At 58.3% G+C, this 112,258-nt stretch carries 113 protein-coding genes and 1 pseudogene (2 of these 114 cut by a window edge); 63 read left to right on the top strand and 51 right to left on the bottom strand.

All coding sequences use genetic code 11. The features are described 5' to 3' along the window. From secY to AC2FMY_RS08520, 17 genes are all read left to right on the top strand, one after another. Positions 1-647, top strand: partial view of a preprotein translocase subunit SecY gene (secY, locus tag AC2FMY_RS08600; RefSeq protein ID WP_480750396.1) — the final stretch only. 718 nt of this gene lie to the left of the window's left edge; the window shows 647 of its 1,365 coding nt (coding positions 719-1,365); its start codon lies beyond the left edge, outside the window; the stop codon is at positions 645-647. Further along, positions 644-1,288 (top strand): adenylate kinase, encoded by a 645-nt coding sequence (locus AC2FMY_RS08595; RefSeq protein ID WP_480750394.1) that lies wholly within the window; start codon positions 644-646, stop codon positions 1,286-1,288. Before secY ends, AC2FMY_RS08595 begins: the two co-directional genes overlap by 4 nt. A 203-nt stretch (positions 1,289-1,491) precedes the next feature. After that, positions 1,492-1,860, top strand: coding sequence for a 30S ribosomal protein S13 (gene rpsM / locus AC2FMY_RS08590; RefSeq protein ID WP_480750392.1), 369 nt, complete (start codon positions 1,492-1,494; stop codon positions 1,858-1,860). A 14-nt stretch (positions 1,861-1,874) separates the two neighbouring features. Then, positions 1,875-2,264, top strand: coding sequence for a 30S ribosomal protein S11 (gene rpsK, locus AC2FMY_RS08585; protein WP_480750391.1), 390 nt, complete (start codon positions 1,875-1,877; stop codon positions 2,262-2,264). A gap of 116 nt (positions 2,265-2,380) precedes the next feature. Then, positions 2,381-3,397, top strand: a complete 1,017-nt coding sequence (locus AC2FMY_RS08580) for a DNA-directed RNA polymerase subunit alpha (RefSeq protein ID WP_480521635.1) — start codon at positions 2,381-2,383, stop codon at positions 3,395-3,397. Between the two features lie 175 nt (positions 3,398-3,572). After that, entirely contained in the window at positions 3,573-3,998 is a 426-nt protein-coding gene (gene rplQ, locus AC2FMY_RS08575) for a 50S ribosomal protein L17 (RefSeq protein ID WP_480750390.1), read from the top strand. 150 nt (positions 3,999-4,148) lie between these two features. Beyond that, a complete protein-coding gene (locus tag AC2FMY_RS08570) occupies positions 4,149-4,556 on the top strand; it encodes a hypothetical protein (protein WP_496748277.1) in 408 nt (135 codons plus the stop codon). A gap of 67 nt (positions 4,557-4,623) precedes the next feature. Beyond that, on the top strand, positions 4,624-6,009 hold the full coding sequence (locus AC2FMY_RS08565) for a trypsin-like peptidase domain-containing protein (RefSeq protein WP_480750386.1): 1,386 nt from the start codon (positions 4,624-4,626) through the stop codon (positions 6,007-6,009). A 3-nt stretch (positions 6,010-6,012) separates the two neighbouring features. Further along, entirely contained in the window at positions 6,013-7,326 is a 1,314-nt protein-coding gene (locus tag AC2FMY_RS08560; RefSeq protein WP_496807234.1) for a replication-associated recombination protein A, read from the top strand. Between the two features lie 63 nt (positions 7,327-7,389). Beyond that, positions 7,390-7,770 (top strand): fluoride efflux transporter CrcB, encoded by a 381-nt coding sequence (gene crcB / locus AC2FMY_RS08555; protein WP_480750383.1) that lies wholly within the window; start codon positions 7,390-7,392, stop codon positions 7,768-7,770. Then, positions 7,767-8,807: an RluA family pseudouridine synthase gene (locus tag AC2FMY_RS08550; RefSeq protein WP_480750381.1), complete on the top strand. Its 1,041-nt coding sequence runs from the start codon at positions 7,767-7,769 to the stop codon at positions 8,805-8,807. The genes crcB and AC2FMY_RS08550 overlap by 4 nt, the downstream gene beginning before the upstream one ends. Further along, positions 8,804-9,475: an HAD-IA family hydrolase gene (locus AC2FMY_RS08545; RefSeq protein ID WP_480750380.1), complete on the top strand. Its 672-nt coding sequence runs from the start codon at positions 8,804-8,806 to the stop codon at positions 9,473-9,475. The genes AC2FMY_RS08550 and AC2FMY_RS08545 overlap by 4 nt, the downstream gene beginning before the upstream one ends. Before the next feature lie 4 nt (positions 9,476-9,479). Next, a complete protein-coding gene (locus AC2FMY_RS08540) occupies positions 9,480-10,187 on the top strand; it encodes an ATP12 family chaperone protein (RefSeq protein ID WP_496748278.1) in 708 nt (235 codons plus the stop codon). Positions 10,188-10,397: 210 nt separating this feature from the next. After that, a complete protein-coding gene (locus AC2FMY_RS08535) occupies positions 10,398-11,414 on the top strand; it encodes an amino acid ABC transporter substrate-binding protein (RefSeq protein ID WP_480750377.1) in 1,017 nt (338 codons plus the stop codon). Between the two features lie 133 nt (positions 11,415-11,547). After that, positions 11,548-12,816, top strand: a complete 1,269-nt coding sequence (locus AC2FMY_RS08530; protein ID WP_480750375.1) for an amino acid ABC transporter permease — start codon at positions 11,548-11,550, stop codon at positions 12,814-12,816. Position 12,817: 1 nt separating this feature from the next. Further along, positions 12,818-14,125 (top strand): amino acid ABC transporter permease, encoded by a 1,308-nt coding sequence (locus AC2FMY_RS08525; protein WP_496747665.1) that lies wholly within the window; start codon positions 12,818-12,820, stop codon positions 14,123-14,125. A 10-nt stretch (positions 14,126-14,135) separates the two neighbouring features. Continuing rightward, complete coding sequence (locus AC2FMY_RS08520) at positions 14,136-14,927, top strand: amino acid ABC transporter ATP-binding protein (RefSeq protein WP_480750373.1); 792 nt, start codon at positions 14,136-14,138, stop codon at positions 14,925-14,927. A 62-nt stretch (positions 14,928-14,989) separates the two neighbouring features. On the opposite strand, the gene AC2FMY_RS08515 is transcribed toward AC2FMY_RS08520, so the two are convergent. The 9 genes from AC2FMY_RS08515 to ttcA form a co-directional block, all read right to left on the bottom strand. Then, positions 14,990-15,487: a SixA phosphatase family protein gene (locus AC2FMY_RS08515; protein ID WP_480750371.1), complete on the bottom strand. Its 498-nt coding sequence runs from the start codon at positions 15,485-15,487 to the stop codon at positions 14,990-14,992. Further along, complete coding sequence (locus tag AC2FMY_RS08510) at positions 15,484-16,137, bottom strand: ferredoxin (RefSeq protein WP_496807233.1); 654 nt, start codon at positions 16,135-16,137, stop codon at positions 15,484-15,486. The genes AC2FMY_RS08515 and AC2FMY_RS08510 overlap by 4 nt, the downstream gene beginning before the upstream one ends. Further along, entirely contained in the window at positions 16,134-16,928 is a 795-nt protein-coding gene (locus AC2FMY_RS08505) for a sterol desaturase family protein (RefSeq protein ID WP_496747666.1), read from the bottom strand. The genes AC2FMY_RS08510 and AC2FMY_RS08505 overlap by 4 nt, the downstream gene beginning before the upstream one ends. A 57-nt stretch (positions 16,929-16,985) precedes the next feature. Next, entirely contained in the window at positions 16,986-17,849 is an 864-nt protein-coding gene (gene argB / locus AC2FMY_RS08500) for an acetylglutamate kinase (protein WP_480750367.1), read from the bottom strand. A gap of 81 nt (positions 17,850-17,930) precedes the next feature. Next, positions 17,931-18,584: a ribosome biogenesis GTP-binding protein YihA/YsxC gene (gene yihA / locus AC2FMY_RS08495; RefSeq protein ID WP_496747668.1), complete on the bottom strand. Its 654-nt coding sequence runs from the start codon at positions 18,582-18,584 to the stop codon at positions 17,931-17,933. Then, positions 18,581-19,318 (bottom strand): MOSC domain-containing protein, encoded by a 738-nt coding sequence (locus AC2FMY_RS08490; protein ID WP_496747669.1) that lies wholly within the window; start codon positions 19,316-19,318, stop codon positions 18,581-18,583. Before AC2FMY_RS08490 ends, yihA begins: the two co-directional genes overlap by 4 nt. Then, a complete protein-coding gene (gene yidC / locus AC2FMY_RS08485; RefSeq protein WP_496747671.1) occupies positions 19,315-21,144 on the bottom strand; it encodes a membrane protein insertase YidC in 1,830 nt (609 codons plus the stop codon). Before yidC ends, AC2FMY_RS08490 begins: the two co-directional genes overlap by 4 nt. Before the next feature lie 126 nt (positions 21,145-21,270). Then, entirely contained in the window at positions 21,271-22,764 is a 1,494-nt protein-coding gene (locus AC2FMY_RS08480) for a putative bifunctional diguanylate cyclase/phosphodiesterase (protein ID WP_480750360.1), read from the bottom strand. A gap of 118 nt (positions 22,765-22,882) precedes the next feature. Then, complete coding sequence (gene ttcA, locus AC2FMY_RS08475; protein WP_496747672.1) at positions 22,883-23,752, bottom strand: tRNA 2-thiocytidine(32) synthetase TtcA; 870 nt, start codon at positions 23,750-23,752, stop codon at positions 22,883-22,885. 262 nt (positions 23,753-24,014) lie between these two features. Here ttcA and AC2FMY_RS08470 point away from each other — a divergent pair, with 262 nt between their 5' ends. Next, entirely contained in the window at positions 24,015-25,232 is a 1,218-nt protein-coding gene (locus tag AC2FMY_RS08470; protein WP_496747674.1) for a TIGR03862 family flavoprotein, read from the top strand. On the opposite strand, the gene AC2FMY_RS08465 is transcribed toward AC2FMY_RS08470, so the two are convergent. From AC2FMY_RS08465 to AC2FMY_RS08445, 5 genes are all read right to left on the bottom strand, one after another. After that, positions 25,199-25,795, bottom strand: coding sequence for a glutathione S-transferase family protein (locus tag AC2FMY_RS08465; RefSeq protein ID WP_496747676.1), 597 nt, complete (start codon positions 25,793-25,795; stop codon positions 25,199-25,201). The genes AC2FMY_RS08470 and AC2FMY_RS08465 overlap by 34 nt on opposite strands. 82 nt (positions 25,796-25,877) lie before the next feature. Beyond that, positions 25,878-26,906: a DNA polymerase III subunit delta gene (gene holA, locus AC2FMY_RS08460; RefSeq protein WP_496747679.1), complete on the bottom strand. Its 1,029-nt coding sequence runs from the start codon at positions 26,904-26,906 to the stop codon at positions 25,878-25,880. Next, positions 26,903-27,394: an LPS assembly lipoprotein LptE gene (lptE, locus tag AC2FMY_RS08455; RefSeq protein WP_480750352.1), complete on the bottom strand. Its 492-nt coding sequence runs from the start codon at positions 27,392-27,394 to the stop codon at positions 26,903-26,905. Before lptE ends, holA begins: the two co-directional genes overlap by 4 nt. After that, positions 27,381-29,921, bottom strand: a complete 2,541-nt coding sequence (gene leuS / locus AC2FMY_RS08450; RefSeq protein WP_496807232.1) for a leucine--tRNA ligase — start codon at positions 29,919-29,921, stop codon at positions 27,381-27,383. Before leuS ends, lptE begins: the two co-directional genes overlap by 14 nt. Positions 29,922-29,993: 72 nt before the next feature. Continuing rightward, positions 29,994-30,479: a DUF3576 domain-containing protein gene (locus AC2FMY_RS08445; RefSeq protein ID WP_480750349.1), complete on the bottom strand. Its 486-nt coding sequence runs from the start codon at positions 30,477-30,479 to the stop codon at positions 29,994-29,996. A gap of 295 nt (positions 30,480-30,774) precedes the next feature. Between AC2FMY_RS08445 and AC2FMY_RS08440 the strand changes: the two genes are divergently transcribed. Continuing rightward, complete coding sequence (locus AC2FMY_RS08440) at positions 30,775-31,770, top strand: porin (RefSeq protein WP_480750348.1); 996 nt, start codon at positions 30,775-30,777, stop codon at positions 31,768-31,770. 109 nt (positions 31,771-31,879) lie between these two features. After that, positions 31,880-32,539, top strand: coding sequence for a YggS family pyridoxal phosphate-dependent enzyme (locus AC2FMY_RS08435; RefSeq protein ID WP_496807231.1), 660 nt, complete (start codon positions 31,880-31,882; stop codon positions 32,537-32,539). On the opposite strand, the gene AC2FMY_RS08430 is transcribed toward AC2FMY_RS08435, so the two are convergent. Next, positions 32,523-33,023, bottom strand: a complete 501-nt coding sequence (locus AC2FMY_RS08430; protein ID WP_496807230.1) for a L,D-transpeptidase family protein — start codon at positions 33,021-33,023, stop codon at positions 32,523-32,525. The two genes, AC2FMY_RS08435 and AC2FMY_RS08430, sit on opposite strands and share 17 nt — an antisense overlap. Further along, positions 33,020-34,114, bottom strand: a complete 1,095-nt coding sequence (gene ribA, locus AC2FMY_RS08425; RefSeq protein ID WP_496807229.1) for a GTP cyclohydrolase II — start codon at positions 34,112-34,114, stop codon at positions 33,020-33,022. The genes AC2FMY_RS08430 and ribA overlap by 4 nt, the downstream gene beginning before the upstream one ends. A gap of 172 nt (positions 34,115-34,286) precedes the next feature. Here ribA and AC2FMY_RS08420 point away from each other — a divergent pair, with 172 nt between their 5' ends. The 5 genes from AC2FMY_RS08420 (at position 34,287) to AC2FMY_RS08400 (ending at position 37,821) form a co-directional block, all read left to right on the top strand. Further along, positions 34,287-34,973, top strand: a complete 687-nt coding sequence (locus AC2FMY_RS08420) for a response regulator transcription factor (RefSeq protein ID WP_480750341.1) — start codon at positions 34,287-34,289, stop codon at positions 34,971-34,973. Positions 34,974-35,178: 205 nt separating this feature from the next. After that, positions 35,179-35,967: an exodeoxyribonuclease III gene (locus AC2FMY_RS08415; RefSeq protein WP_480750340.1), complete on the top strand. Its 789-nt coding sequence runs from the start codon at positions 35,179-35,181 to the stop codon at positions 35,965-35,967. Between the two features lie 86 nt (positions 35,968-36,053). After that, entirely contained in the window at positions 36,054-36,971 is a 918-nt protein-coding gene (trxA, locus tag AC2FMY_RS08410; protein ID WP_480750338.1) for a thioredoxin, read from the top strand. 26 nt (positions 36,972-36,997) lie between these two features. Further along, a complete protein-coding gene (locus AC2FMY_RS08405) occupies positions 36,998-37,639 on the top strand; it encodes an LON peptidase substrate-binding domain-containing protein (RefSeq protein ID WP_480750337.1) in 642 nt (213 codons plus the stop codon). Beyond that, on the top strand, positions 37,636-37,821 hold the full coding sequence (locus AC2FMY_RS08400) for a Trm112 family protein (protein WP_496746189.1): 186 nt from the start codon (positions 37,636-37,638) through the stop codon (positions 37,819-37,821). The genes AC2FMY_RS08405 and AC2FMY_RS08400 overlap by 4 nt, the downstream gene beginning before the upstream one ends. 14 nt (positions 37,822-37,835) lie before the next feature. Here the strand turns inward: AC2FMY_RS08400 and AC2FMY_RS08395 are convergent, their stop codons facing one another. Then, a complete protein-coding gene (locus AC2FMY_RS08395) occupies positions 37,836-39,062 on the bottom strand; it encodes an FAD-dependent monooxygenase (protein ID WP_496746196.1) in 1,227 nt (408 codons plus the stop codon). 82 nt (positions 39,063-39,144) lie between these two features. Here AC2FMY_RS08395 and AC2FMY_RS08390 point away from each other — a divergent pair, with 82 nt between their 5' ends. The 4 genes from AC2FMY_RS08390 (at position 39,145) to AC2FMY_RS08375 (ending at position 45,318) form a co-directional block, all read left to right on the top strand. Then, positions 39,145-40,473: an amidase gene (locus AC2FMY_RS08390; RefSeq protein ID WP_496746187.1), complete on the top strand. Its 1,329-nt coding sequence runs from the start codon at positions 39,145-39,147 to the stop codon at positions 40,471-40,473. A 109-nt stretch (positions 40,474-40,582) separates the two neighbouring features. Next, a complete protein-coding gene (locus AC2FMY_RS08385; protein ID WP_480750440.1) occupies positions 40,583-41,764 on the top strand; it encodes an aminotransferase class I/II-fold pyridoxal phosphate-dependent enzyme in 1,182 nt (393 codons plus the stop codon). Positions 41,765-41,778: 14 nt separating this feature from the next. Then, positions 41,779-44,682, top strand: a complete 2,904-nt coding sequence (locus tag AC2FMY_RS08380; protein WP_496746185.1) for a DNA translocase FtsK — start codon at positions 41,779-41,781, stop codon at positions 44,680-44,682. A gap of 39 nt (positions 44,683-44,721) precedes the next feature. Continuing rightward, complete coding sequence (locus AC2FMY_RS08375) at positions 44,722-45,318, top strand: LolA family protein (protein ID WP_480750331.1); 597 nt, start codon at positions 44,722-44,724, stop codon at positions 45,316-45,318. Positions 45,319-45,336: 18 nt separating this feature from the next. Here AC2FMY_RS08375 and AC2FMY_RS08370 read toward each other — a convergent pair whose 3' ends face one another. After that, positions 45,337-45,918, bottom strand: a complete 582-nt coding sequence (locus AC2FMY_RS08370) for a transglycosylase SLT domain-containing protein (RefSeq protein WP_480750329.1) — start codon at positions 45,916-45,918, stop codon at positions 45,337-45,339. A gap of 275 nt (positions 45,919-46,193) precedes the next feature. On the opposite strand from AC2FMY_RS08370, the gene hspQ reads away from it, so the two are divergent. Continuing rightward, entirely contained in the window at positions 46,194-46,520 is a 327-nt protein-coding gene (gene hspQ, locus AC2FMY_RS08365; protein ID WP_480750327.1) for a heat shock protein HspQ, read from the top strand. A 23-nt stretch (positions 46,521-46,543) separates the two neighbouring features. On the opposite strand, the gene AC2FMY_RS08360 is transcribed toward hspQ, so the two are convergent. The 3 genes from AC2FMY_RS08360 to AC2FMY_RS08350 form a co-directional block, all read right to left on the bottom strand. Next, the gene (locus tag AC2FMY_RS08360; protein ID WP_496746183.1) at positions 46,544-48,121 is read right to left on the bottom strand and encodes a gamma-glutamyltransferase family protein; all 1,578 of its coding nucleotides are present in this window, start codon (positions 48,119-48,121) and stop codon (positions 46,544-46,546) included. A gap of 196 nt (positions 48,122-48,317) precedes the next feature. Further along, the gene (locus AC2FMY_RS08355; protein ID WP_496746181.1) at positions 48,318-48,779 is read right to left on the bottom strand and encodes an ATP-binding protein; all 462 of its coding nucleotides are present in this window, start codon (positions 48,777-48,779) and stop codon (positions 48,318-48,320) included. 15 nt (positions 48,780-48,794) lie between these two features. Beyond that, on the bottom strand, positions 48,795-49,139 hold the full coding sequence (locus AC2FMY_RS08350) for an STAS domain-containing protein (protein WP_480750324.1): 345 nt from the start codon (positions 49,137-49,139) through the stop codon (positions 48,795-48,797). A 99-nt stretch (positions 49,140-49,238) separates the two neighbouring features. On the opposite strand from AC2FMY_RS08350, the gene AC2FMY_RS08345 reads away from it, so the two are divergent. Next, positions 49,239-50,411 carry a thiolase family protein gene (locus tag AC2FMY_RS08345; RefSeq protein WP_496746180.1) on the top strand — a complete coding sequence of 391 codons (1,173 nt, stop codon included), beginning with the start codon at positions 49,239-49,241 and terminating at the stop codon, positions 50,409-50,411. A 63-nt stretch (positions 50,412-50,474) separates the two neighbouring features. Then, positions 50,475-50,930, top strand: coding sequence for a GAF domain-containing protein (locus AC2FMY_RS08340; protein ID WP_480750320.1), 456 nt, complete (start codon positions 50,475-50,477; stop codon positions 50,928-50,930). A gap of 19 nt (positions 50,931-50,949) precedes the next feature. Here the strand turns inward: AC2FMY_RS08340 and AC2FMY_RS08335 are convergent, their stop codons facing one another. After that, positions 50,950-51,327 carry a DUF1294 domain-containing protein gene (locus tag AC2FMY_RS08335; protein WP_496807228.1) on the bottom strand — a complete coding sequence of 126 codons (378 nt, stop codon included), beginning with the start codon at positions 51,325-51,327 and terminating at the stop codon, positions 50,950-50,952. Positions 51,328-51,345: 18 nt separating this feature from the next. On the opposite strand from AC2FMY_RS08335, the gene AC2FMY_RS08330 reads away from it, so the two are divergent. The 8 genes from AC2FMY_RS08330 (at position 51,346) to AC2FMY_RS08295 (ending at position 60,915) form a co-directional block, all read left to right on the top strand. After that, a complete protein-coding gene (locus tag AC2FMY_RS08330; protein ID WP_480750317.1) occupies positions 51,346-51,915 on the top strand; it encodes a helix-turn-helix domain-containing protein in 570 nt (189 codons plus the stop codon). Next, positions 51,915-52,538 (top strand): LysE family translocator, encoded by a 624-nt coding sequence (locus tag AC2FMY_RS08325; RefSeq protein ID WP_480750315.1) that lies wholly within the window; start codon positions 51,915-51,917, stop codon positions 52,536-52,538. The genes AC2FMY_RS08330 and AC2FMY_RS08325 overlap by 1 nt, the downstream gene beginning before the upstream one ends. Before the next feature lie 4 nt (positions 52,539-52,542). Further along, the gene (locus tag AC2FMY_RS08320) at positions 52,543-52,923 is read left to right on the top strand and encodes a GFA family protein (protein ID WP_496746176.1); all 381 of its coding nucleotides are present in this window, start codon (positions 52,543-52,545) and stop codon (positions 52,921-52,923) included. 15 nt (positions 52,924-52,938) lie between these two features. Then, on the top strand, positions 52,939-55,389 hold the full coding sequence (locus AC2FMY_RS08315; protein WP_496807227.1) for a GcvT family protein: 2,451 nt from the start codon (positions 52,939-52,941) through the stop codon (positions 55,387-55,389). Positions 55,390-55,427: 38 nt separating this feature from the next. Then, positions 55,428-56,477 (top strand): alcohol dehydrogenase catalytic domain-containing protein, encoded by a 1,050-nt coding sequence (locus AC2FMY_RS08310; RefSeq protein ID WP_480750312.1) that lies wholly within the window; start codon positions 55,428-55,430, stop codon positions 56,475-56,477. A gap of 11 nt (positions 56,478-56,488) precedes the next feature. Further along, a complete protein-coding gene (locus AC2FMY_RS08305; RefSeq protein ID WP_480750311.1) occupies positions 56,489-57,382 on the top strand; it encodes a homocysteine S-methyltransferase family protein in 894 nt (297 codons plus the stop codon). 10 nt (positions 57,383-57,392) lie between these two features. Then, on the top strand, positions 57,393-58,376 hold the full coding sequence (locus AC2FMY_RS08300; protein WP_496746171.1) for a GlxA family transcriptional regulator: 984 nt from the start codon (positions 57,393-57,395) through the stop codon (positions 58,374-58,376). 88 nt (positions 58,377-58,464) lie between these two features. Further along, positions 58,465-60,915 (top strand): GcvT family protein, encoded by a 2,451-nt coding sequence (locus AC2FMY_RS08295; RefSeq protein WP_496807226.1) that lies wholly within the window; start codon positions 58,465-58,467, stop codon positions 60,913-60,915. A gap of 67 nt (positions 60,916-60,982) precedes the next feature. Here AC2FMY_RS08295 and AC2FMY_RS08290 read toward each other — a convergent pair whose 3' ends face one another. The 4 genes from AC2FMY_RS08290 to AC2FMY_RS08275 form a co-directional block, all read right to left on the bottom strand. Next, positions 60,983-61,300, bottom strand: a complete 318-nt coding sequence (locus tag AC2FMY_RS08290) for a DUF3775 domain-containing protein (protein ID WP_480750308.1) — start codon at positions 61,298-61,300, stop codon at positions 60,983-60,985. A 134-nt stretch (positions 61,301-61,434) separates the two neighbouring features. Then, positions 61,435-62,007, bottom strand: coding sequence for a DUF3833 family protein (locus AC2FMY_RS08285; protein WP_496746167.1), 573 nt, complete (start codon positions 62,005-62,007; stop codon positions 61,435-61,437). Between the two features lie 34 nt (positions 62,008-62,041). After that, complete coding sequence (locus tag AC2FMY_RS08280; RefSeq protein WP_480750306.1) at positions 62,042-62,800, bottom strand: DUF1365 domain-containing protein; 759 nt, start codon at positions 62,798-62,800, stop codon at positions 62,042-62,044. Beyond that, on the bottom strand, positions 62,797-64,095 hold the full coding sequence (locus AC2FMY_RS08275; protein WP_480750305.1) for an NAD(P)/FAD-dependent oxidoreductase: 1,299 nt from the start codon (positions 64,093-64,095) through the stop codon (positions 62,797-62,799). The genes AC2FMY_RS08280 and AC2FMY_RS08275 overlap by 4 nt, the downstream gene beginning before the upstream one ends. A 109-nt stretch (positions 64,096-64,204) precedes the next feature. Between AC2FMY_RS08275 and AC2FMY_RS08270 the strand changes: the two genes are divergently transcribed. Together AC2FMY_RS08270 and AC2FMY_RS08265 are read left to right on the top strand one after the other, a co-directional pair. Next, a complete protein-coding gene (locus AC2FMY_RS08270; RefSeq protein WP_480750304.1) occupies positions 64,205-64,864 on the top strand; it encodes a sigma-70 family RNA polymerase sigma factor in 660 nt (219 codons plus the stop codon). 1 nt (position 64,865) lies between these two features. Continuing rightward, positions 64,866-65,519, top strand: a complete 654-nt coding sequence (locus AC2FMY_RS08265; protein WP_496746163.1) for a ChrR family anti-sigma-E factor — start codon at positions 64,866-64,868, stop codon at positions 65,517-65,519. 11 nt (positions 65,520-65,530) lie between these two features. Here AC2FMY_RS08265 and AC2FMY_RS08260 read toward each other — a convergent pair whose 3' ends face one another. The 6 genes from AC2FMY_RS08260 to AC2FMY_RS08235 all read right to left on the bottom strand — a co-directional run bounded on the left by AC2FMY_RS08260 (position 65,531) and on the right by AC2FMY_RS08235 (position 72,865). Further along, positions 65,531-66,760: a DNA recombination protein RmuC gene (locus AC2FMY_RS08260; RefSeq protein ID WP_480750302.1), complete on the bottom strand. Its 1,230-nt coding sequence runs from the start codon at positions 66,758-66,760 to the stop codon at positions 65,531-65,533. A 58-nt stretch (positions 66,761-66,818) separates the two neighbouring features. After that, positions 66,819-68,687 carry a DNA mismatch repair endonuclease MutL gene (gene mutL, locus AC2FMY_RS08255; RefSeq protein ID WP_496746161.1) on the bottom strand — a complete coding sequence of 623 codons (1,869 nt, stop codon included), beginning with the start codon at positions 68,685-68,687 and terminating at the stop codon, positions 66,819-66,821. A gap of 281 nt (positions 68,688-68,968) precedes the next feature. Next, on the bottom strand, positions 68,969-69,898 hold the full coding sequence (locus tag AC2FMY_RS08250) for a metal ABC transporter permease (protein ID WP_480750300.1): 930 nt from the start codon (positions 69,896-69,898) through the stop codon (positions 68,969-68,971). Beyond that, positions 69,895-71,100 carry a metal ABC transporter permease gene (locus AC2FMY_RS08245; protein ID WP_496807225.1) on the bottom strand — a complete coding sequence of 402 codons (1,206 nt, stop codon included), beginning with the start codon at positions 71,098-71,100 and terminating at the stop codon, positions 69,895-69,897. Before AC2FMY_RS08245 ends, AC2FMY_RS08250 begins: the two co-directional genes overlap by 4 nt. 4 nt (positions 71,101-71,104) lie before the next feature. Then, on the bottom strand, positions 71,105-71,908 hold the full coding sequence (locus AC2FMY_RS08240; protein WP_496746157.1) for a metal ABC transporter ATP-binding protein: 804 nt from the start codon (positions 71,906-71,908) through the stop codon (positions 71,105-71,107). Between the two features lie 3 nt (positions 71,909-71,911). Next, positions 71,912-72,865, bottom strand: a complete 954-nt coding sequence (locus AC2FMY_RS08235) for a metal ABC transporter solute-binding protein, Zn/Mn family (RefSeq protein ID WP_496807224.1) — start codon at positions 72,863-72,865, stop codon at positions 71,912-71,914. Positions 72,866-73,067: 202 nt separating this feature from the next. Here AC2FMY_RS08235 and deoC point away from each other — a divergent pair, with 202 nt between their 5' ends. The 3 genes and pseudogenes from deoC (at position 73,068) to AC2FMY_RS08220 (ending at position 77,184) form a co-directional block, all read left to right on the top strand. Further along, positions 73,068-74,066, top strand: coding sequence for a deoxyribose-phosphate aldolase (deoC, locus tag AC2FMY_RS08230; protein WP_496746153.1), 999 nt, complete (start codon positions 73,068-73,070; stop codon positions 74,064-74,066). A 10-nt stretch (positions 74,067-74,076) separates the two neighbouring features. After that, positions 74,077-76,410, top strand: coding sequence for an aldehyde dehydrogenase family protein (locus tag AC2FMY_RS08225; protein WP_496746151.1), 2,334 nt, complete (start codon positions 74,077-74,079; stop codon positions 76,408-76,410). 23 nt (positions 76,411-76,433) lie between these two features. Next, positions 76,434-77,184 (top strand): annotated as a pseudogene (locus AC2FMY_RS08220) (SDR family oxidoreductase). 61 nt (positions 77,185-77,245) lie between these two features. On the opposite strand, the gene AC2FMY_RS08215 reads toward AC2FMY_RS08220, so the two are convergent. The 7 genes from AC2FMY_RS08215 to AC2FMY_RS08185 all read right to left on the bottom strand — a co-directional run bounded on the left by AC2FMY_RS08215 (position 77,246) and on the right by AC2FMY_RS08185 (position 85,712). Further along, positions 77,246-78,556: a M16 family metallopeptidase gene (locus tag AC2FMY_RS08215; RefSeq protein ID WP_480750292.1), complete on the bottom strand. Its 1,311-nt coding sequence runs from the start codon at positions 78,554-78,556 to the stop codon at positions 77,246-77,248. Next, on the bottom strand, positions 78,553-79,893 hold the full coding sequence (locus tag AC2FMY_RS08210; RefSeq protein ID WP_496748621.1) for a M16 family metallopeptidase: 1,341 nt from the start codon (positions 79,891-79,893) through the stop codon (positions 78,553-78,555). Before AC2FMY_RS08210 ends, AC2FMY_RS08215 begins: the two co-directional genes overlap by 4 nt. A gap of 80 nt (positions 79,894-79,973) precedes the next feature. Beyond that, positions 79,974-80,492 (bottom strand): DUF3035 domain-containing protein, encoded by a 519-nt coding sequence (locus AC2FMY_RS08205; protein ID WP_496748620.1) that lies wholly within the window; start codon positions 80,490-80,492, stop codon positions 79,974-79,976. Positions 80,493-80,542: 50 nt separating this feature from the next. After that, positions 80,543-81,016, bottom strand: a complete 474-nt coding sequence (gene lspA, locus AC2FMY_RS08200; protein WP_496748623.1) for a signal peptidase II — start codon at positions 81,014-81,016, stop codon at positions 80,543-80,545. Next, complete coding sequence (gene purH, locus AC2FMY_RS08195; RefSeq protein ID WP_480750288.1) at positions 81,016-82,605, bottom strand: bifunctional phosphoribosylaminoimidazolecarboxamide formyltransferase/IMP cyclohydrolase; 1,590 nt, start codon at positions 82,603-82,605, stop codon at positions 81,016-81,018. Before purH ends, lspA begins: the two co-directional genes overlap by 1 nt. 22 nt (positions 82,606-82,627) lie before the next feature. Further along, positions 82,628-84,367 (bottom strand): heparinase II/III family protein, encoded by a 1,740-nt coding sequence (locus AC2FMY_RS08190; RefSeq protein ID WP_496745810.1) that lies wholly within the window; start codon positions 84,365-84,367, stop codon positions 82,628-82,630. A gap of 85 nt (positions 84,368-84,452) precedes the next feature. Beyond that, entirely contained in the window at positions 84,453-85,712 is a 1,260-nt protein-coding gene (locus AC2FMY_RS08185; protein ID WP_496745808.1) for an RsmB/NOP family class I SAM-dependent RNA methyltransferase, read from the bottom strand. A 93-nt stretch (positions 85,713-85,805) separates the two neighbouring features. Here AC2FMY_RS08185 and AC2FMY_RS08180 point away from each other — a divergent pair, with 93 nt between their 5' ends. Beyond that, entirely contained in the window at positions 85,806-85,988 is a 183-nt protein-coding gene (locus tag AC2FMY_RS08180; protein ID WP_496745807.1) for a DUF1674 domain-containing protein, read from the top strand. A gap of 5 nt (positions 85,989-85,993) precedes the next feature. Here the strand turns inward: AC2FMY_RS08180 and AC2FMY_RS08175 are convergent, their stop codons facing one another. Then, positions 85,994-86,842, bottom strand: coding sequence for a hypothetical protein (locus AC2FMY_RS08175; protein ID WP_496745805.1), 849 nt, complete (start codon positions 86,840-86,842; stop codon positions 85,994-85,996). Between the two features lie 70 nt (positions 86,843-86,912). Continuing rightward, complete coding sequence (locus tag AC2FMY_RS08170; protein WP_480750283.1) at positions 86,913-87,773, bottom strand: LysR family transcriptional regulator; 861 nt, start codon at positions 87,771-87,773, stop codon at positions 86,913-86,915. A gap of 97 nt (positions 87,774-87,870) precedes the next feature. On the opposite strand from AC2FMY_RS08170, the gene tmpA reads away from it, so the two are divergent. Genes tmpA through AC2FMY_RS08155 form a run of 3 tightly spaced genes read left to right on the top strand, consistent with a single transcriptional unit; the run spans position 87,871 to position 90,259 of the window. Beyond that, positions 87,871-89,007, top strand: a complete 1,137-nt coding sequence (tmpA, locus tag AC2FMY_RS08165; protein WP_496745803.1) for a 2-trimethylaminoethylphosphonate dioxygenase — start codon at positions 87,871-87,873, stop codon at positions 89,005-89,007. Further along, positions 89,004-89,594 carry a (R)-1-hydroxy-2-trimethylaminoethylphosphonate oxygenase gene (gene tmpB / locus AC2FMY_RS08160; protein ID WP_496745801.1) on the top strand — a complete coding sequence of 197 codons (591 nt, stop codon included), beginning with the start codon at positions 89,004-89,006 and terminating at the stop codon, positions 89,592-89,594. The genes tmpA and tmpB overlap by 4 nt, the downstream gene beginning before the upstream one ends. Further along, positions 89,591-90,259 carry an ureidoglycolate lyase gene (locus tag AC2FMY_RS08155; RefSeq protein WP_496745799.1) on the top strand — a complete coding sequence of 223 codons (669 nt, stop codon included), beginning with the start codon at positions 89,591-89,593 and terminating at the stop codon, positions 90,257-90,259. The genes tmpB and AC2FMY_RS08155 overlap by 4 nt, the downstream gene beginning before the upstream one ends. Before the next feature lie 4 nt (positions 90,260-90,263). On the opposite strand, the gene AC2FMY_RS08150 is transcribed toward AC2FMY_RS08155, so the two are convergent. Genes AC2FMY_RS08150 through dapB form a run of 3 tightly spaced genes read right to left on the bottom strand, consistent with a single transcriptional unit; the run spans position 90,264 to position 92,095 of the window. Further along, the gene (locus AC2FMY_RS08150) at positions 90,264-90,494 is read right to left on the bottom strand and encodes a cysteine rich repeat-containing protein (RefSeq protein ID WP_496745797.1); all 231 of its coding nucleotides are present in this window, start codon (positions 90,492-90,494) and stop codon (positions 90,264-90,266) included. 54 nt (positions 90,495-90,548) lie between these two features. Next, positions 90,549-91,247 (bottom strand): DUF2306 domain-containing protein, encoded by a 699-nt coding sequence (locus AC2FMY_RS08145; protein WP_496807223.1) that lies wholly within the window; start codon positions 91,245-91,247, stop codon positions 90,549-90,551. A 38-nt stretch (positions 91,248-91,285) separates the two neighbouring features. Further along, positions 91,286-92,095: a 4-hydroxy-tetrahydrodipicolinate reductase gene (gene dapB / locus AC2FMY_RS08140; protein ID WP_496745793.1), complete on the bottom strand. Its 810-nt coding sequence runs from the start codon at positions 92,093-92,095 to the stop codon at positions 91,286-91,288. Positions 92,096-92,187: 92 nt separating this feature from the next. On the opposite strand from dapB, the gene rbfA reads away from it, so the two are divergent. The 11 genes from rbfA (at position 92,188) to AC2FMY_RS08085 (ending at position 103,708) form a co-directional block, all read left to right on the top strand. Beyond that, the gene (gene rbfA / locus AC2FMY_RS08135; protein ID WP_480750276.1) at positions 92,188-92,583 is read left to right on the top strand and encodes a 30S ribosome-binding factor RbfA; all 396 of its coding nucleotides are present in this window, start codon (positions 92,188-92,190) and stop codon (positions 92,581-92,583) included. Continuing rightward, positions 92,580-93,323 (top strand): phosphodiester glycosidase family protein, encoded by a 744-nt coding sequence (locus tag AC2FMY_RS08130; RefSeq protein WP_496745791.1) that lies wholly within the window; start codon positions 92,580-92,582, stop codon positions 93,321-93,323. The genes rbfA and AC2FMY_RS08130 overlap by 4 nt, the downstream gene beginning before the upstream one ends. Positions 93,324-93,377: 54 nt before the next feature. Next, positions 93,378-94,283, top strand: coding sequence for a tRNA pseudouridine(55) synthase TruB (gene truB / locus AC2FMY_RS08125; RefSeq protein WP_496745789.1), 906 nt, complete (start codon positions 93,378-93,380; stop codon positions 94,281-94,283). A 188-nt stretch (positions 94,284-94,471) separates the two neighbouring features. Continuing rightward, positions 94,472-95,665: a hypothetical protein gene (locus AC2FMY_RS08120; protein WP_496807222.1), complete on the top strand. Its 1,194-nt coding sequence runs from the start codon at positions 94,472-94,474 to the stop codon at positions 95,663-95,665. A gap of 176 nt (positions 95,666-95,841) precedes the next feature. Beyond that, positions 95,842-96,363, top strand: coding sequence for a DUF1643 domain-containing protein (locus AC2FMY_RS08115; protein ID WP_496807248.1), 522 nt, complete (start codon positions 95,842-95,844; stop codon positions 96,361-96,363). An 85-nt stretch (positions 96,364-96,448) separates the two neighbouring features. Then, a complete protein-coding gene (locus AC2FMY_RS08110; RefSeq protein ID WP_496807221.1) occupies positions 96,449-97,471 on the top strand; it encodes a calcium-binding protein in 1,023 nt (340 codons plus the stop codon). Positions 97,472-97,612: 141 nt separating this feature from the next. After that, on the top strand, positions 97,613-97,882 hold the full coding sequence (gene rpsO, locus AC2FMY_RS08105) for a 30S ribosomal protein S15 (protein WP_480750272.1): 270 nt from the start codon (positions 97,613-97,615) through the stop codon (positions 97,880-97,882). Positions 97,883-98,035: 153 nt separating this feature from the next. After that, positions 98,036-99,706 (top strand): adenylate/guanylate cyclase domain-containing protein, encoded by a 1,671-nt coding sequence (locus AC2FMY_RS08100; protein ID WP_496745783.1) that lies wholly within the window; start codon positions 98,036-98,038, stop codon positions 99,704-99,706. Positions 99,707-99,898: 192 nt separating this feature from the next. After that, positions 99,899-102,049: a polyribonucleotide nucleotidyltransferase gene (pnp, locus tag AC2FMY_RS08095; protein ID WP_480750270.1), complete on the top strand. Its 2,151-nt coding sequence runs from the start codon at positions 99,899-99,901 to the stop codon at positions 102,047-102,049. Between the two features lie 183 nt (positions 102,050-102,232). After that, positions 102,233-102,922 carry an outer membrane protein gene (locus AC2FMY_RS08090; RefSeq protein WP_496745782.1) on the top strand — a complete coding sequence of 230 codons (690 nt, stop codon included), beginning with the start codon at positions 102,233-102,235 and terminating at the stop codon, positions 102,920-102,922. Between the two features lie 69 nt (positions 102,923-102,991). After that, positions 102,992-103,708 (top strand): glycosyltransferase family 25 protein, encoded by a 717-nt coding sequence (locus AC2FMY_RS08085; RefSeq protein WP_496807220.1) that lies wholly within the window; start codon positions 102,992-102,994, stop codon positions 103,706-103,708. Here the strand turns inward: AC2FMY_RS08085 and AC2FMY_RS08080 are convergent. Further along, positions 103,705-104,358, bottom strand: a complete 654-nt coding sequence (locus tag AC2FMY_RS08080) for a peroxiredoxin (RefSeq protein ID WP_480750267.1) — start codon at positions 104,356-104,358, stop codon at positions 103,705-103,707. The two genes, AC2FMY_RS08085 and AC2FMY_RS08080, sit on opposite strands and share 4 nt — an antisense overlap. 241 nt (positions 104,359-104,599) lie before the next feature. Here AC2FMY_RS08080 and AC2FMY_RS08075 point away from each other — a divergent pair, with 241 nt between their 5' ends. Then, on the top strand, positions 104,600-106,039 hold the full coding sequence (locus AC2FMY_RS08075; protein ID WP_496807219.1) for an aldehyde dehydrogenase family protein: 1,440 nt from the start codon (positions 104,600-104,602) through the stop codon (positions 106,037-106,039). Positions 106,040-106,144: 105 nt separating this feature from the next. On the opposite strand, the gene AC2FMY_RS08070 is transcribed toward AC2FMY_RS08075, so the two are convergent. Next, positions 106,145-106,792, bottom strand: coding sequence for an RluA family pseudouridine synthase (locus AC2FMY_RS08070; RefSeq protein ID WP_496745779.1), 648 nt, complete (start codon positions 106,790-106,792; stop codon positions 106,145-106,147). 96 nt (positions 106,793-106,888) lie between these two features. On the opposite strand from AC2FMY_RS08070, the gene AC2FMY_RS08065 reads away from it, so the two are divergent. Both AC2FMY_RS08065 and AC2FMY_RS08060 read left to right on the top strand, forming a co-directional pair. After that, a complete protein-coding gene (locus AC2FMY_RS08065) occupies positions 106,889-107,299 on the top strand; it encodes a nuclear transport factor 2 family protein (protein ID WP_496745777.1) in 411 nt (136 codons plus the stop codon). Beyond that, on the top strand, positions 107,296-108,000 hold the full coding sequence (locus AC2FMY_RS08060; RefSeq protein WP_496745775.1) for an SGNH/GDSL hydrolase family protein: 705 nt from the start codon (positions 107,296-107,298) through the stop codon (positions 107,998-108,000). Before AC2FMY_RS08065 ends, AC2FMY_RS08060 begins: the two co-directional genes overlap by 4 nt. On the opposite strand, the gene rarD is transcribed toward AC2FMY_RS08060, so the two are convergent. The 5 genes from rarD to AC2FMY_RS08035 all read right to left on the bottom strand — a co-directional run. Continuing rightward, a complete protein-coding gene (rarD, locus tag AC2FMY_RS08055; RefSeq protein ID WP_480750261.1) occupies positions 107,991-108,899 on the bottom strand; it encodes an EamA family transporter RarD in 909 nt (302 codons plus the stop codon). The two genes, AC2FMY_RS08060 and rarD, sit on opposite strands and share 10 nt — an antisense overlap. A 112-nt stretch (positions 108,900-109,011) precedes the next feature. After that, entirely contained in the window at positions 109,012-110,154 is a 1,143-nt protein-coding gene (locus AC2FMY_RS08050; RefSeq protein WP_496745773.1) for a saccharopine dehydrogenase family protein, read from the bottom strand. A 3-nt stretch (positions 110,155-110,157) separates the two neighbouring features. Next, a complete protein-coding gene (locus tag AC2FMY_RS08045) occupies positions 110,158-111,213 on the bottom strand; it encodes a saccharopine dehydrogenase (protein ID WP_496745771.1) in 1,056 nt (351 codons plus the stop codon). A 14-nt stretch (positions 111,214-111,227) separates the two neighbouring features. Continuing rightward, complete coding sequence (locus tag AC2FMY_RS08040) at positions 111,228-111,842, bottom strand: glutathione S-transferase family protein (protein WP_496807218.1); 615 nt, start codon at positions 111,840-111,842, stop codon at positions 111,228-111,230. 11 nt (positions 111,843-111,853) lie between these two features. Then, positions 111,854-112,258: the 3' portion of a histidine phosphatase family protein gene (locus tag AC2FMY_RS08035; RefSeq protein WP_480750257.1), read on the bottom strand. It continues 246 nt past the right edge of the window; only the last 405 of its 651 coding nucleotides appear in the window; its start codon lies off the right edge, out of view; its stop codon occupies positions 111,854-111,856.

The raw sequence follows: 112,258 nt of genomic DNA, 5'->3' as shown, positions 1-112,258 counted from the left end.
CCCTGCGCAAGATCCATATCCAGTACCCGCGCCGCAATGTCGGCATGAAAGTGTACGAGGGCGGTTCCAGCCACCTGCCGGTCAAGGTCAACCCCGCAGGTGTGATCCCGGCAATCTTCGCCAGCTCGCTCTTGCTGCTGCCGGTGACGATCTCGACCTTCTCGTCGGGCGCCGCCAATGGCCCGATCATGTCGTGGCTTCTGGCCAACTTCGGCCCCGGCCAGCCGCTCTATCTGCTGTTCTTCGCGTCGATGATCATCTTCTTCGCGTATTTCTACACGTTCAACGTGTCATTCAAACCCGATGACGTCGCCGACAACCTGAAGAAACAGAACGGCTTTGTTCCGGGCATCCGCCCCGGCAAGAAAACCGCCGAATACCTGGAATACGTGGTCAACCGCGTGCTGGTGCTGGGCTCGGCCTATCTGGCCGCCGTCTGCCTGCTGCCGGAAATCCTGCGCGGCCAGTTCGCCATCCCGTTCTATTTTGGCGGAACGTCGGTTCTGATTATCGTCTCTGTGACCATGGATACGATCCAACAGGTTCAGAGCCATCTGCTGGCGCATCAATACGAAGGGCTGATCGAAAAGTCCCAGCTGCGCGGAAAAGGCAAGAAACGCAACAGGAAGGGATCCTCTCGCCGATGAACATCATTCTGCTTGGCCCGCCGGGCGCCGGCAAAGGCACCCAGGCACGGCATCTCGTTGAAACCCGTGGCATGGTGCAGCTCAGCACTGGGGACATGCTGCGCGAAGCCAAGACCTCGGGCACCGAAATGGGCAAGAAGGTCGCGGCGGTCATGGATGCCGGCAAGCTGGTCACGGATGAGATCGTCATCGGCCTGATCGAAGAAAAGCTGACGACCGAAAAGGGCGCGGGCTTCATCTTTGACGGCTTTCCTCGAACTCTGGCACAGGCCGACGCGCTGTCGGCGCTGCTGAACAAGCTGGGCCAGTCGCTGCACACCGTGATCGAAATGCGTGTGGATGACGAGGCCTTGGTGCAGCGGATCACGGCGCGTTCGACCTGCGGCGGCTGTGGCGAGGTTTACAACGACATCACCAAACCGATCCCGGCAGATGGCAAATGCACCAATTGCGGCAAGGAAAATGACTTCCAGCGCCGTGCGGATGACAACGAGGAAAGCCTGCGCACCCGCCTGATGGAATACTATAAAAAGACCTCGCCGCTGATTGGCTATTACTACGCCAAGGGTGACCTGCGCCCGATCAACGGACTGGCCGACATCAAGGAAGTTACCGCCTCGATCGAAGTCCTTCTGGGTTAACGGCGCATGGGGGCTTGACGCCCCCGCCAAAAGCCCATATCGACCCCCATCCCCATTGGGAATCAACCGTGCAGACGGGATTCGTTCCGTTTGTCCGGATCACCTCGAAAATGATGCTGGACCCTCTGGCCACACTGCCACGGTCAAGCGTTGTGAAAAAAGGTTCTGGAGTTACGGAACCGCAACGAAAAGGAAAGTGACACGTGGCACGTATTGCCGGCGTAAACATCCCGACTGCAAAGCGGGTACCCATCGCCCTCACATATATCACCGGTATCGGCAACACCTCGGCCAAGGCGATCTGCGACGCCGTGGGCATCGAACAAAGCCGCCGGGTCAACGAACTCAGCGACTCCGAAGTGCTCGCCATCCGCGAACACATCGACGCCAACTACACCGTCGAAGGTGACCTGCGTCGTGAAACGCAGATGAACATCAAGCGCCTGATGGACCTTGGCTGCTATCGCGGTCTGCGTCACCGCCGCAACCTGCCGGTTCGCGGTCAGCGCACCCACACCAACGCTCGTACCCGCAAAGGCCCCGCAAAGCCGATCGCGGGCAAGAAGAAGTAAGGAGGGTCTGACCGATGGCACGCGACAAGACACGCATCAAGAAAAAAGAGCGCAAGAACATCGCATCGGGCGTCGCCCATGTGAATTCGACCTTCAACAACACCAAGATCCTGATCTCGGACGTGCAGGGCAACGCCATTTCGTGGTCGTCTGCTGGCACCATGGGCTTCAAGGGATCGCGGAAATCGACCCCCTACGCCGCTCAGATGGCTGCCGAAGATGCAGGCAAGAAGGCGCAGGAACATGGCGTCAAGACGCTCGAAGTCGAAGTTCAGGGCCCCGGTTCGGGTCGTGAATCGGCGCTGCGCGCACTGGCTGCTGTGGGCTTCAACATCACGTCGATCCGTGACGTGACCCCGATTGCTCACAATGGTTGCCGCCCGCCGAAGCGCCGCCGCGTCTGAGCGATTGCAATTACAAGCTGGGGCCGTGTTATTGCGCGGCCCCGGTTCGCCGTTTTGAAACCTCGGGCGTCTGCACCTGATTGGTCATGGGGCGCAGACAGGAATGGAGGGATTACATGATCCATAAGAATTGGGCAGAATTGATCAAACCGACCCAGCTTGACGGCAAGCCGGGCAACGATCCCGCACGCCAGGCCACCCTGGTCGCCGAACCGCTGGAACGCGGCTTTGGCCTGACGCTCGGCAACGCGCTGCGCCGCGTGCTGATGAGCTCGCTGCAAGGCGCGGCCATCACCAGCGTTCAGATCGACAACGTCCTGCACGAGTTCTCGAGCGTGGCAGGCGTTCGCGAAGACGTCACCGACATCATCCTGAACCTCAAGGGCGTGTCTCTGCGCATGGAAGTCGAAGGCCCCAAGCGCCTGTCGATCAATGCCAAAGGCCCCGCAGTTGTCACCGCAGGCGACATCAGCGAAAGCGCCGGCATCGAGGTTCTGAACCGCGATCACGTCATCTGCCACCTGGACGATGGCGCCGACCTGTTCATGGAACTGACCGTCAATACCGGCAAGGGTTATGTCTCGGCTGAAAAGAACAAGCCCGAGGACGCGCCCATCGGCCTGATCCCGATCGACGCGATCTATTCGCCGGTCAAGAAGGTCGCCTATGACGTTCAGCCGACCCGCGAAGGTCAGGTTCTGGACTATGACAAGCTGACCCTCAAGATCGATACCGACGGTTCGATCACCCCCGAGGACGCGCTGGCCTATGCCGCCCGCATCCTGCAGGATCAGCTGTCGATCTTCGTCAACTTCGACGAGCCGGAATCGGCTGGCCGTCAGGACGAGGACGACGGTCTGGAATTCAACCCGCTCCTGCTCAAGAAAGTGGACGAGCTGGAACTGTCGGTCCGTTCGGCAAACTGCCTGAAGAACGACAACATCGTCTATATCGGCGACCTGATCCAGAAGACCGAAGCCGAGATGCTGCGCACCCCGAACTTCGGCCGCAAGTCGCTGAACGAGATCAAGGAAGTGCTGTCCGGCATGGGTCTGCACCTCGGCATGGATGTCGAGGACTGGCCGCCCGACAACATCGAAGATCTGGCAAAGAAATTCGAAGACGCGTTCTAAGCATCTTCGGCTGCGGCGGCGGGGCCAACCTGCCGTCGCGGGTTTTGTACAATTCGGACAAATGGGGTCTGAAAACCGGTACAAAACGAACAATCCGGGCAATCCCGCCCCAAGGTGAGCCTCTGACACGCATCGGAGGCCGGACAAAGCAAAACGCTAAAGAAGGAACTAGAAAATGCGTCACGCACGTGGTTACCGCCGCCTGAACCGCACTCATGAGCACCGCAAGGCTCTGTTTGCAAACATGGCCGGCTCGCTCATCGAACATGAGCAGATCAAGACAACTCTGCCCAAGGCAAAAGAACTGCGCCCGATCATCGAAAAGCTGGTCACTCTGGGCAAGCGCGGCGACCTGCACGCCCGCCGTCAGGCCGCATCGCAGCTGAAAGAAGACAAAGACGTCGCAAAGCTGTTCGAGGTTCTGGGCCCCCGCTATGCCGAGCGTCAGGGCGGCTATGTCCGTATCCTAAAGGCAGGCTTCCGTTATGGTGACATGGCTCCGATGGCGATCATCGAGTTCGTCGACCGTGACGTCGACGCCAAAGGCGCAGCCGACAAGGCCCGCGTTGCTGCCGAAGACGCAGCCGCCGACGAAGAATAAGTCAAAAACATCTTTTTTTTCAAACCCCTGCGCACCTTGCGCGGGGGTTTTCTTTTTGGTTGATCGTACCTGACATTTTGACTGTTGGCCCTTATGGTCATGTGAAAGTCATTGCTAGGATCGAAGCACGTCGCTTTGGAAAACGGTTTTATGGCCAACACAAAAACCGCCGGGTACTCTGGCAAGCCGCTGTCGCAGAAGCTTGGGTTCAAACCGGGCTGGTCGGTTCGCTTGGTGAACCCGCCAGCATACTATCCGCAGCTCGTTGCGGACGCCCAAGACGTTCGTTTCGCCCCCGATATGGCCGAACCTGACGCGGTGCATCTATTCCTGCATGGCGGGGAAAACATCGGCCAAATCGCGTCTGAACAGATAGGTATCCTGCGCGAAGGCGGGATGCTTTGGGTGTCCTGGGCAAAAAAGTCTTCAAAACTGCATTCCGGCATTACCGAAGACGATCTCCGCACCGCAATTCTGCCGCTGGGTTGGGTCGATGTGAAAGTCTGTGCCGTAGACACAGACTGGTCAGGCCTCAAGTTCCTGCGCCGAAAGGGCTGAGTCCCGCGCTTGCATTCACGCGAACATCGCCGCATATCCCAATGGAAGTCTGCTAATGGGATCGACAATGCTCCGCCTGATACTCATCGTTTTTTCATTCCTGACGCCTCCATTCGCCGCCGCCGAAACCCGGGTGCCGCAGTCGCAGACAGAAATATCAATGGGGTTCGCCCCGGTCGTCAAACAGGCCTCGCCCGCCGTGGTCAACATCTATGCCAAGATCATCCGGCAGGGGCGATCTAACCCGTTGTTTTCAGATCCATTTTTTCGCGATTTTTTTGGCGGGGATTTCGGAGCACCGCGTCCCCGGGTGCAGAACTCGCTGGGGTCGGGCGTCATCCTGTCAGAGGACGGCTATGTCGTGTCCAACTTTCACGTTGTCGGAATGGCGTCGGAAATACAGGTCGTGACCACGGACCGGCGCGAGTTTACCGCCGAAGTGGTGCTGGGAGACGAAGAGAGCGACATCGCAATCCTGCGCCTGCAAGGCGCCGAAGGATTGCCATTCCTGAGACTGCGCGATTCTGATCACGTCGAGGTGGGAGAATTGACACTTGCCATCGGTAACCCTTTCGGGGTGGGTCAGACTGTGTCCTCCGGCATCATCTCGGGCCTTGCGCGATCCGGGACAGCAACCGGGAATGCGCGGGGGTATTTCATTCAAACCGACGCACCGATCAATCCCGGCAATTCCGGCGGTGCTTTGATTGACGTTAATGGCAATCTCATCGGTATCAACACCTCGATCCTCAGCCGCTCGGGCGGGTCGAACGGGATCGGATTTGCCATTCCGGCCAATCTGGTGACGGAATTCCTGCGTCAGGCGCGGGCCGGGAACGAGACATTCGTACGCCCCTGGGCCGGAATGGCCGGCCAGCCGATGAACGCCGATATTGCCGAGTCTCTGGGACTGGCGCTACCAGAGGGCGTGGTGATTTCGGACCTGCACCCTGAAAGCCCCATTGCCAAGGCCGGGTTCCGCGTGGGGGATGTAATCACCCATGTCGACGGGCAAGAGGTCAACTCGCCCTCCGAGATGAAGTTCCGCATGTCCGTGTCCGGGATTGGTGGTGTTTCGAAGATGACCCGCCTGCGTGGCGGCGAGAGGGTAGAGATTGAGGTAGCGATGACCGATGCTCCCGACGAACCGCCCGCCGAGGAAACGGTACTGGACAAACGGACGGCGCTACCTGGCCTGACTGTAGCGCGCCTCAACCCGGCGGTGATCTCTCGGCTTGGCCTGCCGTTGTCATTGGACGGCGTGGTCGTGCTTGACCCCGGGGCTTTTGGCGCCCGAGCGGGTTTACAGCCGGGCGACATTCTGGGGGCGGTAAACGGCGAAGAGGTAAAGCGCCCCGACGACGTGCGTCAGGCCTTGACCGATACCGGGCGCCGCGTCCGCATTGATCTGCAGCGACGTGGGCAGTGGGTGTCGCTGCGGTTCAGGATCTGAGCCGTGGCAGAACTGTTCGACACTGGCGCAAAGGAACCTGCGACCGAGCCCCCACGGCCATTGGCCGACCGGCTGCGGCCAAAGTCGCTTGGCGAGGTGATCGGACAAGAGCAGGTGTTGGGGCCGGATGCCCCGCTGGGGGTGATGCTAGCCTCGGGCAGTTTGTCGAGCCTTATATTCTGGGGTCCACCCGGTGTGGGCAAGACCACCATTGCGCGGCTTCTGGCACAGGAAACGGATCTGCATTTCGTTCAGATCAGCGCGATTTTCACCGGTGTACCAGATCTCAAGAAGGTGTTTGAGGCGGCGAAGATTCGGCGTCAGAACGGGCAGGGCACCTTACTGTTCGTCGACGAGATCCACCGGTTCAACAAGGCCCAGCAGGACGGATTCCTGCCGCATATGGAGGATGGCACTATCCTGCTTGTCGGGGCGACGACCGAGAACCCGTCATTCGAGCTGAACGCTGCCGTACTTAGTCGTGCGCAGGTTCTGGTGCTGGAACGGTTGGGTCTGGCCGATCTGGAACGATTGACTCAACGCGCGGAAAAGGAACTGGGCCGCGCCTTGCCGCTGACGGGTACGGCGCGCGAGGCACTGCAGGAAATGGCTGACGGAGACGGGCGCGCATTGCTGAACCTGACCGAACAGGTCGCGGCCTGGAAAGTGGACGGCCCGCTCGATGTCGATGCATTGGCCAACCGACTGATGCGACGAGCGGCGAAATACGACAAGTCGGGGGATGAGCATTACAATCTGATCTCGGCATTGCACAAATCGGTGCGGGGGTCGGACCCGGACGCTGCCCTTTACTGGTTCGCGCGGATGCTGACCGGTGGAGAAGATCCGCGTTATCTTGCCCGCAGGATTACCCGCATGGCGGTCGAAGATATCGGTCTGGCCGATCCGCAAGCGCAATCGATCTGCCTGCATGCGTGGGAAACCTACGAACGGCTCGGCTCGCCCGAAGGCGAGTTGGCCCTGGCGCAGGCCGTCGTCTATCTGGCACTGGCACCGAAATCGAACGGGGCCTATGTCGGTTACAAGGCGGCGATGAAACTAGCCAAGCAGTCAGGCAGTGAACCCCCGCCCAAGCACATCCTGAACGCGCCGACGTCGTTGATGAAAGATCAGGGGTACGGCGCAGGATATGCTTATGACCACGACGCCGAAGATGGATTCTCGGGACAGAACTACTTCCCTGACGGGATGAAGCGACCGGTTTTGTACCAGCCGGTCGAACGTGGTTTTGAGCGTGAGTTGAAAAAGCGGCTGGACTATTTTTCCAAGTTGCGGACTCAGCGGAACCAAAGCTGAACTGGATCTGACCGAACCCATCTGGGCTTGACTTCACGGGCGTCGCGCGCGAGAGCAACGCCAATGTTTTCTTCGGTTCTGCATGTAGCGCTTGGCGGCGCGATCGGGGCGACGCTCCGTTACCTCACCGGCGTGGGTGTGATGCGCGCGCTTGGTCCGCAGGAGTTTCCTGTGGCGATCATTCTGGTCAACGTGATTGGCTCGTTCCTGATGGGTATGTTTGTCGTGGCCGCGGCGCACCGCGGACTGCATTACCTTAGCCCGTTTGTCGTGACTGGCTTGATGGGCGGGTTCACCACCTTCTCGGCTTTTTCGCTTGAGGCAGTGACGCTGTATGAACGCGGCGCTGTGGTATACGCGGTATTGTATGTCGGGCTGTCGGTGATCCTGTCCCTGTCGGCACTGGCTGTTGGGCTTTTTGTTGCACGGGAGATGTGGGCATGAGCGTTCAGTTGATCACCATCGGGCAAGAGGATGCCGATCAGCGCATTGACCGTTGGCTTCGCCGGGTGTTCCCGCATGTGGGGCAGGGCCGGATCGAAAAGATGTGCCGAAAGGGCGAATTGCGGGTCGACGGCGGGCGAGTCAAGGCTTCGACCCGGTTGGCCGCCGGACAGGTCGTGCGGGTGCCGCCGCTGCCGGATGCCGACCAGAAACCGATCGTTCAAAGATCACGTGTTTCGGATGCGGATGCAAAGATGATCCAGTCGTGCGTGATCTATCGCGACGATCACGTTCTGGCGCTCAACAAACCGGCAGGCCTGCCGGTGCAGGGCGGCAGCGGACAAACCCGGCATGTGGATGGTCTGGCCGAGGCGCTGAGATTTGGCTATCAGGAAAACCCCCGGTTGGTTCACCGGCTGGACAAGGACACGTCGGGTGTTTTGTTGCTGGCGCGGACGCGCGAGGCGGCCAAGGGTCTGACCGCTGCCTTTCGCCACCGCAACACGCGCAAGATCTATTGGGCCTTGGTCGCTGGTGTGCCAACCCCTTATCTGGGCGAGATCAAGACCGGGCTGGTCAAGGCGCCGGGTCACGGCAAGCAAGGTGAAGGCGAAAAGATGATTGCCGTGCATCTGAAAGAGATCGACAGCACACCGGGTGCCAAGCGGGCGCACACACTATACGCCACACTTTATCGGGTGGCCGGGCGTGCATCCTGGGTCGCAATGGAGCCGGTCACGGGCCGCACACATCAGCTGCGCGCGCATATGGCGGCAATCGGGCATCCGATAGTCGGGGACGGAAAGTACGGAGGCTCCGGGCAAGAAAATTTGGGCGATGGCTGGGGCGCGCAACTTGGCGGTATCATCAGCAAGAAACTGCATCTGCACGCACGTCAGCTTTCGTTCGAGCATCCGGTGACCCACAAACCGACGACTGTCACGGCCGATCTCCCGGAGCATATGAAGGAGAGCTGGACCACATTCGGCTGGACCGAAGATCTGGCAGCCGAGGACCCGTTTGAGGCATTGCAATGACCGGTTCATTGCGACTGATCCTGTTCGATGTGGACGGCACGCTGGTGGACAGTCAGGGCTCCATCGTGGCCGCAATGAATGCTGCCTTCCAAGCGTTGTCACTTCCCGCACCCGATCGAACAGCGACCTTGTCCATTGTTGGGTTGTCCCTGCCGCAAGCCATGGCGCGTCTGGCGCCGGAGTACTCTGACAAGATTTGGCACAACCTTGTCGAAGGCTACAAAGAGGCCTATCACGCGCATCGCCTTGCGCAGGGTGCAGCAAGCTCGCCGCTCTATCCCGGCGCGGTTGACGCTTTGCAAGCGCTGCACTCGGTCCCCGAGTTTTTGCTTGGCGTGGCGACAGGGAAATCCCAACGAGGATTGGACGTGTTGCTGGAAGCGCATGGGCTGAATAGCTTTTTCGTCACCCGTCAGGTCGCAGATCACCATCCGTCGAAACCTCATCCTTCGATGATCGACACTGCACGGCGGGAAACGGGCGTCGATGCCGCCTCGACGGTCATGATCGGCGACACCAGTTTCGATATGGAGATGGCCCGGGCGGCAAATGTTGCAGGGGTTGGTGTAAGCTGGGGGTATCACGACAGATCAACCCTGTCACAAGCTAATCAAGTCATCGATGGTTTTGATCAACTCCCCTCTGCCCTGGGAAATATCTGGAACTGAATACATGAGCGATTGGAAACCGAAGCGGTTTTGGAAAGAAAGCGCCGTAGTTGAGGTCGAAGGCGGATTTACAGTCGAACTCGACGGTCGGCGGGTGAAAACTCCGGCCAAATCTGGGCTGGTAATGCCAACTGCAGGCATGGCCAGTGAAGTGGCCAGGGAGTGGGATGAACAGGAAACCGTGGTCGATCCAAACACGATGCCGTTTACGCGTTCGGCCAATGCGGCAATCGATAAGGTGCATCATCAACATGCCGAGGTTGCGGACATGTTGGCCGCCTATGGCGATTCGGATTTGCTATGTTATCGGGCAGACCAACCCGAATCTCTGGTCGCAAGGCAGGCTGCACAGTGGGACCCGGCGCTCGATTGGGCAAAAAGTGATCTCGGTGTGAGACTTGTGCCGGTTGTCGGTGTCGTTCACCAGCCACAATCTGTTACTGGGCTAGAGGAGCTCGGTGAAAAAGTTCATCGGATGAACGACTTTCAGTTAGCAGCGTTTCACGATCTTGTGAGCCTTTCAGGTTCGCTGATTCTCGGGTTTGCAGCTGCCCGGAATTGGCGCGATCCGGATGAGATTTGGCGCATTTCGCGTTTGGATGAACTTTGGCAGGAAGAGCAGTGGGGTCCCGACGAGGAAGCGCTGAAACACGCGGAAGTAAAGCGCTTGGCGTTTTTGCACGCTAAGCGGTTCTATGATCTCGCAGAATAGGTGGAAGCTTTCTGCCAAAACTGATTGACCCAAGGTCAATCGATACCAAAGCGTTATCGATTTCCCATATACTGGTCTTGACGTTTCTTGACGAATGGGACCAAACTTGAGCCCACTAAAGGGGAGAGACCTTTTGGGTAACCTTTCCGGCAAATGGGATTGCCGGTTGAACCGCCTCGGTAAGGGGTGGAAAATCAGGAAGAGGTAAATATGAAAAAATCCGTAATTTTGGGCGCGGCTACGGTTGCCGGTCTGGCTGCAGGTGCCGCAGCGGCAGGAACCATGGACGACGTCAAGGCGCGTGGCAAGCTGAACTGCGGTGTGACCACCGGTCTCGTTGGCTTTGCAGCGCCTGATGCAAATGGGGAGTGGAAAGGCTTTGACGTGGCCGTGTGCCGCGCTGTGGCAGCCGCAGTACTCGGCGATGCCAATGCCGTTGAATTCGTGCCGACCACTGGTAAAACCCGCTTTACCGCCCTGGCATCGGGCGAAATCGACATGCTGGCGCGCAACACCACTTGGACCTTCAGCCGTGACGTCGACCTCAAGTTCGAATTCACCGGGATCAACTATTATGACGGTCAAGGCTTTATTGTGCCTAAAGCGCTGGGCGTAAGCTCGGCCAAGGAACTGGACGGGGCGACCGTTTGTATCCAGACCGGCACCACAACCGAGCTGAACCTGGCGGATTTCTTCCGCTCGAACAACATCAGCTATGAGCCGGTTCCGATCGAAACCAACGCGGAAGGCCAGCAACAGTATCTGGCGGGCGCCTGTGATGCCTACACCACCGACGCGTCTGGCTTGGCAGCCACCCGCGCCACTTTCGAAAACCCGGGCGATCACGTGATCCTGCCGGAAATCATCTCGAAAGAGCCGCTGGGGCCGCTGGTCCGCCACGGTGATCACGAGTGGGGTGACGTGGTTCGCTGGACCCTCAACGCATTGATCTCGGCAGAAGAACTGGGTGTGACCTCGGCCAACCTTGACGAGATGACTGCCGGAACTGACAATCCGGAAATCAACCGCCTGCTGGGTACCGAAGGCACCTTGGGCGAAATGCTGGGTCTGGATGCCGAATGGGCCAAACGCGCAATTGCGGTTGCCGGAAACTATGGCGAAATCTTTGCCCAGAACATCGGTGAAAGCACTCCGATCGGTCTGGCGCGTGGTCTGAACGACCAGTGGACCAAAGGCGGTCTGCTGTACTCGCCGCCGTTCCGTTAAGTGTCACGCTGAAAGGGCGCAGGACAACCTGCGCCCTTTTTGCACCCATAAAAAACAACAGACCCGGCGATGGGGAGCAGGGAAGAACCCTGCCCGACAAAAAAACCGGGATGTCACGGGGATTACATAGGTCATGACGACTCTCACTGACCCGCCAAAGGAGCAGTTTCGGCTGTCCATGCTCCTTTACGATACGCGGTACCGTTCTGCGACAATCCAAGTTATCGCGCTGATCGGTTTCATGCTTTTGGCAGCCTGGATCATTTCCAATACTATCAACAACTTGGCAGAGCTGGGAAAACCGGTCGAATTCGGCTTCTTCGCGGAACCGGCCAGCTATGACATCAATCAACGCCTGCTGGACTACACTTCGCGCGACACACACCTAAGGGCGGCTTTTGTCGGTTTGCTCAACACACTGGTCGTAGCGGTATTGGGGTGTATCACCGCGACCGTACTGGGGGTGATCATTGGCGTTCTGCGCCTGTCCCATAACTGGATCGTTGCACGCTTGATGACAGTTTATGTCGAGATGTTCCGCAACGTCCCAGTACTGTTGTGGATCGTTTTCATCATGGCGGTCCTGATCGAAACACTTCCATCGCCGCGAGCCTTCCGTGGAGAGAATCCCGAGGCCACGATGATGCTTAGCGACAGCGTGGCGGTTACCAACCGCGGTGTGTATGTCCCAGATTTCCTGTTTTCCAACAGTTTGGGAGATGTCCATCTGTTTGGTGAATCCAGCCTCCGGTTTGATGTCAGCCTCGATCTGATCGCGGTTCTCATCGTTCTTGGCGCTGGTTTTTGGGTTTCAAACTGGCTCAAGCATCGCGCAGACCGCATTCAGGAGGCCACCGGCGACCGTCCGGTGACATGGTGGCAGCGACTAGGCGTAGTTCTAGTGCCGCTGGCAATCCTTTTGTATCTGCTGGGATTTCATCTGGGGTATCCCGAACTCAAGGGCTTCAACTTCATGGGTGGGACACACCTGCGGAACTCGCTGATCGCCCTGTGGCTGGCGCTGTCGCTCTATACGGCCGCGTTCATTGCAGAGATCGTGCGAGCAGGCATCATGGCCATATCCAAGGGCCAAACCGAGGCCGCAGCCGCGCTGGGTCTGCGTTCAAACAAGATCATGAGCCTGGTAATCCTGCCGCAGGCATTGCGGGTGATTATCCCTCCGCTGATCTCGAATTATCTCAACCTCACCAAGAACTCGTCGTTGGCGATCGCCGTGGGCTACATGGACATCACCGGGACGCTGGGCGGCATCACAATGAACCAGACTGGACGTGAACTGGAATGCGTTCTGCTGTTGATGCTGGTGTACCTGACCATTTCGCTGAGCATTTCGGCGGTTATGAACTGGTACAACGAATCCGTAAAGTTGAAGGAGCGTTGAGATGTCTGACATAGGTTTTGTCCGAACTGAAATGCTCCCCGAAAAGGAGCCACCCGCGTCTGAAGTAGGCGCCCTCGGCTGGATGCGCCACAACCTGTTTTCTAACTGGTTCAACTCGATCCTGACCATTTTGGCGATCTTCTTCGTCTATAAGATCCTTGCAGGGCTGGTTCCGTGGATTCTCTCTCCGACTTGGGATGCTGGTTCGTTGTCGGAGTGTCGGGAAATCCTGCATAGTCTGGGCCGTGAAGGTCATTACGCCGGCGCGTGCTGGGGTGTGATCCATGAGCGTTGGATCCAGTTGATCTTTGGCTTCTACCCGGCAGAGCTGTATTGGCGTCCAATTGCGACTTTTGTCCTGTTGGGGGTGGCTTTGGCGCCGGTTCTGTTTGCCGACAAGGTGCCGTCGAAACTGCTGATCTTCACAGCGCTTTACCCGTTCATCTTCCCCTGGCTTTTGTGGGGTGGAACGATCTGGGGGCCTCTGGCGGCCCTGCTTGGGTTCGTTATCGGTTGGTTCGTCTATACCGCCGTTAGCAAGGCGACCAGCAATCTACTGGGCATCATCCTGGGGGTGTTGGCGGCCGTGATCTGGTGGGTCGTCGTTTCCGGGTATTTTGTCGAAACAATGAACTCGATTGCTGCAATTGGCATTGAGCCCGTGGAAAGCCGCAAATTCGGGGGCTTCATGTTGTCGATCACCATCGGCGTTGTAGCCATTGGTTGTTCGTTGCCGCTGGGCATTGTTCTGGCGTTGGGCCGTCAATCTGATCTGATGATCGTCAAATACCTGTGTGTGGGCTTTATCGAGTTCATCCGGGGCGTGCCTCTGATCACGTTGTTGTTCGTGGCATCGACACTGTTGAACCTGTTCCTACCGCCGGGGACGAATTTCGACATCATCTTGCGTGTGCTGATCATGGTGACACTGTTCGCCTCGGCCTATATGGCCGAAGTGATCCGGGGTGGTCTCGCTGCCCTGCCGCGTGGCCAGTATGAAGGCGCGGATTCGCTTGGCCTCAACTATTGGCAGGCGCAGCGTCTGATCATCATGCCTCAGGCACTCAAGATCTCGATCCCGGGTATCGTTTCGACTTTCATCGGGGTGTTCAAGGACACCACGCTGGTTTCGATCATCGGACTTCTGGACCCTCTGGGCCTCAGCACCGCAACACGCGCGACGACTGAATGGAATGGCATCGTATGGGAACTTTATGGCTTCATCGCCTTGATGTTCTTTGTCTTCTGCTTCTCCATGTCCCGCTATTCCATGTATCTGGAGCGCAAGCTCCACACTGGCCATCGCTAAGGAGGGCCCAATGTCTCAACTTGCTGTAGATCGTGAAATCGACCGTTCAAAGATGACGGTCAGCGACGAGGTCGCTATCGAGATCACCAATATGAACAAGTGGTACGGGTCCTTTCACGTGCTGCGCGACATCAATCTGACGGTCAATCAGGGCGAACGTATCGTCATCGCGGGTCCGTCAGGGTCCGGGAAATCCACCCTGATCCGATGCCTGAACGCGCTGGAAGAACACCAGCAGGGCAAGATCGTGGTGGACGGAACGGAACTGTCGAACGACCTCAAGAACATCGACAAGATCCGGTCGGAAGTTGGCATGGTGTTCCAGCACTTCAACCTGTTTCCACATCTGAGCATTCTGGAAAACTGCACTTTGGCCCCGATCTGGGTGCGCAAGACGCCCAAAAAAGAGGCCGAAGAACGGGCAATGCACTTTCTGGAAAAGGTGAAGATCCCGGAACAGGCGGACAAGTATCCCGGTCAACTTTCAGGTGGTCAGCAACAACGTGTGGCGATTGCCCGTTCGCTCTGCATGATGCCGCGGATCATGTTGTTCGACGAACCCACTTCGGCGCTGGACCCGGAAATGATCAAAGAGGTGCTCGACACCATGATCGAATTGGCCGAGGAAGGCATGACCATGCTATGCGTCACGCACGAGATGGGCTTTGCACGTCAGGTCGCCAACCGTGTGATCTTTATGGATGCAGGTCAAATTGTGGAACAGAATGAACCGGAAGAGTTCTTCAACAACCCAAAGAGCGACCGAACCAAGCTGTTTCTCAGCCAGATCTTGGGTCACTGATATTTGGTTGGGGAAGCCCATTCTATTTCGACAAAAGGGAGGGCGGGGTTTCCCCGCCTTTCTCATTCCAGAAGGTCGCGTGGGACGACAAAATCCATCACTTCGCCGGTGCGTTTGCCGAGATCGTGCCAGTTACAGATTGGAAACTCGATAGTCGTGGTTGCGCATGTAGGATAGTCGAAGAATCGAGCATGAGCAGGCGCTTCCTCGACAACACTCCTGGCGAATGTGGCAATGCCAGGATTGTGGCCCAGCAACAGAACCGTCCGCCCGCTGGCTTCGCGCAGAACGTCAAATATCTGTTGCGGCGATGCGTGATACAGCACGTCCGTATAGTCGGGTTCGGGCGTGTCGAAACCCATTTCCTTCCAGGTTTCGCGGGTGCGTCGCGAAGATGAACTGAGAACCTGATCCGGCTGCCAGCCTTTGTCTCGCAGCCAAGTTCCTATCGCTTTTGCGGATTTTTGACCGCGTTTGTTCAGAGGGCGGTCGAAATCCTCCTGAAACGGATCGTCCCAGCTGGATTTGGCGTGTCGGGTCAGGATCAAGGTGCGGGTCATCGGGGATGAAAATGCTGCATGTGATGTGCGGTTTGCGCCGGATTTCGTTCTGCCCCAGCACTGAGTGGGCAAGCCAGACGGGCGGTACAACCTTGTGTCATGCAGGTTTGGCCGCCCTTGGTGTCGAGATAGCTGTGACAGGCATCCACTTGGTAGAAGGTGTCTGAATTCAACGCACCCACCGGGCAGGACGTGGAGCAAGGGGCACTACATGTAATACAGGGCGAGGGCGCATATGTCGTGGGAATGGCGAGTTCACGGTCAAACCAAAGAGCCCCCCGATATGAGATCATCATGCCCACCGTGTCATGCACCAGAGCGCCAACTGGGCTTTGAAAGGCCCGCCCGGATTTCAGCGCCCAATCAATGAATGGCTCGTAAGGGGGGCCGCCAAAAGGAAATCGCGCTTCGGCGCCTAAGCTGTCGGCCATGTCGCCGATGACGCGGGCCGACCAGCGATCGACCGGATCAGGGTGGCCATCCTTCCCTTCGGGCGCAGCTTGAAAAACGTCCCAAAATTCAGGTCCTGTCCCCAGCAAGATCAGGGTGCCCGAGTCAAGACCTTTGGCCTCGCTTCTGCAAGGATGCTGGGCACCCATCACGATCAGCCGAGCTGTGTGAGCAACCGCTTCGATTTCGGAATAACTCACTTGTTCCGAAACGGCAGCCAAAGACTCCACCCCAGTCGTGCTGGTCGGTCGTCCTGCCATTTCAGGCCGACAGTCATCGCGCCGTGCCCGCGTTTCGGCTGCGCCACATATGTTCCCAACATCCGATCCCATATCGACAGGGCAAATCCGTAATTGCTGTCGTGCTCGTCCCGCAGCACCGAGTGATGAACACGATGCATGTCAGGCGTAACCAGAACCCTACGCAGAACCGCGTCAACGGCAAGCGGAAGTTTCAGGTTCGAGTGATTGAATAGTGCCGTCCCGTTCAGCAGGATTTCAAAAATCAGCACCGCCAGTGCGCTGGGCCCCAGCAGGTAGATCAGCCCGATCTTCAAGAGCATGGAAAGCGCAATCTCGACCGGGTGAAAACGGATGGCAGTAGTCACGTCCATGTCACGGTCGGCATGATGAACCCGGTGCAATCGCCACAGGACCGGAACTTTGTGCGTGATCAGGTGCTGCGTCCATATCGCAAAGTCCAGTATTAGAACCGAAACTATGACCTCGATCCATCCGGGCCAATTGACAGTATTGAAAAGGCCCCAGCCATTGCGGTCGGCATCCAATGCAGCACCAACTGCCAGCAACGGCATGCCGATGGCCATGAGGCGCAGCAGGACGCTGTTCAGCACCGTGATCGACAGATTGGTCAGCCATCTTCGAGATCGCGCCAATTGCCTTGCGCGACGCGGCGCCAGCGTTTCGGCGCCCGCGAACAGGGTAAAAAGGGTCAGGAAAACACCCAGACGAATGGCGGCTTCATTTTCCATACATTCACACTTGAGCATGTGAACGAAAAGCGCAAGCTTGGAACCGTCACGAAATCGTCAATCCGGGCGAATCAACGACCCTGCGCCATGTTCAGTGAATAATTCCAGCAAGACTGCGTTTGGCGCGCGACCGTCCAAAATGACCACCGCTCTCACGCCACTGTGCAATGCATCAAGCGCGGTTTCCGTTTTGGGGATCATGCCACCTGCGATGGTACCCTCGCGCGTCATCTCGCGAATCTGCCCGGCTTTCAGTTCGGTAACCACCTCTCCGGCGGCGTTCTTGACGCCCGAAACATCAGTCAGCAACAACAGGCGGTCGGCTTTCAAAGCAGAAGCAATTGCCCCGGCCGCAGTATCGCCGTTGACGTTGAAAGTTTCGCCGTTTCGGCCTGCGCCCAGGGGTGCGATCACCGGAATGATGTCATGGGCGAAAAGGTTGTGCAGCAATTTGGGATTCATCAGCGATGGTGTGCCGACAAATCCCAAGGAGCTGTCGGTCTGGTCGCATATCATCAGATTGGCATCCTTGCCCGATAGCCCGACCGCCATACCACCCTGGGCATTGATCGCCTGCACGATTCGCTTGTTCACCACGCCGGACAGCACCATCTCCACTACTTCGACGGTAGCCTGATCGGTGACCCGCTTGCCATTTACGAATTCGGACTGGATATCCAGCTTGTCCAGCATGGCGTTGATCATCGGGCCGCCACCGTGCACGATGACCGGATTTACTCCGACCTGACGCATCAAAACCACATCGCGGGCGAAGCTTTCCATGGCCTCGTCGCTGCCCATGGCGTGACCACCCAGCTTTATGACGACGATGGCTCCGTCATAGCGTTGCAGATACGGCAAGGCGCTGTTCAATGTGGCGGCGGTTGCGATCCAGTCCCGGTTCATGTCTCGTGTCTTCATGGCTTAGGTCCCTTTGACGAACCGTGTTAGGGCCTTTGGGTCAGGCTGCCAAGACCCTGTGATTGCCAATATTCGCTGTGGTTATTCCAAATGTGCGATGATTGAGCGTAGGGTCGCAATGCCATCTCCCTTCTCTGACGAGGTCAGGACAATCTCGGGAAATGCGGCGGGGTGCTTTGCCAGCGCGGAACGTACCTGTGACAGAACCTTGTCACGATCATTGGCCTTAACCTTGTCCGCCTTGGTCAACACGCATTGAAAGGTGACGGCGCTTGTGTCGAGCAGTTTCATGATCTCGTCATCGACCGGCTTCACCCCGTGGCGAGCGTCAATCAGCACAAAGGCCCGTCTCAGCGTTTGCCGCCCGCTAAGGTACTGTTTCAGGAGCTTTTGCCACTTCTCGACTATCTTGAGCGGTGCGTTGGCGTAGCCATAGCCAGGCAGGTCGACCAGATACAGATCGGGGCCTTGGGCAAAAAAGTTGACTTCCTGAGTACGTCCCGGCGTGTTCGACGCCCGCGCCAGCCCCTTGGTACCTGTAAGCGCATTTATCAGGCTCGACTTGCCTACATTCGAGCGGCCTGCGAAGCAGACCTCCAGCCGGTCAGGTTCGGGCAGGCCAGTCATGGCAACCACGCCCTTTACGAATTCCGACGGCCCGGCAAAGAGCTTTCGCCCGGCCTCTTGGGCCAGCGCGTCAGGGTCTTCAGCCAGGGGAAATGGAAGGGCGGTCACAGAGGCACTACCTTATCGTTGAGACGGATGGAGCCGCCTTTGAGGACTTCGGCGCGAACACTGAAATCACGATGCCCCCAGGTTTCGAGTGTTTTTAGCGGGTCCGCATCGTGAACACCTGTTTCGGGGTTGGTCATTGTCGATGGGCATCGCACCGTCCGTTCCCGAACGCGGAGAACCGCATCCCCGATTTGTATGTTGCGGTTGATCCAATCGAACTCTTCCCAAGGGGCCAGCCCATCAAACCAAATGTTGCCGCGCCAACGCAGTATTGACAGTTCTCGTCCCATCTTTTGCTCGACCGCCTGATGCGAAGCCATGTTGCACAGGGTAACGGAGGGAAAATCACTATCCGTCATGCCGCGGCCCGGCGCGCGGATGATCCGGGCTGACGCGGCTCGATTTTCGGGCATCAGTGGGCGCACCCAATCCAGAAATACGTCCGCCTCGACGTCGGGCGCAAAGGTCAAATCCGGTCGTTGTGGGTGGCTCAAAGTAACCCGGTCGCCTTCCAAGCGGGCGGTTATGGCCATTAGTGCAGGAACTTTTGCGACCCGACTGAAATTCACGCAAGGTGCCCATGTGGTGCCGTCCGCTTTTGACATCTCGTGGGCAACGGCCCAAACACGATCCCCGGGCATGGTCTGCCCGGGGGTCAATGTCACGTCTTTCAAAGCTTCGCGGCCATGACTTTTGATCGGATGCCGCCAGAGGCTGGTGACGACTCCACTCATTTTTTATCCGTTTTCGGCGTTTTCTTGAAGCTGGATCTAATGTTGCCAAACACGTCGGGGGTATAGCCGTGACTGCGCATAATGATGTATTGCTGCGTGAATGTGATCGTGTTGTTCGCGATCCAGTACACCACGAGTCCGCTGGCGAAACTACCCAGCATGAACATGAAGACCCATGGCATCCAGGCAAAGATCATCGCCTGCGTTGGATCGGTTGGCGCCGGGTTCAGCTTTTGTTGTACCCACATCGAGATACCCAGAAGCAGTGGCAGGATTCCAATCAGAATGGTTGCCATCAGCGTTCCCGGCTCGGGGCCGGCCCAAGGCAGCCAGCCGAAGAAATTCATGATCGAGGTCGGGTCCGGCGCGCTCAGATCCTGGAACGGGCCGAACCAGGGGGCCTGACGCAGTTCGATGGTGACAAAAATCACCTTGTAGAGCGAGAAAAAGATCGGGATCTGCAGTAGAATCGGAAGACAGCCCGCGGCAGGGTTAACCTTTTCCTTCTTGTAGAGCTCCATCATTCCCTGCTGAAGCTTTTGGCGGTCGTCGCCAGCGGCTTCTTTCAGGGCTTCCATCTGCGGCTGCAATTCCTTCATCTTGGCCATCGACACATAGGATTTCAGCGCCAGCGGGAACACGATTGCCTTGATGATCAGGGTCAGACCGATGATTGACCAGCCCATGTTGCCGATCAGCTGGTTGATGTTGTGAAGCAGCCAGAAGATCGGCTTGGTCAGGAAAAAGAACCAGCCCCAATCGATGCTGTCGATAAATTTCTGAACGCCCTGGGCCTGGTATTCGCGAATGGTTTCCCATTCTTTTGCTCCGGCGAACAGCCGCGTGGTGACCTCGACAGAACCGCCGGGGGCGACTGTCAAGGTCGGCAATACGGTTTCGGTTTGGTAGATCTTGCGGCGATCATCATATTTTGCGGCGGCTTTGAATGCCGTACCCTCAGCGGGGATCAGCGTTGTCATCCAATAGTGATCGGTAAAACCGATCCAGCCGCTGTCCTTGACCTGGAAGACCTCAGCCTGCGCGCGTTCGTTCGGATCAACGTCGAAATCGCGCACGTTCTTGTATTTGATCTCCGAAAGCGTTCCGTCGGTCATCCCGATGACGCCTTCATGTAGGATGAAGAAATTCTTCAAACCGGGCAGGTCGGCGTCCTCGCCAGTTCCGTGTCGGGCCAGAATACCATAGGGTGCCATGCCCACTTCGGCCTGTGAGGCGTTTTCGACGGACTGGGTCACGGTGAACATGTAGTTTTCGTCGACCGAGATTGTCCGACGGAAGGTCAGGCCCCGGCCATTGTCCCAAATCAGCGTAACCGGGCTGTCAGCGCTCAGCGTTTCGCCCTTCTCCAAGCTCCACAGGGTATTGGGGCCGGGTACGTCAGTGCCGGTAACACCTGCACCCGGCGCCCAGCCATAGAGCGCATAATAGGCCGATTGCGTTCCTACTGGGGACATCAGTTCTACGATCGGGGAGTCCTTGGCCAGAGAGACCCGGTAATCCTTCAGTGACAGCTCGTCGATCCGACCGCCGGACAGCGACAGGCTGCCGGTCAGGCGTGGGGTGTCAATCTTGACCTGCGGTGCTTCTGCTTCGGGCTCGGCCTCGGCCGTGACGTTGGTCGCGGGCGCCGACCCGTCCGGGCTGACGGCACTTGGAGTTTGAACGCCATCGCTTTCGATCGTGCTTATAGCGGTCTCATTGGTGGGAGTTTCGGGTTCCGGAGGAGGGAACAGCACGAACCACACAAGGATCACTAGAAAGCTGAGCACGGTTGCGAGGATAAGGTTCTTGTTCTGATCGTCCATCTGGGACAGCCACCTTGTGCTTTGATTGACACCGGTGGGTTCAACAGAGTGCAGCCCAAAAGGTCAAGCAGATTCGCCCTGAAAGTCACCGGTAATCCGCCGTAAAGGACACGGAATGTGAAAGAATCACCCGGTATCGCGCCCAATTTTCGGTGTCTCCTGCAGTTTAGTGTTGTGAACGGACAACCAATCCAACGTCTGCCCAAACGGCATGGGGCGCCCGATCTCGAACCCCTGAACGTGGCCGCACCCCAACTGCGCGAGCACTGAATGTTCTCCCGCAGTCTCGACGCCTTCTCCCAGCGTTTCAAGATTCAGCCGTTCGGCAAGTGAGAGAACCGCAGTCAAAAGCTGCCGCTGCGCAGGGTCACGATCAACACGTGTTACAAAGGAACGATCGATCTTGATCCGTGAGATATTGAAGCGTTTCAGAGAAGCGACCGAGGCATGCCCGGTTCCGAAGTCATCCAGGTCGATCCAGCAACCCAGATTGTGCAACTCTGCAATGTTGCGCGCCACGATGTCTCCTGGTGTCTTGCTAATCACTGTTTCAAGAACTTCTACGGTTAGCCGACCTGGCGTCAGATCGAACTGATCCAGATCCCACCGAATCCTGTCCACCAAACCCGGGTTGTGCAACTCGTCTGACGAGAAATTGACCGCGATACGCGGCACGTCTGCCCCGGCTTTGTCCCAGGCGACCAGTGCGGCAAGGGCACCACGCAGGATGTTCTGCCCGAGGCGTTCCATCAAACCCGCCTCTTCGGCGACGGCAAGAAAGGCACCGGGGCCAAGAATGCCGCGGTTCGGATGTTCCCACCGGGCCAAAGCCTCGAATCCGGTCAGTTTGCCTGTGTTCGTCGAGATTTGTGGTTGAAACCACGGAACGATCTGGTTGCAATTCAGGGCGTGCTGAATATCCCGCCGCAGATCCGCCCGGGTGGTTATCCTGTTACGTGTGTCGGAAGTGTAGGCGCGGATTGACGAAGGGCCATTTTGTCTGGCTTCGTTCGAAGCCGCTATCGCGGCACCGATCCATTCTTGCGCGCCGTGACCTAGTGCGCGCCGATCGAGGCAGAAACCAAGGGAGCATGAGACATAGATGGTTGTTCCGTCCAGCGATATCGGATCTTCGATCCCGCTTTGAATGCGCCCCGCCAATTGTATGCAGTGTTCCAGATCCAGCTGACTTACAGGTGATACACAGACAGCAAATTTGGCGTTCCCGAGGCGGGCCACGATATCCTGACTGCGAACCGTTGCCAAAATGCGTTCACCACTGCGTTGGACGATGGTGTCGACGGCCAATGTGCCGTGCCGTTCTTCGATTCGATCGAGGTCGTCCAGAACGATTATGAAACACGCCGATTCCTGCCCGCTGGCCCGCAGGCCTGCGAGTAACTCTGCGGCCTTGATTTGGAATTCATCCCTTTGAATAAGACCGGTCACGCGGTCGCGTGAGTGATTCTGTTCGGTGGGCCAACGCCCCAGTGCACCCGCAAACGCGAATACTAGCGGCAAGCCAAGAGAGGTCAGGAGCAGCGCGCCTTCGCCGCCTAGCCAGAATGCACCCAGAGTGATCGCGGGTAGAAAAGCGAGAATGGCCGGTCCGTTCAGCACTGCAAGAGCTCGACCACATAACCGAGTGAGCAAAGAATGTATCTGCATCGTTTCCTTGGCCTCGTGTTAGAGCATCGTACGCTCTGACTGAACCTAGGAAACCTCTCTAAGTGAGACGTTAACGCAGTAACGGAATTTCGTCTGGATCCTCAGATTTTTTTCCAACCTGAGCCACAAGCCCTTGAAAATCGAACAGTTTCGGATCCAGCATATGCGAAGGGCGGATGTTGGTGAGCGCTCGGAACATGACCTGCCGGCGTCCCGGGGCGTTCTTTTCCCACTGGTCCAGGATCTGTTTGACCTGTTGACGTTGCAACCCATCCTGACTGCCGCACAGGTCGCAGGGAATGATGGGATAGTTCATCTGGGTCGCAAATTTCTCGCAATCTGTCTCGGCGACATGGGCTAGCGGACGATAAACGAACAGGTCGCCTTCTTCATTGACCAGCTTCGGAGGCATTGTCGCCAAGCGCCCGCCGTGGAACAAATTCATGAAGAATGTTTCCAGAATGTCATCTCGGTGATGGCCAAGAACGACCGCCGAACACCCCTCCTCACGTGCAATCCGGTACAGGTTTCCGCGCCGCAGCCTTGAGCAAAGGGCGCAATAGGTTCGCCCTTGCGGAACTTTGTCGACCACCACCGAATAGGTATCCTGATACTCGATGCGGTGGGGTACGCCCATGCGTTCCAGAAACTTGGGCAGTACAGTTGCGGGAAAACCCGGCTGTCCCTGATCCAGATTGCAGGCCAGCAGTTCGACCGGAAGCAGCCCACGCCATTGCAATTCGTGCAATACTGCCAACAAGGTATAGCTGTCCTTGCCGCCCGACAGGCATACCAGCCATTTGGCACCGCGATCCACCATGCCATATTGCTCGATCGCTTCGCGTGTTTGACGCACGATGCGTTTGCGCAGCTTCTTGAACTCGGTGGTCGAGGGCGCGCCGGCAAAAAGCGGGTGGATATCATCGGGTTCGTCGAGCATTGGCTGGCTGTACTAGGTTTGCCGGAACCGGGCAAGGGCATGCGATTGTCGTTCACGATAGGAAGGGCAATGGCATGTCAATTTCGCTCCGGTCGGGCGAATTCGCAATCGCAATATACCCATATGGGTCCTATAGAAGGGTGGACATAGCCTGGCGGTCCGAGGTCTAACCAGGACGATGCGCACTATATCGTCAATGGAGTGTGCCGAGCACAAAGGTCGGATCAGTCAGCAGGTGCTACGACGGATAAGAGGAAATCGGATGGCAAAGGCCGTTGTGATCGGCGCGGGACCGGCGGGACTGATGGCTGCCGACGAACTGGCTATCGCCGGTCATTCGGTTTTTGTTGCAGAAGCAAAACCCTCGGCCGCACGAAAGCTCCTTATGGCGGGCAAGTCCGGTCTAAACCTAACCAAAGACGAAGCTTTCTCTGACCTAATCAGCGCTTATGGTGATGCTGCCGATTGGCTACGCCCGATTGTTTCGGAAATGGATTCTCAGGCGGTTCAGGATTGGGCGCGGAGATTGGGGCAGGAATTATTTACCGGGTCCACCGGGCGGGTGTTTCCGGTTGCAATGAAGGCATCTCCCCTTTTGCGAGCGTGGTTGTCCCGCTTGGACCGGTTGGGTGTTCGATTGCAACCGCGGTGCCGTTGGGTCGGATGGGATGGTGCCGATTTGGCTTTTGAAACGCCTGAAGGACGGCACCGTGTCGCTGCTGACGTCACTGTGCTTGCGATGGGGGGCGCCAGTTGGTCGCGCTTGGGCTCGGATGGGGCATGGGCGCCCTTGCTGGCCGCGCAAGGTGTGAAAATTGCTGAGTTCGCATCGGCAAACGCCGGTTTGCTGGTTGCGTGGTCAGAGCATATGCGACCCTTGTACGGCGAGCCAATCAAGGGCGTCGCTTTGAGTGCGGGAGGGTCGCGAACACGAGGGGAAGCGGTTATTTCTGCGCGGGGGCTGGAAGGTGGTGGTATCTATGCAATCTGCAAGGCGGTTCGGGAAGGCGCGCCCTTGCGAATGGATCTGTTGCCAGAGGTATCGCCTGCAGTTCTCACGCAGCGACTGGCAAAACCGCGAGGAAAGCTCAGCCTATCGAACCATTTACGCAAGACATTGAAGCTTGGGCCGGTACGAACCGCATTGCTAATGGAGTTTGGGAGGCCGCTTCCCGATGGTCAGGAACTCGCCGGCCTTATCAAGTCCTTGCCCATTCGCCATGCGGGTTTGCGCCCTTTGGATGAGGCAATTTCGACCGCGGGTGGCGTCAGCCGCACAGCATTTGATGGTGGGTTGATGTTAAAGGCACTTCCCGGCGTTTTCTGTGCCGGGGAAATGCTGGACTGGGAGGCACCCACGGGTGGGTATCTGCTGACGGGGTGCCTGGCCACAGGCCGCTGGGCCGGTCGGTCTGCCGCCGCGTGGCTGCACCATACCAAAAGGGATCAGGCAGGTTGTGTCAATGCGCCCATGCGTTGAAACGCCGGACGACTGCGCATTTCCTTTGCATAAGCTTTGAGGGTGTCCGAATTCATGGGAAAGCCCGCGTTCACGGCCCAGTTCATGCAATGAACACATAGTATGTCGGCAATTGTCATTTTGTCGCCCTGCAGAAACGGGCCTTTGAACCGATCAGCCATCCGCACATAGTTGCGGTTATATTCCCATTTTGCGGTTTCGATCACCTGTGGAACCCGTTGTTCTTCCGGCAGAACGAACATATGCCGGGCCGCCACCCATAAAATACTATCGAAGTCGTCGAGGAGGGTGAAAAACAACGAATCCTGTTCGGCGCGCTCCTTGGACCCAGCGGGATAGGTGAAGCGTCCATGCTTGTCGGCCAAATAAGTCATGATCGCGGAACTATCGGTTATGACTGTCTCGCCATCCACTAGCACCGGGACCTTACCGGATGCATTCAGTGCCTTAACCTGAGGGTCATGAGGGCCGACGTCGATGAACTCGTACTCTTGTTCCAACTCCTCCAGAAGCCACAGAACTCGCGATGCACGGCTTTTGATGCGACCATAGATCTTGTACATGATGATTTCCCTGCCAATCTGTTCGCCCTTCAATCTGGGAACGCGAGCGGTCACGTCAAGCCAGACGCTTCGTCAGAACACCTCAGCGTGAACGCGCCAACATCGCAAGCCGGATCATCGCCCGTTCAACCAATGCCATGGCGGGGGCCGTCTGACCGGCCGAGCGCAAGGCAAGGTCGGTGTCGGTGAGAACTGTCAGTGCAGTTTCCAGTTTGCGGGCACCCCAGTTATGTGCCTGCCGCAAGATGCGATCACGGCGTTTACCGTAAATCGGTGGTCTCAGCTTGCCGATCCCCTGGGCAGCGCCGCCAGGGTCGGAAGCACAAGCATAAAGCGTCCGGAAATGCCGGGTCGCGCCAATGCAGAGGCTAACGGCGTTTGTTCCCTGTGCCTGCAGGCGGCGGATCAATGGGCCGATTTCACCTGACTTGCCCTCGGCAACCACATTCAGAACGTCGTCCAGTGCGGCCTCGGTGGATTGAGGCGCGCAGGCTTCGATGTCTGCAATAGCAAGTTCTGATTCGTCGCCGCGTTTGTAAAGTGCCAGCTTTTCGACGGTTTGGGCGAAATCTCCCGGTCCAAGCTCGGCGGCAAGATCGGTCAGGGCAGCCATCGATTCGCGAGGTACATTTGCGATCCCAGCATGCGTCAATGTTCGCTCGATCTCCGATCTGGAAGGTGGGTCGTCATAGATTCCAACCGCATAGGCGTTGGGATGCGACTCGAAGGCCTTTCGAATCCTGGAGGTAGCCTTTAATTGGCCGGCGGTTACGACAATCTGGGCATCGCCCGGGGACCACTCCTCCAACGCTGCCAAGATGGATTGGGCTGCTGCATCTGTTGCGTCCTCGACAAATGCGGCACGCGGGCCGGGAAAGAATCCTACAGCCTTTACGGCATCCAATAGCTGGGCGGGTTCTCCGCGTAAGTCACTTCCCGACATCCGGGACAGCCTCATTTCCTCTTCGGAATTCGGACCCAGTAGTGCGACAATCATCTGCTGCCGTTTCAGCGAGACGCGCATCGCGTCCGCACCATAGATCAGAATACCTGCCTTATCGGAGTCCGGTCTAGCGAAATACCCTTCGGCTTCGCGCGGACTGAGCTTCATGGTGACACTTCTGCGGTTGCGTAAAGCTGGGCGGTCAGCTGATCAGCCAGTATGGTCATGAGGCGCCGGCGCGCATCGCGTTCCGACGCCAAAGTATCGACTGTCGAGCCGGTCGCGGAATAACCGACAAAGTTTTCGACGTCTCCGGATGCGACGACCCCGCCATTTGTTGACTGAGTGAGAGAATATTTAACTCTACCGACAATCGTGTACCGGGTCGTTTCATTGGTCGACGTAATAGCTTCGCCTTGGGTGAAAGTCGAAAGGTCGACTTTTAGCTTGTAGTCGCCGCCAGATACCGCGCTGCGCCCCAACCGTTGTTCAAGATCCTCAACCAACAGATAGGTTTCGACGGAGTTGGGAGCCGAAACCTCGACCCGCCCATAAAGGGCTGATCCCGCCCCGCCCGGAGCATAAACCGGTTGAAAGCCGCAGCCAGCCAGCGCCAGCGGCATCACAAGCAATGTTCTGCGATCAAACAACGACATTCACGATCCGGCCCGGAACAACGATAACTTTCTTCGGCGCGTTGCCATCCAGCGCCTTTTGGACAGCTTCGGTGCTGAGCGCGATATTTTCAACCTCGGCTTTGTCCATATCTTTTGGTACGCTGATTTCCGCGCGACGCTTGCCGTTGATCTGGATTGGCAATGTGACGGTGTCATCAACCAGCATCATCTCGTCCGCGACGGGCCACGGGGCAACGGCCACAAGGCCCTCACCGCTCTGATGCGCCCAGATATCTTCCGCCAGATGTGGCGTCATCGGCGACATTAGCTGGGCCAATGTTTTAATCGCCTGTTTCTGAGCCGCCGCACCGGCCTTGGATTTTGCCAGTGTATTGGTGAAGGCGTACAGTTTGGCGATGGCTGCGTTGAAGCCAAAGCTTTCGACACCCAATGTCACGTCGCGGATGGTTTTGTGCATCTCGCGCAACAGGTCCTCATCGCCTTCGCCCGCTGCATCGGCCTCCATGGCGCCGATCCTGTCGCAGAGATTCCAAACGCGGCTTAGGTGCTTGTGCGCAGCCTCCGCTCCGGCGGCAGTCCATTCAACGTCCCGTTCGGGTGGCGAATCGGACAGTACAAACCAGCGCGCGGTATCGGCGCCAAAAGCCGAGATGATCGATACGGGATCAACCACGTTCTTCTTGGACTTGGACATTTTCGCCGAAGGAATTACTTCGACCGTCTCACCTGTCAATTTGAGTTTTCCGTCCTCGACATCTTCGGGCAGGTGATAGACCGGGCGGCCGTTGGCGTCGCGCGTCTGGTAAATCTCATGCGTCACCATGCCTTGCGTGAACAGCGCATCGAACGGCTCGATGGCCTTTTTCGGCAGGTGTCCAGTGATGTTCATCGCCCGCGCAAAAAAGCGGGAATAGAGCAGGTGCAGGATCGCGTGTTCAATGCCGCCGATATACTGGTCCACATTCATCCAGTAGTCCGCCTCGGTCAGATCGGTGGGCGTTTCCGCACGCGGAGCGGTGAAGCGCGCGAAATACCACGACGAATCGACGAAGGTATCCATCGTATCGGTCTCGCGACTGGCTGGTGCGCCACAAGACGGGCAAGTGCAATCGCGCCAGGTCGGGTGGCGGTCCAGCGGGTTGCCCGGTTTGTCGAATGTCACATCGTCGGGCAGGCGGACAGGCAGGTTTTCTTTTTTCTCGGGCACCACACCGCAGCTTTCGCAATGCACGACGGGAATCGGGCACCCCCAATAGCGCTGGCGGCTGAGGCCCCAATCACGCAGGCGGTATTTGGTGACACCCTCGCCCCAACCGGCTTTTTCAGCAAAATCGACGGTGGCGTTGATCGCCTCTTCTCCTGTCGCTTCGGTCAAGCCTGCGAAATGGTTCACCCAGCGAACTTTCTCGGTTTTCGGCGGGACGTATGCAACCTTGTCGACCGGTGTGTCGTCATCCAGCGCAAAGAATGTATCGACCACGGGTAAGCCGTATTTCCGGCAGAAGTCGAGGTCGCGCTGGTCATGCGCAGGGCAGGCAAAGATTGCGCCAGTGCCGTAATCCATCAGGATGAAATTGGCGATCCAGACCGGCAGTTCCCAACTCGGGTCCAGCGGGTGCTTGACCTTGATGCCTGTGTCAAAGCCCAGCTTTTCGGCGGTTTCTATGGCTTCCTCAGTGGTGCCACCTTTGCGGCATTCGGCCACGAATTCAGCCACTTCGGGGTTTTCGGCTTCCAGCTTTTTTGCGATCGGGTGGTCGGGCGAGATGCCAACGAAAGATGCGCCCAGCAGCGTGTCGGGGCGGGTTGTATAGACGGTGATCGGGTCGCCGCCGTCAGTGCGTTCAAAGCCGAATTGCAGACCACGGGATTTGCCGATCCAGTTCTCCTGCATCAGGCGTACTTTGGCGGGCCAGTTGTCCAGAGTGTCCAGCGCGTCGAGCAACTCTTCGGAATATTCCGAGATCTTGAAGAACCACTGGGTCAGTTCGCGCCGCTCTACCAATGCGCCCGAACGCCAGCCACGACCATTTTCAACCTGCTCGTTGGCCAGAACGGTCATGTCGACCGGGTCCCAGTTCACTACAGCGTTCTTGCGATAGACCAGCCCGGCATCGAGCATGTCGAGGAACAGCGCCTGTTGCTGGCCGTAATATTCCGGATCGCAGGTCGCGAACTCACGTGACCAGTCGATGGACAGGCCAAGTGGTTTCATCTGGTCGCGCATGTCGGCGATGTTGCTGTAGGTCCAGTCCTTCGGATGACCACCAATGGCCATCGCGGCGTTTTCCGCTGGCATCCCGAATGCATCCCAACCCATCGGATGCAACACGTTGTGGCCGGTGGACAGCTTGTAGCGCGCGATGACATCACCCATTGTGTAGTTGCGCACATGTCCCATATGAATGCGGCCCGACGGATACGGGAACATTTCAAGCACATAGTATTTCGGCTTGTCGGCGCTGCGGCGCGCGGTGAAGATCCCGGCCTTGTCCCAGGCTTCTTGCCATTTTGCTTCGATTTCGGTGGCGGAGTAGCGCGACATCGTGCGGTCCTTCGTGAATGAAAACGCCGGGTCAGGGCCCGGCGTGGTATTAGAGCGATTTCGCGCCGGATTCTAGAGTTTGTCGTCGGCAATACGAAGCTGGCGCGCGCGGGACAGGATTGCATCCTCGACCGCACGCGAGGTCGCGGGGCTGACGGCACCACCACCGCTGGTTTGCAGCGACACCGACAGGGAACGTGCATCGAGTGCCGGATCCTTGATATGCACTGTCGCACGATACGAGCGGCCACCTCCGGGAGGTGTGCCGTATCCTGTGACAATTACCCCGGTAAACGGATCAACGGATTGAACCGGAAGGAAATTGAGCACATCGAACGAAGCGGCCCACAGGTACTTGTTTACGTTGCCCGCGCGTTCGGTCTTGTCCGGGCCGAAGAGGTCCCAAAATGACGACTTGGCCCGATCTTGAGAGGCTCTGACATCGTCATTGAAATCCAGCGAGTCGGTTGGCTGCGGGGCTGAGGTGGCCGAAGGGTTCGCGCCGCAGGCGGCGACACCAAGGGTAAGCGTGATGGGCAAGATGAATTTGAGGCGCATCTGCAAGAGTGTCTCCAGTCCCGAATTCCAAAACCGCGGCCACTCTATTCTTGTCCATATGTGCGGGCAAGGGCGTTTCGGCAACCGCAGGTAAACTGATGGGCATCGTTGGATATCCTACGACGTTGGACGCGGCCAAGGCACAGACTGTGGCAAAGCTGCACCATCCGGGACGACTTTGACCCGGCGCTGGTCACAAGGCTTGCCAAAACAGGGGGGAAAGAGCGAAACCCCTGTCCATACCCACGCCGGATTCTCCGGTTTGGGCGAATGATTGAAAACCGAGGGAAACACGATGAAAAAAGTTCTCTTCGCAACGACTGCGCTGATCGCCACCGCAAGCATGGCAGCCGCAGAAGTTCGCATCAGCGGCTATGGCCGTTTTGGTCTGGACTATAACGACGCCAACGAAAACGTTGTCGGCGTTTCGGAAACCAACATCACCAGCCGTCTGCGTCTGCAGTTCGACATGTCGACCGAAACCGACGGTGGCGTGACTCTGGGTGCCCGCCTGCGTGCTCAGGCCGAAAACCGTGATGGCGCACCTGGTGCAGCCAGCTGGAACGGCCCCCAGTTCTTCGTGGCTTATGAAGGCCTGCGTGTGAACGTTGGCAACATCTGGGGCGCGATCGACAACGCACCCGGCCTGTACCTGCCCACCATCTCGGTTGGCACCGGTATCGACGGCATGGGCTTCTTCAGCCTGCCGATCATCGGCGCAGCTTGGGACTCGTTCTCGTCGGCTGGCGCTGGCAACAACGGTGTTGAAGCTCTGTACACTGTCGGCGGCTTCACCGGTCACGTGTCGTACTCCCAGCGTAACGGCGGCTCGGTTGCCGGTTCCGCTGGCGGTGAAAACCGCACCGGCGTCATGCTGACCTACAGCTTCAACGATTACTTCGTCACTGGCGCGTATCAGGCTTCGTCTGACGGCCCGGTTGCCGACACCGGTGAAGAGCTGAACGATGGCCTGTGGCTGATCGCAGCCGGCGCTGACTGGGGTCAGTTCGGTGCTCAGATCGCATACGGCCAGACCGAAGCAGCTGACGCGATCACCGTTTCGGGTAACGTTGACATTGGCGCAGCCAGCAACCTGCTGCTCTGGGTCCAGAATGCTGACTCGAACAACCTGGCTTCGGGCGGCACTGCAATTCTCGCAGACGACGGCACCAGCTGGGGCCTGAACTACCAGTACGACCTGGGCGGCGGCGTGACCTTTGTTGCCGGTTACGTTGACTCTGCAGTCGCAGACAGCAGCCAGGTTCAGGCCGGTGTGTACTTCAGCTTCTAAGCTGTACACCGTCTAACGGTACTGAATATGGGCAGGTCTTTGGACCTGCCCTTTTCTTTTTTGCCCACATGGTGTTTTTCTGCTGCCAGTGAGCAGAACGAGGAAAACAATGCCCCTGCAAGACATAACCGACCGTATTGCCAAGGCCGAGGCCGCCGCAAGCCGCCCTGTCGGCTCCGTCAAACTGATTGCGGTGTCCAAGGTTCAGCCGAATGAGCGCGTCGAAGAGGTTTTGCAGCAGGGTCACCGGTGTTTCGGCGAAAACCGGGTACAAGAAGCCGCAGGCAAATGGCCCGAATTCATGGAACGGTATGACGGGATCGACCTGCATCTGATCGGCCCGTTGCAGACCAACAAGGCGCGGCAGGCGATGGAGCTTTGCCATGCCATCCACTCGGTCGATCGGCCGAAACTGGCCAAAACCATTGCGCGGTTGGCGCAGGAAATTGGCCAATGCCCGGATCTGTTCGTTCAGGTCAACACCGGCGAGGAAGAGCAGAAGGCCGGTGTGATACCCGCTGCGGCAGACGCATTCATTGCCGAATGCCGTGCTCTGGATCTGCCCATTCGCGGATTGATGTGCATTCCGCCCGTCGACGAGGAGCCGTCGCTGCATTTCGCGCTTTTGGCCAAGATTGCGGAGCGCAATGGCCTGACCAGCCTGTCGATGGGAATGAGTGACGATTTCGAATCGGCAATCGCATTGGGCGCGACACATGTCCGCATCGGCTCGGCGATTTTTGGCGAGCGTGTCAAGCCGAAGGGATGATCAGGCGCGTTCCCGGTGTCATACGTTCCGCGATCCAGCGCAAATGGTCGCGGCGAAAGGCCACGCAGCCTTCGGTCGGGTAACCCGGACGACGCCACTGATGGACAAAGATGGCCGAGCCGCGCCCCGGTACAGCATTCGGCCAGTTCCAGTCCGTGATCAGTACAAGGTCATACAAAGGGTCGGCACGACGCAGCCGTTCGTGATTGAACCGATAAGGGTCTTGGACCAGATGGTTGTATGACGCATCCCGAACGTCATCCGACCATAGGTCGCGCGGGCCAATTGGCCGCGCCCACAAAGCTGGGCGGCAGATACGGTCTGCGCGATAGAGAATTCCAACGATTCGGTGGATGCCGGTTGGGGTTGCACCATCCCCCTCTTGCTTTTTGTTGCTTAGCCCACCTTTGCCGATCGAGCAGGGAAAATGCCGCCCGCGAAACCGAACACCCATTGGGTTGAGTACGAGGTCGAACGGAGTCACAAAAGATGACCGGACTTGGCGGCTTTGGTCGCCAGATACCCGCGATTGTGTGCGGTTTCGCCGACTTTGAGCGGGACCCGTTCGGTTACGGCGATCCCAGTTCGTTCCATCATCGCTATCTTGGCCGGGTTGTTGGTCAGCAATCGAACCGATTTGAACCCCATTGATTTCAGGATATCCGACCCAAGCCGGAAATCTCTTTCGTCATCCTCAAAACCAAGCCTGTGATTGGCCTCGACCGTGTCAAACCCCTGATCCTGCAGGGAGTAGGCGCGCATCTTGTTAGCCAGACCAATTCCGCGCCCCTCCTGATTAAGATACAGCAGAACGCCCGTTCCCTCGGCCCCCATCTGAGCCAGCGCGCCGCGCAGTTGCGGCCCGCAGTCACATTTCAGACTGCCCATGAGGTCCCCGGTAAAACAAGCAGAATGCAATCGGGTCAGCACGGATTTTTCACGATCTGGACGGCCGATTTCGATTGCATAGTGCTCTTCGCCGCCGTCGTCAGGACGAAAGACATGCAGTCGTCCTGCTTCGGATACGTCCATCGGCAAGCGTGCCGCCACCACCTCACGCAGGGGGCTGCGATCCGCCAGATGGGGTGCAGCCTGTAAATGATCGATGCAGGTGAGGGCATGCGAGGCAGCAAAAGCTATACCGTCGTTGATCGGCAAGACGACTGCGGCGGGCAGCAAACGCGCGGATTTCGCCAGAGCGATAGCGATTCGGTGAAGATTGGCGTTGCCCTGCCGTTCACTAATCAAAGGACCCTTCATCGGTGAGTTCAGATCGTCGGACGGGTCAGCGATTGCCTGTACCCAGACCATGTCAGCGTCTATTGGAAGAACAATCCGCGCAAGTTCACCGTCATAGGCGCGCGCCTTGAGCGTTTCAGCCCGTCGTGCGGTAACGGCGACGACGGGCGATCCACCTAAAGAGCGAAGGTCCGCCAGCCGCTGTGCGCTCATGGTTTCGGCGGCAAGCGCCACCACGCAATACCCGGTACCATCGCTCAAAACGACCGGCACGCCCATGCGCAGATCGGCCCGGGCACGCGCCAACAACTCGGTAATGTCCGGAAAGAGACTCATTGCTTCATCCTGTAACGTTCTGCATTTCGTCTATTCTTTCACGCGGCAAAAGTGAAACAATTAGCAAATAATAACCGGAAAGGAGACACGAGGGCGTGAGAGCGTTGCAGTAAATCTTGCCGATTGTGCGTTCTGCGATCAAGTGATGGAAAAGCTTTAGGAGGACCGGTACATGGCTCAGCTCAAGAAAATCCTGCTGGTTGATGATGACGAAGATCTGCGTGAGGCGCTCAGCGAGCAACTCGTGATGACCGAAGATTTTGACGTTTTCGAAGCGTCGGACGGGCAAAGCGCCTTGGAGCGCGCCAAAGAAGCGATCTACGACCTGGTAATTATGGATGTGGGTTTGCCCGACACGGATGGGCGCGAGTTGTGCCGTCTTATGCGCAAGCAAGGCGTCAAAAGTCCGATTCTCATGCTGACTGGTCATGACAGCGATGCGGACACGATCTTGGGTTTGGATGCAGGCGCCAACGATTATGTACCTAAACCCTTCAAATTCCCGGTCCTTTTGGCGCGTATTCGCGCGCAGCTTCGCCAGCACGAGCAATCCGAGGACGCGGTTTTTGCGCTTGGGCCGTATACGTTCAAACCGGCCATGAAAATGCTGCTGACCGAGGATGAGCGAAAGATTCGCCTGACCGAGAAGGAAACCAATATCCTGAAGTTCCTGTACCGCTCGACCGATGGCGTCGTTCCGCGCGATGTCCTTTTACACGAGGTTTGGGGGTATAACGCTGGTGTGACAACCCACACGCTCGAGACGCATATCTATCGCTTGCGGCAGAAAATCGAACCAGACCCCTCGAATGCTCGCCTTTTGGTCACAGAATCCGGTGGATATCGACTTGTTTCATAACTGAGTGTGGATTGACTTCGATCAAAGTGATACCCTGATTGCAACTTTAAGGTCTACCTAACCCGCGCATGTCCGGGTCATGACATGCACCTCCCTGTTGGACTGACCCCGGCCTCGTGCCGGGGTTTTTTTGTTGTCCATTTCAGGTGGCACCCCGGTGATCAGCACGATAGGTTGCCTGGTGTTGCCTTAGGAGAGTTTACCGATGCCCTTCACAGTTGCCACATGGAATATAAACTCGGTGCGCCTGCGTGAGCCCATTGTTCTGAAGCTGCTGCAGGAAGAAGCCCCTGATGTCTTGTGTTTGCAAGAGTGCAAATCACCGGTGGAAAAAATCCCGACCGAAGGGTTCGCTGAACTGGGATACACCCACATGATCGCCCGCGGACAAAAAGGATATAATGGCGTCGCCATCCTGTCGCGCCTGCCAATCGAGGATATTGGCGACAAGGACTTTGCCGAGCTTGGCCATGCGCGGCACATCGCTGGGCGGTTGGAAAACGGTGTGACGATTCACAATTTCTATGTCCCGGCCGGTGGCGATGTACCAGACCGGGAGACCAACGAGAAATTCGGGCAGAAGCTGGACTATCTGACCGATATGCGCGACTGGTTCCGCGCCGACAAACCCGAAAAGTCAATTCTGGTGGGAGACCTGAACATTGCTCCGCGCGAAGACGATGTCTGGTCGCACAAGCAGCTTCTTAAGATCGTTTCCCACACACCAATCGAAGTCGATCATCTGGCCGAGACGCAAGAGGCGGGCAACTGGGTCGACATCACGCGACAGGATATCCCGCAAGGGCTGCTTTATAGTTGGTGGTCTTACCGTGCGCGTGACTGGGATGCGGCGGACAAGGGTCGGCGGCTGGATCATGTCTGGGCCACGCCGGACATTTCAAACTCAGGCCATTCAAGTCGAATCTTGCGTGACGCGCGTGGGTGGGAAAAGCCAAGTGATCACGCGCCTGTATTTGCAACTTTCGATCTGTGAATGATGCAAAGAATGCGACTCTGCTCTTGGTTTCCGTACTACGCGGCGGCATATAGGAGCCAAGTTCAAACCGGAGAGTTGAAACCATGGACATTCTGAACGGCGCAGGTGCGCCTGCCGCAACCGATCTGATCAAGGACGGAACCGAAGCCACGTTCATGGCAGATGTGGTTGAAGCGTCACAAGAGGTTCCGGTCATCGTTGATTTCTGGGCACCCTGGTGCGGCCCATGCAAGACTCTCGGTCCGGCACTGGAAGACGCTGTGACCGCAGCCAGGGGCGCTGTGAAGATGGTCAAGGTCAACGTGGACGAAAACCAGACAATCGCGGCGCAGATGCGCATTCAGTCGATCCCGACCGTATATGCGTTTCACAAAGGCCAACCAATTGACGGATTCCAAGGCGCGTTGCCCGGGTCCGAGATCAAAGGATTTGTTGACAAGGTAATCGAAAAGGCCGGTGGCCAAAGCCCGGGCGGGCAGCTTGATGAGGCGGTTCAGGCCGCCGAAGAGATGTTGGCCGAAGGTGCTGCCGTCGACGCTGCGCAAACCTTTGCGGCCATATTGGGCGAAGATCCGGCCCATGCCGGTGCCTATGGCGGTCTTGTTCGCGCCCATATCGCCATGGGCGATCTGGATCAGGCCGAGGCTATCTTAAATGGCGCTCCAGCCGAGATTTCGAACTCGGCCGAGATTGATGCCGCGCACGCTCAGTTGCAATTAGCGCGTCAAGCTGCCGATGTTGGTCCGGTTGCGGAACTCGGAGCGGCGGTCGAGTCTGAGCCAGACAACCATCAGGCGCGGTTCGATCTGGCACAGGCATTACACGCAAGTGGCAATGTCGAAGAAGCGGTGGCGCAGTTGCTTGAACTGTTTCGCAGAGATCGCGAATGGAATGATGGCGCTGCAAAGACTCAGCTTTTCACAATTTTCGATGCCCTCAAGCCCAACGACCCAATCGTTCTGAACGGCCGACGGAAACTCAGCTCGATGATATTTGCCTAATTTCGGTTCAGAGCTACACTCGGTACATGATGCACCCTGCCGACCTGCCGGATACGGTGTCCGTATTTCCGCTTCCGGGCGCGCTGCTGCTGCCCCGGGCGCGGTTACCGTTGCATATATTCGAGCCGCGCTACCTGCAGATGCTGGACGACTCGCTCAAAACGTCCGAGCGGCTGATTGGCATGGTGCAACCAAATCCTTGCCACAGCAAAGCGGATAAGCTGCATCTGATCGGATGTGCAGGGCGGGTCACGCAATTCTCGGAAACCGAGGATGGCCGCTATCTGATCACGCTGACCGGCGTGTCCCGGTTCCGGATCAAGTCGGAAATTGATGCCTTTGCTCCATATCGTCGGTGTTCGGTGTCCTGGGACGGCTTCGAGCGTGATCTTGGCCGTCCAGAAGGCGATCATGAATTCAACAGGACGCGGTTTTTGCGACTGCTGGAACGCTTCTTTGCCGCCCGACAGTTATCAACCGACTGGGAAACCCTGAAAGACGCGGACGATGAGTTGCTGGTCAACTCGTTGTCGATGCTTTTGGATTTCGACCCGGAGGACAAGCAGGCACTTCTGGAAGCTCCTTGTCTGGCAACACGCCGGGAAACGCTGGTGACATTGATCGAATTCGCCCTGCGCGGCGGCTCCAACGAGGAAACATTGCAATGACCGAAACCCTGTCTTCATTCGACCGCCGCATGCTCGAAGCACTGATCTGCCCCCAGACGCATACGATGCTGGAATATGAACCTGAGCGACAGGAACTGATCTCCAAGGCGGCAGGGTTGGCATTTCCAATCCGAAACGGCATTCCGGTGATGCTGGTGGACGAGGCTCGGGTTTTGGAGTGATCAGGACAGTGATCCTAGATCGGCTGGCCCTGCAAAAGTTTCGGCAAGTCTCCGGTTAATCCGGCGGCTTCGCGAACAAAGCCACGGCGCAATCCGGGCAATGACCCTACAATGCCCATGCCAATGTCCCGCCCCAAGCGCAGGATCGGATTATCGTTGGAAAACAACCGATTGAAAGTATCGGTTGCCAGCGCGAGCGTCGCAGTGTCGAACCTGCGCCATTCTTGGTATCGCTCCAGTACCAGTGTGGCGCTGATGTCTTCCCCGCGTCGTGCCGCCAGTGTCAGAACTTCGGCCAATGCGGCCACATCGCGCAGACCCGCATTGAGGCCCTGACCCGCGATCGGATGCATTCCATGCGCGGCGTCTCCCACAAGCGCCAAGCGCTCGCTGATGAATGAATTTGCGATGGTCAGGTTCAGGGGGTAGGTGAACCGGTCGCCTTCGAGGCTGATCTCACCCAAGAAATCACCGAACCTGGGACGCAGAACCTGCAGATAGTCTGATTTGGACATCGCGTTGATCCGTTTCGCCGTCTCGGAGCGCTCGCTCCAGACAATGGAGCTTCGGTTTCCGCTCAACGGCAAAATGGCCAGAGGCCCTGGTGGCATGAAGAACTGATGCGCGACGCCGTGATGCGGCAGCTCATGAGAGATGGCGCAGACAAGCGCCGTCTGCCCATAATTCCAGCCGGTTCGCTTGATGCCTGCGCGCTGTGCAGTTCCACTACGACGCCCGTCGCAACCCACCAGCAGTTTGCCGCGCAATTCGGTGCCATCATCCAATGTTACGGTGGCGCCATCAGGGTCGGTTTCCTGAGACGTGACGACACTTCCGCTGATCTGGGTGATCCGGCCCTCTTCGGCGACGGCTTGGAGAAAAGCCCGCCGTAGATAGCGGTCTTCGACCATATAGCCCATCGGGCCTTCCTCGATCTCGGCATGATCGAAATGCATGAAGAAAGGCGAAGGGCCGGCCCCGGCATGGCCATCGGTGACTTTGATTTCCAACATTGGTTGGGCTTGCTGCGCCACTCGATCCCAAACACCGATGGTCCGGAGCAACCGCTGCGAGGCCAAAGCGAGCGCATAGGCACGCCCGTCAAAGGCCGCATCTTGCCTGATATCCTCGGCCAGTGCATCTACCAGAGAGACCGAGTGTCCGGTTTGCGCCAGCGCCAAAGCCAAAGCGGGGCCATTCAGGCCGCCGCCGACGATCAGGATATCGGAAACATCTTTCATGGCCTGCAATATGCGCGCGCGAACGGGATTGTCCATGGGGTGTCCTGTCGCTACCGTCGCCGAAAGATATTGGGAGGGTGCGATGCAAGACTGGCTGACAATGACAGCAAGTGATTTGGGAAGGGGAATCGACGGCGGCTCTATTGATCCTGTCGAACTGACAGAGGTTTACCTGTCCGCCATTGATGCACATCCTCATAGCAATCGAATTTATGCCCAGGTGACCCATAACCGCGCCCGAGCTGAAGCAAAGGAAGCCAGGAATCGCGCCAAATTCGGTTTGCGCCGGTCTTTGCTGGATGGAGTGCCCATCAGTTGGAAAGATCTGTTCGATACGGCGGGCACGGCGACCGAGGCCGGGTCGGCGCTGCTGAAAAATCGGGTGCCGGAGACCGATGCGGTGGTGATGCGGAACGCAACCGCGATGGGCACGGTCTGTTTGGGCAAGACGCATATGAGCGAGTTGGCCTTTTCTGGACTAGGATTGAACCCGATCACGAGTACGCCACCGTGCATCCATGACGAGACGGCGGTTCCTGGTGGGTCTTCGTCGGGTGCGGCGGCATCGGTTGCCTGGGGCCTCGCGGCTTGTGGGATCGGTTCCGATACAGGCGGATCGGTGCGAATACCGGCGGCCTGGAACGATTTGGTCGGCTTGAAAACCACGGCGGGTCGGCTGAGCCTGGAAGGCGTTGTACCACTGTGTCTGAAATTCGACACGATTGGCCCGCTGGCACGATCTGTCGAGGATGCGGCGCAGATGCTGGCTCTACTTGAAAACGGATCGCCCGCCGATCTGCGGGGGGCAATTTTGAAAGGACGCAGGTTTGCAAGCCTGCAAACCGTGGCGCTGGATAACCTGCGGGAAGCGCCGCGCGCGGCCTACGAAGAGTCTTTGCGCCGGTTGGCGGAGGCTGGGGCGCAAGTCGTGCCTCTGGAGGTGCCGGAATTGCAGGAAGCCATGCCACTGTCCGGCGCGCTCTACACCGCCGAGGCCTATGGCCTTTGGCGCGATGTGATTGAAACCAATCCCGAGGTTATGTTCCCTGAAATACTGGACCGTTTTAGGCAAGGAAAAAACTTCTCGGGTCCAGATTATGTTGCGGCTTGGTCCAAGCTGGAAAACTGTCGGGCCGCCTGGGATGCCGCGACCTCAGGATTTGATGCGGTGTTGGCGCCAACGGCCCCGATCACGCCGCCAAATTTGGAACGGTTGATGAATGACCATGACTACTACGTGACGGAAAACCTGTTGGCGCTGCGCAATACGCGCATTGGCAACTTGATGGGGCTTTCTGCACTGACTTTGCCAACCGGAACACCGGGTTGTGGTCTGATGTTGTTGGGGCACCCGAATTCCGAAGAGATGTTGTTGCGACTTGGAGCGGCGGCTGAATCAGCTTTGACCTGAATGCCACAATTACCTGTTTTGACATCGCTTTAGCTGGACGTATTGGGGGGGGGTATGTAACTTGATGTCAAACGGGGCGATCAACGATCCCGATATTGAGGCAGTAATGATGGATTTCCCCGAGCGGTTTTCGAACCTACCGGCATATGCATTCCCACGCCTGCGTGCCCTGCTCGATCATCACGAGCCGGGTGGCGATATTGTGCATATGACAATAGGAGAGCCAAAACATACGTTTCCTCAATGGGTTACGGATGTGATTGTGGAAAACGCCGCCGGGTTTCAGGGATACCCAGATAACGACGGGACACCGGAACTGAGGGCTGCGATCACCGATTGGATCGGACGTCGCTACGGTGTTTCGATGAACCCCGACACCAACGTGATGGCGCTGAATGGAACGCGTGAGGGGTTGTACAACACTGCCATGGCGCTGTGTCCAGAGCAGAAAAACGGCCAGCGACCTGTAGTCTTGTGTCCAAACCCGTTTTATCAGGTTTACATGGTCGCCTCGATCTCGGTTGGGGCCGAGCCGTGGTTTGTTCCGGCAACCTTTGCCACGGGGCATCTGCCGGACTATGCCAGTCTGCCCGAGGAGGTGCTGAACCGAACCACTATTGCCTATATCTGCTCGCCTGCCAACCCACAGGGAGCGGTTGCGTCGCGTGACTATTGGGCCGAGCTGATCCGGCTGGCTGAACATTTCGATTTCCGCATTTTTGCCGACGAATGTTATTCCGAAATTTACCGCGACGATGCTCCTACCGGCGTTCTGACGGTCGCGCAGGAGTTGGGAGCAGACCCCGAGAGGATCACGCTCTTCAACTCGTTGTCGAAGCGGTCGAACCTTGCCGGATTGCGTTCGGGGTTGATCGCCGGTGGGCCGGAGACGATCAAGAAAGTCAAGCAGTTGCGGGCCTATTCGGGCGCACCCTTACCATCTCCCTTACAGGCGGCGGCGGCGCGAGTTTGGGCCGACGAGGTGCACGTTTTGGAAAACCGGGGGCTTTATCAAGAGAAGTATCGCATCGCCGACGAGGTTTTTGAGGGTGTGCAGGGCTATATGCCTCCCGAGGCCGGGTTCTTTTTATGGCTTCCTGTGGACAATGGTGAACAGGTAGCGCTGAAGCTTTGGAGGGAGACGGGTGTCCGGGTGCTGCCGGGTGCTTATCTCGCCCAAGGTAAGTCGGGGCAAAACCCGGGTGAGGGGTATATCAGGGTCGCGATGGTGGCCCCAAAAACAGAGTTGCAGCAGGGGCTGATCACACTCCGCGACTGCATCTATTCGTGAGGTACGAGGGTAGCATGGCATCATACAACACGCGCAGTCGCGATCCGTTGCTGGACAGCAAGATGCAGGCGGCAATCGAAAGGCGTGGCAAGGAACTGATCGGGATCGTATTGATCCTGCTGGGGTTGGCTGCCGCTGCGATGATCGTTTCCTATACACCGGACGACCCGAACTGGATGGTATCGACAGACGCGCCGGTTCAGAACTGGATGGGACGAGCGGGTGCGTCCATCGCAGCACCGTTGTTCATGATTGTGGGTTGGGGCAGCTGGGGCGTCGCTCTGGTGCTGACGGGCTGGGGCGTTCGGTTTGCAGTTCATTCGGGCGAAGACCGGGCCATCGCACGCCTGATCTTTGCTCCGATCTGGATTGCGATCGTATCCGTCTATGCTGCGACACTTGTTCCGGGTGATGCATGGCGCACAACGCACAGCTTTGGCCTTGGCGGGCTGTTCGGGGATACCGTGATGGGTGCGCTGCTGACGCTGTTACCCATCTCGTCGCACTTCATGGTCAAGATGATGTCGCTTGCGATGGCCGCAGGCATGTTGACGCTGGGTGTGTTTGTTCTCGGTTTCACTATGGCCGACGTAAGACGCGGTTTCCGGGCGTTTCTGCTGGGCCTGGTGATGACTTACGACATGCTGATGGCACTCATAGGGCGCGGGGCACAGGCGACGGCGCGGGCGGCACGGGACCGTCGGGCGCAATGGGCCGATGGACGCGCTGCAGTGCGCGCTGTGATCAACCATTCAATTGATGACGACACAGCATTTTCGGAAGAGTTTTTTGAAGAAGGCTATGCCCATCCCCCTCAGGCGGAACGCACTCCGAAATCTGGACTGCTGGCACGCATGCCGGGCCTGATCCGTCGCCCCGACCCAATGCCAGAACCTGAACTGGTCGAAGCCGTACCGGTACAGGGTTATGACGAGATGCCCGGGGACGACCGTATTCGATCCAAGATTGCCGCGGCTGTGCGGAACCGGCAGGTTGCCACCGGTTCGATGGAGCCTGAACCAGATCCAAACAGGCCGCTGACCAAAGGGCGTGGGCGTGGGCCGGATCCACTGATCCTGAATGTGAACCGGGGTGGCGAACTGCCACCCGAGCCGCCGCTGACTGCAGGTGTAACATTGCCGATGGAACCAGCGCTGAATGCTTTTGAGCCGGGTTGGGATCAAGCCGGTCACGAGCATGTGGTCGAAACCTATGACGATTTTGCCGATGAACCGATGATCGACGAAGAGTCGGAAGTTTCACCCTCTACTCCTCGTATGCCGATCCCGATTGCAGAGCCACGCAAACCCGTCGTGGCACAACCCGTCCGCCGTGTGCCACAACCTTCGCGTCGGGCGCAGGCCGAGGCGCAACCGGCGCTGTCCTTTGAAGACAACGCTGCTGATTTTGAGCTGCCGCCGCTCAACCTGCTGTCCAACCCGGCAAACATCCAGCGCCATCACCTCAGCGACGAAGCGCTTGAGGAAAACGCGCGGATGCTGGAAAACGTGCTCGACGATTATGGGGTGAAAGGAGAGATCGTCAGCGTCCGCCCCGGTCCCGTCGTCACCATGTACGAGCTGGAACCAGCGCCGGGCCTCAAGGCTAGCCGCGTTATCGGTTTGGCAGACGACATCGCACGCTCGATGTCGGCGCTTTCAGCGCGGGTCTCGACCGTGCCGGGCCGCTCGGTCATCGGGATCGAACTACCCAACGACAATCGCGAAATGGTGGTGTTGAGGGAAATCCTGGCCAGCCGGGATTTTGGAGACGGAAATCATGCTTTGCCGTTGGCGCTGGGCAAAGACATCGGTGGCGGTTCGGTTGTGGCCAACCTCGCCAAGATGCCCCACCTGCTGATTGCCGGGACCACGGGGTCGGGTAAGTCGGTGGCGATCAACACCATGATCCTGTCGCTGCTCTACAAGCTGACGCCAGACGAATGCCGCCTGATCATGATCGATCCCAAGATGCTGGAGCTTTCGGTTTATGACGGCATTCCGCATCTGCTAAGTCCTGTTGTGACCGATCCGAAAAAAGCGGTCGTTGCCTTGAAATGGGTCGTGGGCGAGATGGAGGATCGGTATCGCAAGATGTCCAAGATGGGCGTGCGCAACATCGCGGGCTATAATGGTCGGGTGAAGGACGCGCTGTCCAAAGGTGAGATGTTCAGCCGTACTGTCCAAACTGGATTTGACGAGGAAACCGGCGAGCCGATTTTCGAGACAGAACAGTTCGAACCCAAGGCCATGCCATATATCGTTGTCATCGTCGACGAGATGGCCGACCTGATGATGGTCGCAGGCAAGGAAATCGAGGCTTGCATCCAACGTCTGGCGCAAATGGCGCGCGCCTCGGGTATTCACCTGATTATGGCGACGCAGCGCCCGTCTGTCGACGTCATCACCGGCACAATCAAGGCCAACTTCCCCACTCGGATTTCGTTTCAGGTAACCTCAAAGGTCGACAGCCGTACCATTCTAGGCGAAATGGGCGCCGAGCAACTGTTGGGGCAGGGCGATATGCTCTATATGGCTGGTGGGGCCAAGATAACTCGTTGCCATGGACCGTTCGTGTCGGATGAAGAGGTCGAAGAGGTCGTCAACCACCTGAAAGCATTTGGCCCAGCCGATTATGTGGGTGGTGTGGTTGAAGGCCCGGACGAGGAAAAGGCAGACAACATCGACGCAGTTCTGGGTCTGAATACCGGCGGCAACACCGATGGTGAAGATGCGCTCTACGACACAGCCGTTGCGATCGTGATCAAGGATCGCAAATGTTCGACCTCCTACATCCAGCGAAAGCTTGCTATCGGCTATAACAAGGCTGCTCGGCTGGTCGAGCAGATGGAGGACGAAGGCATAGTTTCGCCGGCCAACCATGTCGGCAAGCGCGAAATTCTGGTGCCAGAACAATAGGGCATTCCAAAGCGAGGGCAGAACACTTATCTGATCACTATGAAACAGATCGCTTATGCCCTTGCATTTTCCTTACTGGCCCCAGTGGCCTGGGCCGCAGACAAACTGCCGCTTGCAGACATTTCGAACTACCTCAACAGCTTGAAAACTGTTGAAACCACATTCACCCAAGTCAATGATGATGCTTCCCTAAGCACTGGAAAGTTGTGGTTGCAGCGTCCGGGTCGGATGCGGTTCGAATACGACCCGCCCGAGCGAGCAGTGGTGTTGGCCAAAGGCGGATCGGTGATCATCCACGATCCCAAATCCAACCAACCGCCCGAGCAGTACCCGCTCAGGCGAACGCCACTGTCCATCGTTCTGGCCCCGACCGTGGATCTTGGTCGAGCCAACATGGTCGTAGGACATGAATTCGACGGCACCGCGACCGTTGTTACAGCGCAGGATCCGGAAAATCCGGATTACGGCAAGATTGAACTGATGTTCACGAGCGATCCGGTGGAGCTGCGCAAATGGGTCGTGCATGACAGTGGCGGAGCACGAACGACCGTGATCCTGGGGCCGCTGACAACGGGAAACAGCCTGAACCAGAACCTATTCATCGACGGAGAACCGCGCGTCTCGGGCAATCGCTGAAGCGCGCTGCATCAAGGGCTAGTATCGGCAACCTGTCAATTGCTGACGGTACAGGTCGGCACGGGAATCAACGTCGTCGGCGACGCGTAACAACCAGGATTTGCCATTGTGGCTTCCGCGTGCGTAACCGGCATGGCCTTCGTGATAGGCCAGATACTGGTTTCGCGTATCACTGGGGTGGATGCCGTTCTTTTCCCAGCTTTTGTTCATGTACCAACCCATGAAATCGGACGCGTCTCGAATACGGTTCCGCTTTGCACGCCGTTTTCCGGTTTCCTTCTGGTACTGTTCCCACGTTCCGTCCAAAGCTTGGCTAAAGCCATAAGCACTGCTCTGCCGCCCCATCGGGATCACGCCCAGAACGAACTTGTGCGGCGTGCGGGCGTCAGCGCGATAACGGCTTTCCTGATAGATGGTTGCCATCTGAACATGGACCGGGACACCCCATTTGCGTTCGGTCGATTTGAAAGCTTTGATATAGTCGGGGCGCTCTCTTGCAATGCTGCAAGCGTCATTGAGATTGCGCGGAGGAGTCTTGGACCCACCGCTGCACGACGCTAGCATCAGCACCGCCAATAGTGCGCAAAGAGATCTGCTCATCTGCCTCTTGCCTTTTTTTCAGATGATAGCGCAACTCGCGACGCGATGAAATCACATTCGGTTATGAAGGGTCCTTCAACAGTGCAATTTGGTGTATCTCCACCTCAGTTGTGGAATGAGTACAACAGTTGATGGCGCAAAGGAAAAATTGACGTGGCAACAACCTGTGGGGATAACTGTAAAGTCAGAGTTCACAGACTGTTTCCTGCGATTTCTGAGCAAGTATTGGACTTTTGCGATGCGTTAAGGGTAAAAATGACTTTGGGGGCCAAGTAATGTTGAAAACACACGCAAAATACCACCTTGGACAAGTGGTTCGTCATAAAAAGCACCCTTTCCGAGGGGTGGTTTTTGACGTTGATCCAGAATTTTCTAACACTGAAGAATGGTATCAAGCGATTCCCGAGGACAGCCGACCGGCGAAAGAGCAACCATTCTATCATCTTCTCGCCGAGAACGATCAGTCTTATTACGTTGCTTATGTTTCCGAACAGAACCTGATCGAAGACTGGTCCGGGGAACCTGTCGATCACCCGGACATCCCGGATATGTTTGGCCCATTTCGGGACGGGGCTTACCCGCTTCATTTCCAACTAAATTGAAAGTCCAGCAGCGTTTTTTGGCATCAGTATCCCAGTGCGCAACCGTCTTTTCGCGGATCGCTGGCGCCTTCCAGGACACCATCATCTCGAATTCGAATGGCCTGAGCACCCCCGAGCGGTGCTTCGGGCGTCTCGATCTTGTGCCCTAGATCGGTCAACTGTTGTTTCACTTCATTCGGATATCCACGTTCGATTTTTAGAACACCGCTGTCGGCAAATGCCCGAGGCGCTGCAATGGCCTCCTGCAAACCCATGCCGGCATCGGTGAGGTTTGTAACGAACCGGGCATGACCCGTTGGCTGATAGGCGCCGCCCATGACGCCGAATGGCATTGTTACCCGACCATTCTCGCGCAGCATTCCGGGGATGATGGTGTGCATAGGGTGTTTACCGCCGCCTAACTCGTTCGGATGGCCGGCGGTCAGATTGAAGCCAGCGCCTCTGTTTTGCAGCAATATGCCAAATTTGTCTGACGCAATGCCAGATCCGAAACTGTGATAGATCGAATAAATCAGTGACACGGCCATGCGGTCCCGATCCACGACGGTGATATACACCGTATCCTTGTGAATCGCCTCGGTCAGAGACTTCACCGGTGGTAATACTTTAGTGGCGTTGATCAGGCTCGCAAGTTTTGAGGCGGTTTCCGGGGCAAGCATATGTTCCAGCCGCTCAGTGCTATCCGGATCGGCAATGAAGCGGTTGCGTGCGTCATAGGCGAGTTTTGTTGCTTCGGCTTCGATATGCACGCGTTCGCAACCCAACGGGTTCATCGATGCCAGATCGAAATGGCTGAGGATGTTTAGCAGCAAAAGTGCCGTCGCCCCTTGGCCGTTTGGTGGGTGTTCAACTAGTTCGACGTCTTTATAGATGGTGCTTACGGAAGTTGTTTGGATGCAGCGAGTGTTGGCGAAATCTTCAAGCGTGTGTACTCCACCCAAAGCGTTGAGCGAGGAGACCATGTCTTCGGCAATTTCGCCGCTATAAAAGGCCTCTTTCCCGCCACGCGCGATTCGGCGCAAGACTTCGGCCTGTTGGGGAGCGCGAAACAACTGACCTATTACTGGGCTTTTTCCGCCGACCAAATAAAAGTGCCGACCAGCGCCTTGCAAGTTTCCGGATCCCAAACCCCAATCGAACGCGACTCTGGGTGCGACGGGAACTCCTGCCTCGGCATAGTGGATTGCCGGCTGTAGCAACCTGTCCAGGCCCAAGCGACCTTCGGTTTCCGAAAGGTGGCAGAACGCATCGACAGCACCGGGTACAGTCACAGCATGAGGGCTGTACAAAGGCATTGAACTATAGCCGCAATTGCGCAGATCTCGAGCGCTGGATGCATTTGCTGATCTGCCGGATCCGTTCAGGGCATGAACAACTGAGTTGCCCGAACGGTTGAACAAGACAAAGCAATCACCGCCGATCCCCGTCATTTGCGGTTCACAGATGCCTAAAAGAGTCGCTCCCGCTATTGCAGCGTCCATCGCATTGCCGCCAATTTTGAGAATGTCCAATGCGGCTTGCGTTGCGAGTGGATGAGACGTTGCACACATCCCTTCAGTTGCCAGAACTTCGGATCGCCCCGGCTGGTGAAAATCACGCATTTTTCGCCTCTTCCTGTCGAACGTGCGGAAGTTAGGCTGTGTTGGCAGAAAGTCCAATAACAGTTTTTAGGGGGGTGTTCCTCGGCGCCGCTCACTGGTGGGGGCTGTGACGCATGGCGCCGAGGGAAGCTATCTTGAGCTACATGATCAGGTTCGTCCAAGTTTGCGGCGGGACAATGTTGTGACCTTGACTTTATTATGGCGAAGGGTGGAAGTTTTGGGGCATATCAAAGCGTAAGGACAAGCGGTTATACCCTTGTTTGCGCTCGTACTTGATATCGTTGGCAATTTGGCGAATCAGAAACCAGCCAAACCCACCCTCGGGTAGTTCCTGCAGGCAGGTATCTACATCTGCGGGCTCTCCCAAGGGGACTTTGCCGCCGGGCAACGGATTCCCGGTATCGGAAACAAGGATATCCAGGCGATCCTGTGTTTGACGACAGTTTATTCGAACCTGAGCCGGCTCGACGCCAGCATATGCGTGTTCCACTACATTGTTGATTGCTTCGGTCAGGGCAATTCGAACCTCGCCTGCATGCTCTTCGGAAAGCCCAAGGGAACGAAAATGGGCAGCTAGCGCTGATATTCCGGCGCTGGCTTCGGTCTCGGTGGCAAGAAACGCCAGCTCAAAAAAATTTCCGTCGGACGCGCGCTTCAAAACGTTTGCCTCCGGCTATCGGGATACTGCTGCTTCTGCCAAGGCGCTGTCCAGGTTGGGAAAAAGGACAAAAACCGTATCCATGCGCGTCAAACGAAAGACCTTTTCTACCATCGGCGACAGTCCGACCAGATCCAGACGGCGTTCGCCCCCAAGTTGCTTCATTGAGGCCACAATGGCACCCAACCCGCTGGAATCTATAAATTCGACGGCAGTCAGATCAAGGATCACATACTCTGCGCCACTTTCCGTCTCGTTGCGCATATCTTCTTTGAACTGGATCGCCATCGCCGCATCAATACGATCCGCGTGCACGGTGATCACCTGAACGTTTCCCGCCGCAGTGCTGGTTAGCCCCATACCTGCCCCCTAAAAAGCGAAATCCTTGCGTAGAAATACGCTAGACGTCAAATCTTACCATTCGGTATTCAAGTCCCTGGATCAGGAGGAATATCTAAAATGAAGGCTGTTGTTATTACTGGGGCTGCACGGACACCTATGGGCGGGTTTCAGGGTATGTTTGGCGGCGTTTCCGCCGCCGATCTTGGGGGGGCTGCGATCCGCGCCGCTCTGCAAGGTGCGGGGGCATGTACAGTGGATGAGGTTCTGATGGGTTGCGTTTTGCCCGCTGGGCAAGGGCAGGCCCCGGCACGGCAAGCAGGCTTTGCTGGCGGTCTGGGCGAAGAGGTGCCCGCGACTACGCTCAACAAGATGTGCGGGTCGGGTATGAAGGCGGCCATGATGGCTTTTGACCGGATCGCGCTGGGACACGCCGATACAATGATCGCGGGTGGGATGGAAAGCATGACCAATGCACCATATCTTCTGCCCAAAATGCGTGGTGGTGCCCGGATTGGCCACGGACAGGTTGTGGATCACATGTTCCTTGATGGCCTCGAGGATGCCTATGACAAGGGCCGCCTGATGGGAACTTTCGCCGAGGATTGCGCTGAAACCTATCAGTTCACCCGTGAGGCGCAGGACGAATATGCGCTTCAATCCCTCTCCAACGCGCTAAAGGCCCAGGATAACGGGGCATTCAATGGCGAAATCACCGCCGTGACTGTGAAAACGCGCAATGGAGAAGTGATTTGCGACGCCGACGAACAGCCAAAATCCGCGCGTCCGGACAAGATACCCTCTCTGAAACCGGCCTTCCGCTCGGACGGTACTGTGACGGCTGCGAATTCATCGTCCATCTCTGATGGGGCTGCCGCACTGGTTCTGGCTTCTGCCGAGGCGGCCGAGGCTCAAGGCTTGGCCGTGCGGGCCCGTATTGTTGGGCATGCAAGCCATGCTCAGGCGCCGGGTCTTTTCACCACCGCACCCGTACCGGCTGCGAAGAAGCTTCTCGATCGCATCGGCTGGAACAAGGACGATGTTGATCTGTGGGAAGTCAACGAGGCTTTTGCCGTCGTTCCCATGGCCTTCATGAGAGAAATGGGCTTGCCGCGTGAAATCATAAACGTAAACGGCGGCGCCTGCGCCTTGGGGCACCCGATTGGGGCCTCGGGAGCACGCATAATCGTGACGCTTCTGAACGCGTTGGAGAAACGAAACCTCAAACGCGGGGTGGCAGCTATATGCATTGGTGGTGGTGAAGGCACGGCCATCGCCGTTGAGCGCATTTGACCATTCATCTTTTTCCAAATATTCCGGGGGCAACGCCCCCGGCATTGTTGAAAGAAAACAATCATGAACGCCGACTACGCCTCTCTTGCAAAAACCATCGCCGCCCTCACCGAAGGCGAAACCGATGAAGTGGCGCTGATGGCCACCGTCGCCTGTGAGGTGCATCATGCCGACGACCGCTTCGATTGGACGGGATTTTATCGTGTTACGGAACCTAAACTGCTCAAGATTGGCCCTTATCAGGGCGGCCATGGCTGTCTTGCCATTCCTTTCGATCGTGGCGTTTGCGGTGCCGCAGCGCGGACTGGAGAAGTGCTTATAGTTCCCGATGTAGATGCCTTCCCCGGGCATATTGCATGCGCATCTTCGACCCGGTCCGAGTTGGTTTTGCCGGTGCGCAACGGAAGCGGTGAAGTCATCGCGGTTTTTGATATCGACAGTGATCAGCCAGATGCGTTTACGACAAAAGATGCCGAGGCCCTGTCATCGATCCTGTCTCGGGTTTTTTCTCGTTCGTAAGTCACGCTGCCAACCAGTGTCAGGGAAAAAAAGGCGGCTTACCTTCGGTTAACCAGACATATCCCACCACCTGTGCGGCAACGATCGCAATCAGCCAAACTGTGAACCTACGTTTGCGGCTCTTGTGGCGGAAAACCCATCTTCCCAAAACCGCCCCAGGGCTACCACCGATCACCGCCAGCCATAACAGAGTGCGCTCGGAAATACGCTTGCGACGGCCTGCGCGCAATTTGTCCCAGCCGAAGGCCAGTAAGGTCAACAGGTTGACGGCCCATAGATACATCACTGCAATCCACATTAGGCGGACATAGCCAATCGGGCCCCGGCCATCAAATGAAAAATCTCTTGGAAATTTCACGAACCTGCGGCATCGTGAAAAAGTGAGTAGAAATTTCACGAGATTCGGAGCGGTTTTTTGAACACGCAAGCCCGTCACAGCGCCACACTCGGGGCCGATATCCGCGCCTTGCGCAAGGCGCGTGGCTTGACGCTGACCGAGATCGCGAGGCGTCTTAACCGTTCGGTTGGTTGGCTCAGCCAGGTAGAGCGCGACAAGTCCGAACCTTCGATCTCGGATCTGCGCCAGATTGCGGCATGTCTAGGCGTGCCGATGTCGATGCTTTTCGCCCATTCCGCGGCACTTAAAGACGAGCAGGGATATGTCGTCCGCGCCGGGTCGCGCCGCCCGATGGGTTCTGGTGAGGAAGGGCTGATCGAAGAACTGCTTTCTCCTGATCTGACAGATGACTTTGAAATGGTGCATTCGACCTTCCGGCCCCGTTCGCGGATGCAGACCCCAGCCAACCGGCCAACGCAGGAGGTCGGATATATGGTTTCGGGTCGGCTGGATCTGATTATCGGCAACCGCGCCTTTACCGTTGGTCCCGGCGACAGCTTCCGGATCAAACATGAACCCTATCAATGGGCCAATCCCTATGACGAACCCGCCGTGGCCGTCTGGGTCATCGCCCCACCGGTGTATTGATGAGTTTCGATGCTTGGACGGTATTTGCACTGTTCTGGGTGGTCTTTGTCACCACACCGGGGCCGAATGCGGTCAATTGCATCTCAAACGGAATGAGTCTGCCTTTCGTAAAGGCAATGCTTGGTGTGCTTGCAATCCTGACTCAGGCCAGTGCTTTTCTGATCCTGTCGGCGCTTGGAGTGACCGCGCTTATCGCGGCATCTCCGACCGGTTTTTTTGTCGCCAAACTGATCGGAGCCGGTTTTCTGATATGGCTAGGGGTGCGGGGCTGGATGACTGCCAAAACGCCCGTTCGCGCAGACGAACGCCCGGCTCGCCACGTCTATATACATGCGCTGGCAATTGCCACGATCAACCCAAAAAGCGTAGCGGGATACCTGGCGGCTTTTTCGCAGTTCGTTCAACCGGATGTACCGATCTGGCAGCAAATGGTGGTCATCGTACCCACTGCTCTGGCGATAACCACCCTCAGCTATACCGGCTTTACCCTGTTGGGCGCTCTGATGGGCAAGGCCGCCATTGGTGCCGTCTTTAACGTCTGGGTGCGCCGGATCATGGCCACCTGTTTCATCATCTATGGTGTGTTGCTGGGGACCAGTGCCGCGCCTGCAGCTAGAGGATAACGCAATGCAAACTGGCTCCTGCTTGTGCGGCTCGGTTTCCTTCAACATCGACGGAGAGCTTTCCCCGCCTTCGGTTTGCCATTGCAGTCAGTGCCGCAAGCAGTCAGGGCATGTCTGGGCATCGACCTCGACGCATCAAGATAACTTGACGTTCAGCATTTCCCACGCACTCGGCTGGTTCCGCGCATCGGATACCGCAAAACGCGGGTTCTGCAGTAAATGCGGTACGTTCCTCTTCTGGCAGCACAATGACGAGGACACGATTTCGATCTCGATGGGTGCGCTGGACGCGCCCACCGGGCTTGTCCTCGCGCGGCACATCTTTGTGGCCGACAAAGGGGATTATTACGACATCACGGACAACTTGCCTCAACAGGCGCAATGACAGGGACTTAGAACTATGAGTGATTTTCCGACGAAAGCCCGCGTGGTCATCATAGGTGGCGGTGTTGTGGGGACCTCCTCGCTTTACCATCTGGCCAAGAAAGGTTGGACTGACTGCGTTCTGCTCGAAAAAAACGAGTTGACCGCCGGGTCTACATGGCATGCCGCCGGGAACGTACCGACGTTTTCGACCTCCTGGGCGATCATGAATATGCAACGCTACTCGACAGAGCTGTATTCGCGCTTGGGTGAAGAAGTCGATTATCCGATGAACTATCATGTAACTGGGTCTATCCGGTTGGCGCACAGCAAGGAGCGGATGCAGGAGTTCCAGCGCGCCGCTGCCATGGGTCGGTATCAGGGTATGGATATCGAGATCCTCAGCCCGGAAGAAACCAAGGCGCGGTATCCTTTCCTCGAAACCCATGACATTGTAGGCTCGCTCTATGATCCGCATGACGGTGACATCGATCCCGCTCAGCTGACGCAGGCGCTGGCCAAGGGCGCGCGCGACATGGGTGCAAGAATTTTGCGTTTCACCCCGGCCACTGGCGTTACGCAGAACAATGATGGCTCATGGATGGTGCACACTGAAAAAGGCGACATCGCTTGTGATTATGTGGTGAACGCCGCTGGTTACTATGCCCAGCGAGTGGGCGAGTGGTTCAAACCCTATGGCGGGCGCACTGTGCCCATGATGGTGATGAGCCACCAGTACCTGCTAAGTGAAGAGATTTCTGAGATCGAGGCCTATACAAAGGAGTCTGGGAAAAAGCTGCCGTTGCTGCGCGACGTGGATATCTCCTACTACCTGAGGCAGGAAAAGAACGGTTTCAACCTCGGTCCATATGAACCCAATTGCAAGGGGCACTGGATGTCTGAGGACGACCCGATGCCCGAAGACTTCTCGTTTCAGCTATGGAATGACGACCTTGACCGGATCGAGGATATCGTAACCGATGCAATGGAACGCGTTCCGGCGCTTGGCACGGCAGGTGTATCCCGTGTGATTAATGGCCCCATTCCATATGCTCCGGATGGCCTGCCGCTGATTGGCCCGATGCCGGGAGTCAAAAACGCCTTCGAGGCCTGCGTGTTCACCTTTGGCATCGCTCAAGGTGGCGGTGCTGGTAAGGTATTGGCCGAATGGATCGTCGATGGTCACACCGAATGGGACATGTGGGCCGTCGACCCACGTCGTTACACGGACTATACTGATCAGAACTACTGCAACCAGAAGGGCCTGGAAGTCTATGGCAACGAATACGCCATGCATTTCCCGTATCACGAATGGCCCGCTGGGCGTGACAAGAAACTCAGCCCGGTTCATGCAAGGGTGAAAGACCTTGGTGGTGTGATGGGGGCGTTCAACGGATGGGAACGCGCCAATTGGTTTGCGCAGCCGGGTGACGATATCTCACTTGAATCAACCCGCACTTGGGGACGCTCCGGCCCGTGGGCGCAACGCATCAAGGAAGAATGCGAGGCCGTGCGCGACTCTGTCGGGGTACTCGATCTTCCGGGGTTTTCCCGCTTCAATCTCGAAGGCACAGGTGCGGCGGACTACCTGCGGGGCTTGATCACAGGTGGCCTTCCGAAAGTCGGCCGGATGAACCTAGTCTATTTCTCGGATAGCCGGGGCCGCATTTTGACGGAAATGTCCTGTATGCGCCATTCCGAGGACCACTTCACCATGATCACCGCGGGTGCAGCCCAATGGCATGATTTCGAGTTGCTGAAAGGCAACTTGCCTGCGGGAGTCAGTCTGACCGACCATACTCGTGACTGGGGAACCATGATCGTGAGCGGCCCGAAAGCTCGGGACCTACTGGAGCAAATTGGGGCCAAAGCGGATCTGTCCATGGGTTGGCTGACGCATCAGGATGCAGTTTTGGCCGGGCAACCCTGCCGTCTGGTTCGTGTTTCCTTTGCTGGCGAATTGGGATGGGAGGTGCATTGCCTCAATGAGAACCAGCCCGCCATTTATGAGGCTATCCTTGGTGCGGGAGCCAAACCGTTTGGCATGTACGCTCTGAACTCGCTGCGCGTCGAAAAAGGGTACAGGGCGTGGAAAGGTGATCTGTCCACCGACTACTCGTTGCTCGAGGGAGGTCTTGAACGGTTCGTGAAACTCGACAAGCCACAGGACTTCGTTGGCAAGGCTGCAATCCAGAATGAAAAACAGCAAGGGGTAAGTAAAAGCTTCGTGACCCTGATCGTGGAAGCGGATGACGCAGATGCACCGTATATGTCCTGCATCTGGCACGACGGTCAGATCGTAGGGGAAACCACATCAGGGGCCTGGGGCTATCGAGTGAATGCCTCGATTGCCTTGGGTATGGTTCGCTCTGAACTTGCGGTGCCCGGGACCGAGCTTGAGGTGGAAATCTATGGCCAGAAATGCCGCGCCGTGGTTCAGGAAGACCAACCACTTTGGGACCCTGCCAACGAACGGTTGCGCGCCTGATGTGCTAATGTCGGCTCACCAAGACATAGGAGAGAATGATGACCCGGCGCATGCAAGGTATATATCTCACCCGGCACGGTGGGCCAGAGGCGTTGGAATGGCGCGATGATATATCTGTCCCGACCCCCGGGCCGGGACAGGTTCTTGTACGCGTCGCCGCAGCGGCGGTGAACAATACCGATATCAACACGAGGGTGGGTTGGTATTCTTCGAACGTAACCGGGGCCACCAACGAAGTGAACCAAGAAGTCGAGGAAGGTGGATGGGGAGGAGCGTTGAACTTTCCTCGCATTCAGGGCGGTGATCTATGCGGCATCGTCGAGGAAGTCGGTCCTGGTGCAGAGCGATTTCGCGCTGGGCAACGCGTTACATGCCCGGTCAACCTTCCGCGCCCCCGTCCCGGTGCGCCTTGGGGTTATATCGCGCTGGGTTCTGAAATAGACGGAGCATTTGCTGAATATTGCCTCGTCGAGTCTGATGACCTGTATGACGTCTCGGGCTCTCCGCTGACGGATGTCGAGATTGCGGCGATCCCATGTGCGTTCGGCACGGCGGAGAACTTGCTGACCCGCGCTGGCGTCACGGCGGGACATAAGGTCTTGGTCACCGGCGCATCAGGTGGTGTCGGCCTCGCCGCCGTGCAACTTGCTGCTCTTCGGGGTGCCACAGTATGTGGCGTGACCAGTCCGGCCAAGGCCCGCATTGTCAGGGACCAGGGCGCTGCAGAGACTCTCGACCGCGATAGCGCTTTGCCGAATGACACGTTCGAAGTGGTGATCGACGTTGTTGGTGGCCCTGCCTGGCCCGGACTAATTCTGTCCCTAAAACCGGGTGGGCACTATGCTGTATCGGGTGCGATCGCTGGGCCGATTGTCGAAGCGGATTTGCGCGACATCTATCTGCGCGACATCACCATTCATGGCTGCACGCATCAGGCGCCTGAAGTCTTTGGACGTCTCGTTTCGCTCATGAATGAAGGTCGGATTAGGCCGGTTGTTTCAAAAACCTATCCTCTGCGTGACATCCTCCAGGCGCAGGAGGAATTTCAATCCAAATCCCTTCCCGGAAAAATTGTTCTCATTCCATAAAGAGGTCAATCATGGCTGAAATAACGCTTCTGGACGGATCCATTGGTCAAGAACTGGTCAAGCGCAGCGGTAACCGGGCAACTCCGCTTTGGTCCACGCGTGTGATGATCGATCATCCGAACCTGGTAGGTGATGTACATGCTGATTATTTCAGGCGCGGTGCGACTGTGGCGACAACCAACACATACGCAGTCCACCGTTCGCGTCTTGTCCGCGTCGGATTGGAGGATCAGATGCCGGCACTGATCAACACAGCTTTGACGCAGGCAGAACGTGCGCGCGATGTCACGGGCAGTCGTATAGCTGGTTCGCTGGGACCATTGCTGGCCTCATATCGCCCTGATCTGAACCCTGATCCTGCCGAGGCAGCAGAGAAGTTCAGAGAACTGGTGGTGCTTATGTCGAAACGTGTCGATCTTTTTCTGATCGAAACCGTATCTTCGGTTCAAGAGGCCGATGGTGCGCTACGCGGAACACATGAATGCGGAAAACCGGTCTGGCTGGCGCTCACAGTCATGGATGATGATGGCACCCGCCTGCGCTCAGGCGAACCACTGGGCAATATTGCCCCGCTGGTCGCGCGGTTCGACCCTGAAGCCGTCCTGATCAACTGTTCGCCTCCCGAGGCTATCGCGGCAGCGCTAGATATCCTCAAGACGATGGGAAAGCCATACGGGGCCTACGCCAACGGGTTTACCCGCATCTCTGAAGGATTCCTGAAAGATGAACCAACAGTGGATGCACTGGAACAGCGCCAGGACCTAGACCCGGCGGCCTATGCCGAACTCGCAATGGGCTGGATCGTGCAAGGCGCCACGATTGTCGGTGGTTGCTGTGAGGTCGGCCCGGATCATATCGAAGCACTAGCTCACCGCCTCCGCGCTGCGGGCCACAAGATTGCGTGAGGGCAGGCTTGTGACAGCCAGACCGGCAAGACGAAAAGACAATACGGTCCCCAAAAAATGGAAGATCGACATCGTCGTTGCGGACGGCTTTGTATTGATCGAAGTGGCGGGGATTGTCGACGTCATAAGAATTGCTAATCGCGTTTGCCCGCAACCTCCATTTCAATGGGCCTATAGATCACTGGATGGCGGTGTCGTGCGCAGTCGATCCGATGCGTTTGTCGAGACGACGCCGATCCCAACCCAGCCAGATGCCGACTATGTTTTCGTCATCGGAAACTCCGATCCGGACAATCCCGCGCTTTCTCTGACACGGGTGATTTCGGGTTACACATATCGCGGAGCGCAGGTCTTTCTTCTGGCGGAGGCCGCCAGCCGGTATATCAAGGACAAAGGGGCGCAGGATCACGCGACCCACTGGGAGAACGCATCGTTTTTGAGCGAACGTGGCAGCGGGTTTGTCGCCAAGTATTCCATCGCCACCGAACATGGGCCCGTTGTCACCTGCGCTGGTATGGGGTCGACCGTGGATATCGCCTTGGCCTTGATTGGTCGCCATGTTTCGGGAGCGGCCAAAATGACGGTCGCGAACGTGATGCTGCACGAACATATTCGCGACTTCGGCTCGATGCAGCCATATTCCGGTGTCCGGACGAGCGAAACAGGTGACAGTAAACTGGATCAGGCTCTGGAGATCATGCAAGCCAATATCGAAGAACCGGTACCGATCAACGAAATTGTTGCTGCGCTGGACCTGTCGAACCGATCTCTTGAACGCAAGTTCAGAACCTATTTGGGGGCGACACCGAACGGGTACTACAGGGAATTGCGTCTTGCCAAGGCCAACAATCTGCTGCTGAACACGACGATGAGCATCCATGAAATCGGGCTGGCTTGTGGGTTCCCCAACGGTTTTTCGGCGGTCTACAAAAGCGTTTTTGGCATTACGCCCTTTGCCATGCGCAGCAAACGGCGCGCTGGCGAAGCAGGGTGATTTTCCCGATTGTTCTGACGTTTTTGGTGGATTTCTTGCCGTCTTTAAATGGCAAGATGCGGTTAAATCAGAATCGGAGTCTTTGAAAATGGCTGACCTTCCCAACAAGGCCCGCGTGGTCATCATCGGTGGTGGTGTGATCGGATGTTCGGTGGCCTATCACCTGACCAAGATAGGCTGGAAGGACGTCGTACTGCTGGAACGCAAGCAGTTGACGTCCGGAACAACTTGGCACGCGGCCGGCCTGATTGCACAGCTGCGCCCGTCGTCGAACATGACCAAGTTGGCCAAATATACGCAGGAACTTTATGGCAGGATCAGCGAAGAAACCGGGGTGGAAACCGGGTTCCGGCGCACAGGATCGATTAACGTGGCCCTGACCAAAGAGCGCCGCGAAGAACTGTTCCGCACGGCGGCTATGGCACGGGCATTCGGCGTTGAAGTGCATGAACTGACCACGGTAGAGGTCAAGGCGAAATACGAATACCTCAACACCGATGACGTGACCGGGGGTGTTTTTCTTCCGCTGGACGGGCAAGGCGATCCGGCCAATATCGCGTTGGCGATGGCCAAGGGCGCACGTCAGAATGGGGCGTTGATCAAGGAGCGCGTCAAGGTAACCGGTATCAAACGGCACAACCGCCGCGTGACCGGAGTGGACTGGGCATCGGATGATGGTACGGAGCAGGGTCACATCGAATGTGATCACATTGTCAACTGTGCTGGTATGTGGGGTCGTGAAGTTGGCAAAATGGCCGGTGTGAACGTTCCGCTGCATGCCTGTGAACATTTCTATATCGTGACCGAAGCGATTCCGGGTCTTAAACAGATGCCTGTGCTGAGGGTGGCGGATGAATGCGCCTATTACAAGGAAGACGCAGGCAAGATCCTTTTGGGCGCGTTTGAACCAAAGTCCAAACCCTGGGGTATGGACGGCATTCCCGACAGCTTTGAGTTCGACCAGCTTCCCGAAGACTTCGACCATTTCGAGCCGATCCTGGAAGCGGCCTGTAACCGGATGCCGATGCTGGCCGAGGCAGGCATCCATACTTTCTTCAACGGTCCGGAATCCTTTACCCCCGATGATGCTTACCACTTGGGCCTTGCGCCCGAGATGGACAATGTCTGGGTCGCCGCCGGTTTCAACTCTATTGGTATCCAGTCGGCGGGCGGCGCGGGCATGGCATTGGCGCAGTGGATGGAAGATGGTGAAAAACCGTTTGATCTGGGCGATGTGGATATCGGGCGAATGCACCCGTTCCAGGGCAACAAGCACTATCTCTTCGAGCGCTCCAAGGAAACGTTGGGACTGCTTTATGCCGATCACTTCCCCTATCGTCAGATGGCGACGGCTCGAGGGGTGCGGCGCACGCCGTTTCATCATCACCTCAAGGAACAAGGCGCCGTTTTCGGCGAAATCGGCGGATGGGAGCGCGCCAACTGGTTCGCGAAAGAAGGGCAGGAACGCGAATACCGGTATAGCTGGAAGCGGCAGAACTGGTTTGAGAACTCGGCGGCTGAACATCGTGCGGTGCGCGAGAACGTGGGCATGTATGACATGACCTCGTTCGGAAAACTGCGGGTCGAGGGGCCGGACGCCGAGGCGTTTCTGAACAATATCTGCGGCGCGAACTTGAGCGTACCGGTCGGCAAGATCGTCTATACCCAATTCCTCAACACTCGTGGTGGGATCGAGGCGGATGTGACGATCACTCGCCTGTCAGAAACAGCCTTTCTGGTTGTGACCCCGGCTGTAACCCGGTTGGCCGATGAAACGCGTATGCGCCGCCTAGTGGGGGATCACCGCTTGGTCATCACCGATGTCACCAGCACCGAAGGCGTGCTGGCGGTCATGGGGCCGAATTCGCGCGAGTTGCTGAAAAAAGTTTCGCCCAACGACTTTTCCAACGCGGTCAATCCGTTCGGAACCGCGCAACAGATCGAGATCGGTATGGGGATCGCCCGCGCGCACCGGGTTTCTTATGTGGGCGAACTGGGGTGGGAGCTTTATATTCCGACGGAATTTTCGGGTCACGTGTTCGAAACCTTGTGGGAGGCGGGTGAAGATTTGGGCCTGAAACTGTGCGGCATGCACATGATGGACAGCTGCCGCATCGAAAAGGCGTTCCGCCATTTCGGCCACGACATTACCTGCGAAGACAACGTGATCGATGCGGGGCTGGGGTTTGCGGTCGATCTGTCGAAACCTGATTTCATAGGCAAGGCAGCAGTGGCCGAGCGCAAGGAGAGCGGACCGAATTTCCTTATGGTGCAATTTAAACTGACCGATCCCGAGCCTCTTCTGTTCCACAACGAACCTATCGTGCGGGATGGCGAATATATTGGCTATCTGAGTTCGGGTAACTATGGTCACGCACTGGGTGCGGCCATCGGTATGGGCTATGTGCCCTGCCGCGGTGAAAAGGCGGCGGATATTCTCGCCTCGACATACGAGATCGACGTGTGCGGGACCAAGGTCAAGGCCGAGGCTTCGCTCAAGCCGATGTATGATCCCAAATCCGAGCGTGTGAAAGCCTGATCAAACAGAAATTCGAACAACAAAGCCGGGGTTTATGCCCCGGCTATTGCGTGTTCCTAGGTAGTGGTTACATCAGGTCATTTTCCACATCCTCTGCGGAAATACCCAACGCATCCAACCCATTTTCAAGGTGGTCCGACAGATGTGGGGTGCCGATCAGGTAGTCGGCGCATGGTGTAGAAGCTTCAGCCCTGGCAGTCGCGACAGCCTCTGCCAGATCTTCAGCAAAAAAACTCTCGCGACCGATCCACATGATCGCGACCAGCTCGGCCTGTTCATCCTCGCTCATCCGGTCGATAAATGCGCGCAATTCGCCTTCAGCGCGCCCCAATTCCCGCCCCATCAGGGCTACTTGCGCCACTTTTCTGGGCGAAATCTCCAGCATTTTCCGTACTCCTCTGTCCGCTTGGTTGTGTCCATCACAATCAAACCAAGGGCATCCCGTCTTTGATCTTAAGCAAACAGGGGGGCACGGCTTCACTGTGCGTCTGTTATGGCGGACACCTCAGATTAGGCCGTTTAACCTTGTGTCGCCTCATTCACCGGACGCATGACCGCAATCATTTCGGCCACTTTAAAGCCGAATTTACGGAATTGCGACCGGTTCATGAGTGCGCCGCTCGGAGTCAAATACATCCAGTCCACAACATCCAGCACATGCCCCCCAGCGTTATCGGTTAGGCGTATGCGGTATTTCAAATGCGCTGCCGAACCTTTTTGCACGCCGCGACCTGTGCCAAGCAAATCATCGGCAGAGGCTATGATTTCTCCATTTTTGCCGAGGGTCAGGTTCCACACACGTGTAAGCGCATTTCCGGTGTCAAAAAGAAATCGTTCTTCCAGCCGGCCATTGTCGCCCTGCCATTCTGCATGAAAGTCACCGGTGAACCGTGAAACCACACGTCCCATAGGGCCATAAATCACGCCCTCGCAAGCTATAGGACCATTCAGGATCCTTCGAATGTCAATTTGTTTGAAATCCTGATCATAGTCGTCGGGCCGCTGAGCGGTAAAACTCCAACGTCGCCGCACCATGAGACCTGCCAAAACTACGGAAACCACGCCAAGCAAGAACATCAATAGTGAGGCCATATTTCAACTATCCCATCTCGCGCCCTTGGGCGCACTATTCGCGACTTACATCGGGGCTGAGCGGTGCTGGTTGCGTCCGGAATCCTGCGCCTTTGAACCAGAGTTTCAATGCCTGCCAGTGGATCAGCGCTAGAACCCGCCGCGCCCCGAACGGTCGCCGAACGAAAGCCCACAGTACGGCTCGGTTGGTCAGGATTCGCCGGTGTCCGGTCAGCGTCGCGACTAGCCCTCCCTTTTCGCGGCCATAGTCGATCCGGACACCGACGCGATCCTTTTGCAGTTCGAATTGAAATGTGTATTCGCCCTCACGTGGCTGAAAGGGTGAGACGTGCAGCATCTTTCTTGCGCTCAGTCGATCCGAAGGCCCGATCTCAGACAGGTCGGGCTTGTGACAAATATAGCTATGACGCGTTCCAAAGGTATTGGTGACTTCGGCGACGACCGCAAACAGCTTGCTGTTCGCATCGAAGCAGAACCAGAAGCTGACCGGATTAAAACCATGCCCCAGTACACGAGGCTGCGTGAGCAGCGCGAGATGTGAAGGCTGCGTGATTTGGAACTCTGAGAAAAGCCTCCGCAGCCATTTTGCCCCATGGCCTTTGCCGGGGGAGCCACCATGATCAATATCCCGGACGCTCATCAGGTTGAAGGCATCGCGCGAAAACAAAAGAGGCGCTGAACTATCCGTCTCTGGGTCGAACATCACGAAATCAAGCGAATAGCGAAAGGAGTTTTCGACCCTTCCCTTGCGGCCATGAAATGTGTGCGCCGCGATATGTTCTATCGCGCTCATTCGGCCGCTACCCGAAAAGTGTTGGAACGGTTGATTGCCTCGACCACGTCAACTGCGCTGGCAAGACCATCCTCATGAAAACCGTTTCGCATCCAGGCACCGCAAAACCAAGTTGCGTTGGCGCCGTTGAACCTGCCAATGTCCTGTTGAGCGTGCAAGGCGGCGAGATCAAATATCGGGTGCCGGAACACCGCTTCATCATAGATCAATTCGTCACGGATCCGGTGCCGCGAGTTCAAAGTAACGAACATCGGGTCATCCCAAGGGATCGGTTGCAGTGAATTCATCCAATAAGTGATGTCGACCCGGTTGGATTGGGGCATGGCGTCCTCGGTGTGTACCCAACTCGCCCAACACTTGCGCCTTTTCGGCATGACCCCCGGGTCGGCGTGAAGGACAACGTCGTTGCTTTGATATTTGATGGCACCGAGTGCAGAACGCTCCTGAGGTGAAGCATCTTCAAGCAGCAAGAGGGTGTCGTCAGAATGGGTTGCGAACACGACATCATCAAACTGCTCCCATTCATCGGCCACTGCCTTTACCTGCGGACCGCATGAGGTTCGGCGCACAGCGTTGATTGACGCGCCCGTTCGAACCTTTACTCCCTTACGGCGCATCGCTGCCTCAAGCCGACGCACATATTCGACCGATCCTCCCTTTACCGTGTACCACCTATGATCACGCCAGTTGTCGAGCAGCAGGTGGTTATCGAAAAACCGGATCAGGGCATGGGCGGGAAAGTCCAGCATTTTTTCCTTGGGCGACGACCAGATCGCCCCTGAAAACGGTTCGAGATAGTAGGATCTGAACCATTCTCCGGTTTTCAAATGGTTGAGCAGGTCGCGCACGGTGATCGAATGATTTTTAGAAAACTGCAGGGCTCGTGCGTTGAACCGGAACAGATCCCGCACCATTCGCAAAAAATTTGGCTGTACCAGATTGCGCCGCTGAGCAAACAGGGCGTCCGCACCGTGCAGCGCGTACTCGATGGCGCCTCCCTTGGCTGAAACACCAAAACTCATACGACTTTCAGCTATGGGAACGTCCAGCCTTTCGAACAATGAGACGAGATGCGGATACGTAACCTTGTTGAACACGATAAAGCCGGTATCGACCGGTTGATCGCCATGTTTTCCTGCAATTTTCGTGCGCGCGTGTCCACCTAAGCGCCTCTCGGATTCGAAGAGAGTCACTCTGTGGCTGTCAGCCAACAGGTTTGCGGCGCCCATGCCGGAAATGCCTCCGCCGATGACGGCAATCTTGCGGGCTACCGCATCTCTTTGTTCGAATGGCATCCAGGCCTCCGTTTGTTCTCTACTCACACTACGCAGCTCGGGCAGGATTGGATGAAAAAAAACTTTTCCGGCCTTTGATCCAATTTAAGTTTCTTAGCGTATCAAAGGTATGTTTGACGAAACCGGCTTACTTCTGGAAGATAGAGCAACCGACGCGTTGCCGGACGCTGCGCGGCGTCCGAGAAGAATTGAGCTGACAAGAAGGAAGCCGGTGAACAAAACGCAGCAAGTGTGCGACACACAAGGCGATTGGGTCGCCCATGTCCGTCGGATCAGAGAAGCCCGGGATGAAAGGGCGTTTGCCGAACTGTTTGCGTATTTTGCTCCACGAGTGAAAGCGTTCCTGATCCGATCCGGATCGGATCAAACCGTGGCCGAAGAGTGTGCGCAGGAAGTGATGGCGACGCTGTGGCACAAGGCACACCTGTTTGATCCGTCGCGTGCGTCGGTGGCGACATGGGTTTTCACAATCGCAAGAAACAAGCGTATCGATTTCTTGCGCAAACAACGACGACCCGAGCCCGAAGAACTGACTTGGGGGCCGGAAGCGGAACCGAATCAGGATGAGGTTGTAGCGTTGCAGCAGGAAACTGCACAATTGCGCAATGCCATGCGCACCTTGCCCGGCGCTCAGCGTGAACTGGTTGAAAAGGCCTATTTTGGCGACCTGAGCCACCGCGAAATTGCCCTTCAGACAGGTCTGCCGCTGGGAACAATCAAATCGCGAATTAGGTTGGCGTTGGAACGCCTGCGGCACGCCATGCAATGAGATGACGATGGAAACGATAAAACACCACCTGACGGAAGATTTACTCATGGCCTATTCGGCCGGGGTGTTGCCCGAGGCGTTCAGCCTGATGGCGGCGACACACTTGTCATTGTGTGACCATTGCCGCGCACAAGCCGAAAGCTTTGATGCGGTAGGCGGGACCGTGCTTGAAAATCAAGACGATACAGCGCCCATGTCCAGTACCTCTCTGGAGGCGACGATGGCACTGATCAAAAATGGAGTCCCCGAGCTTTCGAAAGCCCCCTTGAAATGCGGCGTTCTTCCCTCGCCTTTGCAGGACTATGTGGGAGGCGGCATAGATGCCGTGCGGTGGAAACCTGTTGGAATGGGTGTGAAACAGGCGATTTTGCCGACCTCAAGCGAAGCGTCAGCGCGTTTGTTGTTCATCCCCGCTGGGGCCGCAGTTCCGGATCATGGCCACAGAGGCACCGAGCTGACGATGGTGTTGCAGGGTGCGTTCTCAGACGAAGTCGACCGGTTTGCGCGCGGTGATGTGGAAATCGCGGATCAGGGCCTTGAACATATGCCGGTGGCCGATATCAGCGACGACTGCATCTGTTTGGCCGTAACCGACGCCCCGCTCCGGTTCACCAGCCTGATCCCTCGACTGATCCAACCCTTCCTGCGGATATGAGGTCGCGCGCGTTACAACTCTGATTTGCTCAAGGGTACGACTGTTCCCTTATTTTCCAGAGCCAGTTCTTCAAAATCGAAATTGTCCAGACGCTGCGCCCGTCGTCCGGCTTTTTCCGCGCTGATCTTTATCTCGGCTACATCCTTGGCGGCCTGACCAAAATGTCGGTCCAGATTGGAAACACGGTCGCCCAGCCGCTCGACATCCTTGTGCAGCATGCCCAGTTCCTTGCGAATTGCACCGGCTTGTTCACGCATCCGGGCATCTTTCAGGATCGCCCGCATCGTGTTCAGCGTTGCCATGCAAGTGGTCGGAGAAACGATCCAGACGCGTTTGGAAAAGCTGTCCTGTACCAGTTCAGGAAACTTGGCGTGCAGTTCGGCATAAACCGCCTCGGATGGCAGGAACATCAACGCGCCATCCGCAGTTTCGCCGTCCAGAATGTATTTCTCGGCAATATCGGCAATATGTTTGCGCACAGTGCTGCGGAACATCTGAATCGCTGATTTCAGTTCGATGTCATTGGTGGCTCCGATGAGAGCTTCATAAGCTTCCAGTGGGAACTTGCTGTCGATCACGATAGGGCCGGGTGGGTTCGGCAGACGGATCATACAGTCGGCACGCCGGCCATTCGAAAGCGTGGCCTGCAGCACATAGCTGTCCGAAGGTAGAGCTTTTGATACGATATCGTTGAGTTGAATCTCTCCGAACGCGCCGCGCGTCTGTTTGTTCGAAAGAATGTCCTGCAGGGTCAGCACATCGCCCGAAAGCCGGGTGATGTTGTCCTGCGCCTTGTCGATCACGGCGAGGCGTTCCTGAAGCTGAGTCAGCGAGGTCGCGGTTTGCTTGGAGGACCCGTGCAGTGTTTCCTTCATCCGTTCCTGCATCTCGGCCAGCGCGCGGGCCGATTTCATTGCGTTATCCGCGAGTCTGTCGTTCATGTGCTGCTGCACCGAGGACAGGCGCGCTTCGACCGATTGGATGACCTGAACCTGCGCATTGGCTTGCGTGTCCGAAACATGTTGCAGTCCACCCCGCAGTTGTTCCTGTCCCAGGCTCAATTGCTGCACATTCTGACCGAGATGGGCCAGTTGCTGCGCCAATGGTTCAGCCATTCGCGCTGAGCGGCTTGAAGCACGTAGCGACAGGAGAAGGAGTAACAGGATTAGAGAAGTAATCCCACCAACGGCAAGGACGACAGGATCGTTCAGTGAATAGCTGGTGCCTGCAATATCGATCATTTGGCCCTGGTTGTTCTTGTTTTGTTTCTACTTGTTCTATTGTTGGTTGTGGCCTGCGTCAACTGCGTCCGAAGAGCCGCTCGATGTCGCTGAGTTTCAACTCGACGTATGTGGGTCGTCCGTGATTGCATTGGCCTGAATAGGGCGTCGCCTCCATCTCACGCAACAGAGCGTTCATCTCCTCGGCTCGCATTCTACGGCCAGAACGTACAGAGCCGTGACAGGCGACGCGGGACAGAATCGCCTCGATTCGGGCCTGAACGGTTTGGGATTCGCCCTGATCGGAAAGCTCATCGAGGATATCGAGGACCATGGCGCGGGCATCCACCTTGCCCAGAATGGCGGGTGTTTCACGCACAGCGACGGCGGAGCCGCCAAAAGGTTCAATGACCAGGCCAAGGCGGGCCAAGTCGTTGGTGATCTCCATCAAGCGAGCGCTGGCGCTAGTTGAAAGTTCCACAATTTCGGGAATCAAAAGGACCTGTGCGGCGACACCGCTTTCCGCCATCTGGCGCTTGAGTTTTTCGTAAACCAGCCGTTCATGTGCTGCATGCTGGTCTACAATAACGATCCCGTCGGCGGTTTGGGCGATTATATAGTTCTCATGGACCTGCCCGCGGGCAGCCCCGAGTGGCAGTTGTTCCTGAGCGGTCTCTGGCTCATCCGTCCGATGCGCAGCTTCGTTTGGTGCGCGTTCGACAACCTGGCCACTATACGTGTTTGCAAATTCAGCGAATCCCGGCGCCTGCGCACAATATGCGGCCTGCCGCGCAGCAGGAGACGGGCGGTCCATTTGATATACACGCGCCGGAGTGGAGTAAGTTTGTTCAGGCTTCATTGCCCCGAGAGTTGCTCCGGCGACCGTGGTCGAAGCCCGATGCCCCGCCTCTGCCAAAGCGTGGCGCAGCGCGGAAACAATCAAGCCGCGCGCGATGCCGGGGTCGCGAAAGCGAACCTCAGATTTCGCAGGGTGGACGTTCACATCGACCAGTGTGGGGTCGCAATCAATGAACAGAGCTGCAGCGGGATGGCGGTCGCGGCTGAGGAAATCGAAATAGGCTGCCCTTAGCGCACCGGTAAGCACCTTGTCCCGCACGGGGCGACCGTTGACAAACAGATATTGTGCCACGGCCGCACCGCGCGAATAGGTCGGCAGGGCGGCATAACCATAAAGGCGGATCTCGTCGCGAGAAGCATTGATCCGGAGCGCGTTTTCAGCAAACTCACGTCCCATCACATTCGCCAGGCGCGCATGCAGGGCATCGAACAGATCGCCGTTCTCGCCGTCAGCCCGAAAGACTAGCCGCCCTTCGCCACCTCCTGATACGTCTCGGAGAGCAAAGGTAATCGCAGGCTCGGCCATGGCAAGGCGCTTAACAATGTCCAGGATCGCCTGCGCTTCTGCCCGGTCGGTGCGCATGAACTTCAAACGGGCGGGGGTGGCGAAAAACAGATCGCGCAATTCCACTACCGTACCCGAGCGCAGGGCCGCCGGTTTCACCGCTTCCATCTTGCCGCCCGACACGCGGATCGAAGCCGCTTCTTCACCCGGCACCCGGCTGGTGATTGTCAGACGTCCGACCGCGCCAAGGGAGGGCAGGGCCTCGCCCCGAAATCCGAATGTATGGATGTTGAGCAGGTCCGAGCCATCAATCTTAGAGGTCGCATGTCGCGCCAGCGCAAGCGGCAGGTCCGTCGAGGCGATACCGCAGCCGTCATCGGTCACGCGAATCAACGTTTTGCCGCCGTCCGCAATGTCTATGGCAACTCGACCGGCGCCAGCGTCGATCGCATTTTCGATCAACTCCTTGACGGCCGATGCCGGACGCTCGACAACTTCCCCCGCAGCAATACGGTTGATCGCTGCTTCATCCAGTTGCCGAATGACGGGACGAATTTCGCTGATATTGGGGTTCGATTGTGCCATACCCCTAAACCTAGCATGAGATTGTTCGATTCTGCCACTGGATTCGAAGTTAAAGAACACATACGCCCGACCGCAACGGATCGCTTTCGCCAAACGGATTGGCAACAAGGATCACAGGCTGGGCCGGGCGCTTCTGTGAGTGGTGGGGTGTGATGTATCCCTTCCAATGCGGGCACGTGACCACAGTTTTGACACAATTGCAGCAATACCTATTCCGATATTGGAATCTGGGCAAAGATCAGCCGATTTCTCTGGCGTCAACTTGGCGGGATTATGCCAAACTACGTCTGACTTGGGGCGCCGGTGCGGGTTCGGCAGGGGCCGAAAATGGCGGCGAACGCTAGAATCAGTCCCGATACCGTGGCGATCATGCCTGCGGCGCTGACGGCATCGGTGCCACCGATCCAAAGAGGGCCGTATCCGGCAAGAACATAACCCGACATTGCGGCCGCAACTGCAAAAACGACGCTCCAGGCCACCTGCTGTTCAAGGCGATTGGTCATCATGCGGGCCGCTGCAGGAGGGCAGATGAACATAGCGATCACAATGATCGAGCCCACTGCGTCAAAAGCCGCGACCGCGGCAATTGCGGCCATGACCACGAGCGCCAGACCCAGCAGATTGGTGCGGACGCCAATCGTGCGCGCAAACCCTTCGTCAAAGGTAGAGATCTTGAGCGGACGCCACAGCAACCATGTGAACAGGCAAACGGCGGTCAGCGTCAGCGCCATGCGCGGCAATTCCGCTGGGAGTGCCGCCAATGCTTGAGGATCAAGCAGAGACGACCAACCGGTTGCATCCAGCCAAATCAGGCTTTCTAGGTTGCCATAAAGCGCGTGCTCGACGTCGAGATGCACTGTTGAAGTGTCGGTTTGTTCCAGCAACAAGACACCGCCCGCGAACATCGTGGTAAAAACGACGCCCATTGCGGCGCCCGGTTCGATTTGTCCGAGGCGGCGGATGGACTCAATTAGGGCAACTGCCAGAATTGCCGCGCCGGCGGCCCCTAGCATCATCGGCCCTGCCGCGATGACCCCGGTCAGCAGAAATGCCACAACGATCCCGGGCAAAACCACGTGGCTGATTGCGTCTCCAATCAGGGCCTGCTTACGCAACACCAGAAAATTGCCGGGCAAAGCGCAGGCGACAGCGGCGCAGATGCCGATCAGCAGCGGTGTCAGGGACAGGGGGACAAACTCTTCGCCGCTCATGTCAGCATCTCTTTAGGACCACCGATCCGATGGTCAATTTCCGCAATTTGGTCGCGGGTAAGTACAGTTTCGATATCACGCAGACCGTCGTAAAGCGCCGCCGTCGCCTCGTGCGCCAGATCGGCGCGTACGATTTCCCATCGTTTCTCGTCCCTTAGTGCCTTGGCAGCGCGCGCGCGCCCCTGATCGGTCGGAACCCCGTCGCGGCGCACCAGCCCGGCCCGGCGTAACAGGCGCAAGGTCAACGGTTCATAGATCGTCTGCCCCTGCGCCAGTGCCAAAAGCCCCTGACGCATATGTACTCGACGCTGGAACCGCAGATGCCGCATCACCGCGGCCAATACGCCGCGTCCGGGCGCGAGGAACAGGGACAGGGCGAAAAAGGCAAAGCTGACCAGAACGATGATTGGTCCGGTTGGCAAGTTGGGGGCCGAAGCGGACAATGCCGCTCCCAGAAAACCCGCCAGCCCTCCGGTCATACCGCTGAGGAGGACAACCCTGTCCGAGCGTTCCGACCAGAAACGTGCAGTGACCGGGGGAATGATCAGCAGCGCCACAATCAGGATCAGGCCGACGATTTTCAGGCCAACTACGGTTACGGCCATGACCAGGCCCATCATTGCCAAGTCAATTCGATTCACAGGCAATCCGCGCGCAGCGGCGTATTCGGGATCAAAGGCCACCAGCATCATGGGACGACGGATCAACATCACCAGTGCAAGGGTCGCAGCCCCACCGATGGCGATCACCAATGCATCGGCCCAAAGCATGCCTGCCGTCGATCCCAACAGGAACCCTTCCAGCCCGGCCTGACGACCCACGCCCATGGTCTGGATTACTGTCAGCAGAACGATGCCAAGACCAAAAAATACGGACAGAACCGATCCGATTGCCGCATCTTCGGCCAGACGAGTCCGGCTGGTCAGCAAGTTCATGCATAAAAGCCCGATCCACGCCGACAACGCCGAGCCAGCCAGCAACCCAATCAGATTGCGGCCGTCCCCTCCCAACGCCACCATCGCCATGAAGGCCAGACAAACGCCAGGGAGCGTGGCGTGGCTGATCGCATCGCTGACCAGAGCGCGTTTGCGCAAGAACAGAAATGTGCCGGTCACGCCAGCGGCGACCCCCAGCAATGTCGCACCGATTGCGACCAGAGACGCATTGTAGCCAAGCTGCAGGGTCAACGCTTCCCAGAGCATGCTTTTACCCTAAGGCGCTTGATATCTGGTCGATCTGCGCCGTAGCCAGACGCCCGCCATAAGTCGCTTGCAGGGTCTCGGCGGTGAAGGCCTCGGCTACGGTACCTTCGGCCACTTTGCTGGTATTGATCAATAGAACATGGTCAAAATAGTCGGTCACTGTCGCCAGATCGTGATGTACAACAATAACGGTCTTGCCAGCATCCTTAAGCGACTTCAAAACCGCGATGATCGCTTTTTCCGTCGCGGCATCCACGCCTGCGAAAGGTTCATCCAGCAGGTACAGATCGGCATCCTGTGCCAGTGCGCGGGCCAGAAACACACGCTGTTGCTGGCCGCCAGACAACTGCCCGATTTGACGATCCGCAAAGTCGCGCATGCCGACCCGGTTCAAACAATCCATCGCATGTGAAAGATGGCGGTCTCGAACCCGACCCAACAAGCCAAGCTCACGATAAAGCCCCATCAGTACGACGTCGATCACGCGGGTCGGAAAATCCCAGTCCACACTGGCGCGCTGAGGGACATAGGCAATGCGGGCGCGTTGGGCTTCCAAAGGTTTGCCAAAGATGGTGATTTGTCCCGAAAGCGGCTTGATGATCCCTAAAGCGGCCTTGAGCAAAGTCGATTTCCCAGCGCCGTTCGGGCCAATGATTGCTGTCATCGCCCCCTGCTGCACAGTCATGTCCAGCGAGAAAACCGCGGGTTTTTGCCCATAGGATACCGTCATGCCCCGGATTGCCAGCGGGCTGCCGCTCACATCGATGGCTGGAACCGTGGAGCCGTGGCTGGTGGCGAGTTCAAGCATCACTCAAAACCCAGCCGACAATTTGCCGTCCATACCGCGCGCTGGAACGTCCACTCCCAGTGCTCCGGCAATGACGGTGATGTTGTGGTCGAGCATCCCAAGATAGGTGCCTTCATAGGTGCCGTCCTCGCCCATCGCGTCCGAGAACAACTCGCCCCCGACGGTGACCTCGTGCCCCTTGGCCGCAGCCCCCTCGATCAGGGCGCGCATGGACCGGTCGGAAACCGAGCTTTCGACGAATACGGCCGATATCTTGCGTTCGACAAGCGTATCCACCAATTCGCCTATGCGATTCAGGCCAGCCTCTGACTGGGTCGAGATGCCCTGAATGCCCATTACCTCAAAGCCGAAGCTTTGACCGAAATATCCGAATGCATCATGGGCGGTGACCAAGACCTTGTTGTTCTCGGGCACAGCTTCCAGTGTCTGATGTGCGTAAGTAGTCAGGCGGTCAATGTCGATAAGATGTTTTGCAGCGTTCGCGGCAAAGAAATCGGCGGATTCCGGACGTGTTTCCGTCAGGGCGACCTGAACCTGTACGACTACGTCTCGCCACAGTTCGGGCGTCATCCACACATGCGGGTCGTATTTGTCGGCATAATCGTCATGGGCACGCAGCTTGGCCTTGTCGACCCCCTCAGCAACGGCCACCACGTTGCGCTTGCGGTCGAGATCGTGAAAAAACTCTTCCATCTGCGCTTCCAGATAAAGGCCGTGCCACAGAACCAGGTCGGCGCGGGTCATCGCGACGATATCGCTGCGAGTCTGGCGATAGGCATGCGGATCAACACCGGGGCCCATCAGGCCCTTGACCTCAACTTGTTCGCCGCCAACCTGACGAGCCGCATCCGCGATCATGCCAGTTGTGGCAACGACCTTGAGCGGTGTCTCGGCCCAAGCTGCCACAGGCAGAGCTGCGGCCAATCCCATTGCCAATATAAAGCTGCGGCGAATCATGACGACTCCTGTTTTTCGCGCTGTATCCGAGCTGAATATGCGAACCATTCGCAAGTAAGTCAACGCAATTGAGAATTAATCGCAAAAAAGATCAGTAATTTGTCCGTATGGTCAAAAAATCCCGCAATCCTGCATCTGAGTATCTTCCAATCCTGTTCAGCTCATGCGAATTTGGCAAATGACCCTCCCAAAGGAAGCGACGATGGAAACGCAGAGCCCGTCCAGCCCCGTGCGCACCGCGCATCTGCCACAGGTGACAGAGCCCCGAAATCCCGGCATGAACCTTGATCTGGATTGGATACGTGCGGTGCAGGCCAATACCTCAGCCATCGAACGTCGTGCCGCGACCCTGCCGGGCCGACGTTCAGTGAAGAAGGATTATCAGGCAGCCTGGCTGCTGAAAGCGATCACCATGATTGACCTGACGACGCTTTCAGGGGACGACACGGTGGGCCGGGTGCGGCGTCTGTGCTCCAAGGCGCGGCAGCCGGTCTCGGCATCGTTGCTGGATGCACTGGGTATGCCAATGATCACCACGGGCGCGGTTTGTGTCTACCATGACATGATCGAAACGGCAGTGGATGCGCTAAAGGGCACCGGAATTCCAGTTGCTGCTGTTTCGACAGGCTTCCCGGCCGGCCTATCGCCGTTCCATCTGCGTGTGGCCGAGATCGAGGAAAGCGTGAAGGTGGGGGCAGACGAGATCGACATCGTGATTTCGCGCCGTCATGTGCTTTCGGGTGACTGGCAGGCGCTTTACGATGAGATGAAAGCATTTCGCGTTGCCTGCGGAAATGCTCATGTCAAAGCGATCCTTGCGACTGGCGAACTTGGTAGCCTACGCAATGTCGCACGCGCCTCGCTTGTGTGCATGATGGCTGGGGCGGATTTCATCAAGACCTCGACCGGCAAAGAAAGCGTCAACGCCACTCTGCCTGTCTCGCTGGTCATGATCCGCGCTATTCGCGACTTCTATGATCGCACCGGATCCCGTGTCGGTTACAAACCTGCCGGAGGCATTTCGAGAGCCAAAGATGCGCTGGTTTACCTTTCACTGATCAAGGACGAGCTGGGCGACCGCTGGCTGGAGCCGGATCTGTTCCGCTTTGGAGCCTCGTCACTGCTTGGCGATATCGAGCGGCAGTTGGAACATCACGTCACCGGCAGATATTCCGCTGGCCACCGTCACTCTATGGGCTGAGGAAAGAACAATGACAGTCAAAGAGATTTTCGAGACCATGGACTACGGACCCGCTCCCGAAAGCGCTGCCGAAGCGCTGGCCTGGCTGGTGGATCAAGGCGACCGGTTCGGTCATTTCATCGACGGCGTTTTTACGAAACCCGGCCAGGGTTTCGAAAGCCGGAACCCCGCGACCGGCGAAGTCCTTGCGATGCTGACACAAGCTACGCAAGCCGATGTGGATACCGCTGTTGCCGCCGCGCGCAAGGCGCAACCGAAATGGGAACAGCTCGGCGGAGCCGGCCGTGCCCGGTATCTTTATGCCCTTGCGCGGCTGCTGCAGAAACACTCGCGCCTGTTTGCGGTGATGGAGAGCCTGGACAACGGCAAGCCGATCCGCGAGAGCCGGGATATCGACATTCCTCTGGTGCAGCGACATTTCTACTATCACGCCGGAATGGCGCAGCTGATGGAAAGCGAGTTGCCCGAGGCCGAGGCGCTGGGTGTGTGCGGCCAGATCATTCCGTGGAACTTTCCATTGCTGATGCTCGCATGGAAAGTCGCCCCGGCGTTGGCGATGGGTAACACCGTAGTTCTGAAGCCAGCCGAATTCACTTCGCTGACCGCGCTGTTGTTTGCCGATATCTGCACACAAGCCGGGCTGCCCAAGGGCGTGGTCAATATAGTTACCGGTGATGGCGCGGTGGGCGAAATGATCGTGGCCTCGGACGTGGACAAGATCGCCTTTACCGGCTCGACCGCCGTGGGCCGGCGCATTCGCGAGGCAACCGCTGGCTCGGGCAAGGAGCTGACCTTGGAGCTGGGCGGCAAGTCCGCCTATATCGTCTTTGATGACGCTGATATTGATTCCGCGATCGAAGGTCTGGTCGATGCGATCTGGTTCAATCAGGGTCAGGTCTGCTGCGCCGGTTCACGCCTGCTGGTGCAGGAGGGCATCGCCGATCATTTCCACGACAAACTGCGCGCACGAATGGACAAGCTCCGCGTCGGTAATCCGCTGGACAAATGTATCGACGTGGGCGCGGTTGTCGATCCGATCCAGTTGCAGACCGTCAAGAGCATGGTCGAAAGCAATATCGCTGGCCAAGTGTATCATGCGGCTTGTGAGTTGCCAGAAAACGGCTGTTACTACCCTCCGACTCTGATCTCGGGTCTCGAGACGTCGGACCCGTTGATGCAAGAAGAAATCTTTGGGCCGGTTCTGGTGTCATCCACGTTTCGAACACCTGACGAAGCGGTCGAACTGGCCAACAATACCCGCTACGGGCTGGCCGCGACGGTTTGGACCGAGAATGTGAACCTGGCGCTGGATATAGCGCCTAAGCTGGTCGCGGGCGTAGTTTGGGTGAACGCCACCAATCTGTTTGACGCCGCGGCCGGATTCGGCGGTGTGCGCGAAAGCGGTTTTGGTCGCGAAGGCGGCTGGGAGGGGTTGAGCGCCTATACCAAGCCCAAAGGTAAGGTCAGGCGGCTGGAAAAGCTCGAATCCGCAACAGGCGAAGGGGCTCCGGTCGATCCGATCGACCGCACCGCCAAGATGTATGTCGGCGGCAAGCAAGTGCGCCCGGATGGTGGTTATTCGAGGCCTGTTTGGGGCAAGTCCGGGCTATTGGGGCATGTCGGTCTTGCCAACCGAAAGGACGTGCGCAACGCCGTCGAGGCCGCTGCGGGTGCCGCAGGCTGGTCTAAGGCCACCGGCCACTTGCGTGCGCAGATCCTGTATTACATTGGCGAGAACCTCTCGGCTCGCGCGGATGAATTTGCGGGCCGCATCGATGCCATGACTGGCAGGAAAGATGGTGCAACCGAGGTCGCGGCATCAATCCAACGTCTGTTCTCCGCCGCCGCCTGGGCCGACAAATATGACGGTCAGGTGCATGGCGTTCCGATCCGAGGTGTTGCCATCGCAATGAAGGAACCGGTTGGTGTCATCGGTGTTCTCTGTGCGGACGAGGCGCCTTTGTTGGGCCTCGTCTCGGCCATGGCGCCGGCAATTGCCATGGGTAATCGGGTCGTTCTGGCCGCAAGCGAACCCTATCCGCTGGCGGCAACGGATTTTTACCAAGTCCTCGAGACATCAGATGTCCCGGCGGGTGTGGTCAACATCCTGACCGGCAGCCATGCCGAGATTGCCAAGCCGCTGGCCTCTCACCTGAACGTAGACGCTGTCTGGAGCTTCTCCTCTTCCGATCTTTCGGCCGAGATAGAAGAGGTCTCGTCAGGCAATCTCAAAAGGACGTGGGTCAATAACGCGACGACAACCGATTGGAACATCGATCATTCCCGCCGTTTCCTGCAGGCTGCCACCGAGATCAAGAACATTTGGGTGCCCTACGGTGAATAGGGCTCCCAATACGGGAGGCCTGCATGGATTTTTCAGGTAAGTCGGTCGTCGTGATCGGCGGCACCAGTGGTATCAATCGCGGTATTGCCAAAGCATTCGCGGCGTCGGGAGCCAAACTGGCGGTGGCAAGCCGGTCGCGAACCAAGGTTGATGGTACTGTATTGGCACTTAAGGGCGCTGGTGCGTCGGAGGCCATCGGAGAGGCCTTTGATGTCCGTGACCCCGAAGCCGTCGCCGCCGGCCTCAAACTGTTCCACGACACATTCGGGGACTTCGATGTGCTGATTTCAGGTGCGGCAGGCAACTTTCCAGCGCTGGCGGCTGAGATGTCTGTCAATGCCTTCAAGACCGTCATCGACATTGTACGATCCACGTAATGAAAGCGGCCTATCCCCTCCTAAATCGTCCCGGAGCCAGCATCATAAACATCTCGGCCCCGCAATCCTGGCTGCCTTACGAAGGACAGTCCCATGTTTGTGCCGCCAAGGCGGGCGTGGACCAGATCACCCGGACGTTGGCTTTGGAATGGGGCATCGAAGGTATCCGCGTGAATTCGGTTCGCCGGGGTTCATCGAGGGGACCGAAGGGGCAAAGCGTCTGGCTCCGACGCCCGAGGCGGAAAAGATGTTTCTGGCGGACGTTCCCCTTGGGCGCTGGGGAACACTTCAAGATGTCGCCAATGCCTGCCTGTTTCTGGCATCCGACATGGCCGGTTATATCAGCGGAACAGTCCTGTCGGTGGATGGCGCCCTGTACCAGCGCGGATCAGGGTGACCGGGTCAGATGATCGGTCAGATGCTGAGGGGCTCAAAACGCAAATCTTGATCTGCCATGCTCAATTGGTGGTTTCCAGCCCAACCGGTTTTCCCACGACGGTGAAATGCAAACCTTCGGGGTCCAGCAATTCGCGCGCGACGCGATTGACATCATCGAGTGTTACCGCATTCACCTGATCGTTGCGGGTGGTGATATAGTCGATGGGCAATCCCTCCATCTGCATGCCCACCATGATCCCCGCAATCTGGCCGTTGCCGTCAAATCGCAAGGGATAGGCTCCGGTCAGATAGGTTTTGGCATCGGACAATTCTTTCTGGGTAACGCCCTCAACGGCAGCGCGTTTCCATTCGGCCGAAATCACCTCGATCGCCTCGGCTATCCGGTCATTGGCCGATGCAACCGAACCCATATAAACCGAGGCGAGATCCTTGGGCACCAGATAGGAATAGACGCCATAGGTCAGGCCGCGCTTTTCGCGAACCTCCTGCATCAGCCGGCTTTCGAATCCACCACCACCAAGTATGTGATTCAGCAGATAGGCCGCAAAGAAATCGGGATCGTCCCGGTCCATGCCTTTTTGTGCAAACAAGGCCACTGACTGCGGCGTGTCGAAATCGACGACACTGACGCCGCCAGAGATGCTGACTTCGGCCTTTCCTGGGATAGGTGTTCCGGTTTCGGGCAGACCGGAAATCAGCTTGTCCAGCAGCGCGCCAAGCTCTTCGGGAGTGATATCGCCGACCGCCCCAACGTAAAGACGGTCTTTGGCGAACACGCCTTCATAGGCCGCAACGATATCATCGCGGGTAAGAGAGGACACGCTTTCCAGCGTTCCTTTACCGTCGGCACCATAAGGATGATCGCCATAGGCCATCTTGGCAAAGTTGAGACCGGCAATGTCGTTAGGATCTTTTTCATCTGACCTAAGACCCGACAGAACCTGCGCCCGTACCCGGTCGATGGCCGTCTGACCAAAACGCGGTTCGTGGATTGTGGTGTGCAACAGATCGATGACGTCATCGCGGTTTTCAGTCAGGAACCGCGCCGAGATCGCCACGGAATCATCCGTCGCCTGGTAGGAAAACGAAGCCGCCAGCGATTCAAGCGCCCGCGCATAGGTCTGCGCATCCATGTCGCCGGCGCCTTCCTCCAACAACCCGCTCATCAGATAGACTGCGCCACGCTTTTCGGGGTTGTCCAGCGACGTTCCTCCGCGAAACCGCAACTCCAGCGCGGTAAACGGGATGGAGTGATCTTCGACCAACCAAGCCTTGATACCCTTGGGCGACGTGACTTCTTGTATCTGGATCTCCGCCCAGGCGGGCAGAGCAATGAAGACTGCTATCACGGCTGCAAAGAAAGCTCTCATTGCGTCACCTCCCCGTCTCGCATTAACCAACCTGTCACGGATGTTTCGGACCGCAGCACATCACGCGCAGCGGCGACGATGTCTTCGCCGGTTACGGCTTGAAGGATATCCGGCCACACCTGCACGTCCTCGACCGTCAGGCCGCTGGTCAGCGCGGCGCCGTACCGATTGCCTATGCCATCCACATTGTCGCGCTCATAGACCAAAGCGGCGCGCAGTTGCATCTTGATCCGATCCAAGTCTTCCTGCTTGACTCCTTCGGCAATGAAATCAGCAATTGCGTGATCCATCGCCTCTTCTGCCTCTTGCAACGAAACGCCTTCTGCCGGAACAACAATGAAATCAAAGCTGGTGTCGTCCAGCGAGACATCCTTGTAAAACGCGCTGGCATAAACTGCTTTTTGCGTTTCGAACTGCAGTTTTTCGTTCAGATAGGATGTGGTTCCACCGCCCAGCAACTCTGCCAGCATGAACAGCGCTGCGGCCTTTTCCTGATTTCCGGCATCCCGTTCGGGAGCAAGATAGCTGCGTTGAACATAAGGTTGCGACACACGAGGGTCTTTGTAGATCAACCGGCGTTCAGCGGTTTGCGGCGGCTCTTGCGAACGCATTCTGTCCGGAAGGTCCGGGTTGGCCGGAATTGCACCATAGTACTTTTCGGCCAGGTCTTCGACCTCATCCGGGTTGATGTCGCCCGTCACCACGAGGACCGCGTTATTGGGAGAATAGTAGGTCTGATAGAAGGACAACGCATCCTCCAGATCCAGCTCCTCCATCTCGTGCTTCCAACCAATGATCGGCACGCCGTAGCGGTGGTTGAGATACTGGCTGGCATTCATCTGTTCGCCGAACAGGGCACGGGGGTTGTTCTCGGTGCGCTGGTTGCGCTCTTCCAGGATCACGCCGCGTTCTGTTGCTATATCCTGCTCAGTCAGGCGGATGTTGCGCATCCGATCCGACTCCATCCGCATCATCAACTCCAGCCGATCCGCTGCAACCCGTTGATAATACGCCGTGTAGTCGTATGAGGTGAAGGCATTGTCGGTACCGCCATTGGCCGCCACGGTTGCCGAAAACTCGCCGGCCTTCAAGGTGTCTGTGGCCTTGAACAGCAAATGCTCCAGAAAATGCGCAACCCCTGACGATCCGACCGGTTCGTCTGCCGACCCGGCCCTGTACCAGACAGTGTGCTGAACCACGGGTGCGCGGTGATCTTCAATCACCACCACATCCATGCCGTTGTCCAGCGTAAAGGTCGTGACCGCTTCCCGCCCCGTCTCGGCGGATAGCGGGGTTGCGGAAAGCAGGGCGGCTGACAGCGCCAATGCCCGGACCATGCGACGTCCTCCGTGTCGTTACAGGTGTCAACCTACGATGGCGACGCGCGGGTTCAAGAGAGATGACAGAAAGTTAAGAATTATTCATTGAACGGCGGTGGTGCCGATGGTGTGGCATAGCCCTGTCGCCGCAACGCATCGTTCTGAACATCGGGGTCGATTGACTGACTGCGATAGGCCTGCTCGTACCGGTCGACCGGGAGCAAGCGGAGGCTTGAAAGGCGACCCTGACGCTCGCGGAATCGGGCGTCTTCCTCCTGCACAACCTGTCTGGTATTCGCGGGTACACCGTACCGGCTCGATGCCGTTATGAGTGCCGCGTCGGATGAGGGAATGGCTGTTGCGTTTAATGCCGCGGCGCTGCCTCCAAGGGCGACGATTCCATCTTCAACCGGATTCGGGTCCGTCAGGTTGCCGCCACCAGGCGTCGGGGCCGGCAAGTATTGATAATCCTTGGGCGAAGTCAGCGGTTTGACTGGCAGCACCGCAAACTCATCCGGGCCCGGTCCCTGCGCACGGATATTCTTGAGCCCATTGTTCGCACATCCCGTCAAAGCGACGGCAGCAGTCACAACGATTATCGCCAGCGGCATCCGCATGGTTATCTCCAGCCTGTTTCAGGCGCTTTTAGCCCATTTCGTTCAGCCCGTCACGGGGCCTTTTTGCCATCCAGCATCACAAGGCCAACAGCGCCCGCAAAGATGAATACATCGGCGATGTTGAAAACAAAGGGGTTTTGAATGCCGCAGCAGGACATATTCAGGAAATCCTGAACATACCCGAAAACCAGGCGATCCACCACGTTGCCCAAGGCACCGCCAATCAACAGCCCACCGCTGACCAGCATGAGTTTCGACCGTACCCCTCGGCGCAACCAGATCATAACAACGGCACAGATTACGAGTGATAGGCCAATCAGGAGCCAGCGACCAGCATCGCCGTCGCCTTGGAACAGCCCGAAATTGATACCCCGATTTTCACCATAGCGGAAAACAAGCAGTGGCGGCAGCACGTCAATGCTGCCGCGATGGGCCACATCCATGACATGAACGACCAGAAACTTGCTGAACTGGTCAGCCAGCAAAGCCAGTGCCGTGGCCCAGAGAAGAAGACGGAAACGCATCAATGCCGGAAATGCCGCATACCGGTGAAGACCATGGCCAGACCAGCATCGTTGGCGGCTTTGATCACCTCGTCATCGCGCATTGAGCCACCTGGCTGAATGACGCAGGCTCCGCCAGCAGCGGCGGCCTCGAGCAAACCGTCCGGGAAGGGGAAAAACGCATCCGAGGCCACGACGCACCCTTTGGCAAGGCTTTCATTCAGGCCAAGTTCGGCAGCCATGCGTTCTGCCTTGGCAGCGGCCACATTCGCGCTGTCCAGACGCGACATCTGTCCCGCGCCCACACCCACGGTGGCACCGTTTTTGACATAGACAATCGCGTTGGACTTCACATGCTTGGCGACTTTCCATGCGAAAAGCAGATCCTGCATCTGTGCCTCGGTCGGTGCTTTGTCGGTCACGATCTTCAGGTCTTTGATGCCCACGTAACCCACATCCTTGTCCTGCACGAGCATACCCCCCGCGACCTGCTTGTAGGCTACAATCGGTTGGCGAGTGTCAGGCAGACTGTCGGTCAGCAAAAGGCGCAGGTTTTTCTTGGCGGCGAAGATGGCCTTTGCCTCGTCCGATGCGCCGGGGGCGATGACGACTTCGGTAAAAATCTCGACGATCTTGGTTGCGGTTTCCGCGTCGAGTGGCCGGTTCAGTGCGACAATACCGCCAAAGGCCGAAGTTCGGTCACAATCAAATGCCTTTTGATACGCCTCGACCAGCGTCGCGCCTGTCGCCACGCCACAGGGGTTGGCGTGTTTGATGATCGCAACGGCAGCGCTGTCGCGCGGATCGAATTCCGCCACCAGTTCATACGCGGCATCGGTGTCGTTGATATTGTTATAGCTCAGTTCCTTGCCCTGCAGCTGGACAGCCGTGGCCACTCCAGGCCGGTTCGATCCATCGGTATAGAACGCCGCTGTCTGGTGGCTGTTCTCGCCATAACGCAGTGTCTGTTTCAGCTCTCCGGCAAAGGCGCGACGCTTGGGGGCCGTCAACTCCAGCGCACCGGCCAGCCAGTTCGACACGGCCGCGTCATAGGCGGCGGTACGGGCATAGGCCTTTTGCGCCAGCTTGCGACGGAATTTCGGGCAGGTCGCGCCGTTGTGCTGATCCATGTCGCCCAACAGTTTTTCGTAATCTTCGACGTCGACCACCACGTTGACAAAGGCGTGGTTCTTGGCCGCCGCGCGGATCATCGCCGGGCCACCGATGTCGATATTCTCGATGCAGGTGTCATAGTCTGCGCCCTTGGCCACCGTCGCCTCGAACGGATAGAGGTTTACGACCAGCAGGTCGATTGGGCCGATGTCATGTTCCTTCATTGCCGCGACATGGGCGTCATTGTCTCTCAGCGCCAGCAGGCCGCCATGCACCATCGGATGCAATGTCTTTACACGCCCATCCATCATTTCGGGGAACCCGGTCACGTCGCTCACGTCTTTCACGGCCAACCCGGCATCGCGCAGTGCCTTGGCAGTGCCGCCGGTCGACAGCAGTTCTACCCCGCGGTCTGCCAAAGCCTGTCCCAGCTCGATCAGTCCGGTCTTGTCGGATACGGAAAGCAACGCGCGGCGCACGGGGTGAAGGTCGGTCATGTGTTCGGGGTCCTTATGCGGATCAGTCGAAATCGGGTTCGTCCCGGCTTACGTCGCGAACGGCAACAGCTGTATCATGGGCCTTGCTCAACGACCACCGGATGCGCGTCGCATACTCCATTGCGCGCCCGGATAGAACGATCTGTTTTGTCGCGCGTGGCTTTAATCGACCTTTTTCAAGATAAACGCTTGGTTTCAATGACAACTCGCAAGGAGAGTCATGCCGAAAGATCCAGATTTCCCCGCTTTTGAGCGCCATCGATACCGCCGCGCCACCCAGATCCAGCGCGGCGTCGATGTCGGGATGCAGGTGAAAACGGACGTCGATTCCAATCCCGGTCAGCCCCGATGCGTCGACCGCCCCATCAAACCGGCGCTTGGCCGCATCACCCAAGGCCAGCAAAAGATCCTCGCCCGTCAGCTCCCGGCCGTCAAACGCAAGGTCCAGAGTGCGTGCATGAGTCAGCCCCAAAGCCTTGATGTAACCGTCATGTGCACCCTGAAAACGCACTCCGCCATGGGTCTCTTCGATTTCCACGGGCACGTTTGCCGGTACATCAGTCAATTCCTCGAACTCGGTGCCCTTGTGCGACCCAGTCAGGCGAGCACTGGAATAGCCGTCCAGGCATAAGGTTGAATGTGACGGTGTTGCCCGACCCGCGCGGCGCCACTCCATTCCGAAACTCTCCCCAGAGCCGCAATTGACGATCAAAGGCCGCCGCCCTGATGTCAACTCGAATGCCAGGGTCGAGGCGTGACCGTTATACGATGCGCGCCCGATAGGCGGTGAACTCGCATCGACCACGATGCTTGTGCGGCCCGCCGACAATCTGGCGTATCCCATCACCAATCCGACGGGATGATGTGGCTTGACGCCGCTTTGTGCAAGCGCGTGATCGAGCCGTCCTTCCAGACCGCGCCCGCCGCCGTGGAAGCGGGCCAGACCCCCATCTGTGTGGCGCAGGCTACGAAGGGTGGGCGCAATCCGCTTGATGGCCGCCGTGTGGTCAGAGGGAGTTCCGCGTCCGACGTCATGCAGCGCTGCCGCCGTCCATGTCAGTAACGTGAACACTTCCAGTAATTCTTCGGAATTACGGGTGGGAATTCCGCCAGTCTCGTCGATCTGAGTTTTGCATTCCTTTCCCAAAGCCTTGATCGCGGGATCGGCCAAAGCCTCGAAACCTTCCAGTGCCAGGCTGGCATAGATAAGGCCGCACAGAGCCTCGAAACGCGGCAGGCCCGGTGTCGTCTGGTACCAGCGTTTCGACAGGTACCAGGTTTGTTGGGCCAATGAGCGCAAAAATGCCTCGCTGTGGGCGTCATCAGTTCCGCGTAACAGGAAGGCCGAATGATTGATCCAGCGGATCAAACGTCTGCCGGTCAGGTCAGGAGCCCATCCGGAACCGTAGGACTGTCCCTGAGTCTCTATCCAGCCCCACAGCCAAAGTTGCGCTTTTTCGCGAGCATTCGGGTCGCCGACCGCAGCCAGGTCGTCAAGCCAAACGAACCCATGCCTCTCGGCGTCAAAGGCTGCATTCGGGGCCTCGACTTCCCACAAACCACTGTCCTGAGATTCGACGAGGTAACCAGCGAACAGCAAGTTGCCCGCCACAAGTTGCCGTCCACGCGCGAAGGAACCGACAGTTCGCGGCTCTGGCTGGGACACGAAACCGGCAATTGCCTTTCGACGCTGACTGAGGCGCACATAAAGACGGTTCTGAAACCGCCCCCATCTGCTGGAAATTGTACGCGGGCCGGACATCTCGTTCCCCTGCCTCTTACGCTCTATGGCGTTTGAACGCGAAAATAGCGGGTCATCGGTGCCGTGTCACCGAAAAGAGTCCATCTTAGCCTGCTTTGCGCAAACACGCGACGTAAAATCCGTCCATTCCACCTCGATCAGGCCAGTAGTCCGGGCGCAGACGCAGGCCGCCTTCTTCGGTGATCCAGCTGGTGTCAACACCCGGAAGATTTGATATGCTTCGGTCCGCCGCCATATCGGGGAACAGCTCCAGCGCCTCCTCGACCTGAACCTCGCCTTCGTCGGGCAACAGCGAACAGGTGCAATAGACTAACCGACCACCGGGCCTCACCAGCGTCCAGGCGTGTGCCAACATTTTCGCTTGCAACTCGATCAGCGGACCGAATTCCGAACCGTCCTTGGCAAAGGGCAGGTCGGGATGCCGCCGGATGGTTCCGGTCGCTGAACATGGCGCGTCGAGAAGCACCGCGTCATAGGTACCCCCGTGCTCCAGCGCGTCGCCTATGATCAACTCAGCTTGCAACCCGGTGCGCGCCAGATTCTCCCGCACGCGCGCCATACGGGTCTCTGAAATGTCCAGCGCCGTAACCTTGGCGCCGAAGGAGGCAAGTTGCATCGTCTTGCCGCCCGGTGCCGCGCACAAATCCAGAACACGCTCTCCGGATTGCGCGGCCAATATTTTTACAGGCAATGCAGCCGCAGCATCCTGAACCCACCAGTTTCCGTCGGAAAATCCGGGAAGGACCGACACCTGATGGGTGCCGTGCAATCGGATCGATCCGGTTGGCAGCTTTTCACCGTCGGGCGCTTCGGCGCCCGGCTTCACTGTCAGGTCCAGTGGCGCACCTGCAAAATGTGCGTGCTCGATCCCGGTGACAGCCTCTTTTCCCCATGCCTCAATCAACGGTCCGCGTAACCATTCGGGCATGCGAGGCACCCGCATGCGCGGCCACGCATCAGGCCCTTCTGCGGCGATCTTTCGGAGAACGGCATTGACCAGCCCCTTGAGTCGCCCGTGCTTGCGACTGCGCCCCACGATCTCAACCAACGAATTCACAACGCCGTGCGCTGCTTCGCCCTGACAAAGTTCGACCGTTGCAAGCCGCAACGCATTTTTGACTGTCAGGGCTGGCGCTTTCTTCAGATGACCACTCAGCAACCGGTCGGCGCGCTCAAGCCCGCGTAGGGTCTCCAGCGCCAGCCGCTGCGCACGCGCCCGATCTTCGGGTAACAACCGATCCAGTGCTCCTGCGGCCAGACATTCGGACATCAGGCGACCCTCACCCAGAATTTGATCCAGCAGATAGATCGCGCTGCGCCGCGCCGAGGTTGCGCTGTCTGCCATGAATACCGCCTTTTTGCATGTGACCTCCGCCCGCATTGTGTCGGACGGACGTGGGCGTATATCAAGTGCAAAGTCGAAAAGGAACCCGATGCAATGAGTGACGACCGCAAAGACCTTTCTCCCACCGCGAAACGCGCGCTCGCCGAGGCCGAAGAGCGTCGCAAGAATGCTGCGGCCGTAGCAAAGGAGTTGCCAAAGGAATTGGGTGGACGGGACGGCCCCGACCCGGCGCGCTATGGCGATTGGGAAAAAAAGGGCATCGCCATCGACTTCTGACAGGCTCAGTTCTGATCGCGGGGAACTTGCGCGCAATCGACCTGCGAAGACCTGGGGAACTCCGTGCCATCCATCGCGGCCTTCATTCCGCAATAGTGCGACTTGCAATCGTGTTGCGGGTCGTTGATCCTGACTCCTTGATCCCGCGTAACTCCCAACTCAAGGCGGCATAACACCCCGTTGGACAGTTGTTCCTGATAGAGCCATCCTGTCGTTGTCGGGGTCAAATTACCTCTGATCCCGCAGAAATGACCGGTTGCCGCCCAGATTTCGAGGTCGAAGAGACCGGCACCAGTGCTGTCGAGTTCGATCCTCAGCGTCCCTCCATCGTGAACATAACAATATCCGGCAAGCTCGGTTGACGGCGCTGCGACGTTGGCTGCGTCACAAGGTATTTCCGACAAACGCCATCCTTGGCCGGCGATGTCATCGATTCGCCAATGCCCGTCGACCGGGGCAAATTCATAACTCACAATTTCGGGTTTCCCGAAGTTCCGGAACCTTGCATGCACGATCTGGCGGGTGCCTTCGTTCACGGCCTCGATTTGCAGGGTGCGCAAGATCTCTGCAGCGTCATAGTCCTGCCCGGAAACATCGACGCCAAAACCGATGCACGGCGGCTGGCGGTTGGCGTCCTTAAATTCATTCGCGGCAAACAGGCGGATAAGGCGGTCGGAAAAGAACTGCTGCCGACGCTCTGGAGCAGACAGATAGGGAACACCATGAAGTCCCGGTTGCGATAGTGACACATAGATCCACTGCACAAGATCCTGCGGGCTTTGGGCGGCCAGTTTGCCCGCGGGCAGGATAGTTATAAGGATGACAGCAAGGAAGTTGAACACAAATGCAGGCATCGGAAATCTCCTGATTGCAGGATACCGCAACTCGGGATTACCTCAAAACCAAACATTGAAATGGGCCCTGTCAGGCATCCTGTCGAATCAAATCCAGAAACCCGGTAACCAATGCACGCTGCCGCCTGGATTGCAGCCGCCCCTCAGGCCATGTCAGCCAGTATCCGTCGCGGGTTGGCAACGCGGGTAGGCCGAGCAGGTGCAACCGTCTGGCCGCGCAAGCCGTCTTTGCCAAAGCGATTGACCCCAAAACTACACCAAGCCCCTGTTCGGCTGCCGTCAACGCATGCCCCATCGAGTCGACGCTTAGCAAGGCAGGCGCAGTGTCCGGCTGGCCTGCGTTGCGTGCCCATTCGCGCCAGCCGGGCCGTTCGCCGCGCAATTCGATCAACGGTGCACCCCATTCCGTTCCGGGCGCGGCCATGGGGGCCAGCACTTCTTGCGCGATCAGTTGCGCTTCTCGTCTGGGCCACACGCCGCGACCATATCGGACTTGCAGCCAAGTCCTGGCCTCATCCAGTTCCGATCGCAATGCCAAGGATTCGGTGACCAACCGGACCTCGGGATGGTCGATGTGAAACCCCGCACATCGCGCCACTACCAGCGCGTTGATATGTGAACTCATGCCCGCAACGCGCAGCTCTCTGGGGGACTTTCCGAAAAGATCTTCGGTGTTGCGCTCCAACGCAGTCAGGCTTTCCTGAACCAATGGCAGATAGCTTTCTCCCTCAACCGTCAGCGACACGCCGCGCGCCTCGCGAACGAAAAGCGACCGGCCCAGCCAGACCTCGAGGTTGCCGATTCTCTGGCTGACCGCCGCCTGCGTCAGGCCAAACTCACGAGCTGCGGCTGAAAATCCCCCTAAGCGGCCCGCAGCTTCAAATACCCGCAACCAATCCAGTGGCGGAAGGCCACGCCGTTTTCTATCCATAAGAATTTCCATCCCTTAGTCGAAATAAGGATTAGTTGTCGTAATGTCATGCGCAAGGTATTTCCTCAAGTACAGTTCGCCGAACAGGAGACAACCCATGCTGCGCACAGTCACCCATGACACGTCCATCGTGACGTTGGATTTTGCCAACGGCGCCCGCGCGCGCTTTCATGCTATCTGGTTGCGTGACAACGCGCTCGACCCCGAAACCCGCGCGCCCGGCAATGGTCAGCGGCTGATCACAATCGGCGATATCCCTGCGGATATCTCTGTCGACGCCGCGGACGTGGTGGACGGTGATTTGCAGATCACATTCCAGCCCGAAGGGAAAACGGTCATCTTTCCCGCCGCGTGGTTGGCCGAAAACAGCTATGACCGCGATCAGACGCATGAACCCGGTTGGACCGCCCCCGGCATCACAACTTGGGAACGCGGTATCGCCGCCCCTAGCGCCGACTGGCTCCAGGTGCACGCCAACCCCGAGGTCAAGCGGAACTGGCTGGCCGCTGTGGCCGAGTTCGGCTTTGCCAAGCTGACCGGCGGCCCGACCGAGCCTGAATCGCTGCTGAAGGTCGCTGACCTGTTCGGCTATGTCCGCGAAACCAATTATGGCCCCTATTTCGAGGTGCGAACCGAGGTGAACCCGACCAACCTTGCCTATACCGGGCTTGGCCTTCAGGCGCATACCGACAACCCCTATCGCGACCCGGTGCCGACCTTGCAAATCCTCTATTGTCTGGAAAACTCCGCGGAAGGCGGGGATTCCATCGTTGTTGACGGCTTCCGCGCTATCGAAAAACTGCGTGACGCAAACCCCGAAGGCTTTGCCCTGCTGGCCGGATATCCGGCGCGGTTCGAATACAAGGGCTCGGACGGGGTCTGCCTGCGTTCGCGCCGTCCGATGATCGAGTTGTCACCGGATGGCGAGCTGATCGGCATCCGCTTCAACAACCGCTCTTCTGCCCCCTTTGTGGATGTGCCGTTTGACAAGATGGAGGCATATTACGCCGCCTATCGCCAATTGGGTGATATCATCGACGATCCGGCCATGGGCGTGTCGTTCAAGCTGGAACCGGGGGAAAGCTTTATTGTCGACAACACCCGCGTCCTGCACGCGCGGCTGGGCTATTCCGGGGCCGGATCGCGCTGGTTGCAGGGATGTTACGCCGACAAGGACGGGTTGCTGTCCACACTGGCTGTGATGGAGATGGCCCAACCGGAGGCGGCGGAATGAAACCCGATTTCTCGACCCTGAACCGGGACAATATCGTCGCCTTCATCGGGGATATTTTCGAACGCCGCGGCGGTGAAGAGTATCTGGGCGAACCTGTCACCATGGCCCAGCACATGCTGCAAGGAGCCACCATTGCCGAGCAGAACGGGATGCCTGAGGAAATCATCGTGGGCGCATTGCTGCACGATATCGGCCATTTCACATCCGAGTTCGGCACCTACCACCCCGACGACACCGAAGACCGTCATCATGAGGACGCGGGCGCGGAAGTGCTGGAGCAGTTCTTCCCCTCGGTCATCACCGATTGCTGCCGCTATCACGTGGCGGCCAAGCGGTATCTGTGTGCCACCAAGCCCGAGTATTTCAATCGCCTGTCCGCGGCGTCGGTTCACACGTTGGAACTGCAAGGTGGTCCGATGAGCGCCGAAGAAGTTGCCGCGTTCGAGGCCAACCCGAACCTGAAAGAGATCATTCAGGTCCGCTATCTGGATGAGGCGGGAAAACGCGCCGATATGGAAACCCCTGACTTTGCACATTTTGCGCCGATGGTGCAGCGTATGGTCGACAAGCACATGGAGGCCGCATGAACGCCCCGGAATACATCTTTGAAGCCAGCACCAAACCCTCGCTGCCCTGGCACGAGGTCCCCCTGATCCGCGCGACGGACGCTTCGGTCAAAGGCTATGGGTGTCTGGTCGATGATCCCGAAGGGTTCGAGATCGAGATCACCCGCTGGCCACAGCAGGGGTGGCGACCGATCGATGAAGGCACCGGCGACGAAGGAGGCTGGGTCGAAGGCACCTTTCGTGGCGAGTGGAAGGGTGACGTGCTTTATGGCGAGAACGAAGCGGTCAATGGCCACTATGTCCTCGGATGGTCAACCGATCCGCAGCAGGCACAGACAAGTCGCCAAACAGCGCCCCGCGATCAGGTGCTGCTGTGGCACATGAACTATCACCCGGATGGTGGGCAGATGTTCTGGCCGCTCGACAACAAGCCCTTCATCATTCCTGCCGCGTTGCCCGGCGACAACCTGACACCAGAAAAGGTGGTGGCGTTCTGGTGCGACGGTTCGCGCGGGCTGTATATCCATCCCGGTATCTGGCACGAGGGGATTTTCCCGGTCGAAGACGAGCAACGCTTTCTGGACAGGCAAGGCCGTGTGCATGCCCGCGTCAGCGCAGATATCGGGCGGGAGTTCGGCGTCTACCTAGCTTGCCCTTTGCGAGCGGACAAGATCAAGGACATTTGAGCACCTATTCGCCGCGTGCTTTTTTTAATGCCTCTAGGCAGCCGACCGACATCTCGGGTTCGTGTTCCTTTAAGCATTCCGCAATAGCACCGCCGCCAATTTTCACGCCCTTGCAAAGACGCTCAACGTCTTCCCTGCAATATTCCTCAAGGGCTTTTTTCTCTGCCTCGCTGGGTTGGGCGTCGGCTGCTGTCGCAAGAATGGCAGACAGAAGTATCATTGGAAATCTAATCATAACGTAATCTCCCGGATACCCGGCTTTCGAAATGATGGCGCCGGTTAGCCGAGCCTATACCCCTGAGTAGTCTCGATACAAGTTTAGGCTATCGCGCCGTGCCCTTGGTCGGACCACAATCCAGATCTGCACCGCGACAAGATAAGGAACAAAAAAAGCAAAATTCTGAATTCGGTCGAAAAGCCTGGAGAAGTCAGGCGTGGAACCAAGCCCTCCGGTGATCAAAAACCAAAGCGTATAATGCACACGGTAGAGCCACGACCCCAGCGCCAGCCAGAACAGACGCAGACCCCACACCCAATGGCCAGCACGATCCGCGATCATAGCCATGCGCGCCACCATCAGAGCTGCAGTGAACAGACAGAGCCCATACAAGAAAAACGCTGCAGACATCATCGGTCCACCGATCGTTCCCCGCAGGGGGATATAGGTCATTCCTGCCAGTCCTGTGATCAAAGCCGACGCAATCAGAGCCACACCCAAGCCGCGGTGAAACCGATTGAATTTAAGCCGAAGCCCTTTCAGCAGCTGCAGTGGCACAAGAGCCACCAACACTGTTCCGGAAAGGATATGCAACATCATCGCCGCATTAGCGACACTCTGGTCATAAGCAAACAAGTAGCTTTTTTGTGCCGCGCCCTCAGACAGCCCGACGCCGATCATGTCAATCCCGTGCGCGACGAAGGGCAGCAGCGTCAGATAGAACACCACCAACAGGGCACTGTTGAACACGCGGGATTTCAGGCGTCGCATAGACAGATCTTAGCGCCTGTAACCTGGGCGTCTATGGATTACAGCCCCAACACATCCACCATGTTGTACTGACCCGGTGCCTTGCCCTGGCCCCACAGTGCTGCCTTCAGCGCGCCGCGGGCAAAGATGGCGCGGTCGGTGGCCAGATGGCGCAGAACGATGCGTTCTCCGGGGGCGGCGAACAGAACATCATGTTCCCCCACGATGTCGCCGCCGCGAATAGCGTGAAAGCCGATATCACCGCGCTTGCGCGCGCCGGTGATGCCGTCCCGACCCCGGTCGGAAACGTCCGCCAGTTTGACCCCGCGCCCTTTGGCTGCGGCCTCTCCCAGCATCAAGGCGGTGCCGGATGGGGCATCGATCTTGTGACGGTGGTGACCTTCGATGATCTCGATATCGAAATCCTCATCCAGCGCGGCTGCGACCTTTTTGGTCAGTTGCACCAGCAAGTTGACGCCAAGGCTCATGTTTCCGGCCCGTACGATCACCGCATGGCGAGATGCGGGTTCCAGTGCTGCGATCTGTTCGTCGGACATGCCGGTGGTGCCGATAACATGCACACAGCGTGCCTGCGCCGCCAGCGCGGCGAATTCCAGTGTCGCCTCGGGCGCGGTGAAGTCGATCACTGCCTGCGCCTGCGCAAAGGCCTCCAGCGGATCGTCGGTGACAGTGACGCCCAGTGCCTGCCCGCCCATGGCCTTGCCCACATCCTGACCGATCCAGTCATGGCCCTTGCGTTCGACCACGCCGACCAGACGGGCCTGATCGCTGTCCGTCACGGTCTTGATCAGCATCTGCCCCATACGGCCCGAAGCCCCTGTGATGACGATCCCCGGAATATGGGTCATTGCGCTGGTCCTTTTCGTTAAGTCGGCTCAAAGCCTCCTACCCGGTTCGCGCCCGCTTGGCAAAGCCCCGCTTTGCGCTTAGATCGGGGATTATGGCAAAGAACAAATTCCATGATGGCCCCGGCCCGTCCCAGCGGCAGCTGCGTGTCGGCGAACTGATCCGTCGCACCCTGTCCGAAGTTCTGGCGCGCGGAGATGTCCACGACCCCGACCTGAATCGCATGTCGATCACCGTGGGTGAGGTGCGCACCTCGCCCGATCTGAAGATCGCCACCGCCTATGTGCTGCCCCTTGGCGGCAGAGGGCAGGAGGACGTGATCGAACTTCTGGCCCGCAACAAGGGTGAGCTGCGGCGCATGGTCGGCAAGAAAATCGGCCTGAAATTCGCGCCCGATCTGCGCTTTCGGCTGGATGACACGTTTGACCGTCTGGACGACACCCGGCGCATGTTCGAACAGGACGCGGTGCGCCGCGATCTGGACGAGTGATCCGCACGTTTGTCACATTGGCAACGCTTCTCTGGGCCGCGCAGGCAGGTGCGGTCACTTGTGAAAAGCTGACCCATGAGGACAAACGTTATACGGTTTGCAACGTCGATGCCGCCAATGAAGATCTGCGGCTGTTCCTGAACGGTGAAGACGGTCAGGTTTTGGGGCATTTTTCGGCGGTCAACGAAGTGCTGGCCCCGGAAGGCAAGCGACTGGCTTTTGCAATGAACGCTGGCATGTATCACGACGACCGGTCACCCGTTGGCCATTATGTCGAGGACGGGCAGGAGCAGATGCGTGTGATCGCCAACCCCGGTCCCGGCAATTTCGGTTTACTGCCCAATGGCGTGTTCTGCATCCGGGAGGGCCGGGCGGATGTGTTTGAAACGCTTGATTACGTGGATCAGGCCCCCACCTGCCGCTTTGCCACCCAATCCGGCCCCATGCTGGTGATCGACGGAGAACTGCACCCGCGTTTCCTGCCCGATTCGACCTCGCTTTATGTCCGCAATGGGGTCGGCACCAGTTCCGATGGTACACAGGCGGTGTTTGCGATCTCGGAAGATTATGTCACCTTCCACGAGTTCGGGCGTCTGTTCCGCGATGTGCTTGGCACACCAAACGCGCTGTTCTTCGACGGCAATATCTCGCGGATGTATGAGCGGGCCAGCAACCGCTCGGATCTGGGATTCTCGCTGGGGCCGATTGTCGGCGTGGTCGAAGAAACGCCCGCAAATTGACAGCGGCAGTGTGATCCGCTAACTCGCGCGCCTTAGCAAGATTCAAGGTGCATGATGGGACGCAAACGCAAGGGTCGCGACATTTCCGGCTGGCTGGTGGTGGACAAGCCCGCGGGCATGACCTCGACCGCCGTGGTCAACAAGGTGCGTTGGGCGATGGATGCCAAAAAGGCGGGCCATGCAGGCACGCTGGACCCCGAGGCGACCGGCGTTCTGGCGATTGCCTTGGGCGAGGCGACCAAGACCGTTCCCTATATCACCGATGCGCTGAAGGCCTATACCTTTACCGTGCGTCTGGGGCAGGCCACCAACACTGACGATTCCGAGGGCGAAGTGATCGCGCAAAGCGATGCGCGCCCGTCGGATGACGATATCAAACAGGCGCTGACCCCGTTTCTGGGTGACATCATGCAGGTGCCGCCCAAATTCTCGGCGGTTAAGATCGACGGCCAACGCGCCTATAAACTGGCCCGCGATGGGGAGGATGTGGAGCTGACCGCCCGCCCCCTTTGGGTCGAGGAACTGATCCTCGTTGACCGCCCCGACGAAGACCATGTGGTGCTGGAGATGACCTGCGGCAAAGGCGGCTATGTCCGCTCGATTGCCCGCGATCTGGGCGAAGCGCTGGGCTGTCACGGCCACGTCAAGGAACTGCGCCGCATATGGTCCGGTCCGTTCGAGGCCGAGGACGGGTTAAGCATCGAGCAGATTGACGAAATGGCGAAAACAACCGCGCTGGACGAATATCTGCACCCGTTGGAAACCGGCCTGTCCGACCTGCCGGAACTGAAATGCACCCCCGAAGGCGCCACCCGTCTGCGCAATGGTAATCCGGGTATGGTCTTTGCGTCCGATGTCGAATACGGCGACGAGGCCTGGGCTTCATTGGATGGCCAGGCAGTGGCCGTGGGCATCTACAAATCCGGCGAACTTCATCCAAGCCGGGTGTTTGCGTCCTGACGCCGGATCCGATCACGCGTTTCTGACATAGTATGAACTATTTGGAACCAACATCCTTGTGAATCGCATTTGATGGGGCGTTGACCAAACGTCACTTGTGCCGCGATCCGAATTGGCGAATGCCTTTCGAGTTGTCGCGACATTGGAGCTGTGAAGAGTTCATGGCCATCACAAGGAGAAAATGAGTGATGCAAGTATTCAACAAAGGTGCGACGACTCTTTTTAGCGCCGCCATGTTGTCCATTCTGGCGTCTGGGGTTTATGCCGAAGGCGCAGCCTCGGATGACGATGGCGATGTCGCACCTGCGCCGCCGTCCATTGGTGCCGACATTCCCTTGACCTATTTCGGTCCCGCCCCTTCGGAAGTACAAAAAGAACTGATTGGTCCGTACAAGCTGCTGAAAGCGGGTCAGGTCGATGTCGACGCAGGTACTGTGACCCTGCCCCTCTACAAAGGTCGGATGGAAAGCGGTGAAACGGTCTGGTATGTCGTTCTTGATACCAACGACCAGGGCAATGCCGAAGCGCTGGGGCTGAACTACTCGCCGAAATTAACCTATACCGAAGTCGGGCATGCGGTCCGCAAGGCGACGCTCGCCGAAGACCTGCAACTCGTGTTTGCCTCCGGGACTGTCGATTTTTCTCCAGAACGCAGCGTGACGCCGGGCGACGCGCCGAATTTCTTTCCTCCCAAAGCCGTCCAGCCCGGTTCGGTCGGAGATGAAAGCTATAGCCCACTGGTCAAGGTCGAAAACGCAGGCGGGTTTATCTATAATGCGCCGATCATTGCGTTCGACGTTGATGCCGATATTCTGAACGGATTCTGCGACGGCGAAGCCGATCATTCGGTCGTGCATGACAAAGTGATCTCAATTTGCCCCGAAGAAGGCTCTGTCACCCTCGAACTGACCGCCGGGTTCAGCTTTGCACGCCCTGTTCTGTATGTCTCAACCGATGCCAACGACCCCGCTCCGGCAGCACTCGAAGGAGCAACTTATGCGCCAGGTCTGGCCAGCATTCATGTTGGCGCGGATGATAGCCTGTTTTCGCCGGTCGAGCGCATTTTTGTGATGGTGAACGGGCATACAGGCGACGACAATCCGCAACGTCAGGGCCTCAACAGTGCCCTGAGCGACGGCCGGACGCCTTTGAACGTGCTGGGCGGCATTCCTACCGTGGCCACCGACTACAGCCCGCTTTGGGACCTGAACCCGGGTGTCTGGACGCAAGCAGCGATCGAGCAGGGTATTCGGAGCCGCGTAACCGAGGAATTCCAGATCCTCGGCCTCGTCGAACGTGGCTGGATCACAGGGCTTGAAGGCGGTGATTTCGGCTCGGTAGGCTTCGTCGTCAACTGCCCGATCGTTTTCCGGTTCCTCTGATCGTGATCAGACGACCGTTCAGCCAATTGCGGAACGGACATACAATGGATGGCCAGCATTGTCTGGCCATCTATCATCGGGATGTTGTCATTCGATTCGGCTGGCGTCTCTTTTGAGAATGATTGCCGCCGGGATGCATGTGGCGGGCGGATTCCGAGTATGATATGCGCACGAGGATGATCACCCGAAGCCACACCAAGGGCGATGCGCCCTCGACCGCCATCTATTCCGATTGCGAATGCTATCGCTACAGCCTGACCCGCATCTGGGATCAGACGGGGCGCAGGGCGCTTTTCGTCATGCTGAACCCTTCGACCGCAACCGAGGTGCAGAACGACCCCACGGTGGAGCGCTGTGAACGCCGCGCCCGCGCGCTGGGCTTCGGTGCGATTCAAGTCACGAACATCTTTGCCTGGCGTGACACCGACCCGCGCAAGATGCGCGCCGCCATCGATCCGGTTGGGCCAGAGAACGACGCGGCAATACTGTCGGGTGTAAATTGGGCCGATCAAATCATTGCCGCTTGGGGTACCCACGGATCGCATTTGGAACGCGGGCAGGAAGTGGAACGGTTGCTGCGGGGCACCGGTCAACCCCTGTTTCACCTAGGGCTGACCAAAGAGGGGCACCCAAAACATCCGCTTTACATCGCCTATTCTCAACAACCCGAGCGCTGGGCAACGTCCACGGGTCATTAACCAGTTACACAGATCGGCTTTGACCGAAGTCCTTGAAACATGGGATGTTTCCCTTGTTTGGGCGCTGTTAGTGCGGAGGTCGGGTATGTTCTGGATTGCAGGTTTGCTGGGCGTTGCAGCCCTAGGCGGCGCAGCCTATTTGATCGGTGGCGATACGCCGGATGAGGATGAAAACGCGGATGCCCAGACCGAAGGCGAGTTAGAGGGGGAGAAAGAGCAGGGCAATCTGCTGGAACCTGAGGATCTGTCCGATGCTTCCGGTGTCCTTGACGCCTCTGCCGGGGGGGATACTTCGATTATCAGCGACTTTGACGGCAATCTCGTCATCGCAGGCGATGACGGAGATAACAACTTGAGCGGCGTCGAAGGGAATGACCAGATCAACGGATATGCCGGTGACGACGGAATTTTCGGAGGGGCGGGAAATGATACGTTACAGGGTGCCGAAGGCGACGATTCCATTTCGGGTGAAGAAGATGATGACGAAATCCATGGCGGGTTTGGGGATGATCAACTTGCGGGCGGCAGTGGAAATGATGCGCTTTTTGGGGATTTCGGTGACGATTCGATTGCCGGGGGCGATGGCGAGGACACGTTGACTGGCGGTCAGGGCGATGACGACTTGACCGGTGATGCGGGTAACGATGCTCTGCATGGCTGGGACGGCGACGATAGCCTGTCGGGCGGTGCCGGATCGGACAGCTTGTTTGGCGGTGACGGGCGGGATGTATTGACCGGTCGAGAGGTCGGCGAGACAGAGGTCGACTATCTCAATGGCGGTTCGGGAGAAGATATTATTCTGGCGGGTCAAGGAGATATCGTGACTTCGGGCGAAGATGCGGACAGTATCATTGTCGGCGCAGAGGCGATGGAGAACGCCGTGACGGTGATGGATTTCGAGCCGGGCCAAGACCGACTGCTGGTGACCTGGGATCAGGATGAGCCGCCCGAGATAGAGATCAAGCCGGACGAGGAGAACACGCGTCTGACCCATGTATTGGTTGCCGGGCAGGAAATTGCCTCGCTCTATGGGGATGGTGTGGTTTCGGCTTCGGACATCCAGCTGATACGCGAGAGTGATCTGTCGCAATACGGGTTCGATGCGTAGGCGGCAAAATCCCTTTGCTATCTGCTGTAATTGCGCTTATACGCGCCCATCTGCTCCGGAATCAGGGCGGATATCTCCACGGGCCTGTGCTGGACGACATCCCGGCCTGCGCCATTCACTCTAACCTCAAAGGAGACCCCGATGTCGATCACTGTTGAAGAAAAAGCACGTGTTATGAAAGAGTTCGCAACCAAGGAAGGTGACACAGGTTCGCCGGAAGTCCAGGTTGCCATCCTGACCTCGCGCATCAACACGCTGACCGAACACTTCAAGACCCACAAGAAAGACAACCATGGACGCCGTGGTCTGTTGAAGATGGTGGCACAGCGCCGCAAGTTGCTGGACTATCTGAAGGGCAAGGAAGAGGCCCGTTATCAGGACCTCATCAAGCGCCTGGGCATCCGCCGCTAAGCGCGCCATTTGTACAATTCGTACAGGTTTTGAAACCGGCATTGTCCGGTTTGTACGCCCGCCACCCGGCGGGCGTTTTCGTTTTGGCCCGCCGTCGCTGATGACAGCCCGAACCGATTTGGTCTAGATTCCGGATCACGGGAGGGGCCAGAGATGAGGCGCAGGCTTGCGGCCATTTTGACTGCGGATGTGGTCGGGTATTCCGGCCTGATGGAGGCGGACCAGGCCGCCACGATCGCGTTGGTGCAAGAATTTTACGAACACTGTCTTGAACCTGCGGTCTCGACCCATGGCGGAGCGGTCCTGAAGCGCATGGGGGATGGCTGGATCGTGGGATTCGATGCCGCGACCCATGCGGTGGAATGCGCGCGCGCGATGCAGACCGAGCTTGGCGGGAACACGTCGATCAATATCCGAACGGCCATCCACATCGGCGAATATGTCGATGATGGAGCGGATTTGTATGGCACCTGCCTGAACATCGCGGCCCGGCTGCAATCCGAAGCCCCGCCGGGCGGGATCATGATTTCGGAGGAGACCCGGCGGCAACTCGACAGGTCGCTGGCGGCGGAGTTTTCCGAAGCGGGGACATTCGAACTCAAGAACATCTCGTATCCGGTGCAGGCGCATCAATGGCGGCCTCAAATCCGCAATCCCGAGGGGCGCGATGAAATTCCGGTCATCGGGGTTGAGCGCACCCGCATCTCACCGGACAGTACGGAACTGAGGGAACCGGCCGACGAGTTTCGCGAGCAGATGATTTATCGCCTGTCCCGTCGCACCGGGATCCAGGTGTCTTCTGTCGCCGAGGGTGCCAGCCCTGCGCCGACGTATCGCTTGCAAAGCCGGTTGAGCCTGCGCAACTCGGCCCAGTTGGTAGTGTCGATGGTCAGGGTGCGCACCGGGCAGGTATTCTGGTCGAACCGGTTCGAGGACAGGCCCGATCGCCTGTATGACCTGATCACGGAGGCGGCGCAGGTCTGTGACGAGGATCTGCGCACCGAAATCAATGCCCGCGATGCAGAGCGAACGTCCGATCTGCCGGATGATGCGCTGAACCCGTCCGAATTGCGGGCGCGGGCGGCGCAGAACTTTTATCGCGGGTCGATCAAGGGGTATCTCAAGGCGATCGAGCTGCTGGAGCGATGTCTGGATCTGTCGCCCAACGACCCAATGGCGCAGGCCATGTGGGTGCATGCCCGGTTGCGCCTGATCCGGTGTGGGGTGCAACCGCCTGCGCCAGATATTCTGGAGCGGATGGTGCAGCTGTCGGATATTGCGATCGAGAACGCCCCGCGCAGCGATTTTGTCTGCAAGGTGCGATCCGAGGTGATGATCAACGTGTTGGGAGATTTCGTTGGGGCGCGGCGCAACAACGCCCGGGTTGCAGCCCTGAACCCGGATTATCACCTGCGGTTCGAGGTCGAGGCCGAACTGGCGCTGGCAGAAGGGGACTTTGCGGGGGTCGAAACGGTGCTGGTCCCTTACTTCCGCAGTTTCAAAAGCGACATGGACCGGCCCTATGTGTGTTTTCTGGCCGCCCTTGCGGCAATGCTGGACGGGCGGTTCGAGGCGGCTTTGGAGCATATCGACACGTCGATCGAACTCAGGTCCACCTGCGGGGTTTTCCCGGCACTCAAGGCCGAAATCCTGCGCCGGGCAGGCCAGCCCGAGGCCGCCGGACGGGTGAGGTCGCGCACCGCAGAGATCGAGGCCAAGCCCGATATTCTGGCAGTGACACCGATCCTGCCGTCAGGACACCGGGACATTCTGGACCTGTTGGGCATGGCCCCGCCGATCGTGGACCAGGTTGCGGACGCGTGACGGTGCGCGTCGCTCTTGCGACAATTCCAACTTTCAATCCGCATCATTCTCCTGTATGGGCGCTGTCATCTGAGACGTTGTGCCATGACCCCGGCACTCGAATGGAAGATAAAGTGGGGTCGGCGGCAATGGGGCCGCCATGCAAAACGGGAGACCCGCAGGGGCGGGAGTGCTCCCTTCTAGGATACGCATATGTTTGATGTAACGACGAAATCGATGCAGTGGGGCGAGGAAACGCTTACACTGGAAACCGGCAAGGTTGCCCGTCAGGCCGACGGCAGCGTGATTGCCACGCTGGGTGAAACCAGCGTCATGGCAAACGTGACCTTTGCACGGGCGCAAAAACCCGGTCAGGACTTTTTCCCGCTGACCGTACACTACCAAGAGAAATATTATGCCGCCGGTAAGGTTCCGGGTGGCTTCTTCAAGCGCGAGGCGCGCCCGACCGAAAAAGAGACGCTGACCGCGCGTCTGATCGACCGTCCGATCCGCCCGCTGTTCGTTGACGGCTTCAAGAACGAAGTTCTGGTGATGTGCACCGTGCTGAGCCACGATCTGGTCAACGATCCCGACATCGTCGCGATGATTGCCGCTTCGGCTGCGCTGACCATTTCCGGCGCGCCGTTCATGGGCCCGATCGCCGGTGCCCGCGTTGGTTTCGTGGATGGCGAATACGTCCTGAACCCGACCGTGGATGACATGCAGGACCTGCGCCTGAACCCTGAACAGCGTCTGGATCTGGTTGTGGCCGGCACCAAAGACGCCGTGATGATGGTGGAATCGGAAGCGTACGAGCTGTCCGAGGCCGAAATGCTGGGCGCCGTGACCTTTGCGCACGCACAGATCCAGCCGGTGATCGACCTGATCATTTCGCTGGCCGAAGAAGCCGCGAAAGAGCCGTTTGAATTCGTCGCACCCGATTACTCGGACCTCTACGCTGCAGTTAAGGCCGCCGGCGAAGAGCAGATGCGCGCCGCTTTCGCGATCACCGACAAGCAGGAGCGCACCGCCGCTGTTGCCGCTGCCCGTGAAACGATCAAGGAAGCGCTGACCGAGGAACAGCTGGAAGACGCCAACCTTGGTTCGGCGATGAAAAAGCTGGAAGCCGGCATTCTGCGCGGCGATGTCGTCAAGGGCGGCAAGCGTATCGACGGTCGTTCGACCACCGATGTCCGCGCCATCGAAGCCGAAACCTCGCTGCTGCCGCGCACACACGGTTCTGCCCTGTTCACCCGCGGTGAAACACAGGCGCTGGCCGTGACCACGCTGGGCACCGGCGACGACGAGCAGTTCATCGACGCGCTGCATGGCAACTTCAAATCGAACTTCCTGCTACACTACAACTTCCCTCCGTATTCGGTTGGCGAAGTTGGCCGCGTGGGTTCGCCCGGTCGTCGCGAGATCGGCCACGGCAAGCTGGCATGGCGCGCGCTGCAGGCGGTTCTGCCTGCGCCGACCGATTTCCCTTACACCATCCGCGTGGTGTCCGAGATCACTGAATCCAACGGCTCAAGCTCGATGGCGTCTGTCTGCGGCGGTTCGCTGTCGATGATGGACGCGGGTGTTCCGCTGAAAGCCCCGGTTGCCGGTGTGGCCATGGGCCTGATCCTGGAAGATGACGGGTCTTACGCGGTTCTGACCGACATCCTGGGTGACGAAGACCACCTGGGCGACATGGACTTCAAGGTTGCGGGTACTGCAAACGGCATCACCTCGCTTCAGATGGACATCAAGGTTGCGGGCATCACGCCTCAGATCATGGAAACCGCCCTGGCACAGGCCAAGGACGGCCGGATGCACATCCTGGGCGAGATGGGCAAAGCCCTGTCCGAGACCAACGAGTTCTCGGTCCACGCGCCGCGCATCGAGACCATGAACATCCCAACCGACAAGATCCGTGAAGTGATCGGTTCGGGCGGCAAGGTCATCCGCGAGATCGTCGAGGTTTCGGGTGCCAAGGTCGACATCAACGACGATGGCGTCATCAAGATCGCCTCGCCCGATGGGGAATCGATCAAGAAAGCCTATGACATGATCTGGTCGATCGTGGCCGAGCCGGAAGAAGGTCAGGTCTATACCGGCAAGGTGGTCAAGATCGTCGATTTCGGTGCCTTCGTGAACTTCTTTGGCAAGCGCGACGGTCTGGTCCATGTGTCCCAGATCGAAAACCGCCGCCTGAACCATCCGTCGGATGTTCTGAAGGAAGGTCAGGAAGTGAAGGTCAAGCTGCTGGGCTTTGACGATCGCGGCAAGGTTCGCCTGTCGATGAAAGTGGTCGATCAGGAAACCGGCGAAGAGATCGTTCCCGAGAAGAAAGAAAAGAATGAGGAAAACGCAGAGTAATCTGCCCCTCGGACCGACTTGCAGGGCCCCGGCAATTGCCGGGGCCCTTTTCGTTTTGGATGCCGGCTCACGCCTGACAAAGCAACCGTGACGGCATGTGATCCGGCCCGTCCTTTTCTTTGGCTTCCGCGTCACCAGATGTGTTTTGCACACTGCACAATCCGGAACAGAGGATCCCCAGACATGATTTCCCGCCCCCTTTCCGCCGCCGCATTTCTGGCGCTGTCGGCCACCGCCTTGTCGGCGCAAAGCCTGCCCGAAGGTACCTATATTCAAGGCTATGCAGGGTTCAGCCAGTTGCAGGACACCGATTTTTCGGGCGTCATCGGCGGCTCGAACCAGAATGTCGATACCGATTTTGACACCGGTTATGGTCTTGGTGTCGCGATTGGCCGGGAAATCCCGCAATGGTCGAACGGCACTGTCGGCACCCGGGTCGAGCTGGAATTGTCCTATCGCGACAACGATGCCGACGGGGTCAATTTCTCGGGCAATGGTCCGGGGGCCGAAGGCAACGTTTCGGGGGATGTGACCCAGACCTCGTTGTTTGCCAACGTGCTGTTCGATTTCAAGCAAAACGGCCGGCTGACGCCTTATGCCGGGTTCGGCATCGGCGCGACCTATTCGGATATCGATGTGGTTTATGGCCCCGGCGTCGCAATTGACGGCGATGATACCAATTTCGCCGCCCAGCTGATCGCCGGTGTTGCCTATGACCTGAACGATGCCACCGCCCTGACGCTGGATGCGCGTTATGCGCGGGCTTTCGATGTCTCGAGCCCGCGCCTGGCGCCCAACGGTGTTTCGACCGGCACGGTCGAGGACGATCTCGATACGTTCAGCGTCAATTTCGGGGTTCGCTTCAATTTCTGATCCCTTGGTGGAAGCCTCCCCTCCCGGTTTCGCTTCCACAGCATGCCCCCGTGTTCTATGCACGGGGGCATGCGATCTTTTATTATTCATATGTCTTCCAGTACGGCGCGGCGTCCGAATGCCGAACGGCTGTGCGCGAACCTGCCCGGTGCCGAGCTGTTCGAGGCGGTCAATGGTCGCGATCCGGCGCAGATTGCCGGGGTCGGTCTGCATGACGGCGACCTGTACCGGCCGCACTATCCCTTCCCATTGCGCCCGACCGAGATCGGGGTGTTCGAAAGCCACCGGCGTATCTGGCGCAAGCTGGTCGAGGAAGATATCGACCTGGCGATCATTGCCGAAGACGACCTGCAGGTCGATCCCGAAAGGTTCGCGGCGGCGCTGGAGGTTTTGCAGCGTCATGCGACGCCCGACCACTATATCCGCCTGCCGGTGAAACAGCGCGAGGTTCCGGCCCAGGTGCTGGAGGAGCGGGGCGATCTGAAGCTGATTTTGCCCAAAATCATCGCCCTGCAATGCGTCTGCCAGATGGTTGGGAAAAACGCCGCGAAACGGTTGCTGGCGGTGACAGAGCGCATCGACCGGCCGGTGGATACGTTCCTGCAGATGCACTGGATCACCGGACAGCCTATTCACGCCCTGCTGGGGACCGGCAACAAGGAGGTCGCGGGCCAGATCGGCGGATCGACGATCCAGAAAAAAATCCGCCCCGGCGAAAAGCTGGGGCGGGAACTCAGGCGCGGCTGGTATCGGGCGCAGTTGCACCTGCGCCCGCAAAAACCTTAGCCGGGCAATTTCGTGGTGCGCAGATAGGGGAAATGGGTGGTGAATTCACCGTATTTCGCCTTGGCGTCCTCGTTGCTGACGGCAACGGGGATGACCACATCGTCGCCGGGTGTCCAGTTTGCCGGGGTCGCCACGTTCTCGCGGGCGGCGGTCTGCAGCCCGTCCAGCGCCCGCAGTACTTCGGCAAAATTGCGGCCCACATTCATCGGATAGGTCATCGACAGTTTCAGTGTCTTGTCGGGTGCGATGATGAACACGACGCGCACTGTCTGGCTGTCTGCCGGGGTCGGGTTGTCGGGCAGGTAATAGCCGGCGGGCAGCATGTCAAAGGCCTTGGACACTTCCAGCCCCTTGTCCGCGATGATCGGAAAGCCCGGATTGGCCTTGCCATAGGCCTCGATATCGCCCTTCCATTTCTTGTGGTCCTCGGCGCTGTCCACCGAGACGCCGATCACCTTGGTGTTGCGCTTGGCCCATTCGTCCGCCAGCTGCGCCACGGCCGAGAATTCGGTGGTGCAGACGGGGGTGAAATCCTTGGGATGCGAGAACAGGATCGCCCAGCTGTCGCCGATCCAGTCGTGGAACTGAATGGTGCCCTGATCTGTTTCCGCGGTGAAATCGGGAACGGTGTCGTTGATGCGCAAACCCATGGCTCATGTCCTTTCGTTGAGATTTCGAGTCGGTTGGTGCCAAACCAATCACTAAGGAGTGAAGTTACAGGACTTGTGGCGAAGAACCACCGGGAATCCGTATCAATCAAGGGGAATTTATTGGGGCAAAAATTTGATCAAATTTTTTGACTCTCCTCTTGCCCCTCCTGTAAGGCAGTGACAGAGTGGCCGCGAAAACCGACCGAGCGGTCGAAAACATCCCGGATCAGGAGGGAGAGCCATGATCGAGAAACGCGACTTTTACATCAACGGCAAATGGGTGGCCCCGGCCGTCGCAAGTGATTTTCAGGTGATCAACCCCTCGACCGAAGAGCCCTGCGCGGTGATTTCTCTGGGGTCCCAAGCGGATACGAACGCCGCCGTTGCCGCCGCCAAGGCGGCGCTTCCGGGCTGGATGGCGACGCCGGTCGAAGAACGGATTGCACTGGTGGTAAAGCTGATCGACATCTACCAGACGCGCGGCGAGGATCTGGCCCAGGCCATGTCGCTGGAAATGGGTGCGCCGATCGACATGTCGCGCACGCAACAGGTGGGTGCGGGCATCTGGCACCTGAAAAACTTCATCCGCGCCGCCAAGGCGTTCCAGTTCGAACGCCCCTTGGGCGATCACGCGCCCGGCGACCGCATCATCTATGAGGCGGTTGGGGTCGCGGCGCTGATCACGCCGTGGAACTGGCCGATGAACCAGATCACGCTCAAGGTGGGTGCGGCGGCGATTGCGGGCTGCACGATGGTTCTAAAGCCGTCGGAACAAAGCCCGCTCAACGCGATGATCTTTGCCGAGATGATGGACGCGGCCGGGTTCCCTGCGGGTGTTTTCAACCTGGTGAACGGCGATGGCGCGGGCGTCGGTTCGCAGCTGTCGGCGCATCCTGATATCGACATGGTCAGCTTTACCGGCTCGACCCGCGCGGGCACGGCGATTTCCAAGGCCGCGGCGGACACGCTGAAAAAGGTGCACCTGGAACTGGGTGGCAAGGGCGCGAATGTAATCTTTGCCGATGCGGACGAAAAGGCGGTCAAGCGCGGCGTGTTGCACATGATGAACAACACCGGCCAAAGCTGCAACGCGCCCAGCCGGATGCTGGTGCAGCGCCCGATTTATGATCAGGCGGTGGAAACCGCGGCGGAAGTCGCGGGCAAAGTCACCGTCGGGAGCGCGCTGGAGGAAGGCCGCCATATCGGCCCGGTGGTGAACGAGGTGCAGTGGACCAAGATCCAGGACCTGATCCAGAAAGGCATCGATGAAGGCGCGCGCCTGGTCGCGGGTGGCACCGGACGGCCCGAGGGGCTGAACAAGGGCTATTATGTGCGCCCCACGGTTTTTGCCGATGCCAACAACCAGATGACCATCGCGCGCGAGGAAATCTTTGGCCCGGTCCTGACCATGATCCCGTTCGACACCGAAGAGGAAGCCGTCGAGATCGCCAACGACACGCCCTATGGTCTGACCAACTATGTCCAGACGCAGGACGCCGGACGCGCCAACCGCATGGCGCGCCGCCTGCGCTCGGGCATGGTCGAGATGAACGGGCAATCCCGTTCTGCCGGTTCCCCGTTCGGGGGCATGAAGCAATCCGGCAACGGGCGCGAAGGAGGCGTCTGGGGCTTGGAGGATTTCCTTGAGGTCAAGGCCGTCGGCGGTTGGGCGGCGGAGTAAAATGAGCGCCGTCGGCGCACTTTTGTTCACATAGGTATGAGGGACGCTGTCCCTCAATACCCCGGGGTGAATTGCCCGCAGGGCAAGAGGGGCAGCGCCCCTGCACTAGAACGTCGCGGCAGCCCGAAATTTCATTGATAGCCCCCCTTCGGGATGTTTCAGGCGCAGTTCCTCGGAATGAAGCATCAGGCGGGGAAAGTTGCGCGCAGCCCCCGAGGCATAGAACGGGTCACCCAGAATCGGGTGCCCGAGCGCCTGCATGTGCACGCGCAACTGGTGCGAGCGGCCGGTTTTCGGGGACAGGCGCACGCGGGTCGTGTCGCCTTGGTGTTTCACCACACGCCAGTCGGTCAGCGCCGGCTTGCCTGTGTCGTGACAGACCATCTGCCGTGGCCGGTTTGGCCAGTCCACGATCAGGGGCAGGTCGACAGTGCCAGTCTTGGGTTCCAGCCGCCCCCAGACCCGCGCGACATAGGTCTTGCGGGTTTGTCTGTTCTCGAATTGCAGGCCTAGGTGGCGTTGGGCGTGGGGGGTTTGGGCAAAGACCATCACCCCCGAAGTGTCGCGGTCCAGCCGGTGCACCAGCAGTGCCTGCGGAAAAGCGGTCTGCACCCGCGTCAGCAGGCAATCGGCAAGATGCTCGCCGCGCCCCGGAACCGACAGAAGTCCGGGGGGTTTGTTCACCACGATCAGCTGCGCGTCTTCGTGCAGGATATCCAGCGGCGTTTGCGGGGGCTCATAGGTTTCGCTCATGCGCGCCTGCCTAACGCAGGCGGCGGGGTCCCGCAACGTCGCGCTTGCGCGACGCGCGACGTTTGGCAACTCTCTGGCCAAACGAGAGGAGCCGAGATGCACCCGACAATCAAAAAGATGCAAGAGGTCGTGGCAAAGGGCGATGACAGCCAGCTTCACGCCCTGTTGGCCGAGGATGTGCGGTTTCTGCCGCCGACCTATTACAAGACATGGACCGGGCGCGCGCCGGTTGCGGCGGTGCTGGGCCATGTGGGGCAGGTGTTTTCCGAGTTCCGTTATCGCCGGATCATGGGCGAGGGTCGGGACTGGGCGCTGGAGTTTCAGTGCAAGGTCGGGGAGCTGGATGCGGTGGGCGTGGATCTGATCACCCTGAACGACGCGGGATTGATTCAGGAATTCGAGGTGGTGATGCGGCCCCACAAGACCGTCGGTGCGCTGCGGGACGCGATGAACGCGCGGGTGTTGACCGATGCCCGCTTCCTGAAGTTTCGCGAGGCTCTCTCTTGATTGCTGCCGACCAGATCTTGCGGGTGCCGTTGTTGCCGCTTTTGGCCGCGCAGGGACTGTCGGTGCGGCGCAAGGTGCAGCTGTTGCCCGAGCCGGTTGGCCCGCGCGAGGGGAGCGAGGGGCGAGGCCCGGTGTTGCGGCTGCTGATTGCGGGGGACAGTTCGGCGGCCGGCGTCGGCGCGGGCACGCAGGCGCAGGCATTGTCGGGGCAGCTTGTCCGGCATCTGGGGAGGCACCATGCGGTCGAGTGGCGGCTGGAGGCCACAACCGGGCACACCACGCGGGACACGCTGGAGCGGATAATGGGGATGCACGGCACCTTCGACGTGGTGGTGACGGCACTGGGCGTCAATGACGTGACGCGGGGGGCGACCAGGGCGCAGTTCATGGTACGGCAGGCGGCTTTGCTGCGGCATCTGACCGGGCCGCTGGGCGCGCGACGCGTCGTGGTCACGGGTGTGCCGCAGATGCACCGGTTTCCGGCCCTGCCGCAACCTTTGGCCTGGGTTCTCGGGCGACAGGCCGCGCGGCTGGATCAGGGGTTGCGCGAAGTGGTGGCGGGTTTTCCCGAGGCACGGCATCTGTCGCTGGATCTGCCGCACGACCCAGCACTGGCCGCGCCGGACGGCTATCACCCCAGCCCGCGCGCCTATGCATTGTGGGCCGAGCAATTGGCGCGGGTGATCCTTGCTCAGGCCTGAGCGCGCATGCGCCGGATCATCGGCACGGTATAGATCACCAGCGCCGCCCAGATCATCGGAAAGGCGATCATGCGGGCGCGGTCGAATTCCTCGCCAAAGATGAAGACGGCGGTCAGGAAGATCATCGTCGGCGCAATATATTGCAGGATGCCGATGGTCGAGAGGCGCAGCAGTTTGGCACCGTTGGCATAGACGATCAGCGGCACGGCGGTGACCAGGCCGCAACCGATCAACAGCCAGGTATCGACCATATTGCCGCCAAAGTGGTTTTCGCCATTGGCCGACAGATAGGTCAGATACCCAAGTGCGGGAACCGAAAGGATCAGCACTTCGAGCATGAAACCCTGATTGGGGCCGATGGGCAGGGATTTCTTGAAAAAAGCATAAAAGCCCCATGTCAGGGTCAACCCGATGGCGGCCCAGGGCAGGCGGCCTGCCGCGACGGTCAGCACGATGACGGCTGTGGCCGCGAGGGCGATTGCGACGAGTTGGGCGGGGCTGAGTTTTTCGCGCAGCAAGAGCGCGCCCAAGGCGATGCTGAAGAGCGGGTTGATGTAATATCCCAGTGCCGCATCCAGCGCCTTGCCCGCTCCGATAGCCCAGACATAGATGCCCCAGTTGACCGAAATCAGAGCTGCGGTCAGGCACCCCATCGCCAATGTGCGGGGGTGGGTCAGCGCTGTGCGCAGATCGCGGGTTCGGCGCAGCACGATCAGCAGCGCACCGGCAATCGGGACCGACCAGATGACCCGGTGCGCGACAACCTCGGCTGGCGGGATATGGGCCAGCGCCTTCATGTAGATGGGCAGGAACCCCCACAGCAGATAGGCCGTGATGGCAAAGGCCAGCCCCTGAGGAGTGTCTATGTTGTCGGTTGGTCGGGCGGTGTGCTGCGCCATGGGGCTCTCCGGCAGATGTACCGGGTGTTTATGGCAGGTCGCAGCCGAAAGGAAACGCCGAATTCTGTGAGCTGCCCCATCACCCGTTGTGATGGGGCAGATTTTCGGTGGGTCAGGCCAGGTGATCGACCACCTGCAGATGCTGGGCCAGCGTGTCGATTTCGCCCATCCATGACTGAACCAGTTTCGGATCGCTGGGTGCAGCGTGCACGCCCGCCGGGATGGCGCGGTTCAGCACCGCCTCGATCGCCAGAGAGACCGGGATCGAAACAAGACGCGCCATGGCGGTGCCGCGCGCGTCGCCCCATGCATCCATGACATAGGTCTTGTGCCAGACCTCGCGCCCGTCCTTTTCGGCCTTCAGCCCGACGCACAGGACAACGCGATCGGGCTCGCCCTCGTCATAGGCGTTTTCGGCCCAGAACTGGTCGGACATCTCCTTGAGCCGTGCGTCGCCTTCGGGACCGGAAAGGGTTTCGATTTCGCGGAATACATCCGCCCACGCATCGGCCCAGCCGTTCAGGCGCAAGGTGCCTCGGACGAACTCTTTGACCGGCCAGTGGTCTTCGAAATGGTACTGGGCCTTGAAGGGGATCGAGTCGCGGTTGGGGTAGACCTCGAAGCTTTCCGGCGAGGGCAGGGGGGCGACATAGCTGGTGATCGCATCCCAAGGGCGGGCCACGTCGAGCGGTGCGTAGTCGCGGATCGAGCGGGAGGGCGAACGCAGCGCCTTGAGAACGCCCAGCGGCGACCAGCTGAACTTGTAGCGGAACGGGTTGGGGTTCTTGGGAATGCCACCGCAATAGGAAATGAAGCTGAGGTGGTTTTGCGGATCGAACGCGTCGGAGGCGCGGTAGTCATCGACCAGCGCATGCGCCATCAGGTGGTCGATGCCGGGGTCGAGACCCACTTCGTTGACCAGCGCCACGCCCGCCTCGCGCGCCTTGTCATCCAGCGCGCGCATCTCGGGCGCGATGTACGAGGATGAGACGAAATTCGCGCCCTTGGCGATCGCCAGCTCGGCCAGCGGCACGTGCCAGTCCCCGGGCAGCATCGACACGATCACGTCGCCCTTGGCCAGCACCGCGCCCAGCGCGTCGATGTCGAAGGCGCGGATGTCATCGGTCAGGTCGCCGACCTCGGCCCTGGCCTTTTCGACGGTCCGGTTCCAGACGGTGACGGGATGGCCCGCCTCGATCAGCCGCCGCAATCCGGGGATGGCCGACAGGCCGGTGCCACACCAGTGAATGGTCATCGCTCAGATCCTTTCGATATGGGTTTTGAATTCAGCCTCGGCCCGGCCCCAGACACCTGCGGTCAAGTCGTTCAGGGTGGCCAGCGAGGGCAGCAGTTGCGCCGCGTAGTCCTGCGAGCTTTCCACTGGCAGCATCGAGGGCAGGTTGTCGATCGCCATCACGTCCAGCACCGGATTGGTCGCGACGCGCAGGGCCGGGGCCCCCCAGGTGGTGGCGCGGTCATAGACCGGAACCGGGTTGTAATCGCTGTCCGGATCGCAGGCGACGTCACCGATGGCGGTCAGTCTTCGGGGGGCGGTCATCGCGTCACGGGGGACAAAGACCGGCGTGCCGGGACGGGCGAAGATGCAGTTGAGAAAGATGTCATGGGCGAGGATCTCGGGGAAGGGGCCGCCGCTTGCGGTTTCGGCCATGTCCCATTTGGTGACCTGAACGCCCATCGCCTCACAGAGGTCCGAAGCGCCGGTGCCGACCCGGCCCAATGCGCCGATAACGATGGCGCGGGGGCGGTCCGCACCGGTGGCGTCCAGTTCGGCCAGCAGCTCGGCGTTCAGCGCATCCTTGCCGGGATAAACGCCCACGGAGCCGCACAATTCGCCACGCTGCTGCGCTGCCCAGGCCTTGAGCGTCACCGCCGCACCCGCATATCCGGCCCAATAGCCGAATGCGGCGACCCGGCGGCCGGTTTCGTCCACCAGATATTCCAGATCATAAAGCGTGCCGCCGCCCGCCTTGAACCGCTGCAGCAGCGCGCGGCCCGAGTGCTGACCCTTGAAGGCGTGGCCGAACATGATGTGGCGATGAGGCAGGGGCGTGCCGTCCTCGGGCAGCTCCTTGAGGCCGAAGATGATCGCATCCCGCGGCGCGTCGGGCCAGCTGTTCTCGGCCGCAATTTCGCACCCTGCGGCCTTGTAACCATCAATCGGAACGGCGCGGACCGAGCTGTCCTCGACCGTCACCCGGATACCGGCCGCGATCAGCTGCGCCGCGCCTTCGGGCGTCAGCCCCACCCGTTCTTCGTTCGGGCGCTGTTCGGCCCGGACCCAGAGATGTGTCATATCCTGTCCTTCTGTCAAAGCATCCCGGCGGCGTGTACCGCCTGAACCGAGGCGCGCGCCTCCATCGTTTTGCGAAACGCGGCGATCCCGGGGAAGGCCGTCACATCGACCCCGTCGCCTTCGAGCCAGCTGCACACCACGTATAGGTAACAGTCGGCAAGGCTGATCCGGTCGCCCAGAACAAACGGCCCGCGCAGCCCGTTCGCCTCGATATACCTGCATGAGGTAGTCATGGTCTGCGGCACCTTGGCGGTCATGTCCTTCCAGCTTGCTTTTTTGTCGGCCCAGCGGGCGCCGCGCAGCTTGTGGGCATGGTTCACGTGCATGGTTGAGGCGAGATAGTACATCACCTCGCGCATGCGCGCGGCCATCACCGGATCGTCGGGCACCAGCCCCGCTTGCGGAGCCCTGGCCGCGACGTATTCCAGCAACGCGCCGGTTTCGGTCAGGATACCGCCCTGAACCGCCAGCGCAGGCACGCGGCCCTTGGGGTTGATCTGTTTGTAGGCCGGTTTGGTCTGTTCGGCATTGGCGAAGTCGAGGCGGATCGCCTCATACTCCAGCCCGGCCTCTTCCAGGGCGATGGCAACGGCGACCGAGATGGTGCGGGGCGCATAGTAAAGCTGCATGGTGGGCTCCGTCACAGGTGGGTTTGGGCGAATTGCCGGTCGGGCGTTTCCAGATGCGGCACGGCGTTGAACAGGACCGGGCTGAGGTGATCGCCAATCGGGTGCAGACGATGCATCGACGTGTTCATGATGGCAAGGGCGACGCGGGCCATGGCCGGAATCTCCAGCCCCATGGCCTGCCGCACCGCCATCGAGATCAGCCCGCCCGAGGTCACCACGATCGCCGGCCCGCCCTTTGTGCCGATGTCATGCAGCGCTGACGAGACGCGGGCCTCGAATTCGGCAAAGGTTTCCGGCGCGTTCTCGATCTCGCCCTTGGCCCATGCGGTGAAGGTCATTGGCAAATGCTGCACAAAGCCCTCGCGGTCGCGCGGGATGGCGACGCCGTGCTGGTCTTCGAACAGCTGGGCAAGGGC

The organism is Ruegeria sp. YKSE079, assembly GCF_059612845.1.
The sequence above is the reverse complement of the archived record's forward strand: the minus strand, read 5'-3'. Positions and strand labels throughout refer to the sequence as shown.

What these genes read in the sequence shown, in the direction of transcription:
- AC2FMY_RS08295 (WP_496807226.1), top strand. Translation starts at nt 58,465, where the DNA reads ATGGCTGACCTTCCCAACAAGGCCCGCGTGGTCATCATCGGTGGTGGT.
- AC2FMY_RS08265 (WP_496746163.1), top strand. Translation starts at nt 64,866, where the DNA reads ATGACGATGGAAACGATAAAACACCACCTGACGGAAGATTTACTCATG.
- AC2FMY_RS08520 (WP_480750373.1), top strand. Translation starts at nt 14,136, where the DNA reads ATGTCTCAACTTGCTGTAGATCGTGAAATCGACCGTTCAAAGATGACG.
- AC2FMY_RS08395 (WP_496746196.1), bottom strand. Translation starts at nt 39,062, where the DNA reads ATGAAAGATGTTTCCGATATCCTGATCGTCGGCGGCGGCCTGAATGGC.
- AC2FMY_RS08280 (WP_480750306.1), bottom strand. Translation starts at nt 62,800, where the DNA reads ATGAGCGCGATAGAACATATCGCGGCGCACACATTTCATGGCCGCAAG.
- AC2FMY_RS08175 (WP_496745805.1), bottom strand. Translation starts at nt 86,842, where the DNA reads ATGCCTGCATTTGTGTTCAACTTCCTTGCTGTCATCCTTATAACTATC.
- lspA (WP_496748623.1), bottom strand. Translation starts at nt 81,016, where the DNA reads ATGCGTTTCCGTCTTCTTCTCTGGGCCACGGCACTGGCTTTGCTGGCT.
- AC2FMY_RS08205 (WP_496748620.1), bottom strand. Translation starts at nt 80,492, where the DNA reads ATGCGGATGCCGCTGGCGATAATCGTTGTGACTGCTGCCGTCGCTTTG.
- AC2FMY_RS08100 (WP_496745783.1), top strand. Translation starts at nt 98,036, where the DNA reads ATGAGGCGCAGGCTTGCGGCCATTTTGACTGCGGATGTGGTCGGGTAT.
- mutL (WP_496746161.1), bottom strand. Translation starts at nt 68,687, where the DNA reads ATGGCACAATCGAACCCCAATATCAGCGAAATTCGTCCCGTCATTCGG.
- AC2FMY_RS08045 (WP_496745771.1), bottom strand. Translation starts at nt 111,213, where the DNA reads ATGACACATCTCTGGGTCCGGGCCGAACAGCGCCCGAACGAAGAACGG.
- trxA (WP_480750338.1), top strand. Translation starts at nt 36,054, where the DNA reads ATGGACATTCTGAACGGCGCAGGTGCGCCTGCCGCAACCGATCTGATC.
- ttcA (WP_496747672.1), bottom strand. Translation starts at nt 23,752, where the DNA reads ATGCTCGACGAACCCGATGATATCCACCCGCTTTTTGCCGGCGCGCCC.
- AC2FMY_RS08325 (WP_480750315.1), top strand. Translation starts at nt 51,915, where the DNA reads ATGAGTTTCGATGCTTGGACGGTATTTGCACTGTTCTGGGTGGTCTTT.
- AC2FMY_RS08070 (WP_496745779.1), bottom strand. Translation starts at nt 106,792, where the DNA reads ATGAGCGAAACCTATGAGCCCCCGCAAACGCCGCTGGATATCCTGCAC.
- tmpA (WP_496745803.1), top strand. Translation starts at nt 87,871, where the DNA reads ATGCTGCGCACAGTCACCCATGACACGTCCATCGTGACGTTGGATTTT.
- AC2FMY_RS08580 (WP_480521635.1), top strand. Translation starts at nt 2,381, where the DNA reads ATGATCCATAAGAATTGGGCAGAATTGATCAAACCGACCCAGCTTGAC.
- AC2FMY_RS08490 (WP_496747669.1), bottom strand. Translation starts at nt 19,318, where the DNA reads ATGAGTGGAGTCGTCACCAGCCTCTGGCGGCATCCGATCAAAAGTCAT.
- AC2FMY_RS08260 (WP_480750302.1), bottom strand. Translation starts at nt 66,760, where the DNA reads ATGATCGATATTGCAGGCACCAGCTATTCACTGAACGATCCTGTCGTC.
- AC2FMY_RS08370 (WP_480750329.1), bottom strand. Translation starts at nt 45,918, where the DNA reads ATGAGCAGATCTCTTTGCGCACTATTGGCGGTGCTGATGCTAGCGTCG.
- AC2FMY_RS08210 (WP_496748621.1), bottom strand. Translation starts at nt 79,893, where the DNA reads ATGGTCCGGGCATTGGCGCTGTCAGCCGCCCTGCTTTCCGCAACCCCG.
- AC2FMY_RS08405 (WP_480750337.1), top strand. Translation starts at nt 36,998, where the DNA reads ATGATGCACCCTGCCGACCTGCCGGATACGGTGTCCGTATTTCCGCTT.
- AC2FMY_RS08415 (WP_480750340.1), top strand. Translation starts at nt 35,179, where the DNA reads ATGCCCTTCACAGTTGCCACATGGAATATAAACTCGGTGCGCCTGCGT.
- leuS (WP_496807232.1), bottom strand. Translation starts at nt 29,921, where the DNA reads ATGTCGCGCTACTCCGCCACCGAAATCGAAGCAAAATGGCAAGAAGCC.
- AC2FMY_RS08240 (WP_496746157.1), bottom strand. Translation starts at nt 71,908, where the DNA reads ATGCTTGAACTCGCCACCAGCCACGGCTCCACGGTTCCAGCCATCGAT.
- AC2FMY_RS08150 (WP_496745797.1), bottom strand. Translation starts at nt 90,494, where the DNA reads ATGATTAGATTTCCAATGATACTTCTGTCTGCCATTCTTGCGACAGCA.
- AC2FMY_RS08360 (WP_496746183.1), bottom strand. Translation starts at nt 48,121, where the DNA reads ATGCGTGATTTTCACCAGCCGGGGCGATCCGAAGTTCTGGCAACTGAA.
- AC2FMY_RS08435 (WP_496807231.1), top strand. Translation starts at nt 31,880, where the DNA reads ATGCCCCTGCAAGACATAACCGACCGTATTGCCAAGGCCGAGGCCGCC.
- purH (WP_480750288.1), bottom strand. Translation starts at nt 82,605, where the DNA reads ATGACCGACCTTCACCCCGTGCGCCGCGCGTTGCTTTCCGTATCCGAC.
- AC2FMY_RS08550 (WP_480750381.1), top strand. Translation starts at nt 7,767, where the DNA reads ATGAGCGTTCAGTTGATCACCATCGGGCAAGAGGATGCCGATCAGCGC.
- rbfA (WP_480750276.1), top strand. Translation starts at nt 92,188, where the DNA reads ATGGCAAAGAACAAATTCCATGATGGCCCCGGCCCGTCCCAGCGGCAG.
- AC2FMY_RS08445 (WP_480750349.1), bottom strand. Translation starts at nt 30,479, where the DNA reads ATGCGCCTCAAATTCATCTTGCCCATCACGCTTACCCTTGGTGTCGCC.
- AC2FMY_RS08470 (WP_496747674.1), top strand. Translation starts at nt 24,015, where the DNA reads ATGGCAAAGGCCGTTGTGATCGGCGCGGGACCGGCGGGACTGATGGCT.
- AC2FMY_RS08345 (WP_496746180.1), top strand. Translation starts at nt 49,239, where the DNA reads ATGAAGGCTGTTGTTATTACTGGGGCTGCACGGACACCTATGGGCGGG.
- AC2FMY_RS08235 (WP_496807224.1), bottom strand. Translation starts at nt 72,865, where the DNA reads ATGATTCGCCGCAGCTTTATATTGGCAATGGGATTGGCCGCAGCTCTG.
- AC2FMY_RS08515 (WP_480750371.1), bottom strand. Translation starts at nt 15,487, where the DNA reads ATGACCCGCACCTTGATCCTGACCCGACACGCCAAATCCAGCTGGGAC.
- AC2FMY_RS08080 (WP_480750267.1), bottom strand. Translation starts at nt 104,358, where the DNA reads ATGGGTTTGCGCATCAACGACACCGTTCCCGATTTCACCGCGGAAACA.
- AC2FMY_RS08065 (WP_496745777.1), top strand. Translation starts at nt 106,889, where the DNA reads ATGCACCCGACAATCAAAAAGATGCAAGAGGTCGTGGCAAAGGGCGAT.
- truB (WP_496745789.1), top strand. Translation starts at nt 93,378, where the DNA reads ATGGGACGCAAACGCAAGGGTCGCGACATTTCCGGCTGGCTGGTGGTG.
- AC2FMY_RS08545 (WP_480750380.1), top strand. Translation starts at nt 8,804, where the DNA reads ATGACCGGTTCATTGCGACTGATCCTGTTCGATGTGGACGGCACGCTG.
- AC2FMY_RS08120 (WP_496807222.1), top strand. Translation starts at nt 94,472, where the DNA reads ATGCAAGTATTCAACAAAGGTGCGACGACTCTTTTTAGCGCCGCCATG.
- AC2FMY_RS08215 (WP_480750292.1), bottom strand. Translation starts at nt 78,556, where the DNA reads ATGAGAGCTTTCTTTGCAGCCGTGATAGCAGTCTTCATTGCTCTGCCC.
- AC2FMY_RS08285 (WP_496746167.1), bottom strand. Translation starts at nt 62,007, where the DNA reads ATGGCCTCACTATTGATGTTCTTGCTTGGCGTGGTTTCCGTAGTTTTG.
- holA (WP_496747679.1), bottom strand. Translation starts at nt 26,906, where the DNA reads ATGAAGCTCAGTCCGCGCGAAGCCGAAGGGTATTTCGCTAGACCGGAC.
- rpsO (WP_480750272.1), top strand. Translation starts at nt 97,613, where the DNA reads ATGTCGATCACTGTTGAAGAAAAAGCACGTGTTATGAAAGAGTTCGCA.
- rarD (WP_480750261.1), bottom strand. Translation starts at nt 108,899, where the DNA reads ATGGCGCAGCACACCGCCCGACCAACCGACAACATAGACACTCCTCAG.
- AC2FMY_RS08155 (WP_496745799.1), top strand. Translation starts at nt 89,591, where the DNA reads ATGAACGCCCCGGAATACATCTTTGAAGCCAGCACCAAACCCTCGCTG.
- AC2FMY_RS08565 (WP_480750386.1), top strand. Translation starts at nt 4,624, where the DNA reads ATGCTCCGCCTGATACTCATCGTTTTTTCATTCCTGACGCCTCCATTC.
- AC2FMY_RS08170 (WP_480750283.1), bottom strand. Translation starts at nt 87,773, where the DNA reads ATGGATAGAAAACGGCGTGGCCTTCCGCCACTGGATTGGTTGCGGGTA.
- AC2FMY_RS08340 (WP_480750320.1), top strand. Translation starts at nt 50,475, where the DNA reads ATGAACGCCGACTACGCCTCTCTTGCAAAAACCATCGCCGCCCTCACC.
- hspQ (WP_480750327.1), top strand. Translation starts at nt 46,194, where the DNA reads ATGTTGAAAACACACGCAAAATACCACCTTGGACAAGTGGTTCGTCAT.
- AC2FMY_RS08310 (WP_480750312.1), top strand. Translation starts at nt 55,428, where the DNA reads ATGACCCGGCGCATGCAAGGTATATATCTCACCCGGCACGGTGGGCCA.
- AC2FMY_RS08535 (WP_480750377.1), top strand. Translation starts at nt 10,398, where the DNA reads ATGAAAAAATCCGTAATTTTGGGCGCGGCTACGGTTGCCGGTCTGGCT.
- AC2FMY_RS08290 (WP_480750308.1), bottom strand. Translation starts at nt 61,300, where the DNA reads ATGCTGGAGATTTCGCCCAGAAAAGTGGCGCAAGTAGCCCTGATGGGG.
- AC2FMY_RS08145 (WP_496807223.1), bottom strand. Translation starts at nt 91,247, where the DNA reads ATGCGACGCCTGAAATCCCGCGTGTTCAACAGTGCCCTGTTGGTGGTG.
- AC2FMY_RS08315 (WP_496807227.1), top strand. Translation starts at nt 52,939, where the DNA reads ATGAGTGATTTTCCGACGAAAGCCCGCGTGGTCATCATAGGTGGCGGT.
- AC2FMY_RS08320 (WP_496746176.1), top strand. Translation starts at nt 52,543, where the DNA reads ATGCAAACTGGCTCCTGCTTGTGCGGCTCGGTTTCCTTCAACATCGAC.
- AC2FMY_RS08540 (WP_496748278.1), top strand. Translation starts at nt 9,480, where the DNA reads ATGAGCGATTGGAAACCGAAGCGGTTTTGGAAAGAAAGCGCCGTAGTT.
- AC2FMY_RS08185 (WP_496745808.1), bottom strand. Translation starts at nt 85,712, where the DNA reads ATGGCAGACAGCGCAACCTCGGCGCGGCGCAGCGCGATCTATCTGCTG.
- AC2FMY_RS08305 (WP_480750311.1), top strand. Translation starts at nt 56,489, where the DNA reads ATGGCTGAAATAACGCTTCTGGACGGATCCATTGGTCAAGAACTGGTC.
- AC2FMY_RS08110 (WP_496807221.1), top strand. Translation starts at nt 96,449, where the DNA reads ATGTTCTGGATTGCAGGTTTGCTGGGCGTTGCAGCCCTAGGCGGCGCA.
- AC2FMY_RS08180 (WP_496745807.1), top strand. Translation starts at nt 85,806, where the DNA reads ATGAGTGACGACCGCAAAGACCTTTCTCCCACCGCGAAACGCGCGCTC.
- pnp (WP_480750270.1), top strand. Translation starts at nt 99,899, where the DNA reads ATGTTTGATGTAACGACGAAATCGATGCAGTGGGGCGAGGAAACGCTT.
- rplQ (WP_480750390.1), top strand. Translation starts at nt 3,573, where the DNA reads ATGCGTCACGCACGTGGTTACCGCCGCCTGAACCGCACTCATGAGCAC.
- AC2FMY_RS08570 (WP_496748277.1), top strand. Translation starts at nt 4,149, where the DNA reads ATGGCCAACACAAAAACCGCCGGGTACTCTGGCAAGCCGCTGTCGCAG.
- AC2FMY_RS08225 (WP_496746151.1), top strand. Translation starts at nt 74,077, where the DNA reads ATGACAGTCAAAGAGATTTTCGAGACCATGGACTACGGACCCGCTCCC.
- AC2FMY_RS08380 (WP_496746185.1), top strand. Translation starts at nt 41,779, where the DNA reads ATGGCATCATACAACACGCGCAGTCGCGATCCGTTGCTGGACAGCAAG.
- AC2FMY_RS08190 (WP_496745810.1), bottom strand. Translation starts at nt 84,367, where the DNA reads ATGTCCGGCCCGCGTACAATTTCCAGCAGATGGGGGCGGTTTCAGAAC.
- AC2FMY_RS08350 (WP_480750324.1), bottom strand. Translation starts at nt 49,139, where the DNA reads ATGGGGCTAACCAGCACTGCGGCGGGAAACGTTCAGGTGATCACCGTG.
- rpsK (WP_480750391.1), top strand. Translation starts at nt 1,875, where the DNA reads ATGGCACGCGACAAGACACGCATCAAGAAAAAAGAGCGCAAGAACATC.
- AC2FMY_RS08440 (WP_480750348.1), top strand. Translation starts at nt 30,775, where the DNA reads ATGAAAAAAGTTCTCTTCGCAACGACTGCGCTGATCGCCACCGCAAGC.
- AC2FMY_RS08525 (WP_496747665.1), top strand. Translation starts at nt 12,818, where the DNA reads ATGTCTGACATAGGTTTTGTCCGAACTGAAATGCTCCCCGAAAAGGAG.
- AC2FMY_RS08385 (WP_480750440.1), top strand. Translation starts at nt 40,583, where the DNA reads ATGGATTTCCCCGAGCGGTTTTCGAACCTACCGGCATATGCATTCCCA.
- AC2FMY_RS08075 (WP_496807219.1), top strand. Translation starts at nt 104,600, where the DNA reads ATGATCGAGAAACGCGACTTTTACATCAACGGCAAATGGGTGGCCCCG.
- AC2FMY_RS08085 (WP_496807220.1), top strand. Translation starts at nt 102,992, where the DNA reads ATGCGATCTTTTATTATTCATATGTCTTCCAGTACGGCGCGGCGTCCG.
- argB (WP_480750367.1), bottom strand. Translation starts at nt 17,849, where the DNA reads ATGAAGACACGAGACATGAACCGGGACTGGATCGCAACCGCCGCCACA.
- AC2FMY_RS08040 (WP_496807218.1), bottom strand. Translation starts at nt 111,842, where the DNA reads ATGCAGCTTTACTATGCGCCCCGCACCATCTCGGTCGCCGTTGCCATC.
- AC2FMY_RS08400 (WP_496746189.1), top strand. Translation starts at nt 37,636, where the DNA reads ATGACCGAAACCCTGTCTTCATTCGACCGCCGCATGCTCGAAGCACTG.
- AC2FMY_RS08115 (WP_496807248.1), top strand. Translation starts at nt 95,842, where the DNA reads ATGATCACCCGAAGCCACACCAAGGGCGATGCGCCCTCGACCGCCATC.
- AC2FMY_RS08050 (WP_496745773.1), bottom strand. Translation starts at nt 110,154, where the DNA reads ATGACCATTCACTGGTGTGGCACCGGCCTGTCGGCCATCCCCGGATTG.
- lptE (WP_480750352.1), bottom strand. Translation starts at nt 27,394, where the DNA reads ATGTCGTTGTTTGATCGCAGAACATTGCTTGTGATGCCGCTGGCGCTG.
- AC2FMY_RS08375 (WP_480750331.1), top strand. Translation starts at nt 44,722, where the DNA reads ATGAAACAGATCGCTTATGCCCTTGCATTTTCCTTACTGGCCCCAGTG.
- dapB (WP_496745793.1), bottom strand. Translation starts at nt 92,095, where the DNA reads ATGACCCATATTCCGGGGATCGTCATCACAGGGGCTTCGGGCCGTATG.
- AC2FMY_RS08595 (WP_480750394.1), top strand. Translation starts at nt 644, where the DNA reads ATGAACATCATTCTGCTTGGCCCGCCGGGCGCCGGCAAAGGCACCCAG.
- AC2FMY_RS08465 (WP_496747676.1), bottom strand. Translation starts at nt 25,795, where the DNA reads ATGTACAAGATCTATGGTCGCATCAAAAGCCGTGCATCGCGAGTTCTG.
- deoC (WP_496746153.1), top strand. Translation starts at nt 73,068, where the DNA reads ATGGAAACGCAGAGCCCGTCCAGCCCCGTGCGCACCGCGCATCTGCCA.
- AC2FMY_RS08250 (WP_480750300.1), bottom strand. Translation starts at nt 69,898, where the DNA reads ATGAGCGGCGAAGAGTTTGTCCCCCTGTCCCTGACACCGCTGCTGATC.
- crcB (WP_480750383.1), top strand. Translation starts at nt 7,390, where the DNA reads ATGTTTTCTTCGGTTCTGCATGTAGCGCTTGGCGGCGCGATCGGGGCG.
- ribA (WP_496807229.1), bottom strand. Translation starts at nt 34,114, where the DNA reads ATGAGTCTCTTTCCGGACATTACCGAGTTGTTGGCGCGTGCCCGGGCC.
- AC2FMY_RS08390 (WP_496746187.1), top strand. Translation starts at nt 39,145, where the DNA reads ATGCAAGACTGGCTGACAATGACAGCAAGTGATTTGGGAAGGGGAATC.
- AC2FMY_RS08530 (WP_480750375.1), top strand. Translation starts at nt 11,548, where the DNA reads ATGACGACTCTCACTGACCCGCCAAAGGAGCAGTTTCGGCTGTCCATG.
- AC2FMY_RS08090 (WP_496745782.1), top strand. Translation starts at nt 102,233, where the DNA reads ATGATTTCCCGCCCCCTTTCCGCCGCCGCATTTCTGGCGCTGTCGGCC.
- AC2FMY_RS08270 (WP_480750304.1), top strand. Translation starts at nt 64,205, where the DNA reads ATGTTTGACGAAACCGGCTTACTTCTGGAAGATAGAGCAACCGACGCG.
- tmpB (WP_496745801.1), top strand. Translation starts at nt 89,004, where the DNA reads ATGAAACCCGATTTCTCGACCCTGAACCGGGACAATATCGTCGCCTTC.
- AC2FMY_RS08245 (WP_496807225.1), bottom strand. Translation starts at nt 71,100, where the DNA reads ATGCTCTGGGAAGCGTTGACCCTGCAGCTTGGCTACAATGCGTCTCTG.
- AC2FMY_RS08420 (WP_480750341.1), top strand. Translation starts at nt 34,287, where the DNA reads ATGGCTCAGCTCAAGAAAATCCTGCTGGTTGATGATGACGAAGATCTG.
- AC2FMY_RS08275 (WP_480750305.1), bottom strand. Translation starts at nt 64,095, where the DNA reads ATGCCATTCGAACAAAGAGATGCGGTAGCCCGCAAGATTGCCGTCATC.
- yidC (WP_496747671.1), bottom strand. Translation starts at nt 21,144, where the DNA reads ATGGACGATCAGAACAAGAACCTTATCCTCGCAACCGTGCTCAGCTTT.
- AC2FMY_RS08505 (WP_496747666.1), bottom strand. Translation starts at nt 16,928, where the DNA reads ATGGAAAATGAAGCCGCCATTCGTCTGGGTGTTTTCCTGACCCTTTTT.